83 protein-coding genes, 4 tRNA genes and 1 pseudogene are annotated in these 93,569 nt (G+C 71.9%); 24 read left to right on the top strand and 64 right to left on the bottom strand.

Translation table 11 applies throughout. The annotated features are described in order from the left end of the window. Positions 1-496: 496 nt before the first annotated feature. The gene (locus tag QT381_RS09625) at positions 497-2,416 is read right to left on the bottom strand and encodes a M3 family metallopeptidase (protein ID WP_289248705.1); all 1,920 of its coding nucleotides are present in this window, start codon (positions 2,414-2,416) and stop codon (positions 497-499) included. A gap of 387 nt (positions 2,417-2,803) precedes the next feature. Further along, on the bottom strand, positions 2,804-3,031 hold the full coding sequence (locus tag QT381_RS09620) for a hypothetical protein (protein ID WP_289248704.1): 228 nt from the start codon (positions 3,029-3,031) through the stop codon (positions 2,804-2,806). 69 nt (positions 3,032-3,100) lie between these two features. Here QT381_RS09620 and QT381_RS09615 point away from each other — a divergent pair, with 69 nt between their 5' ends. Further along, positions 3,101-3,379, top strand: coding sequence for a helix-turn-helix domain-containing protein (locus QT381_RS09615; RefSeq protein ID WP_289248703.1), 279 nt, complete (start codon positions 3,101-3,103; stop codon positions 3,377-3,379). Between the two features lie 157 nt (positions 3,380-3,536). After that, a complete protein-coding gene (locus QT381_RS09610) occupies positions 3,537-4,844 on the top strand; it encodes a glycosyltransferase (protein WP_289248702.1) in 1,308 nt (435 codons plus the stop codon). 70 nt (positions 4,845-4,914) lie between these two features. Here the strand turns inward: QT381_RS09610 and QT381_RS09605 are convergent, their stop codons facing one another. The 15 genes from QT381_RS09605 to QT381_RS09535 all read right to left on the bottom strand — a co-directional run bounded on the left by QT381_RS09605 (position 4,915) and on the right by QT381_RS09535 (position 18,756). After that, complete coding sequence (locus QT381_RS09605) at positions 4,915-5,286, bottom strand: PIN domain-containing protein (RefSeq protein WP_289248701.1); 372 nt, start codon at positions 5,284-5,286, stop codon at positions 4,915-4,917. Beyond that, positions 5,283-5,528, bottom strand: a complete 246-nt coding sequence (locus QT381_RS09600; protein WP_289248700.1) for an AbrB/MazE/SpoVT family DNA-binding domain-containing protein — start codon at positions 5,526-5,528, stop codon at positions 5,283-5,285. Before QT381_RS09600 ends, QT381_RS09605 begins: the two co-directional genes overlap by 4 nt. Before the next feature lie 760 nt (positions 5,529-6,288). Next, a complete protein-coding gene (nusB, locus tag QT381_RS09595; RefSeq protein WP_289248699.1) occupies positions 6,289-6,705 on the bottom strand; it encodes a transcription antitermination factor NusB in 417 nt (138 codons plus the stop codon). 28 nt (positions 6,706-6,733) lie between these two features. Then, on the bottom strand, positions 6,734-7,297 hold the full coding sequence (gene efp / locus QT381_RS09590) for an elongation factor P (RefSeq protein ID WP_289248698.1): 564 nt from the start codon (positions 7,295-7,297) through the stop codon (positions 6,734-6,736). A gap of 101 nt (positions 7,298-7,398) precedes the next feature. Beyond that, a complete protein-coding gene (locus QT381_RS09585; RefSeq protein WP_289248697.1) occupies positions 7,399-7,839 on the bottom strand; it encodes a type II 3-dehydroquinate dehydratase in 441 nt (146 codons plus the stop codon). Between the two features lie 144 nt (positions 7,840-7,983). Further along, on the bottom strand, positions 7,984-9,057 hold the full coding sequence (gene aroB, locus QT381_RS09580; protein ID WP_289248696.1) for a 3-dehydroquinate synthase: 1,074 nt from the start codon (positions 9,055-9,057) through the stop codon (positions 7,984-7,986). Next, the gene (locus tag QT381_RS09575; RefSeq protein ID WP_502877498.1) at positions 9,054-9,566 is read right to left on the bottom strand and encodes a shikimate kinase; all 513 of its coding nucleotides are present in this window, start codon (positions 9,564-9,566) and stop codon (positions 9,054-9,056) included. Before QT381_RS09575 ends, aroB begins: the two co-directional genes overlap by 4 nt. Beyond that, entirely contained in the window at positions 9,563-10,807 is a 1,245-nt protein-coding gene (aroC, locus tag QT381_RS09570) for a chorismate synthase (protein ID WP_289248695.1), read from the bottom strand. The genes QT381_RS09575 and aroC overlap by 4 nt, the downstream gene beginning before the upstream one ends. 22 nt (positions 10,808-10,829) lie before the next feature. Continuing rightward, a complete protein-coding gene (locus QT381_RS09565) occupies positions 10,830-11,651 on the bottom strand; it encodes a shikimate dehydrogenase (RefSeq protein ID WP_289248694.1) in 822 nt (273 codons plus the stop codon). Continuing rightward, the gene (mltG, locus tag QT381_RS09560) at positions 11,648-12,997 is read right to left on the bottom strand and encodes an endolytic transglycosylase MltG (RefSeq protein ID WP_289248692.1); all 1,350 of its coding nucleotides are present in this window, start codon (positions 12,995-12,997) and stop codon (positions 11,648-11,650) included. Before mltG ends, QT381_RS09565 begins: the two co-directional genes overlap by 4 nt. Continuing rightward, positions 12,994-13,518: a Holliday junction resolvase RuvX gene (gene ruvX, locus QT381_RS09555; protein ID WP_289248711.1), complete on the bottom strand. Its 525-nt coding sequence runs from the start codon at positions 13,516-13,518 to the stop codon at positions 12,994-12,996. The genes mltG and ruvX overlap by 4 nt, the downstream gene beginning before the upstream one ends. Beyond that, positions 13,515-16,181, bottom strand: a complete 2,667-nt coding sequence (gene alaS, locus QT381_RS09550; protein WP_289248691.1) for an alanine--tRNA ligase — start codon at positions 16,179-16,181, stop codon at positions 13,515-13,517. The genes ruvX and alaS overlap by 4 nt, the downstream gene beginning before the upstream one ends. A gap of 66 nt (positions 16,182-16,247) precedes the next feature. Next, a complete protein-coding gene (locus tag QT381_RS09545; RefSeq protein ID WP_289248690.1) occupies positions 16,248-16,475 on the bottom strand; it encodes a hypothetical protein in 228 nt (75 codons plus the stop codon). Positions 16,476-16,593: 118 nt separating this feature from the next. After that, positions 16,594-17,223 (bottom strand): 30S ribosomal protein S4, encoded by a 630-nt coding sequence (gene rpsD / locus QT381_RS09540; protein WP_289248689.1) that lies wholly within the window; start codon positions 17,221-17,223, stop codon positions 16,594-16,596. Positions 17,224-17,406: 183 nt separating this feature from the next. Further along, positions 17,407-18,756 carry a replication-associated recombination protein A gene (locus QT381_RS09535; RefSeq protein ID WP_289248688.1) on the bottom strand — a complete coding sequence of 450 codons (1,350 nt, stop codon included), beginning with the start codon at positions 18,754-18,756 and terminating at the stop codon, positions 17,407-17,409. A 155-nt stretch (positions 18,757-18,911) separates the two neighbouring features. Between QT381_RS09535 and QT381_RS09530 the strand changes: the two genes are divergently transcribed. The 3 genes from QT381_RS09530 to QT381_RS09520 all read left to right on the top strand — a co-directional run bounded on the left by QT381_RS09530 (position 18,912) and on the right by QT381_RS09520 (position 21,790). Then, complete coding sequence (locus tag QT381_RS09530; protein WP_289248687.1) at positions 18,912-19,718, top strand: peptidylprolyl isomerase; 807 nt, start codon at positions 18,912-18,914, stop codon at positions 19,716-19,718. A 134-nt stretch (positions 19,719-19,852) separates the two neighbouring features. Beyond that, positions 19,853-21,085 carry a DUF349 domain-containing protein gene (locus QT381_RS09525; protein WP_289248686.1) on the top strand — a complete coding sequence of 411 codons (1,233 nt, stop codon included), beginning with the start codon at positions 19,853-19,855 and terminating at the stop codon, positions 21,083-21,085. Between the two features lie 171 nt (positions 21,086-21,256). After that, entirely contained in the window at positions 21,257-21,790 is a 534-nt protein-coding gene (locus QT381_RS09520; RefSeq protein WP_289248685.1) for a type IV toxin-antitoxin system AbiEi family antitoxin, read from the top strand. Between the two features lie 28 nt (positions 21,791-21,818). Here the strand turns inward: QT381_RS09520 and QT381_RS09515 are convergent, their stop codons facing one another. From QT381_RS09515 to QT381_RS09475, 9 genes are all read right to left on the bottom strand, one after another. Beyond that, the gene (locus QT381_RS09515; protein WP_289248684.1) at positions 21,819-24,074 is read right to left on the bottom strand and encodes a RelA/SpoT family protein; all 2,256 of its coding nucleotides are present in this window, start codon (positions 24,072-24,074) and stop codon (positions 21,819-21,821) included. A gap of 66 nt (positions 24,075-24,140) precedes the next feature. After that, a complete protein-coding gene (locus QT381_RS09510) occupies positions 24,141-24,464 on the bottom strand; it encodes a rhodanese-like domain-containing protein (RefSeq protein ID WP_289248683.1) in 324 nt (107 codons plus the stop codon). Further along, positions 24,461-25,468 (bottom strand): protein translocase subunit SecF, encoded by a 1,008-nt coding sequence (gene secF, locus QT381_RS09505; RefSeq protein ID WP_289248682.1) that lies wholly within the window; start codon positions 25,466-25,468, stop codon positions 24,461-24,463. Before secF ends, QT381_RS09510 begins: the two co-directional genes overlap by 4 nt. Next, positions 25,468-27,183, bottom strand: coding sequence for a protein translocase subunit SecD (gene secD, locus QT381_RS09500; RefSeq protein ID WP_289248681.1), 1,716 nt, complete (start codon positions 27,181-27,183; stop codon positions 25,468-25,470). The genes secF and secD overlap by 1 nt, the downstream gene beginning before the upstream one ends. An 82-nt stretch (positions 27,184-27,265) precedes the next feature. Then, on the bottom strand, positions 27,266-27,751 hold the full coding sequence (gene yajC / locus QT381_RS09495; RefSeq protein ID WP_289248680.1) for a preprotein translocase subunit YajC: 486 nt from the start codon (positions 27,749-27,751) through the stop codon (positions 27,266-27,268). A 72-nt stretch (positions 27,752-27,823) separates the two neighbouring features. Further along, positions 27,824-28,846 (bottom strand): Holliday junction branch migration DNA helicase RuvB, encoded by a 1,023-nt coding sequence (gene ruvB, locus QT381_RS09490; protein WP_289248679.1) that lies wholly within the window; start codon positions 28,844-28,846, stop codon positions 27,824-27,826. Beyond that, complete coding sequence (gene ruvA, locus QT381_RS09485) at positions 28,843-29,451, bottom strand: Holliday junction branch migration protein RuvA (protein WP_289248678.1); 609 nt, start codon at positions 29,449-29,451, stop codon at positions 28,843-28,845. The genes ruvB and ruvA overlap by 4 nt, the downstream gene beginning before the upstream one ends. Then, positions 29,448-30,020, bottom strand: coding sequence for a crossover junction endodeoxyribonuclease RuvC (ruvC, locus tag QT381_RS09480; RefSeq protein ID WP_289248677.1), 573 nt, complete (start codon positions 30,018-30,020; stop codon positions 29,448-29,450). The genes ruvA and ruvC overlap by 4 nt, the downstream gene beginning before the upstream one ends. 67 nt (positions 30,021-30,087) lie before the next feature. Beyond that, a complete protein-coding gene (locus tag QT381_RS09475; RefSeq protein ID WP_289248676.1) occupies positions 30,088-30,849 on the bottom strand; it encodes a YebC/PmpR family DNA-binding transcriptional regulator in 762 nt (253 codons plus the stop codon). A 39-nt stretch (positions 30,850-30,888) separates the two neighbouring features. Here QT381_RS09475 and QT381_RS09470 point away from each other — a divergent pair, with 39 nt between their 5' ends. Beyond that, entirely contained in the window at positions 30,889-31,332 is a 444-nt protein-coding gene (locus tag QT381_RS09470) for a hypothetical protein (RefSeq protein WP_289248674.1), read from the top strand. Between the two features lie 8 nt (positions 31,333-31,340). Here QT381_RS09470 and pdxT read toward each other — a convergent pair whose 3' ends face one another. Together pdxT and pdxS are read right to left on the bottom strand one after the other, a co-directional pair. After that, positions 31,341-31,946: a pyridoxal 5'-phosphate synthase glutaminase subunit PdxT gene (pdxT, locus tag QT381_RS09465; RefSeq protein WP_502877500.1), complete on the bottom strand. Its 606-nt coding sequence runs from the start codon at positions 31,944-31,946 to the stop codon at positions 31,341-31,343. 7 nt (positions 31,947-31,953) lie between these two features. Then, positions 31,954-32,847 (bottom strand): pyridoxal 5'-phosphate synthase lyase subunit PdxS, encoded by an 894-nt coding sequence (pdxS, locus tag QT381_RS09460; RefSeq protein WP_289248672.1) that lies wholly within the window; start codon positions 32,845-32,847, stop codon positions 31,954-31,956. 72 nt (positions 32,848-32,919) lie between these two features. Between pdxS and pdxY the strand changes: the two genes are divergently transcribed. After that, entirely contained in the window at positions 32,920-33,771 is an 852-nt protein-coding gene (pdxY, locus tag QT381_RS09455) for a pyridoxal kinase PdxY (protein ID WP_289248671.1), read from the top strand. A gap of 65 nt (positions 33,772-33,836) precedes the next feature. Here pdxY and QT381_RS09450 read toward each other — a convergent pair whose 3' ends face one another. From QT381_RS09450 to QT381_RS09410, 9 genes are all read right to left on the bottom strand, one after another. Continuing rightward, on the bottom strand, positions 33,837-35,498 hold the full coding sequence (locus QT381_RS09450; protein WP_289248669.1) for an HNH endonuclease signature motif containing protein: 1,662 nt from the start codon (positions 35,496-35,498) through the stop codon (positions 33,837-33,839). A gap of 167 nt (positions 35,499-35,665) precedes the next feature. Next, positions 35,666-36,241, bottom strand: coding sequence for an HIT family protein (locus tag QT381_RS09445; RefSeq protein WP_289248667.1), 576 nt, complete (start codon positions 36,239-36,241; stop codon positions 35,666-35,668). A 22-nt stretch (positions 36,242-36,263) separates the two neighbouring features. Then, positions 36,264-38,216, bottom strand: a complete 1,953-nt coding sequence (gene thrS / locus QT381_RS09440) for a threonine--tRNA ligase (protein WP_289248666.1) — start codon at positions 38,214-38,216, stop codon at positions 36,264-36,266. Between the two features lie 483 nt (positions 38,217-38,699). Then, positions 38,700-39,275 (bottom strand): type II toxin-antitoxin system RelE/ParE family toxin, encoded by a 576-nt coding sequence (locus tag QT381_RS09435; RefSeq protein ID WP_289248664.1) that lies wholly within the window; start codon positions 39,273-39,275, stop codon positions 38,700-38,702. Then, on the bottom strand, positions 39,272-39,541 hold the full coding sequence (locus tag QT381_RS09430; protein WP_289248662.1) for a hypothetical protein: 270 nt from the start codon (positions 39,539-39,541) through the stop codon (positions 39,272-39,274). Before QT381_RS09430 ends, QT381_RS09435 begins: the two co-directional genes overlap by 4 nt. Before the next feature lie 72 nt (positions 39,542-39,613). Beyond that, positions 39,614-40,420 carry a hypothetical protein gene (locus QT381_RS09425; RefSeq protein ID WP_289248661.1) on the bottom strand — a complete coding sequence of 269 codons (807 nt, stop codon included), beginning with the start codon at positions 40,418-40,420 and terminating at the stop codon, positions 39,614-39,616. A 307-nt stretch (positions 40,421-40,727) separates the two neighbouring features. Further along, positions 40,728-40,802 (bottom strand) — tRNA-Val (locus QT381_RS09420). Positions 40,803-40,832: 30 nt separating this feature from the next. Continuing rightward, positions 40,833-40,906 (bottom strand) — tRNA-Cys (locus QT381_RS09415). A gap of 34 nt (positions 40,907-40,940) precedes the next feature. Then, a tRNA-Gly gene (locus tag QT381_RS09410) sits at positions 40,941-41,013 on the bottom strand. 143 nt (positions 41,014-41,156) lie between these two features. On the opposite strand from QT381_RS09410, the gene QT381_RS09405 reads away from it, so the two are divergent. Then, a tRNA-Val gene (locus QT381_RS09405) sits at positions 41,157-41,229 on the top strand. Between the two features lie 160 nt (positions 41,230-41,389). On the opposite strand, the gene QT381_RS09400 is transcribed toward QT381_RS09405, so the two are convergent. Continuing rightward, positions 41,390-41,686, bottom strand: a complete 297-nt coding sequence (locus QT381_RS09400; RefSeq protein ID WP_289248660.1) for a hypothetical protein — start codon at positions 41,684-41,686, stop codon at positions 41,390-41,392. A gap of 407 nt (positions 41,687-42,093) precedes the next feature. Here QT381_RS09400 and QT381_RS09395 point away from each other — a divergent pair, with 407 nt between their 5' ends. Then, positions 42,094-42,453 (top strand): helix-turn-helix domain-containing protein, encoded by a 360-nt coding sequence (locus QT381_RS09395; protein WP_289248659.1) that lies wholly within the window; start codon positions 42,094-42,096, stop codon positions 42,451-42,453. A gap of 7 nt (positions 42,454-42,460) precedes the next feature. Here QT381_RS09395 and QT381_RS09390 read toward each other — a convergent pair whose 3' ends face one another. The 4 genes from QT381_RS09390 to QT381_RS09375 all read right to left on the bottom strand — a co-directional run bounded on the left by QT381_RS09390 (position 42,461) and on the right by QT381_RS09375 (position 45,379). Then, positions 42,461-43,048 (bottom strand): ClpP family protease, encoded by a 588-nt coding sequence (locus tag QT381_RS09390; RefSeq protein ID WP_289248658.1) that lies wholly within the window; start codon positions 43,046-43,048, stop codon positions 42,461-42,463. Next, positions 43,045-43,674: a ClpP family protease gene (locus QT381_RS09385; protein ID WP_289248657.1), complete on the bottom strand. Its 630-nt coding sequence runs from the start codon at positions 43,672-43,674 to the stop codon at positions 43,045-43,047. Before QT381_RS09385 ends, QT381_RS09390 begins: the two co-directional genes overlap by 4 nt. A gap of 209 nt (positions 43,675-43,883) precedes the next feature. Beyond that, on the bottom strand, positions 43,884-44,897 hold the full coding sequence (locus tag QT381_RS09380; RefSeq protein WP_289248656.1) for an aldo/keto reductase: 1,014 nt from the start codon (positions 44,895-44,897) through the stop codon (positions 43,884-43,886). Continuing rightward, positions 44,894-45,379, bottom strand: coding sequence for a MerR family transcriptional regulator (locus QT381_RS09375; protein ID WP_289248655.1), 486 nt, complete (start codon positions 45,377-45,379; stop codon positions 44,894-44,896). The genes QT381_RS09380 and QT381_RS09375 overlap by 4 nt, the downstream gene beginning before the upstream one ends. A 98-nt stretch (positions 45,380-45,477) precedes the next feature. Between QT381_RS09375 and QT381_RS09370 the strand changes: the two genes are divergently transcribed. Next, positions 45,478-45,822: a PASTA domain-containing protein gene (locus QT381_RS09370; RefSeq protein ID WP_289248654.1), complete on the top strand. Its 345-nt coding sequence runs from the start codon at positions 45,478-45,480 to the stop codon at positions 45,820-45,822. A 40-nt stretch (positions 45,823-45,862) separates the two neighbouring features. On the opposite strand, the gene QT381_RS09365 is transcribed toward QT381_RS09370, so the two are convergent. The 4 genes from QT381_RS09365 to zapE all read right to left on the bottom strand — a co-directional run bounded on the left by QT381_RS09365 (position 45,863) and on the right by zapE (position 52,354). After that, positions 45,863-46,525, bottom strand: a complete 663-nt coding sequence (locus tag QT381_RS09365; RefSeq protein WP_289248653.1) for an ABC transporter ATP-binding protein — start codon at positions 46,523-46,525, stop codon at positions 45,863-45,865. Next, positions 46,525-49,071, bottom strand: a complete 2,547-nt coding sequence (locus tag QT381_RS09360; RefSeq protein ID WP_289248652.1) for a hypothetical protein — start codon at positions 49,069-49,071, stop codon at positions 46,525-46,527. Before QT381_RS09360 ends, QT381_RS09365 begins: the two co-directional genes overlap by 1 nt. An 839-nt stretch (positions 49,072-49,910) precedes the next feature. After that, a complete protein-coding gene (locus QT381_RS09355) occupies positions 49,911-51,119 on the bottom strand; it encodes an ammonium transporter (protein ID WP_289248650.1) in 1,209 nt (402 codons plus the stop codon). 209 nt (positions 51,120-51,328) lie between these two features. Continuing rightward, entirely contained in the window at positions 51,329-52,354 is a 1,026-nt protein-coding gene (gene zapE / locus QT381_RS09350; protein WP_289248649.1) for a cell division protein ZapE, read from the bottom strand. Between the two features lie 62 nt (positions 52,355-52,416). On the opposite strand from zapE, the gene QT381_RS09345 reads away from it, so the two are divergent. Continuing rightward, positions 52,417-53,169 carry a dihydrofolate reductase family protein gene (locus tag QT381_RS09345; protein ID WP_289248648.1) on the top strand — a complete coding sequence of 251 codons (753 nt, stop codon included), beginning with the start codon at positions 52,417-52,419 and terminating at the stop codon, positions 53,167-53,169. Here the strand turns inward: QT381_RS09345 and QT381_RS09340 are convergent. After that, positions 53,129-54,358 carry an alpha/beta hydrolase family protein gene (locus QT381_RS09340; protein WP_289248647.1) on the bottom strand — a complete coding sequence of 410 codons (1,230 nt, stop codon included), beginning with the start codon at positions 54,356-54,358 and terminating at the stop codon, positions 53,129-53,131. The two genes, QT381_RS09345 and QT381_RS09340, sit on opposite strands and share 41 nt — an antisense overlap. A gap of 91 nt (positions 54,359-54,449) precedes the next feature. On the opposite strand from QT381_RS09340, the gene QT381_RS09335 reads away from it, so the two are divergent. The 6 genes from QT381_RS09335 (at position 54,450) to gap (ending at position 61,818) form a co-directional block, all read left to right on the top strand. Continuing rightward, entirely contained in the window at positions 54,450-55,043 is a 594-nt protein-coding gene (locus QT381_RS09335) for a DUF3000 domain-containing protein (protein WP_289248645.1), read from the top strand. A gap of 61 nt (positions 55,044-55,104) precedes the next feature. Further along, entirely contained in the window at positions 55,105-56,313 is a 1,209-nt protein-coding gene (locus tag QT381_RS09330) for a ribonuclease D (RefSeq protein WP_502877499.1), read from the top strand. A 107-nt stretch (positions 56,314-56,420) separates the two neighbouring features. Beyond that, positions 56,421-57,599, top strand: coding sequence for a thiolase family protein (locus QT381_RS09325; RefSeq protein WP_289248707.1), 1,179 nt, complete (start codon positions 56,421-56,423; stop codon positions 57,597-57,599). Further along, on the top strand, positions 57,600-59,738 hold the full coding sequence (locus QT381_RS09320; RefSeq protein ID WP_289248644.1) for a 3-hydroxyacyl-CoA dehydrogenase NAD-binding domain-containing protein: 2,139 nt from the start codon (positions 57,600-57,602) through the stop codon (positions 59,736-59,738). It abuts the gene before it with no gap. A gap of 30 nt (positions 59,739-59,768) precedes the next feature. After that, positions 59,769-60,725: a GlxA family transcriptional regulator gene (locus QT381_RS09315; protein ID WP_289248643.1), complete on the top strand. Its 957-nt coding sequence runs from the start codon at positions 59,769-59,771 to the stop codon at positions 60,723-60,725. 94 nt (positions 60,726-60,819) lie between these two features. Beyond that, on the top strand, positions 60,820-61,818 hold the full coding sequence (gap, locus tag QT381_RS09310; protein WP_289248642.1) for a type I glyceraldehyde-3-phosphate dehydrogenase: 999 nt from the start codon (positions 60,820-60,822) through the stop codon (positions 61,816-61,818). A gap of 21 nt (positions 61,819-61,839) precedes the next feature. On the opposite strand, the gene dxs is transcribed toward gap, so the two are convergent. The 5 genes from dxs to dut all read right to left on the bottom strand — a co-directional run bounded on the left by dxs (position 61,840) and on the right by dut (position 68,689). Beyond that, positions 61,840-63,780, bottom strand: a complete 1,941-nt coding sequence (gene dxs, locus QT381_RS09305) for a 1-deoxy-D-xylulose-5-phosphate synthase (protein ID WP_289248641.1) — start codon at positions 63,778-63,780, stop codon at positions 61,840-61,842. Between the two features lie 41 nt (positions 63,781-63,821). Further along, positions 63,822-66,638 (bottom strand): aconitate hydratase AcnA, encoded by a 2,817-nt coding sequence (gene acnA, locus QT381_RS09300; protein WP_289248640.1) that lies wholly within the window; start codon positions 66,636-66,638, stop codon positions 63,822-63,824. 163 nt (positions 66,639-66,801) lie between these two features. Next, a complete protein-coding gene (locus QT381_RS09295; RefSeq protein WP_289248639.1) occupies positions 66,802-67,611 on the bottom strand; it encodes a DUF3159 domain-containing protein in 810 nt (269 codons plus the stop codon). Further along, positions 67,608-68,213 carry a DUF3710 domain-containing protein gene (locus QT381_RS09290; protein ID WP_289248638.1) on the bottom strand — a complete coding sequence of 202 codons (606 nt, stop codon included), beginning with the start codon at positions 68,211-68,213 and terminating at the stop codon, positions 67,608-67,610. Before QT381_RS09290 ends, QT381_RS09295 begins: the two co-directional genes overlap by 4 nt. Beyond that, positions 68,210-68,689, bottom strand: coding sequence for a dUTP diphosphatase (gene dut, locus QT381_RS09285; protein WP_289248637.1), 480 nt, complete (start codon positions 68,687-68,689; stop codon positions 68,210-68,212). The genes QT381_RS09290 and dut overlap by 4 nt, the downstream gene beginning before the upstream one ends. 32 nt (positions 68,690-68,721) lie before the next feature. Here dut and QT381_RS09280 point away from each other — a divergent pair, with 32 nt between their 5' ends. Beyond that, a complete protein-coding gene (locus tag QT381_RS09280) occupies positions 68,722-69,186 on the top strand; it encodes a DUF3093 domain-containing protein (RefSeq protein ID WP_289248636.1) in 465 nt (154 codons plus the stop codon). Positions 69,187-69,247: 61 nt separating this feature from the next. Here the strand turns inward: QT381_RS09280 and QT381_RS09275 are convergent, their stop codons facing one another. After that, on the bottom strand, positions 69,248-69,541 hold the full coding sequence (locus QT381_RS09275; protein ID WP_289248635.1) for a DUF4193 domain-containing protein: 294 nt from the start codon (positions 69,539-69,541) through the stop codon (positions 69,248-69,250). Positions 69,542-69,746: 205 nt separating this feature from the next. Here QT381_RS09275 and sepH point away from each other — a divergent pair, with 205 nt between their 5' ends. After that, on the top strand, positions 69,747-70,757 hold the full coding sequence (gene sepH / locus QT381_RS09270) for a septation protein SepH (RefSeq protein ID WP_289248634.1): 1,011 nt from the start codon (positions 69,747-69,749) through the stop codon (positions 70,755-70,757). Between the two features lie 37 nt (positions 70,758-70,794). Here sepH and QT381_RS09265 read toward each other — a convergent pair whose 3' ends face one another. Continuing rightward, positions 70,795-71,913, bottom strand: coding sequence for an alkaline phosphatase family protein (locus QT381_RS09265; protein ID WP_289248633.1), 1,119 nt, complete (start codon positions 71,911-71,913; stop codon positions 70,795-70,797). An 11-nt stretch (positions 71,914-71,924) separates the two neighbouring features. Here QT381_RS09265 and QT381_RS09260 point away from each other — a divergent pair, with 11 nt between their 5' ends. Then, on the top strand, positions 71,925-74,387 hold the full coding sequence (locus QT381_RS09260) for a DNA gyrase/topoisomerase IV subunit A (RefSeq protein WP_289248632.1): 2,463 nt from the start codon (positions 71,925-71,927) through the stop codon (positions 74,385-74,387). Positions 74,388-75,833: 1,446 nt separating this feature from the next. Here QT381_RS09260 and QT381_RS09255 read toward each other — a convergent pair. The 4 genes from QT381_RS09255 to QT381_RS09240 form a co-directional block, all read right to left on the bottom strand. Further along, the gene (locus tag QT381_RS09255) at positions 75,834-77,363 is read right to left on the bottom strand and encodes a carboxylesterase/lipase family protein (protein ID WP_289248631.1); all 1,530 of its coding nucleotides are present in this window, start codon (positions 77,361-77,363) and stop codon (positions 75,834-75,836) included. A 128-nt stretch (positions 77,364-77,491) separates the two neighbouring features. Then, a complete protein-coding gene (locus QT381_RS09250) occupies positions 77,492-78,715 on the bottom strand; it encodes a hypothetical protein (protein WP_289248630.1) in 1,224 nt (407 codons plus the stop codon). Between the two features lie 170 nt (positions 78,716-78,885). After that, positions 78,886-79,206 carry a PIN domain-containing protein gene (locus tag QT381_RS09245; protein ID WP_289248629.1) on the bottom strand — a complete coding sequence of 107 codons (321 nt, stop codon included), beginning with the start codon at positions 79,204-79,206 and terminating at the stop codon, positions 78,886-78,888. A 45-nt stretch (positions 79,207-79,251) separates the two neighbouring features. Next, on the bottom strand, positions 79,252-81,393 hold the full coding sequence (locus tag QT381_RS09240) for a DNA gyrase/topoisomerase IV subunit B (RefSeq protein WP_289248628.1): 2,142 nt from the start codon (positions 81,391-81,393) through the stop codon (positions 79,252-79,254). Between the two features lie 248 nt (positions 81,394-81,641). Here QT381_RS09240 and QT381_RS09235 point away from each other — a divergent pair, with 248 nt between their 5' ends. Next, a complete protein-coding gene (locus tag QT381_RS09235; protein ID WP_289248627.1) occupies positions 81,642-81,869 on the top strand; it encodes a DUF7455 domain-containing protein in 228 nt (75 codons plus the stop codon). 162 nt (positions 81,870-82,031) lie between these two features. Here the strand turns inward: QT381_RS09235 and QT381_RS09230 are convergent, their stop codons facing one another. The 5 genes from QT381_RS09230 to QT381_RS09210 all read right to left on the bottom strand — a co-directional run bounded on the left by QT381_RS09230 (position 82,032) and on the right by QT381_RS09210 (position 88,137). Beyond that, on the bottom strand, positions 82,032-82,844 hold the full coding sequence (locus QT381_RS09230) for a hypothetical protein (protein WP_289248626.1): 813 nt from the start codon (positions 82,842-82,844) through the stop codon (positions 82,032-82,034). After that, on the bottom strand, positions 82,841-84,250 hold the full coding sequence (locus tag QT381_RS09225) for a Mur ligase family protein (protein WP_289248625.1): 1,410 nt from the start codon (positions 84,248-84,250) through the stop codon (positions 82,841-82,843). Before QT381_RS09225 ends, QT381_RS09230 begins: the two co-directional genes overlap by 4 nt. A gap of 10 nt (positions 84,251-84,260) precedes the next feature. Then, on the bottom strand, positions 84,261-85,625 hold the full coding sequence (locus QT381_RS09220; RefSeq protein ID WP_289248624.1) for an RNA polymerase sigma factor: 1,365 nt from the start codon (positions 85,623-85,625) through the stop codon (positions 84,261-84,263). Positions 85,626-85,856: 231 nt separating this feature from the next. Then, on the bottom strand, positions 85,857-87,179 hold the full coding sequence (locus QT381_RS09215; RefSeq protein ID WP_289248623.1) for an MFS transporter: 1,323 nt from the start codon (positions 87,177-87,179) through the stop codon (positions 85,857-85,859). Positions 87,180-87,225: 46 nt separating this feature from the next. Continuing rightward, entirely contained in the window at positions 87,226-88,137 is a 912-nt protein-coding gene (locus tag QT381_RS09210; protein ID WP_289248622.1) for a proteasome assembly chaperone family protein, read from the bottom strand. Positions 88,138-88,262: 125 nt separating this feature from the next. On the opposite strand from QT381_RS09210, the gene QT381_RS09205 reads away from it, so the two are divergent. The 3 genes from QT381_RS09205 to QT381_RS09195 all read left to right on the top strand — a co-directional run bounded on the left by QT381_RS09205 (position 88,263) and on the right by QT381_RS09195 (position 92,824). After that, positions 88,263-89,792: a leucyl aminopeptidase gene (locus QT381_RS09205; RefSeq protein ID WP_289248621.1), complete on the top strand. Its 1,530-nt coding sequence runs from the start codon at positions 88,263-88,265 to the stop codon at positions 89,790-89,792. A 110-nt stretch (positions 89,793-89,902) separates the two neighbouring features. Continuing rightward, positions 89,903-91,276, top strand: coding sequence for a dihydrolipoyl dehydrogenase (gene lpdA, locus QT381_RS09200; RefSeq protein WP_289248620.1), 1,374 nt, complete (start codon positions 89,903-89,905; stop codon positions 91,274-91,276). Positions 91,277-91,330: 54 nt separating this feature from the next. Further along, positions 91,331-92,824 carry a 2-oxo acid dehydrogenase subunit E2 gene (locus QT381_RS09195; protein WP_289248619.1) on the top strand — a complete coding sequence of 498 codons (1,494 nt, stop codon included), beginning with the start codon at positions 91,331-91,333 and terminating at the stop codon, positions 92,822-92,824. Between the two features lie 14 nt (positions 92,825-92,838). On the opposite strand, the pseudogene QT381_RS09190 reads toward QT381_RS09195, so the two are convergent. Then, a pseudogene (locus tag QT381_RS09190) lies at positions 92,839-93,569 on the bottom strand (hypothetical protein); the annotation flags it as partial.

Here is a 93,569-nt window from a genome sequence, read left to right as displayed (position 1 = left end):
ACACCGACACCGACACCGACACCGACGCCAAGGAGGTCTCCACCGACAGCGCCCTCGAACTCACCGCCTGAACCATCAACAGTTCGAAGGAACCCGAGCTACACCACTACCTGGGGCTTGACCGCGAGCGCAGCGAGCCGGCGTCTCGAGACCACCACAGCCCCATCGGCGAACGAATGGTTTCGAGACGCGACGCTCGCTCCGCTCACGGCGCTCCTCAACCAGCGGAGGGCACCTGCGCACGGGCGCTCCTCAACCAACGGAGGGAAGACGGCGTCCCACCCCGCTGGTCGAGGAGCCCGCCCCACCCCGCCGGTCGAGGAACCCGCCACCCCCGCCGGTCGAGGAGCCCGCGAGCGCAGCGAGCCGGCGTCTCGAGACCACCACAGCTCCATCGGCGAACGAATGGTTTCGAGACGCGTCCTCGCTGCGCTCGGGCGCTCCTCAACCAGCGGAGGGCACCTCCGCTCGGGCGCTCCTCACCCAGCGGAGGGGGTCAACCAGCGGCGGAGTCCAGCCACGCCGCGAACGCGTCGAACGCGTACGGGCGGCCGAGGAAGTCCTCGACGAGCTCGGCGGCATCCTTCGACCCGCCGGGCGCGAGCACGAGGTCGCGGTAGCGCTGCGCCGGACCCGCGGCGAACAGGTCGTCGCCGTCGAACGCCGTGAACAGGTCCTTCGCGATGACGAGACTCCAGAGGTAGGTGTAGTACGCCGACGAGTAGCCCGTGAGGTGCCCGAACGAGGCCTGCAGGTGAGTGTCCGGCAGCTGGCGCAGCACGTCGTAGCGCGGCCGGAGCGCGTCGATGTACGCCGTGCGGTCCGCCGGTCGATCGCGGTGCAGGAAGTACGAGACGGCGGAGTAGAACAGCTGCCGCGCCGCCCACTGCGCGCGCCCGAAGCCGTTCGCCCGCCGCATCCGCTCGACGAGCTCGGTCGGGATGGGCTCCCCCGCGTCATCCGTCGCGAAGGTCCGCAGCACGCGTGCGTCCCAGGCCCACTCCTCGAGCATCTGGCTCGGCGCCTCGACGAAGTCCCACTCGGTCTCGATGCCCGAGAGCGCGACGTAGGGCTGCCGCGACCCGACGAGACCGTGCACGAGGTGCCCGAACTCGTGGAACAGCGTCTCCACCTCATCGTGCTCGAGCGGCCCGCGATTGAAGTTGCACACGAGCGCGCCCTCGAACAGCGGTCCGCCCGAGACACCCGGCCGCAGGTCGAACATCGCCGCGTGCTTGTACTTGCCCTCGCGCGGGTGCAGGTCGAGGTGGATGCGGCCGAGCGGCTCGCCCGTGAGGCTCACGTCGTAGACGCGTACCTCCTCGTGCCAGGTCGGGGCGTCGACGGCGGTGTACTCGAGACCGAACAGCCGGCTCGTGACATCGAGGAGTCCCTGGCGCACCTTGTCGATGTGCAGGTAGGGCCGGGCCTCCTGGCTGTCGACGGCGTAGCGCTCGCGGCGCAGCAGCTCGCTCGCGAACGCGGCGTTCGACGCGTCGACGACCTCGACGGCCGGGTCGCTCGCGCGCAGCGCGTCGAGCAGCTCGTCGTAGTCGGACGCCGCCGGCGCCGACACGGCATCGCGCAGGCGCTCGATGAACGCCTCGATGCCCGCGGCCGAGCCGACCATCTTGCGCTGCGTGTCGCGGTCGGCCCAGCTCGTGAACCCGACGAGCGCCGCGAGCGCCGCCCGAAGGTCGAGGATCTCGCCGAGCACCCGGTCGTTCTCCGGCCAGCCGCGGTTCTCATAGGCGACCGTGAGGGCGCGGCGCGCGTCGGCATCCGTCGAGAACGTGCGCAGCGGCACCGAGTCGGGGTAGTCGGTCGTGATGGTCACGAGACCCTCGGCGTCGGGCGCGTGCGCCTCCCGGTAGTCGTCGGGCAGCCCGTCGAGGGCCGACGCGGGCACCCGGATGCTGCGCACGTCGTCGCGGACGACGCGCGAGAAGTCCTGGTCGAGCTGCGTCAGCCGCTCCTCGATCTCGGCGACGCGCGCGCGCTCGGCGTCGGGCAGGTGCACGCCCGCGAGACGGAACTCGCGCAGCGCGCGCTCGAGCACCCGGGCCGCGAGCGACTCGAGCGCGCCCGCGTCGACGGCGTCGAGCACGGCGAACAGCTCGCGGTCCTGCGCCTGTGCGGTGCTCAGGGCCACCGTCTCGCGACCGCGCTCCTCGAGCAGGTCGCGCACGCGCTCGTCGGGGTGCACCTCGGAGACGAGGAAGCAGGGCGCGGATGCGGTGCGCAGCTCGAGGTCCGCCGCATCGAGCAGCGCGATGGTCTCGGCGGCCGACCGCTCGGACCCGTCCTTGAGCTGGTCGATGGCCGCCCGGTAGGCGTCGATGTGCTCGCGCGTGTAGGCGTCGGCCCACGCGAGCCAGTCGGATGCGGGCAGGGGCACGTTCGGCGTTGTCGTCACCCGATCAAGGCTAGAGCGTGGCGGCGACGCGGACGCCGAGGCGACGAGCGCCCGCACGAGCCGGTCGTCGGCCGAGGAACCCGCCTCGCTGGTCGAGGAGCCCGCATCGCTGGTCGAGGAGCCCGCATCGCTGGTCGAGGAGCCCGCATCGCTGGTCGAGGAGCCCGCGAGCGCAGCGAGCCGGCGTCTCGAGACCATCGGCCACGCTCGCCGATCGTGGTGGTCTCGAGACGCGAGCGACTACGTCGCGCGCTCCTCGACCAACGGATCCGGACGACTACGTCGCGCGCTCCTCGACCAACGGGTCCGGGCGACCGCGTCGCGCACGGCGGCTGACCACACCGCCGCCGGTCGAGGAACCCCCTCGCCGGTCGGGTGGGCAGCGGGTCAGCGGGCTCGACGCATGCCGCGAGCGACGAGAGCGCTCGCGAGCACGTTGAGCGCGATGCCGATCGCAGCCGAGACCGATGCCGCGGCGGGCAGCAGACCGGGCGCGTGGAAGTACGGCGGCAGGGCGGGCAGGATGGCGACGCCCTGCAACGCGATGATCCCGAGCGACGGACCGCGGCGCCCGTTCCGCGCGAACGGCAGGAGCAGGAGCGTCGCGAGTGCCACCGCCGGCGATCCCGGCATCGCGGCGTCGAGGCCATTCGACGCATCGGCGAGGGGGATCCGCGCGCGCGAGTGCTCGTGCTGTCGATGCTCGACGACCGGGCGACCGTGCTCACCGCGATCGAGGCGGGCGCCGCGGGCTATGTCACGAAGGCGTCCGCGCTCGTCGACATCGTGCGGGAGATCCACGCCGTGCACGCCGGGCAGCTCGTGCTCGGTGACGAGGTCGGCAAGCACATCGTCGCCGCGACCCGGGGGCAGGAGGACGCCCGCTTCACCGTGCGGGAGCGGCAGCTGCTCCCGCTGCTCGCGGACGCGGCGCCGACCGCACGCATGGCCGTGCGGATCTGAGTGAGCGAGAAGACCGTGCGCAACTACCTCTCGGGCCTGTACCTCAAGCTCGGGGCCTCGGACCGCGCGGCGGCGACGCTCGCGGCACGCCGGGCGCTCGGTCGCTGACCGTGCCAGCACGGATGCGCGCGGGCGCGGCATCCGGAAGGATGCTCGCATGGCACGATTCCTGGTGACCGCGATGCCCTTCACGGGCCATGTCGCGCCGATGATCGCGGTCGCCGCGGCGCTCGTCTCGCGGGGACACGGGGTGCGGGTCTACACGGGTGCCGCGTTCCGGGGGCGCGTCGAGGCGACGGGCGCGCGGCTCGTCCCGTGGTCGAGCGCGCCCGACTTCGACGAGCAGGATCTGCCCGCGACGTTCCCGCGGCTGGTCGGCAAGAAGGGTCTCGGCCAGCTGCTCGTCAACATGGAGGACCTGTTCGTCGGCACGGCGCCGGGGCAGGTCGCCGACCTCGCGGCGGAGTGGGAGCGCGAGCCCTGGGACGCCCTCGTGTCGGAGGAGACCTCGCTCGGTCCACGACTCGTCGCCGAGCGGATCGGATGCCGCTGGGCGACCGTCGCGATCGCCTCACTCAACCTGCCCAGCAGCCAGGGGCCGCCCCCGGGCCTCGGCCTCGCCCCCGGCCGCGGCACGCTCGGTCGGGCACGGGACGCTGCTCTCCGTGGCCTGGTCCCGATCCTCGCCGGGCGGCTCACGGGGCCCGTGGCCCGCGCTCGCTCCGACGCGGGTCTGCTGCGCGGGCCGGTGCGCTTCGACCACCTGGTGCACTCGCCGCAGCTGATCCTCGCGACGGGCGTGCCCGCGCTCGACCACCGTCGCACCGACCGTCCGGGGACGCTGCGCTGGGTCGGTCGCCTCGCACTGCCGCCGGCCCCGGCATCCGCAGCGCCGTTGCCCGCGTGGTGGCCGGACCTCGCGGGCCGCAGCGTCGTCCACGTGACGCAGGGCACGCAGAACGTGGACCCCGCGGACCTGCTGCTCCCCGCGCTCGAGGCGCTTGCCGGGCTCGACGTGCTCGTCGTCGCGACGACCGGCGTGCGGGGCCAGCACGCGCTGCCCTTCCCGGTGCCCGCGAACGCCCGCGTCGCCGACTTCGTGCCGCACGACCTGCTGTTGCCCGAGGTCGACCTCGTGGTCACGAACGGCGGGTGGGGCGGCGTGCTCGCCGCACTCGAACACGGTGTGCCGCTCGTCGTCGCCGGCGGCGACCTGGACAAGCCCGAGGTCGCGGCGCGCGTCGCCTCCGCGGGCGTCGGCCTCAACCTGCGCACGGGGCGGCCGGGCGTCGGTGCGCTGCGGGCCGCGGTCCACGCGGCGCTCGGCGACGACGCGCTGCGCGCCCGGGCGCGCGCGCTCGCGACCGAGCTCGCGAGCGCGGGGGGCGCCGGGGGCGCAGCGCTCGCCCTCGAGGAATTCGTCGCCGGGCCCGTCGACCTGCCGCCTCGCGAGATCACGACGTAGCTCGGCGCGCGGGTCTGCTCGGTGCCGGGGCATCACCGAGCCCGCGCGCGGCCCGGCCGGCCGCGTCGGCTCAGCGGATCTGGCGGATGCGCTCGCCCTCTCCCCACGCGCGGTCGGCGGTCAGCACGTCGCGATCGAGTCGCTCCGCGACCGACAGGCACAGCCGATCGGCGAGCGAGAGCCCCGAGCCGCGCCGCCACAGCGCCGCCGCGCGCTCCGCATCCGCCCTGGTCACCTGCTCGACGCCGATGCCGTAGCTGTCGAGCAGAGCCGCCGCCCACGGCCAGTCCCCGCCGGCGGAGCGCACCTTCTGCGCGATCTCGCACCAGTTCGCCGCGCTGACCACCGCGGAGCCCGCCTCGAGCGCGTCCTCCACGACCGATGCGCCGTCCTCGCCCCGGAGGAAGGCGAGCACCGCGGATGCGTCGAGCACGTCGCTCACGCCACGTCCTCGCGCCGCGCGGCCTCGCGCCGCTCCGCGAGCAGCTCGTCCACGAGGTCGGCACCTGCGAGTTGCGAACGGATGAGCGCCTTGGCCTGCGCGCGTGTGGCCACGAGCACCGCGCGGTCGGTCTCGATGAACAGGAGCGGCGTTCCCTGGGTCCAGCCCTGACTCTCCCGCAGAGCCGCGGGCACGACGAGCCGCCCGCGATCGCCCAATGACGTCGTGTATGTGGCATCCATACCGGGACGGTACCACTCGGAAGCGTCAGATGGGACGGGTGGTGTGCTCCCGGGATGTCCCCGCATCGATCATGAGGGCCGGAGCCCCTCATCGCCCTCGAAGGGTCCCCCCATGACCACCGTCTTCGCGCCGACCCTCCCGACCGCCTCCCCGACGTCCAGCGCGATCTACGCGCCACCGGGTGAGCCGGGATCGTGCTCGCGCTCTCCTTCGGGCTCGGGTTCGCCGGACTCCTCGAGACCATCGGCCACGCTCGCGACCCGCGGTGGTCTCGAGACGCGAGCGACTGCGTCGCGCACCTCGGCTGAGCAGCCCCCCGCTGGTCGAGGAGCCCGCGAGCGCAGCGAGCCGGCGTCTCGAGACCATCGGCCACGACCGCGACCCGCGGTGGTCTCGAGACGCGAGCGACTGCGTCGCGCGCTCCTCGACCAACAGTCCGAGCGACTACGTCGCGCGCTCCTCGACCAACGGGTCCGAACGACCGCGTCGCGCACGGCAGCTGACCGCACCGCCGCCGGTCGAAGACCCCGCCTCGCTGGTCGAGGAGCCCGCGAGCGCAGCGAGCCGGCGTCTCGAGACCATCGGCCACGACCGCGACCCGCGGTGGTCTCGAGACGCGAGCGACTGCGTCGCGCGCTCCTCGACCAACGGGTCCGAACGACCGCGTCGCGCGCTCCTCGACCAACTGGCCCGAACGACCGCGTCGCGCGCTCCTCGACCAACGGGCCCGAACGACGGCGCCGAGCGCTCATCGACCTTCTACTGCGCCTTGGTCTCCGCGATGCGCGCGAGCAGCCCGTTCACGAAGCCGCTCGACTCCTCGGTGCTCAGCTCTGTGGCGAGCCCCACGGCCTCGGCGATCGCGACCGGGTCGGGCACCTCGGGGTTGAAGACGATCTCCCAGATGCCCATCCGCAGCAGCGCGCGGTCGACCGCGGGCATCCGCTGGATCGTCCAGCCCTGGGCGTAGGTCGAGATGAGGGTGTCGATCTCGTCGATGTGGTCGGCGACGCCCTGCGCGATGTCGCGGGCGTAGCCCCACGAGGAGGCGCGCTGCGGGTTCGCCAGGGCGCGAGCGGCCTCGGTGGCGATCGCGTCGTCGAGGGCGAGGCCGCGCAGGTCGGCGCCGTACAGCAGGTCGAGGGCACGCTTGCGCGCCTTGGATCGGGCGCTCATCTCGCTTCTCCAGCCGTTCCGGCGGCGATCAGTCGTTCACGCGGCCGAGGTACGAGCCGTCGCGCGTGTCGACCTTGACCTTCGTGCCCTGCTCGAGGAACAGCGGCACCTGGATCTCGTATCCCGTCTCGACCGTCGCGGGCTTCGTGCCGGCACTCGAGCGGTCGCCCTGCAGGCCGGGCTCGGTGTAGGTGACCTCGAGCACGACGGATGCCGGCAGCTCGACGTAGAGCGGGTCGCCGTTGTGCAGCGCGATCGTCACGTTCTGGTTCTCGAGCATGAAGTTCGCGGCATCGCCGACCTGGGCGGCCGAGACCTGGATCTGGTCGTAGGTGCCGAGGTCCATGAACACGAAGCTCTCGCCGTCGTTGTACAGGTACTGGTAGTCGGCCCGGTCGATGGTCTCGGTCTCGATCTTCGCGCCCGCGTTGAACGTCTTGTCGACGACCTTGCCGGTCATGACGTTCTTGAGCTTGGTGCGCACGAACGCGCCGCCCTTGCCCGGCTTGACGTGCTGGAACTCGATGACCGACCAGAGCTGGCCGTCGAGGTTGAGGACGACGCCGTTGCGGATGTCGGCGGTGGATGCCATGCGTGTATTCCCTTGTTCGCTGGTTGAGTAGCGCGCGAGCGCAGCGAGCCCGCGTATCGAAACCCGCCCCGCGATCGGGGCGGTCAAGCCGACGGACGAGTCTAGCGGCTGCGGCGCTCGATCGCGGCGAGGGCGAGCACGTACGAGTCGAAGCCGAACCCGGCGATCACGCCGGTCGCGACGCCCGAGATGACGCTCGTGTGCCGGAACTGCTCGCGCGCGTGCGGGTTCGAGATGTGCACCTCGACGAGGGGCACGCCCGCCGTGGCGAGCATCGCGGCCGCATCGCGGAGCGCGTAGCTGTAGTGCGTGAACGCGGCCGGGTTGAGGATCACGGGCGTCGCACTGTCGACGGCGGCATGGATCCAGCGGATGAGCTCGGCCTCGTCGTCGGTCTGGCGCACCTCGATCTCGGTGGCGGCATCCTTCTCGGCGTTCAGCAAGCGCTCGAGGGCGGGGAGGTCCTGGTCGCCGTAGACGTCCGGTTCGCGGCTGCCGAGGCGGCCGAGATTCGGGCCGTTGAGGACGAGGATGCGGGGCACGGCGTCGAGCCTAGCGAGTGGTCGGCGGCGAGGATCGCCCGAGCGCTCACCCGAGCGTGTTACTCGAAATCGGCCGGAATCCCGAGCGCTTTCGAGTAACACGCTCGGGTGATGCCCCGAGAGCGGGCGTCGGCGCCGCGCGGCTCAGACGCCGACGTCCTGGTACGCCGCGAAGAGCAGCGCATCCTCGGGGCCCGTGAGCACCGTGGGCTTGCCGATCGCGTCGAGCACGATGAAGCGCAGCACGCTGCCCCGCGCCTTCTTGTCGCGGCGCATCACCGACAGCAGCGTGTCCCAGCGGCCGACCGGGTAGTCGGTCGGCAGGGAGAGCGAGTCGAGGATGCGCCGGTGCCGGTCGACCGCGTCGTCCGAGAGCCGGCCGGCGAGGCGCGACAGCTCCGCGGCGAACACCATGCCCACGCTGATCGCCGCGCCGTGCCGCCAGCGGTACCGCTCCGCGTACTCGATCGCGTGCCCGAGCGTGTGTCCGTAGTTCAGGATCTCGCGCACGCCGAGGTCGGTGAAGTCCTCCCCCACGACGCGCGCCTTGAGGCCGATCGCGAGCTCGACGACCCGGCGGAACTCGTCGCTGGCCGGGTCGGTGACCCGGTCGACGTCCGCCTCGACGAGGTCGAGGATCTCCGTCTCGCCGATGAAGCCGCACTTGACGATCTCCGCGAAGCCGGCGAGCAGCTCGTTGCGCGGCAGCGTGTCGAGCAGGTCGAGGTCGACGAGCACCGCGGCCGGGGCGTAGAACGAGCCGACCAGGTTCTTGCCCTCGGCCGTGTTGATGCCGGTCTTGCCGCCGATCGCCGCGTCGACCATGCCCGCGACGGATGTCGGCACCTGCACGAGACGCACGCCCCGCAGCCAGGTGGCGGCCACGAACCCGGCGAGGTCGGTCGTCGACCCGCCGCCGAATCCGACGACGGCATCCGAGCGGGTGAAGTCGGTCTGCCCGAGGATCTGCCAGCAGAACGCGGCGACCTCGACGCGCTTGGCGTCCTCGGCATCCGGCACCTCGGCGAGGTAGACCTCGAACCGGTCCGCGAGCGCCTCGCGCAGCGCGGCCGCGCGCGCGCCGAGCGTGGGCGGATGCACGACGAGCACCTTGCGCACGCGCGGGCCGAGCCGGTCGGCGAGCTCGGCGAGCACGCCCCGCCCGACGACGACGTCGTAGGGGTCCGCTCCGCTGACCGGGATGACCGTGGTCGTCATGCGTTCTGCTCCTTCGCCCAGTCGGCGATCTCTCGGGCGATGTGCTCGATGGGCCGGCGCGACGTGTCCACCGTATGGCGGGCGAGCCGCTCGTACAGCGGGCGCCGCTCGGCGTAGATGCGCCGCCAGGAGGCGACGCCCTCGGTCAGCAGCGGACGGCTGTCCGAGCCCAGGCGCACCGCGACCGCCTCCTCCGAGATGGTGAGCAGCACGACCGGCAGCTCGGCAAGCTCGCGCTGCGTCCGCTCGTCGAGCACAGCGCCGCCCCCGAGCGACACGACGGCGCGCCGCGCGAACGCGTCGGCGACGGCGGCGCGCTCCAGGGCGCGGAAACCCGCCTCGCCCACGGCCGCGAACAGCTCCGGGATCGGCCCGTGCTCGAGAACGACCGCGCGATCGGTGTCGACGAAGTCGACGCCGAGCAGACGCGCGATGCGCTTGCCGACGCGCGTCTTGCCGGCGCCCATCGGCCCGATGAGCACGACGAGTGGCGCGACCGCGTCCGTCACAGCGATCCCGTGCCCGCCGACCCCGTGCCCGCCGACCCCGTGCCCGTCGACCCCGTGCCCGTCGACTCCGTGCGCAGCGGCTCGGGGATCGCCGCGAGGTATGCGCGCAGGTTGCGGGCCGTCTCGGCGACCGAGTCGCCCCCGAACTTCTCGAGCACGACCTCGGCGAGCACGAGCGCGACCATCGCCTCCGCGACGACGCCCGCGGCCGGCACGGCGCACACGTCGGAGCGCTGGTGGTGCGCGCGGGCGGCCTGGCCGGTGGCGACGTCGACCGTGCGCAGGGCGTGCGGCACGGTCGCGATGGGCTTCATGCCCGCGCGCACGCGCAGCACCGTTCCCGTCGACATGCCGCCCTCCGTGCCGCCGGCCCGGTCGGAAAGCCGGAGGATGCCCGGCACCATCTCGTCGTGCGCCCCGGAGCCCGGTCGGCGGGTCGTCTCGAAGCCGTCGCCGACCTCGACGCCCTTGATCGCCTGGATCGACATGATCGCCTGGGCGAGCCGGGCATCCAGCCGTCGGTCCCACTGCACGTGGCTGCCGAGTCCCGGCGGCAGACCGTACGCGAGCACCTCGACGACGCCGCCGAGCGTGTCGCCGTCGTCGTGCGCGCGGTCGATGCGGGCCACCATGGCCTCGCTCGTCGCCGGGTCGAAGCAGCGCAGCGGATCGGCGTCGAGCACCGCCACGTCGTCGGGCGTCGGCAGCGCCGCGCCCTCGGGCACGCGCACGGTCTCGATCGACAGGGTGTGCGAGACGAGACGGATGCCGAGCTCGCCGAGGAACCGGCGGGCGACGGCACCGAGGGCGACGCGTGCCGCGGTCTCGCGCGCGCTCGCCCGCTCCAGGATGTTGCGCGCCTCGTCGAAGCCGTACTTCTGCATGCCGACGAGGTCGGCGTGGCCGGGGCGCGGCCGGGTGAGCGGCGCACCGCGCCCCGCGGGCAGCGTCGAGCGGTCCACCGGCGTCGCGCTCATCACGTCGACCCAGCGCGGCCACTCGGTGTTGCCGATGCGCAGCGCGACGGGGGCGCCGGTGGTCTCACCGAACCGGATGCCGCCCGAGATCGAGAGCTCGTCCTGCTCGAACCGCATCCGCGCCCCGCGGCCGTAGCCGAGCGAGCGACGCGTGAGGTCGGCCCGGATGTCGTCGGGCAGCACGGGAACCCCCGCGGGAAGGCCCTCGAGGATCGCGACGAGTTCAGGGCCGTGGGATTCCCCAGCGGTCAACCAGCGGAGCATGGGTTCGATTCTGACAGACGGCTCAGCGCGCGACGGACGCGCGCATCGCGGCCAGCACGCGCGACTCGTCGGGCAGCGGGCTCTCCGGCGTCCAGTCGACGAACGCCCGCACCTGCAGCAGCGCCTGCTCGACGAGCATGTCCAGCCCGTCGACGACCGTGCCGCCGACCTCGAGCCAGGACGCCGCGAGCGCGCTCGGCCACGGGTCGTAGGCGACCTCGAGGAGAACGGATGCCGCGCGCACCTCCGGCGCGAACGCGAGCTCGTGCGGGGCACCGCCCGGGAGCGTGCTGACCACCGCGGACGGCGCGTGCTCGTCGGCGACGAGTGGTGCGAGCGCGACCGGCACGCCGAGTCGTCCGCCGAGCGCCACGAGGTCGCCCGCCCGCGTGGCGTCGCGCACGCGCACGATGGCGCGGGTCGCGCCGAGCCGCTGCGCGGCGACGAGCACGGATGCCGCGGTCGCTCCCCCGCCGAGCACCGTGACCGAGTCGAGGGCGCTCACCCCTGACCGGGCGAACGCGCGGACGATTCCGTCGACGTCCGTGTTGAAGCCCCAGCGCCTCCGGCCGTCGATGACGACGGTGTTCACGGCGCCGGTGAGCTCGGCGACCCCGTCGATGGCGTCGAGCAGCGGCCGCGCCTCGCGCTTGAGCGGCATGGTGAGCGAGAGCCCGCGCCAGGAGCCGTCGAGGCCCGCCACGAACTCCGCGAGGCCGCCGGCGCGCACCTCGATCGCGTCGTAGCGCCAGTCGAGCCCGAGCGCGTCGTACGCGGCGCGGTGCAGCAGCGGGGATCTGGAGTGCCCGATCGGCGAGCCGAGCACCGCGAGTCGCGCGGTCATCCGTTGTCGAAGTCCGGGTGGTCCCGGATCCAGGCCTGCCACTGCTTCACGGCCGTCTCGTGCTCCGCGGCCGTCTTCGAGAACACCGTCTCGCCGGTCTCGCCGTCGACGAGCACGAAGTACAGCCAGTCCCCCGCCGCCGGGTGCAGCGCCGCGTCGATCGCATCCGCTCCGGGCGCCGAGATCGGCCCGACCGGCAGGCCGTCCCGGGCGTACGTGTTGTAGGGGTTCGCCGTGTCGGCGCGCTGCGCGGCGGTCGTCGCGATCCTGGAACTGCCCGCACCGTAGGCGACGGTGGCATCCGACTGCAGCCGCATCCCGATGTCGAGGCGGTTCTGGAACACCCGGGCCACCTTGTAGAAGTCGGCGGTCGAGCCGCCCTCCTTCTGGATGATGGACGCGAGCGTGAGCACGTCGTGCCGGTCGGCCTCGGCGACGCCGGCCTTGTCGAGAGTGCGCCGCATGACCTGCGCCATCTGGCCGAGCATGTCGGCGGCGGAGGTTCCCGGATCGAACTCGTAGGTCGCCGGGAACAGCCAGCCCTCCGCGCTCGGCTCGCCGGCCGGGATGCCGAGGGCAGCGAGGTCCTGGGAGGCCGCCTGCAGATCGGCGAGGGGCGTTCCGGTCTTGTCGGCGAGGGTCTGCAGCAGCTGCGGGAGGGTCTGCCCCTCGGTGATGAGCACCTTCGTGACGACGCGGGAGGCCGGGTCCTGCAGCGCCGCGAGAGCGGCCGCGGCGCTCATCCGGGCGTGCAGCCGGTAGGTGCCGGGCTGGAACGTGGGCGCCGGCTCGGTCGCGACGAGCAGGTCGTAGAACGCCTTCGGGGTCATCGTGACGCCGGCCTTCGCGAGCGTGTGCGAGATGGCGACGCCGGTGTCGCCGCTCGCGATCACCACGTCGACCGTCTTCGCGGTGCCGCTGCCCTCGTAGTCCTCCGGCAGCTGCCAGCCCAGCAGTGCCCGGATCTGCGGCTCGAACAGCGACCAGGCGGCGTAGGCGCCCCCGCCGAACACGAGCAGCACGATGAGCAGCCCGATCCAGCCCGTGCGCCGCCGCCGCTTGGGCGGTGGCGCCCCGCCACCGGTGACGGATGCGAACGTCGACGGACGCTGCGCCGCGGCGGCGTCGCGCGCGGCCTGCTCCTCCTGCTCGGCGCGCGCGCGCGCCTCGCGACGCGTGAGCGGCTGCCCGGGCTGCCCGGGCGCCACGGGCGACGGCGCCACGGGAGCCACGGGCGACGCCGCCCCGGGCTCCGCCGGCGAGCCGGCCGCGGGCGATGCCGTCGCGCCGGCCGGGGGTGTCGGTCGTTTCGCGAAGATCTCGTCCCACGACGGTTCGTTCGTCATCGCGCTGGTCCTTCGTCGGGGTCGAGGGGGCCGGTGGCCGAGGCCCCGGCCGCGTCGCCGCGATCGCGCGCCGCCGCCGCGACGATCGTGCCGGGCGCGCGGCCGCTCGATCGCTCGGCGTCGAGGGCGTGCTGCAAGATTACAACCGCGGCCGCCTGGTCGATCACGGAGCGCGACGAGCGTGTCGAGCGCCCGGCCGCCCGCATCGCGCCCTGCGCGGTGACCGTCGAGAGGCGCTCGTCCACGAGGCGCACGGCCGGCCCGTCGGCGGTCGCGAGCCGCGCGGCGAACGCGCGCGCGTCATCCGTCGAGGGCGTCTCCGCGCCGCTGAGCGACAGCGGCAGGCCGACGATGAGCTCGACCGCTCCGTGCTCGGTCGCGAGGGAACGGATGCGGTCGACGTCGCCCCGGCCGCGGGGCACGGTCTCGACCGGGGTCGCGAGCAGTCCGTCGGGGTCGCACCGCGCGACCCCGATCCGCGCCCGCCCGACGTCGACGCCGAGCCGAACGCCGCGTCTCAGCGCGCCGCTCCCGCGATCTCGGCCTCGATGGCCTCGAGCGCGCGTCCGATGGCCGCGGCATCCGTGCCCCCGCCCTGGGCGAGGTCGTCGCGTCCGCCGCCGCCGCCGCCGAGCACGCCCGCCGCGAGCTTCGCGAGCGCGCCGGCCTTCGCGCCCGTCGCACGCGCGGCCTCGTTGGTCGCGACGATGACGGTGGGCTTGCCGGCCGCCTCCGCGGCGAGGGCGACGACCACGGCATCCGTTCCGAGGCGCTCGCGCACGCTCGTGACGAGCAAGCGCACGTCGTCCGCGCTCGCGAGCGTGCCGACGTTCTCGGCGACGAGGCTCACCGCTCCCGCGGGCCTCGCGTTCGCGGCGATCGCCGGCACGCGCTCGGCGAGGGCCGCGGACTCGAACGCGGCGATCCTCTTCTGCGCGTCCTTGAGGTCGGCGAGCAGGCCCGCGACGCGGTCCACGACCTCGCCGCGCGGCGCCTTGAGATTGCTCGTGAGCTCGGAGACGATGGCGCGCTCGACCGCGAGGTCGGCGAACGCCTCGCGCCCGACGAGCGCCTCGACGCGGCGGTTGGACGAGCCGACGCTCGACTCGCCGACGAGGTTGATGAGGCCGATCTCGCTCGACGAGCCGACGTGCGTGCCCGCGCACAGCTCGAGCGACCACGGCCCGCCGATCTCGACGACGCGAACGGTGTCGCCGTACTTCTCGCCGAACAGCGCCATGGCGCCGAGCGCCTTCGCCTCGTCGAGGCTCATCAGGCGCGTCGTGACCTCGAGGTCGTCGCGCACCTTGCTGTTCGCGAGGTCCTCGATCTCCGACTTCGTGGCCGGGCTGAGCGCCTGACTCCAGTTGAAGTCGAGGCGCATGTAGCCGGCCTTGTTGTACGAGCCGGCCTGGTGCGCCTCCGGTCCGAGGATCTGGCGCAGCGCCGCGTGGACGAGGTGCGTCGCGGAGTGCGCCTGGGTCGCGCCGCGGCGGTAGTCCGGGTCGACGAGCGTCGTCGCGGGCGAGCCCACGCTCACCTCGCCGTTCGTCACCTGCACGGTGTGGCTGACGAGGCCCTTGACCGGCTTCTGCACGTCGAGCACCTCGAGCTCGAAGCCACTGCCGACGATCGTGCCGGCGTCGGCGTCCTGGCCACCGGACTCGGCGTACAGCGAGGTCTCGGCGAGGATGACCTCCACGATGTCGCCCGCGCCCGCGTGGGCGACGCTCACGCCGTCCTTGAGCAGCCCGAGCACGGTCGTCTCGGTGGTCAGGTAGTCGTAGCCGGTGAACACCGTCTCGCCGAGCGCGCGGAAGTCGCCGTACACGCTCAGGTCGGCGATCCGGCCCTTCTTGGCCTTGGCATCCGCCTTCGCCCGCGCGCGCTGCTCGTGCATGAGCGCGTCGAACGCGCCGCGGTCGACCGAGAGCCCGGCCTCCTCGGCCATCTCGAGGGTCAGGTCGATCGGGAAGCCGAAGGTGTCGTGCAGCAGGAACGCGGTGTCGCTCGGGATCTCGGGCGCGCCGGCGTCCTTCGCCCTCGTGACGGCGAGGTCGAGGATCGTGGTGCCCTTGTCGAGCGTCGCGAGGAAGGTCTCCTCCTCCGCGAGCGAGAGCCGCGCGATGCGGTCGTACTCGGTCGCGACCTCGGGGTAGGCCGCCTTCATCGCGTCGCGCGACGCGGGGAACAGCTCCCCGAAGCTCGGCGCGTCGACGCCGAGCAGGCGCATCGCGCGGATCGAGCGGCGCAGCAGGCGGCGCAGGATGTAGCCGCGGCCCTCGTTGGACGGCGCGACGCCGTCCGACATGAGCATGAGGCTCGAGCGGATGTGGTCGGCGATGACGCGCATCCGCACGTCGTCGTCGTGGTCGGCGCCGTAGCGCTTGCCGGAGAGCTCGGCGGCGCGGTCGAGCACGGGCCGCACCTGGTCGATCTCGTACATGTTCTCGACGCCCTGCTTGAGGAAGGCGACGCGCTCCATGCCCATGCCGGTGTCGATGTTCTTCTTCGGCAGCTCCCCGAGGATGGGGAACTCCTTCTTGCCGGTGCCCTCGCCGCGCAGGTACTGCATGAAGACGAGGTTCCAGATCTCGACGTAGCGGTCGTCATCCGTCGCCGGGCCCCCGTCGACGCCGTAGGCGGGGCCGCGGTCGAAGAAGATCTCCGAGCACGGGCCGGCCGGTCCCGGCACGCCCGTCGACCAGTAGTTCGTGTCCATGCCGAGCCGCTGGATGCGCTCGTCGGGCAGGCCCGCGGTCTTCTTCCAGAACCGGATGGCGTCCTCGTCGTCCCGGTAGACGGTCACCCACAGGTCGCGCTCGTCGAAGCCGAGGCCGCCATCGGACTCGCTCGTGGTCAGCAGCTCCCAGGCGAACTCGATCGCCTGCTCCTTGAAGTAGTCGCCGAAGCTGAAGTTGCCGTTCATCTGGAAGAACGTGCCGTGCCGCGGCGTCTTGCCGACCTCCTCGATGTCGAGGGTGCGGATGCACTTCTGCACGCTCGTCGCGCGCGGGTACGGAGCGGGCACGACGCCCGTCAGGTACGGGATGAACGGCACCATGCCGGCGACCGTGAACAGCAGCGTCGGGTCATCGCTGACGAGCGACGCGGAGGGCACCACGGTGTGACCGCGGTCCCCGAAGTAGGTGAGCCAGCGGCGCTGGATGTCTGCGGTCTGCATGCGTTCCTGAAATCGTGACGAAGAGCGGATGCCGGCGAGGCATCCGTTGGTACGGCCGGTCGCGGATCAGTCGCCGCGGTTCGCCGCGTCGGCGATGACGTCCTGGGCCTCGGCGATGGTGGACTTGAGCTCGGCCTCGCGCACCTTGTAGCCGTCGACGACCGCGTCGACGAACTCCGAGACGCGGGCGTCGACCTCGTCGAGGAACTGCTTGCCCTGTGGTGTGCGCGAGACGAAGTGGGCGGCCACGAAACCGGCGGTGGCGCCGAGGACGAACACGAGCACGTTCTTCATGGCTTGCTCCAGATCTTGCTGTCGAGGACGGGCCTCCCACTCTACCCAGCGCCCATCGCCCGGGTACGACGGAGGGGGCCGGTCCGCTGGACCGACCCCCTCCGCCGAACGCGCTGGATCAGCGAGCGGCGTAGTACTCGACGACGAGCTGGACCTCGCACGTGATCGGCACCTCGGCGCGCTTCGGGCGGCGCACGAGGCGCGCCTGCAGCGTGGAGAGCTCGACCTCGAGGTAGCCCGGCACGGGCGGGAGCACGTCGGCGTGGCCGCCGGCGGCCGCGACCTGGAAGGGCTCGGTGCCCTCGCTCGCGGCCTTGACGTGGATGAGCTGGCCCGGCTTCACGCGGAACGACGGGCGGTCGACGATCTTGCCGTCGACGAGGATGTGGCGGTGCACGACGAACTGGCGGGCCTGCGCGGTCGTGCGGGCGAAGCCGGCACGGAGCACGAGGGCGTCGAGGCGCTGCTCGAGCTGCTCGACGAGGTTCTCACCGGTCAGGCCGGCGGTGCGACGCGCCTCCTCGAACTGGATGCGCAGCTGCTTCTCGCGGATGCCGTACTGCTCGCGCAGACGCTGCTTCTCGCGCAGGCGGACGGCGTAGTCGCTGTCCTGGCGGCGCTTCGTGCGGCCGTGCTCGCCCGGAGCGTACGGGCGCTTCTCGAGGTACTTGGCCGCCTTCGGGGTGAGGGCGATGCCGAGGGCGCGGCTGAGACGGACCTTGCGGCGGTCCTGGGACTTCGTGGGCATGGAGATGTCCTTCCGACATGGCCGCGTCTCTCGCGGCTCACGGACGTACCCCTCGCCGCCTCACGGAATCGGCGCGCACGTCGGGGCGCGCCGGGGAGGCTTTCGCGTGGGAGAGGTGTCCGGCTCAAACCGAACCGGACAACCCTACCAGAACGGATGCGGCGGTCCCACCCGCCGGCCGGGTCACGAGCCGCGGATGATGCGCTTGAGCCTCTCCCAGCGCGCCTTCACGTCGCGCTCGTTGCCGTGCTCGGTGGGCTCGTAGTAGCTGGCGTCCTTGAGCGCGTTCGGCAGGTACTGCTGAGGCGCCACCCCGAGCTCCGTGTCGTGCGGGTAGACGTAGCCCTTGCCGTGGCCGAGCCGCTTCGCGCCCGCGTAGTGGGCGTCGCGCAGATGCTTCGGCACGGGTCCCGCCTTGCCGGCCCGCACATCCGCGATCGCCCGGTCGATGCCGAGGTAGGCGGCGTTCGACTTGGGCGCGGTCGCGAGGTAGACGACGGCCTCGGCGAGCGGGATGCGCCCCTCGGGCATGCCGATGTACTGCACGGTGTCGGCGGCGGCGACCGCGACGACGAGCGCCTGCGGGTCGGCCATGCCGATGTCCTCGGCGGCGCTCACCATGATCCGCCGGGCGATGAAGCGGGGGTCCTCCCCCGCCTCGATCATGCGCGCGAGCCAGTGCAGTGCGGCGTCGGCGTCGGAGCCGCGGATCGACTTGATGAACGCGCTGATCACGTCGTAGTGCTCGTCGCCCTGCCGGTCGTAGCGCAGCAGCGCGCGGTCGACGGCCGTCGCGACGAGCTCCGCGGTGACGACGGGCGGCGTGTCCGCGTGCTCGGGCGCGGATGCCAGAGCGGCCGTCGCGGTCGCCTCGAGCGCCGTGAGCGCGCGCCGCGCATCCCCCGAGGCGAGCTGCACGATCGCGTCGCGCGCGTCGTCCGCGAGCGTCACGGCGCCGTTCAGCCCGCGCTCGTCGGCGACGGCGCGGTCGACGAGCGAGCGCAGGTCGTCGTCGTCCAGGATCTGCAGCGTGAGCAACAGGGAGCGGGACAGCAGCGGGGAGATGACCGAGAACGACGGGTTCTCGGTGGTCGCGGCCACGAGGATGACCCAGCCGTTCTCGACGCCGGGCAGCAGGGCGTCCTGCTGGGCCTTCGTGAAGCGGTGGATCTCGTCGAGGAACAGCACGGTCGAGAGCCCGTAGAGGTCGCGCTGGGCGAGCGCCTTCTCCATCACCTCCCGCACGTCCTTGACGCCGGCGGTCACGGCGGACAGCTCGACGAAGGCGCGACCCGACGTCGAGGCGATGAGCTTCGCGAGCGTCGTCTTGCCGGTGCCGGGCGGACCCCACAGGATGACGGAGGTCGCGCCGCGCTCCCCCGTGCGATCGCCCGCGAGCGCCATCAGGGGCGATCCCGGTCCGAGCAGGTGCGTCTGACCGGCGACCTCGTCGAGGGTGCGCGGGCGCATCCGCACGGCGAGCGGCGTGACACCGCTGCGCAGTCCGGGCGCGCTCGGCGTGGAGGGGCTCATCGTGCTCCGATGCTAGCGACGCCGCCCGACACGGCACCGGCCCCGCGGCATCCGTCGGCACCGGATTCCCATATCCGGCTCGCTAGAGTCCTCTCTGGTCGCTCTCGCGGCCGCCCGGCCGCGCCCGCGGTCGATCCCCACTCGCGGAGGATGCCGTGGCCCAGAGCCGGAACCAGCAGCGCGCCGAGCGCGAGGCGCGCCAGCGCCTCGAGGTCTACAACGCCCGCCAGGAGGTGCACGCCCGCCAGCGCTCGCGCAAGGTGCGGGACAACGTCATCGCCGCGGTCGGCGTGCTCGTGGTGGCCGCCGTGGTCACGCTGACGCAGGTGGTGTACTTCACGAGCGGCCCGGGGGCGCCGGCGCCCGAGGCGAGCTCCACGCCGAGCGCGACGGCGACGGATGCCGCGGGCCAGAACGTCGGCGACGTGCCCGACCCGTCGCTCGCGGAGGGCCGCACCTGGACGGGCGACCTCGAGCTCAACGACGTGAAGCTCGGCGTCTCGCTCGACGGCGCGCTCGCACCGCAGGCGGTGTCGTCGATCATCCAGGACGTGCAGAGCGGCTACTACGACGGCAAGACCTGCCACCGCCTGGTCGACGATGCGAGCGGCGCTCCCGAGCTCATCCAGTGCGGGTCGCTGAACGGCGACGGCGCGGGGGATCCGGACTACCAGTTCGGCCCGGTCGAGAACGCGCCCGCGGACGGCGTGTACCCGGCGGGCACGATCGCGATGGCGCGCGGCGCCGGCGAGTACTCGATGGACCACCAGTTCTTCATCATGCTCGCCGACGCGCCGCTCGGCTCCGACGCCACCGGCTACACGGTCGTCGGGAAGGTCACGAGCGGGCTCGCGGACCTCGCGACGTCCGACATCGTGACGGCCGGTATCACGCCCGGATCGAGCGCGACCGACGGCGCGCCCGTCACGCCCACGACCATCACGGCCTTCAGCCTGCAGTGATCGTGCGCGACGGCAACAGCACGCTCCAGTAACGGTCGGTCGCATCCGTCCGGCCGCCTTATAGGCTGGTGCGCGGTCGGCGACGAGGCAGCCGCCCGCGTATCGACGAGCACGAGTATCGACGAGGAACAACTGTGGCACCCACTGAGAACGCGCCGTGGGGGCGCGTCGATGACACCGGCACGGTCTTCGTGCGGGAGGCCGACGGCGAGCGCGCCGTCGGGCAGTACCCGGACGGCTCGGCCGAGGAGGCGCTCGCCTACTTCGAGCGCAAGTACGCCGACCTCGCCGGACAGGTCGCGCTGCTCGAGCAGCGCGCGAAGGGCGGCGCTCCGGCCGCCGACCTCGCCAAGACCGTGACCTCGCTCACCGCGGCGCTCGTCGAGCCCAACGCGGTCGGCGACCTCGCCACGCTGCGCGTACGCGTCGAGGCGATCGGCGGCACCGTCTCGGAGCTCACCGAGAAGCAGTCCGCCGAGGCGCGCGAGGCCGTGGACGCCGCGATCGCCCAGCGCACGGCGATCGTCGTCGAGGCCGAGGCCCTCGCCGCCCAGGATCCGGCCCGCGCGCAGTGGAAGCAGGTCGGCGCCGCGCTCGACGCGCTGTTCACCCGCTGGCAGACCCACCAGGCGCAGGGCCCGCGACTGCCCAAGGGTGAGAGCGAGCGGCTCTGGAAGCGGTTCCGCGACGCGCGCGCCACCATCGAGACGCACCGCAAGGCCTTCTTCGCCGACCTGGATGCGGCGAACAAGCAGGTGCGCGCCCGCAAGCAGGCGCTCATCGAGAAGGCCGAGGCGCTCGCCCCGAAGGGCGCCGAGGGCATCCCCGCCTACCGCGCGCTGCTCGACGACTGGAAGGCCGCCGGTCGTGCCGGCAAGAAGCTCGAGGACACCCTCTGGGCCCGGTTCAAGGCCGCGGGCGACGTGCTCTACGCGGCGAAGTCGGAGCGCGACACGATCGAGAACGTCGAGTACGAGGCGAACCTCGAGCAGAAGCTCGCCCTGCTCGACGAGGCCGAGCCGCTGCTCGGCGCGACCGATCGGGCGAGCGCCCGCGCGACCCTCACCGGCATCCAGCGCCGCTGGGACGCGATCGGCAAGGTGCCGCGCGACCACGTGCGCACCGTCGAGGAGCGCCTACGCCGCATCGAGGCCGCCGTCAAGAAGCTCGACGACGACCACTGGCAGCGCACCGATCCCGAGAAGGCGGCACGCAACGAGGGCTTCGCGTCGCAGCTGCACGACGCGATCGCGAAGCTCGAGGCGGAGCTCGAGGCCGCGAAGGCGTCGGGCGACAGGCGCCGCATCGAGAAGGCCGAGGAGGAGCTCTCCGCCCGCAAGGCCTGGCTCGGCGCGATCGCGCACTGATCGCACTGATCCCGCACTGATCCCGCGCCGATCGCACTGACCAGCACCGGCCCGCGCCGATCGCACGGGCCGGGGCGCGCCGGCCGGGCTCTGCTCGTCCACAGGCCGCACCCGTCCACGGAATCCCCGCACGGGCCGGAGCGGACCCAGCGGATGCCGCAGGGTGCGCCCATGACCGCCTGGCCCGTGCTCACCACCGCCGACCTGCCGCTCGCCGAGCTCGGGGCGTCCGTGCTCGACGGCGAGCTGTTCCGCTTCGACGCGGTGTTCGCACCGATCGACGAGTTCGACCGCCCGGCCGTGCGCGCGGCCTCCATCGTGCGGGTCGCGTCGCCGCGCCACATCGCCGAGCGGCACAGCGCCGCGTGGGTGCTCGGCGCGCTCGACGATCCCCCGCGGCGCCACGAGCTGTGCGCATCCGTCGCCGCGCGCACCTCGTCCGCGATGCCGGGGGTGCGGGTGCGCGAGGTCGTGATCGACGAGGACGACCTCGTGCGGGTCGCGGGCCTCGGCGTCACGACGCCCGTGCGCACGGTCGTCGACCTGGCCCGCACCGCAGCCGGGTTCGAGGCGGCCGACCGGGCCACCTGCCGCCGCCTCCTCGCGCTCGGCGACGCGGACGCCGAGGCGTGCCGGGAGCTCATCGAGCGCCGGCGCAACCTGCCGAACAAGCGACAGACCTGGGACCGCATCCGCTCGCTGTGACCGCGAGGGGCGCGGGAACGACCCGGTCTCAGTTCGACTGCACGCGGTACACGTCGTACACCGCGTCGATGCGGCGCACCGCGTTGAGCACCCGGTCGAGGTGCGTCGTGTCGCCCATCTCGAACACGTAGCGGCTGAGCGCGATGCGGTCGTTCGTGGTCGAGACCGACGCCGAGAGGATGTTGACGTGGTGCTCGGTGAGCACGCGCGTGATGTCCGAGAGCAGCCCGGCGCGGTCGAGCGCCTCCACCTGGATCTGCACGAGGAACACGCTCTTCGAGCTCGGCGCCCACTCCACGTCGATGAGCCGCTCGGGCTCCTTCATGAGCGAGGGCACGTTGTGACAGTCGGCGCGGTGCACGCTCACGCCCGCCCCGCGCGTCACGAACCCCATGATCTGGTCGCCCGGCACCGGGGTGCAGCACTTGGCGAGCTTCACGAGGATGTCGGGCGCGCCGCGCACGAGCACGCCCGAGTCGCTGTCGCGCAGCTGACGCGACTTGCCCTTGGGGGCGAAGACGACATCCGAGTCCTCGGCGTCCGCCTCCTGCGTGATGCTCGCGAGCACCTTCTCGATCACCGACTGGGTCGAGACGTGCCCCTCGCCGACCGCGGCGTAGAGCGCCTCGACGCTGTCGTAGCGCAGCTGCGTCGCGACATCCGCGAAGCTGTCCTGGCTCATGAGCTTCTGCAGCGGCAGGTTCTGCTTGCGCATCGCCCGCGCGATCGCGTCGCGCCCCTGCTCGATCGCCTCGTCGCGGCGCTCCCGGGTGAACCAGCCCTTGATCTTGTTGCGGGCGCGCGGGCTCTTGACGAAGTTCAGCCAGTCCTTGCTGGGGCCCGCATCCGGGTTCTTCGAGGTGAAGATCTCGACGCTGTCGCCGGACTGCAGCTCGCTCTCGAGCGGCACGAGCCGGCCGTTGACCTTCGCGCCCATGGTGCGGTGCCCGACCTCGGTGTGCACCGCGTAGGCGAAGTCGACCGGGGTCGCGCCCGCGGGCAGGCCGATGACCTTGCCCTGCGGAGTGAAGACGTAGACCTCCTTGGCGCCGATCTCGAACCGCAGCGAGTCGAGGAACTCGCTCGGGTCGTCGGTCTCGGCCTGCCAGTCGGAGATGTGGGCGAGCCAGGCCATCTCGTCGCTGCGCGCGGGGGCGGTGTCGCCGTCGCGGCTCGACCCGGCGCGCTCCTTGTACTTCCAGTGCGCGGCGACGCCGAACTCGGCGCGCTGGTGCATCTCGTGGGTGCGGATCTGGATCTCGACGGCGCGACCCGACGGCCCGACGACGGTCGTGTGCAGCGACTGGTAGAGGTTGAACTTCGGCGTCGCGATGTAGTCCTTGAACCGGCCGGGGATCGGGTTCCAGCGCGCGTGGATCGCACCGAGCACGGCGTAGCAGTCGCGCACCGAGCCCACGAGCACGCGGATGCCGATGAGGTCGTAGATCTCGTCGAACTCGCGTCCGCGCACGATCATCTTCTGGTAGATCGAGTAGTACTGCTTCGGCCGGCCGACGACGTCGCCCTTGATCCTCGCGGCCTTGAGGTCGTCGCGCACGGCGTCGATGACCTGCTGCACGAAGCCCTCGCGCTGCGGCGTGCGCTGCCGCACGAGGTTCTCGATCTCGACGTAGAGCTTCGGATGCAGCACCGCGAAGCTCAGGTCCTCGAGCTCCCACTTGATCGCCTGGATGCCGAGGCGGTGCGCGAGGGGCGCGTAGATCTCGAGCGTCTCCTGCGCCTTGCGCGCAGCGTTCTCGGCCGGCACGAACCCCCAGGTGCGGGCGTTGTGCAGGCGGTCGGCGAGCTTGATGACGAGCACGCGGATGTCCTTCGACATCGCGACGACCATCTTGCGCACCGTCTCGGCCTGCGCCGAGTCGCCGTACTTGACCTTGTCGAGCTTCGTGACGCCGTCGACGAGCATCGCGATCTCGTCGCCGAAGTCGTGCCGGAGCATGTCGAGCGAGTAGTCGGTGTCCTCGACGGTGTCGTGCAGCAGCGCCGCAGCGAGCGTCTTCGACCCGATGCCGAGGTCGGCGAGGATCTGGGCGACCGCGAGCGGATGCGTGATGTACGGCTCGCCGCTCTTGCGCTTCTGTCCGCGGTGGGCAAGCTCTGCCGAGCGGTAGGCGCGCTCGATGAGGGCGACATCCGCCTTGGGATGGTGCTGCCTGGCGGTGCGCAGCAGCGCGTCGAGTGCGCTCGAGGTGGCGGCGGGCGCTCGGGAGAACAGGCGCGGGAGGACCCGGCGCAACGACGTGGAGGTCGTCGTCTCCGTCATGCCGCTCCCCTGTTCGACGCCACCGGGAGCCCGTCGGTCTCGGTCAGACGATTCTACGGGCGCGGATCAGGCCGCGCCGACGACGGTCGGGCCGCCGGCCGCGCGCCAGGCCGACATCCCGCCCGCCACGTTGACCACGTCGAGGCCCCGCTCGGCGAGGGCCGCCGCGACGCGCGCCGACCGGCCGCCGGAGTGGCAGACGATGTAGAGGGTCTCGTCGTCGGGCAGCTCGTCGAGGTGGGCGGCGAGCTCCGACATCGGCACGAGCGTCGCCTCGGGGGCGTGGAACGTCGTCCACTCGTCGCGCTCGCGCACGTCGATGAGCCGAGCGCCGGATGCGACGAGGCCGATCGCCTCCGCCGCGGTCACCTCGCGCAGCTCGTCGCTCACTTCGCCACCGCCTCGACGGGCGCCTTCGCGGCGGCGGCGCGCTGGGTGAGCAGCCGTTCGGTGCGCTTCTTGATCGCCGGCTCGTTCTGCCGCAGGTGGGCGTACACCGGGGCGCCGATGAAGATCGTCGAGTAGGTGCCGATCACGATGCCGACGAAGAGCGAGAGCGCGATGTCGCGCAGCGTGCCCGCGCCGAGGATCGCGGCGCCGATGAACAGGATCGCGGCGACCGGCAGGGCGGCGACGACTCCCGTGTTGATCGAGCGCACGAGGGTCTGGTTGACCGCGAGGTTGACCGACTCGCCGAACGTGCGCGAGGCGCCCGGGCCGTCCTCCGACGTGTTCTCGCGGATCTTGTCGAACACGACGACCGTGTCGTAGAGCGAGTAGCCGAGGATGGTCAGGAAGCCGATCACCGCCGACGGCGTGATCTCGAAGCCGAGCGCGCCGTACACGCCGGCCGTGATGATCATGTCGTGCACGAGCGAGATGATCGCGGCGAGCGACATCTTCCAGGTGCGGAAGTACAGGCCCATGAGCACGGCCGCGATCACGAGGAACACGACGAGCGCGCGGACGGCGGCATCCGTGATGTCCGCGCCCCAGACCGGCCCGATGTACGAGGCGTCGACGTCCTTGGTGTGGAACGCCGTGCCGAGCGCCGCGGCGACCTGGTCGGAGACGTCCTTCGACTTCAGGATCTCGGTCTGCACGCGCATGCCGTCGGTGCCGACCTGGGTGACCTTCACGGTCGTATCGGGAACGATCTCGTGCACCGTGTCGGTCGCGAGGCTCTCGCTCTGGCTCGTGACGTGGTTGACCTGGAACTGCGAGCCGCCGACGAACTCGATGCCGAACACGAACCCGCCGCGCAGGATCGGCAGCAGGATGCTCAGCCCGATGAGCACGCCCGCGATGATGTACCACCACGTCCGGCGACCGACGAAGTCGTACGACCGGGCGCCCGTGTAGAGGTCGTTGCCGAATTTGGCGAAGCTGGCCATCAGGACTCCTTGCCGTCGTTGGCCGACGTGGGATCGATCCCGGCCTTGCGCTCGGCGATCGTCTGGCGGCGCTCCGCCTCGCGCGCGGCGCCCGCGCGGCCCGAGGCGCGCGGGTCGCGGAACTGCGCCCGGCCGCGGTAGACCGCGCCGAGCGCGTTCGGGTCGAGACCGGTGATCGGATGCCCGCTCGAGAAGAACCGGGTCGACGCGAGCAGCTGCAGCACCGGATGCGTGAACAGCACGACGACGAGCACGTCGATGATCGTGGTGACGCCGAGCGTGAGCGCGAAGCCCTTCACGTTGCCGACCGCGAGCACGAACAGGATGACCGCGGAGAGCAGGTTGACGCTCTTGGCCGCGAAGATCGTGCGCAGGGCGCGCTTCCAGCCCGCCTCGACCGCGCCCACGAGCGCCCTGCCGTCCCGCAGCTCGTCACGTATTCGCTCGAAGTACACGATGAACGAGTCGGCGGTCAGGCCGATGCTGACGATGAGGCCCGCGACGCCGGCGAGCGAGAGCCGATAGCCCTGGCGCCAGCCCAGGATCAGGATGACGAAGTACGTGATCGCGGCCACGACGACGAGCGACGCGATGGTCACGGTGCCGAGCAGCCGGTACTGGAACAGCGAGTAGATGATCACGAGCAGCAGGCCGATCGCACCCGCGATGAGACCGCTCTGCAGCTGGGTCGAGCCGAGGGTCGATGTGATCTTGTCTTGGCTCTGCACCTGGAAGCTGATCGGCAGCGCGCCGTACTTGAGCTGGTCGGCGAGCGCCTTCGACGACTCCTCCGTGAACGAGCCGGTGATCTGCGGCTTGCCGTCCGTGATGACGGCGTTGGTCGACGGGGCCGAGATGACGCGACCGTCGAGCACGATGGCGAAGCGGTTGCGCGTCGGATCGGTGTTGAGGTAGCCGTAGAGCCGGGTCGTGACCTTCGAGAACTCCTTGGCGCCCTCCGAGTCGAAGACGATGTTGACCGCCCAGGTGCCCGTCGACGCGCCGGTCTGGGTCGTCACGACGCCGTTCGAGGCGTCGGCGATGCGCTCGCCGGACACCTCCACCGGGCCGAGCACGTACTTCTCGGAGCCCGAGGGGTCGCACGTCACGATCGGCTGCTTCGGATCGGCCGTGTTGAGCGCGACCGGGTCGATCGTCGAGCAGTCGAAGGAGTCGTACTGCGCCTGCAGCGCGGGCGTCACGTAGGACGGGTCGCTCGCATCCGTGGGGGTCGCGGTCGGGGTGGTCGAGAGCGACTCGCTCGGCGACGGGCTCGGCGACGCGGTCGAGCCGTCGCCGCCCACCGAGCTCGTGGCCGGATCGCCCGCGACGAGCACCGGCCGGAACTCGAGCTTCGCGCTCGCCTCGATCTGGCTGAGCTGCGTCTCGCTGGGGTTGCCCGGCAGCGAGACGACGATGTTGTTGCCCGAGGTGTTGATCTCCGACTCGGAGACGCCCGTGGCGTCGACGCGCTGACGGATGATGGCCACGGCCTGGTCGAGCTGCTCCTGCGTCGCGGCGGCGCCGCCCTCGACCTGCGGGGCCAGGATGAGCTCGGTGCCGCCCTGAAGGTCGAGCGCGAGCTTCGGCGCCCACGTCGACTCCTGGGGAACGAGCACGCCGTAGGCGTTCACGCCCGCGAGAACCGCGATGATGGCGGCCAGCCAGATGAGGCTCCGCCAGGCCTTTCTGACCGGAGTGGATCGTGCTGCCACCGGAACTCAGCTTTCTCGTCGCGTGCGTCGGCGGCCGTGCGCGACGGCCGCCGAGGGAGGGGGAAAAGGAGCGGGGTCGCGCCTAGGAGGCGTCGCCGTCGGTCGCGGGCTTCTTCGTCGTGCGCCGCGCGGGCTTCTTCGCCGCGGCAGCGGCATCCGTCGCCGGCTCCGACTCGGTGCGCTCGCCGAACGCGGGCTCGGCGTCGAGCGACGCGGCCGCGGCGGCCTCGCGCTCCTCGGCCTCGCGGTTCGCGATGGCCATCGCCTCCTCGACGCTGCGCGGCGCGCCCTCGGGCGCGTCGTCGCTGCTCACGACCTTCGACAGCGTCTGCTTGTGCACCTTGACGGCGGTGCCGGGCGCGATCTCGAGCGTCGCCGTGTTCGCGACGTCGTCGAGCTCGATGATCGTGCCGTAGAGCCCGAAGCTCGTCATGATCTCGGCGCCGGGCACCATCTGGGTCTGGATCTTCTCGGCGTCCGCCTTGCGCTTGCGGCTGTTGCGGAACACGAAGAAGACGAGCACCGCCAGCACGACGAGCATGATGATGGTGGTGGGGTCGAAGGGCACGACAAGAACCTCTGGTCTCGAGAATGAAGGGCCGCGCAGCTCGACGTGAGAGCGCCTGACGGCCACCTGGGACTATAGCCCATCGTCGAACAGGGTCCCTGACGATCGCGCGATGCCGAAGTGCGCCCAGGCCGAGCGCGTGGCGACGCGTCCGCGGGGCGTGCGGGTGAGCATCCCGATGCGCACGAGGAACGGCTCGACGACGGATTCGATCGTGTCCGCCTCCTCGCCGACCGAGACCGCGAGCGTCGAGAGCCCCACCGGACCGCCGTCGAACCGCTCGAGCACGATCGACATCACGGCGCGGTCGAGCCGGTCGAGGCCGAGGTCGTCGACGTCGTAGAGCTCGAGCGCGGCCCGCACGGCGTCGACGCCGGAGATGCGGTGCACGACCGAGTAGTCGCGCACGCGCCGCAGCAGGCGGTTCGCGATGCGCGGGGTGCCGCGGCTGCGCCGGGCGATCTCGGTGAGCGCCGTCGCGTCGACCTCGAGGCCGAGCAGGCCGGCGGCGCGCGCGAGCACGCGCTCGAGCTCCTCGACCTCGTAGAACTCGAGGTGCGCCGTGAAGCCGAAGCGGTCGCGCAGCGGGTTGGGCAGCAGGCCCGCGCGCGTCGTGGCGCCGACCATCGTGAACGGCGCGAGGTCGAGCGGCACGGAGGTCGCCCCGGCGCCCTTGCCGACCATGATGTCGATGCGGAAGTCCTCCATCGCGAGGTAGAGCATCTCCTCCGCGCTGCGCGCCATGCGGTGGATCTCGTCGATGAACAGCACCTCGCCCGGCGTGAGGCTCGAGAGCAGCGCCGCGAGGTCGCCCGCGTGCTGGATCGCGGGGCCGCTCGACATGCGCAGCGGCTTGCCGGTCTCGTGGGCCACGATCATCGCGAGGGTCGTCTTGCCGAGTCCCGGCGGGCCCGCGAGCAGGATGTGGTCGGGCGTGCGCTGCTGCAGCTCGGCCGCGTCGAGCAGCAGCTGCAGCTGGCCGCGCACCCGGGACTGCCCGACGAACTCGGCGAGACGCGTGGGGCGCAGCGCGCCCTCGAACGCGAGCTCCGCCTCGGACTCGGGCGCCGGGCTCACGAGGTCGTGGTCGCTCACGGGGCCACGCCCGCGGGGCCGAGCAGGGCGAGCGCGCGCCGCAGCAGTGCCGGAACGGATGCGGCATCCGCCGGTCCGGCGTCGGCGAGGGCGTCCGCGACGGCCTCGACCGCCACCCGCTCGGGCCAGCCGAGACCCGTGAGCGCGACGACCACGTCGTCGCCGACCGATGCGCGCGCGGCGGGTGCGGCGGGCGCCGGGGCGATCGCGACGAGCTTGCCCTGCAGCGACACGGCGATGAGTCGCGCGGTCTTCGGGCCGATGCCGCTGACCTTGCGGAACGCGCCGTCGTCCTCGCTCGCGACCGCACGCGCCACCTCGTCGGGCGTCATGGCCGCGAGCACGCCGAGGGCGCTCTTCGGGCCGACGCCCGAGACGCCGCGCAGCAGGTCGAACACGGCGAGCTCGTCGGGTGTCGCGAACCCGAACAGGCTGAGGTCGTCCTCGCGCACGATGAGCGCGGTGTGCACGCGCGCCTCCGAGCCGATCCGCAGGGTGAGGGCGTGCGCGGGCGTGACCTGCACGGCGAGGCCCACTCCCCCGACCTCGATGACGACGCTCGAACCGACCGCGGCGAGCACCGTGCCGCGCACCGACGAGATCATGCGCCCACCCTACGAGCGGGGCCCGACCGCTCGGCCGCGCGCCACGCGCGCTGGGCGGGGGTGAGGGCGCCGTCCGCGATCGCGGGCGCTGTCGGCGACCCCGAGCGCCACGCGCTGCACAGCGCGAGCGCGAGCGCGTCGGCCGCGTCCGCCGGCGTCGGCACGGCGTCGAGCCCGAGGATGCGGGCGACCATGGCGCCGACCTGGCGCTTGTCGGCCGAGCCGTAGCCCGTGACGGCGGCCTTCACCTCGCTCGGCGTGTGCAGCGACACGGGCAGCCCGCGCGCGGCGGCCGCGTGCATCGCGATGCCGCTGGCCTGCGCAGTGCCCATCACGGTGCGCACGTTGTGCTGCGCGAACATCCGCTCGACCGCGACGGCGTGCGGCGCGTGCTCGTCGAGCGCGAGCGCGATGCCCTCGGCGATCGCGAGCAGGCGGCGCTCGAGCGGCAGCTGCGCGGGAGTGCGGATGACGCCCACGTGCACGAGGCGCGCGCGGCGGTCCGGGTCGACGTCGACGACGCCGACGCCGCACCGGGTGAGACCGGGGTCGATACCGAGCACGCGCATGCCCGCGAGCCTACCCGCGGTTTCGTACATCCGTTCGAATCCGGCGCGGCGCGTCGGCCGTCCGGCGTCAGTCGTCCTCGTCGAGCTCCGCGCGCACGTCGGCGGGAAGGTCGAAGTTGGCGTAGACGTTCTGCACGTCGTCGCTGTCCTCGAGCGCGTCGATGAGCCGGAAGATCTTGCGCGCGGTGTCCGCGTCGACCTCGACCTGCAGGTTCGGCACGAACTCGGCCTCGGCCGAGTCGTAGTCGATGCCCGCGGTCTGCAGCGCCGAGCGGGCCGCGACGAGCTCCGAGGGGTCGGTGATGATCTCGAATCCGCCGCCCTGGTCGACGACGTCCTCGACGCCCGCGTCCATGACCGCCTCGAGGATGGCATCCTCCGTGACCCCGTCGCCCTTCGTCACCGAGATGACGCCCTTGCGGCTGAAGTTGTACGCGACGCTGCCCGGGTCGGCGAGGGTGCCGCCGTTGCGCGACATCGCGGTGCGCACCTCGGCCGCGGCCCGGTTGCGGTTGTCGGTGAGGCACTCGATGTAGAGCGCGACGCCGTTCGGGCCGTAGCCCTCGTACATGATCGTGGCGTAGTCGATGGTCTCGCCCGTGAGACCCGCGCCGCGCTTGATGGCACGGTCGATGTTGTCGTTCGGCACCGAGGTCTTCTTGGCCTTCTGCACCGCGTCGACGAGGGTCGGGTTGCCCGACAGGTCGGCGCCGCCGATCTTCGCGGCGACCTCGATGTTCTTGATGAGCTTGGCGAACGACTTCGCACGACGCTGGTCGATGACCGCCTTCTTGTGCTTCGTCGTCGCCCATTTGGAGTGGCCTGACATGCGCACCATCGTACCGGCGCGCGTCGCTAGGCTCGGCGCGTGCCCGCCGTCGCCCCGTCCCCGCACTGGTTCCGCGTCGGCTATCTGGCGAACGCCCTGCGCCGTTGCGCGGACGAGATCCGCTGCGACCTGGCCACGATCTCCGTGCGCCGCGCGGTCACGCTGTTCGAGCTGTTCGACCTGCGCTACCGGCCCCAGCACGTCGCCCGTGCGGATGACCGCACCGAGTGGGCGGTGACCACGGATGCCCCGCAGGGCGCGTTCGTCGTCACCGGCATCCGCGAGGTCGTGCGCCAGGACACGGGCCGGTCGGACGCGGTGGAGCTGCAGCTCATGCTGCGCGCCTCGCCGGCGCGCACGGCCCTCGGCAGCTACCGCCTCTCGGGGGCGCAGAGCGTGCGGGGCGACCGCGCCTTCGAGCTCGCGGCCGACGCGCCGGTGCTCGCGGTCTTCCTCGACGGGAAGCGCATCGGGGCGCGCTGAGCGGGCGATCAGGCGGCGGCGCGCGCCTTCTCGAGGAAATAGTCGTGGAAGCGCAGGTCGTCGGCGATCTCCGGGTGGAACGACGTGCCGATGAGCCCGCCCTGCTCCACCGCCACCATGCGGCCGTCGGGCAGCGAGACGAGAGGCGTGACCGACTCCGCCGCCGACTCGACGACGGGTGCACGGATGAAGACGGCGTGCGTGGGCGGGTCGCCGAACGCGGGCACGGGAAGGTCGGCCTCGAACGAGTCGAGCTGGCCGCCGAACGCGTTGCGGCGCACGGCGACGTCGAGCCCGCCGAAGGTCTGCTGGCCGGCGATCCCGTCGAGCAGCCGGTCGGCGAGCATGATGAGCCCGGCGCACGTGCCGTAGACCGGCATGCCCGCGGCGATGCGGGCCGTCACGGGCTCCGCGACCCCGAAGGCGCGCGACAGCTTGTCCATCACGCTCGACTCCCCGCCCGGGATGACGAGGCCGGCCACCGTGTCGAGCTCGCTGGCGCGGCGCACCGGCACGGCATCCGCTCCGAGACCCCGCAGCACCGCGAGGTGCTCGCGGAAGTCGCCCTGGAGCGCGAGCACCCCGACGCGCACCGCGCCCTTCGATCGGCTCAGGGGTCCGTCACCAGCCCCGCTCGGCGAGGCGGTGCGGAGCGGCGAGGTCGGCGACGTTGATGCCGACCATGGCCTCGCCGAGTCCGCGGGACGCCTCGGCGATGACCCGCGGGTCGTCGTAGAACGTGGTCGCCTTGACGATCGCCGCAGCGCGCTTGGCGGGGTCGCCCGACTTGAAGATGCCCGAGCCGACGAAGACGCCGTCGGCGCCGAGCTGCATCATGAGCGCGGCATCCGCCGGGGTCGCCACGCCGCCCGCGGTGAACAGCACGACGGGGAGCCTGCCGGTCTCGGCGACCTCGACGACGAGGTCGTAGGGCGCCTGCAGCTCCTTGGCGGCCACGTAGAGCTCGTCCCTGCTCTTCGACGCGAGCGCGCGCAGCTCTCCGTTGATGGTGCGGATGTGCTTGGTCGCCTCCGACACGTCGCCCGTGCCGGCCTCACCCTTGGAGCGGATCATCGCCGCGCCCTCGGTGATCCGGCGCAGCGCCTCCCCCAGGTTCGTCGCGCCGCAGACGAACGGCACGGTGAAGCCCCACTTGTCGATGTGGTTGACGTAGTCGGCGGGCGAGAGCACCTCGGACTCGTCGATGTAGTCGACGCCGAGCGCCTCGAGCACCTGCGCTTCGACGAAGTGGCCGATGCGCGCCTTCGCCATCACCGGGATCGAGACGGCGCTCACGATCGCGTCGATGAGGTCGGGGTCGCTCATGCGCGCGACCCCGCCCTGGGCACGGATGTCGGCGGGCACCCGCTCGAGCGCCATCACGGCGGTGGCGCCCGCATCCTCGGCGATCCTGGCCTGGTCGGCGGTGACGACGTCCATGATGACGCCGCCCTTGAGCATGTCGGCCAGGCCGCGCTTGACTCGGGTGGTGCCGGTGGCCGTGCTGTCGCTCATGGTCGGAATCCTAGGCGGTTGCCATCGGCGTGACGTGCCGCGGGGTGCCGTCGGCGATGCCAGGATCGACGGATGAGCATCCTCTCGATCCAGTCCGCCGTCGCCTACGGACACGTCGGAAACTCGGCCGCGGTGTTCCCCCTGCAGCGCATCGGCGTCGAGGTGATGCCCGTCTACACGGTGAACTTCTCGAACCACACCGGGTACGGCGCGTGGGGCGGTCCGCTCATCGCGCCCGACGACGTGCGCGCGGTGATCGACGGGGTCGAGGCGCGCGGGGCGTTCCCGGGCGTGGACGCCGTGCTGTCCGGATACCAGGGCGGTGAGGGCATCGCCGACGTCATCATCGAGACGGTCGCGCGGGTGAAGGCGGCCAACCCGTCCGCGATCTACGCGTGCGACCCGGTGATGGGCAACGCCATCTCGGGATGCTTCGTCGCGCCCGCCATCCCGGTGCTGATGCGCGAACGCGTCGTGCCGGTCGCCGACCTGATCACCCCGAACCAGTTCGAGCTCGGCTTCCTCACCGGCACCGAGCCGGCCGATCTCGCGTCGACGCTCGACGCGGTGGACGCGGTCCGCGCCCTCGGGCCGCGGATCGTGCTCGTCACGAGCGTCGTGCGCCCGGAGGCCGAGGACGACACGATCGAGATGCTCGCGGTCGACGACCGCGGAGCGTGGATCGTGCAGACGCCGCGGCTCCCCGTGAAGGCGAACGGGTCGGGTGACGTCACGGCCGCGCTGTTCACGGCGCACTACCTGCGCACCGAGGATGCGGCCGACGCGCTCGCCCGCACCGTCTCGAGCGTCTTCGACCTGCTCTCGATGACGTATGCGGCCCGGGCGCGCGAGCTCATGCTCGTCGAGGCGCAGGAGTTCTACGCCCGTCCCCGCATGCAGTTCGCGGTGAAGCGGGTGCGCTGACTGGCGGAGTCACGTGCGCAGAGTCACGCGCGCTGGGTCACGCGCGCTGGGTCACGTGAGCTGGGTCACGTGCGCTGCGGCGTGTCGGTCGGTGCGCGCGGGGTGGTGGTTCGGTGCCGGGATGTGCTCGGCGGGGTGTGGCGGGGTCGTCCGAGGGGGTGTCCCATGGGTTGGGGTCGTCGGTCGGGGTCGATCCACGGCGCGGGGATGAGGTGGGGGCGTCCGTCGATGAGGCGGATGGCGAAGTGTCCGCGGTGGACGTCGCGGTGGTGTTTGGGGCAGAGCAGGATGCCGTTGGTGATATCGGTGGCGCCGTGGTGTGCTTTCCACCAGAGGATGTGGTGCACTTCGGTCCAGGATGCGGGTGCGGTGCAGCCGGGGACGGCGCATCCGCCGTCGCGGATCGCGATGACGCGGCGTTGGCGGGTGGTGAAGAGGCGGTAACGGCGACCTTCGTCGAGGGGGTTGCCCTGACCGTCGAGGGTGAGGATGCGCAGGCCGGCGTCGCAGACGGCTTGGGCGATCATGCTCGCGGGTGCGGTCTCGTCGACCTCGGCCATCCGTCCCGTGCCGACCAGTCCCGTGCCGACCAGCCCGCCCCTGCCCGCGAACGTGCCGCCCGCGAGGGTGTCGGCTCCGAGAGCGCCGCCCCCGAACGCGCCGCCCGCGATTGTGTCGTTGGTGGTGTGGTGGAGGAGTTCAGTGGCGGTGATGGTGGCGAGCACGGTGGTGAGGGGACGCATCTGGCCGGGTTCGGTGCCGGTCGCACGGGTGCCGGCGGTGAGCAGGCCCATCAGCACGTCGTGTTGTTTCTGTTCGCGGGTGCGCGGATCCAGCCGCCGTGCTACCTCGTGCCCGCGCCCCGACCCCCGTTCCCGCTCGGACGCCCGGGCTCGCTCGTTCTGGTCGGGGGACGTGATGGTGATGCCTGCGGCGGTGGGTGTGGTGAGGCAGTCGTCCTCGGACAGGAACCGGGGTGTCGCGTCGGGAGAGAGCGCTTCGGCGAAGTTCGCCCGGAGCAGGGCGGCGAGTTCCGGGGCGAGGCGGCCGGTGATCGGGGTGAGGCCGTGGTGTTCCCGGCCGAGGGTGAGGCTGCGGCGTCTGTGGATGTCGTCGGCGCGGGGCTCGATCCCGTCCGGGTCGAGCACGTCGCGCCAGACCCGGGATTCGAGCGCGAGATAGTCGGCGGGGTTGCTGGTCGCGGAGGCGGTCAGTTCGGCCTCGCAGCCCTCCAGGGCGGTCAGCGACGCGGGACCACGGCGCGCCTGGGTCAGGCACCGGTCGATGGTCAGAGCCGAATCGATCCCGACCCGGCCCGCGGTGACCGCTCCGGCGAGGTGTTCCCGCGCCGGCGGCAGCACCTGGTCCGGGGCGGCATCCCCGGGGAAGGGGGTGCGGGGCCGGATCGCTGCCCCGACCCGGACCCGATCGCCCGCGGTCGCGCCCGAGACCCGGGCGAGTTGCGCGATCAGGGACGCGGCACGGGTCTGCCCGAACCGGCGCGCCAGCGAGTCCGGGTCGTCGGAACGCGCATCGGCTTCCCCCGCGAGCAGGCACCGGAACGCGTCGACCAGGCGGCCGAGCTCCTCGAAATCGCCGATCATCGCGACCAGCTCCCGGTCGGTGTACCCGGCGACGGGCTCCTCGACCAGGGCACGCACCGCATCCCGGGCAGCCTCCACACCGGCTACCCGCGACGCGTGCCGCGCACCCAGGTTCGAATACATGTTCTAATTCTCGGCCCCACCACCGACACCCGCACCAGATATCCACAACCCACCCGCCCTCGCGGACACGCCCTCACAGACACGCCTTCACAGACAGCGGCCACCGCACCGGGGTACGACGACATGACCAGCAGCGTCGGTGGCGGACCGGGAGTGCGGGCGGCCGCTCAGTCGGCCGGCCAGGCGTCGGCGAACTGCTGGCGAACGTCGCCGAGCAGCCGCGGGATCGCCTTGGTGCCGCCGATGATCGGCAGGAAGTTCGCGTCCGCGGGCCAGCGCGGCACGATGTGCTGGTGCAGGTGCGCGGCGATGCCGGCGCCCGCGACGGCGCCCTGGTTCATGCCGATGTTGAAGCCGTGCGCGGACGACGCCGCGGTCGCGACGCGCATCGCGACCTGGGTGAGACGTGCGATCTCGGCGACCTCCGCATCCGTGGCGAGATCGTAGGTGGCGACGTGCCGGTACGGGCAGACCAGCATGTGGCCGCTGTTGTAGGGGAACAGGTTGAGCAGCACGTAGGCGAGCTCGCCGCGGTGCACGATGAGCGCCTGCTCGTCGGAGAGCGTCGGCGCGACGCAGAACGCGCACGCCTCCGGATGCTGCGACGGCGCGGATCCCGCGTGGTTCGACTCGATGTAGGCGATCCGGTACGGCGTCCACAGTCGCTGGAACGCGTCGGGCACGGCGGCGAAGGAGTCCGGCGACTCGACGTCGCCGTACTCCTCCCCGTCGTAGTCCCTCACGAGCGCCGGCCCCGCATCCGGGTCAGACCTGCGCCTTCGTCGCGATGGCGTCGAGGATGCGCTGCGTCGCCTCGGCGATCGGCACGCCGTTGTCCTGGTGGCCGTCGCGGTAGCGGAAGCTGACCGCGCCGTTCGCCCGGTCCTCCTCGCCGGCGATGAGCACGAAGGGCACTTTCGACGTGGCCGCGTTGCGGATCTTCTTCGGCATCCGGTCGCTCGAGGCGTCGAGCTCGACGCGCACGCCCTGCCGCTTGAGGTCCGCGAGGATGCCGTCGAGGTAGTCGGCGTACTGCTCGGCGACGGGGATGCCGACGACCTGCACGGGACTCAGCCAGACCGGGAACGCGCCCGCGTAGTGCTCGAGCAGGATCGCGAAGAACCGCTCGATCGAGCCGAGCAGCGCGCGGTGGATCATCACCGGACGCTTGCGCGTGCCGTCGGCCGCCGTGTACTCGAGCTCGAACAGCTCGGGCTGGTTGAAGTCGAGCTGCACGGTCGACAGCTGCCAGGTGCGTCCGATCGCGTCGCGCGCCTGCACGGAGATCTTCGGGCCGTAGAAGGCCGCGCCGCCCGGGTCGGGCACGAGCTCGAGGCCCGAGTCGACGGCGACCTCGCGCAGCGTCTCGGTCGCGATCTCCCACTGCTCGTCGCTGCCGACGGACTTGTCGGGATCGCGCGTCGACAGCTCGAGGTAGAAGTCGCTCAGCCCGTATCCGCGGAGCGTCTCGAAGACGAACTCGAGCTGGCGCTTGATCTCGTCCTTGGTCTGCTCCTCGGTGACGTAGATGTGCGCGTCGTCCTGCGTGAGGCCGCGCACGCGCGTGAGCCCCGACAGCACCCCCGACTTCTCGTAGCGGTACACCGTGCCGAACTCCGCGAGCCGCAGCGGCAGCTCGCGGTAGCTCCGCCCGCGTGCCCGGAAGATCAGGTTGTGCATCGGGCAGTTCATGGGCTTGAGGTAGTAGTCCTGGCCCTGCCTCGTGACGTTGCCCTCGGCATCCGTCTCCTCGTCGAGGTGCATGGGCGGGAACATGCCGTCCGCGTACCAGTTGAGGTGCTGGCTGATCTCGTAGAGGCGCGCCTTCGTGATGTGCGGCGTGTTGACGACCTCGTAGTCGTGCGCGATGAGCCGCTCGCGCATGTAGTCCTCGATCTCCTTGCGGATGATGCCGCCCTTGGGGTGGAACACCGCGAGCCCCGAGCCGATCTCATCGGGGAAGGAGAACAGGTCGAGCTCGGTGCCGAGCTTGCGGTGGTCGCGCTTGGCGGCCTCCTCGAGGCGCGTCGTGTAGGTGCGAAGCTCGTCCTTCGTCGGCCAGGCCGTGCCGTAGATGCGCTGCAGCTGCTTGTTCTTCTCGCTCCCCCGCCAGTACGCGGCGGCGGAGCGCATGAGCTTGTAGCCGCCGTTCAGCGCCCCCGTGTTGGGCACGTGCGGGCCGCGGCAGAGGTCCTTCCAGGCGACCTCGCCGTCACGCGCGATGTTGTCGTAGATCGTGAGCTCGGCGCCGCCGACCTCGACGTTCTCGTCGCCGTCGTCATCCGTCGATCCGCCCTTGAGCCCGATCAGCTCGAGCTTGTAGGGCTCGCCCGCGAGCTCGGCGCGCGCCTCGTCCTCCGTGACGACGCGGCGCGAGAAGCGCTGCCCGGAACGGATGATGCGGTCCATCTCCTTCTCGACGGCCCTGAGGTCGTCGGGGGTGAACGGCGTCTCGACGTCGAAGTCGTAGTAGAAGCCGTCGGTGATGGGCGGACCGATCCCGAGCTTCGCCTCCGGATTGATGCGCTGCACCGCCTGCGCCATGACGTGCGCTGTCGAGTGGCGCAGGATGTTCAGCCCGTCCGGGCTCGACGCCTCGACCGGCTCGACGGCGTCCGTGGTCGTGACCGTCGTCGCCTTGTCCTTCAGTTCGCCGTTCACGCGGATCGCGATCACGGACCGATCGGGAAAGAGCTCGAAGCCGGTCTGGTCAGTCACCCGTACGACTTTAGTGGCGGGCGGATGCCGCTTCCGCCGGCCGGGCGACCGGGGGCACGACGTCCTGCTTGCCCTGCTCGCGAACTCGGGCGCACGGCAGGACGCGTTGCCGACAAGCGAAACCCGCTCACCGCAGTCGAACCGATGAGCGCCGCAACGCCCGTCCCGCCCGCCGTGCGCGCGGGTGACCGCCCCACATCCGGTGGGCCCCACTCACCGTCACGCGAACCGGTGGCCGACCGTGGAGTGAAGAGCGGACGCGTCAGCGTTCGCGCGAGATCGCGGGTCACTGGCAGCTTCGTGGTGGGCGATACTGGGATCGAACCAGTGACCTCTTCCGTGTCAGGGCATTCAGGGGGCGAGTTCCCCTGACTCTTAGGGGCCTCGGGGCGTCTCTCAGACCCCTGAATTCGTCCTCGGGGTGATCTTGGGGTGAGCGGTCAGAGGTCTTTGAGGCGGCTTCGCCAGTACCCTCGACACGGCTCACCTGAATGCTCCCCCGATCATGTCGTCGAGGTCCTTCGAGATGCTGAGCGCGTGCTCACGCAGAGACTCACGGTTCGGCTCGAATCCCGCAGCGCTGATCTTCGCAACGAGTTCGGCGAGCACGTCGTCCACGGGCTGGCCCGTCATGCGCTCGTTGACCTCGCGGAAAATAGCGCGGGCCCTCTCGTTGGCGTCCTCCTGGATGCGCGCCCATCCTGGGCTGCTCATGACGTGGGCCCGCAGGTTCATCGCCTCGTGGAGCAAGCGGATGACCTGAACCAGGTTGCCGACCTGGCGGTAGATCACGAAGTGTCGAGGGTTGGCGATTCTCCGCACGCCCTGGCTGACCTCATCCCGGCTGGATATCAAGTGCAGGCTGCGGACTCCGTGCCCGAGGTCGGTGCGGTCGTGCGATCCGGCGCGATTCGGGTCGTCCACGATGCTGAGGATCGCAGCGTCGATGAGTGCTTCATAGCCGTCGCGGATCGCTGCGCCGAACTGTGTGGTCGACCATTCGAGGATGTCATCGATGTCCGCCTCAGCTTCCGGGGCGAGGTCGAGCTCGAACGTCACGCGGTCTTGGCGTCGGCGCGCTCGGTCGCCAACCGTCCGCGCTCTCGCAGGTAGTCCCGCAGACCACCTGCCGGGATGCGGATGCCCTGGCCAGCGTCGAGGCTGGCGATCCCGGCGTCGACGGCGGCTCGGAGCGCAGCGAGCCGGGTTTCGTCCGAGACGTCCGCGGTGCCGAGCGTGGCGAGGAGTTCCTGCGCGACCTCGGCCCGCTCGGCGCGCGGGAGCGCCTTGGCGGCGTCGAGCACTTCGGCGGCTGTCGGGGTCATGCGTGGATTCTACGGCGGCGAACCGCATCGGCCGGCGTCCGACGCGCCTCATGCACGGCTCAGCGTGTCGGACTACAGGCCGGGAGCGTCGCGCTCCGGCCCCGTCCTGCCGTGGTCGCTCGACGGCCGGAACCGACCGAGCTGCGCGGCGCGTGCCTCGCGCGCGGCCCGGGCGCGCTCGGCGATTTCCCGTTCGGCCCGGGCTCGGGCGGCGAGTTCGCGGACATACTGGACGGCCTCGGTGACCGGCAGGGCCTCGATCTGCGCGAGGTCGCGCCGGGCCTGCTCCGCGCGGGCACGCAACCCGGCCGCACGGGTGCGGGCGGTGCTCGGGGTCGCGGAGCCGAGCACCTTCCGGCGCAGGACGGTGGACTCGCGCAGGTGCCGCTCGGCCAGGCTGCCTCGTTCACGGTGGGCCTGCTCCGCCTCCTGCCGCGTCTCGGTCACGCGCGGGTCGGCGTCGGCTTGCTTCCCGGCGACCGTCTCGGCCCACGGCTTCAGGCCGCCCGCGCCGGTCGGCAGGCTGCCCCAGCGTCGCCGCACTGCGTCCTCCGTCGCGCGGTGCTCGTCTACGGCCTCGGTCGCCGCGCGGCCGGCGGCACGCCTCCTGAGTCGCCCGGCGCTGCCACGGGCAGTCTGCGCCTCCCACATTCGCTCCCGGCCGGTGAGGTAGGCGATGCCATCAGCGGTGGCCCACCCGATCAGCGGGGCCGCGACCTCGGCGCGCACCCGCGTGGCGCGGGCGTCCGCGGCGGCGACCGCGTCCTGCTGCTCGTCGGACTCGGCGCGGTGCGTGTCACGCTGCCGGTCGAGCGCGGTGATCGCCTGCTCCCACTTCTCGGCTTCCCGGTCGGCGCGGTCCCGCTCGAGCGCGGTCACGAACTGCTCCCGTGCGTCGTCCACGTCGGCCGCGACGACGTGCAGCCGATTCGTCTCCTGGCCTCGGGTCATGCCGACGTAGACGCCGGAGGCGTCGAGCGCGTCGGACAGGACCGTGTGCGAGGCGGGCACCGTCGAGCCCTGAACACCACGCCGGCGCGCACACGCTCGTCACGGATGCGCTCGTTCAGTTCGCGCGCCTCTGTCGTTGGTCGCGGTCGTGATCGCGTCTCCGTCGCGCGCGTCGCGGGCGATCGCTCCCTGCACCGCCTCGGAGTCCTCGTGGAGCACCACGAGTCCGAGGAAGTGGTGGGCGATACTGGGATCGAACCAGTGACCTCTTCCGTGTCAGGGAAGCGCGCTACCGCTGCGCCAATCGCCCAGATGGATGCTCGGTTCGGTGGTCCGAGCCTGGAGGTGAAGACGGGATTCGAACCCGTGTAGACGGCTTTGCAGGCCGCTGCCTAGCCACTCGGCCACTCCACCATCAGTGAGTTCCCGTGGAACGGGAACCCCTTCGAGCGGATGACGAGACTCGAACTCGCGACCCCAACCTTGGCAAGGTTGTGCGCTACCAACTGCGCTACATCCGCACTCCGCATCTCTGCGGCTCTAAGAACATAGCCGATCGTCGAGCACCGCGCCAATCGATGACGCAGGCGCGTGTCGCCTCGCCGCCCGGTCCGTCGTGGTCCCGGCGGGCCTCCCCCATCCGCTACGATCGTTCCTGCAACACGGGCGATTGGCGCAGTTGGTAGCGCGCTTCCTTCACACGGAAGAGGTCATCAGTTCGAGTCTGGTATCGCCCACAGCAGGGAACCCCCGGTGATGCCGGAGATTCAGCGTGCGGTGGCCTACCGGCTGAGGCTGCGCCCGTTACTCGGAGCGCCGCCACGCGCGGAGCGAGCACTGACGCCACTGAGGTCATTGACGCCACCGAGGTCATTGACGCCACTGAGGTCGGAGAGGTCAGGCCATGGGCGCGGGGCGCCCGTGTCTCGGGTCGATCACGGCGGCGATCCGGTCGGCGGCGACCTCCGCACCCGGGAACTGAGCGCGTCGTCTGCGGCCGGTCGCGGCCGCCCGGGCGTTGAGTTCGTCATCGGCGAGGATCTCCTGGACGGCATCCCGGATTGTCGCTGGACTGGCCGACTTCGGCAGCCAGCGGCCCAACCCGGCGGCCTGGATCACGTCACCGATGAGGCGCTGATCGGCGGTCGGGTTGATCGACAGCGCGGCGACGATGCGCCGGTACACCGGCAGCATGCCCGGCCAGCCGGATGAGCTGAGCGCGACGAGAACACGTGGGCGCGCACCGCGGTCCAGTGGTTCGGAGCCGATCTCGGTCGACCACGGTCGGCGATGAGCGCGCTCGCGCTCTCCGGGGTCTTCCGGCTCGTCATCAGCCGCATGAGCGCACCGAGCTGACGTGGCCCCAGTTCGCCCGCCTCCGGGCGGATGCCTCGCCGATGCCAGTGTCGCAGGATGCGGTGGCGCGAGCGAGAGTCAGTGTCGTGGGTCAGGTCGTGGGTCAAGTCCCGCGCTAGAGACCTGCGCCGCCCACCTCGGACACACGCCGACGTGGCAGCCCGACCCAACTGGAGTCCGCTGAGACCGTTCTGCCCTGAGCAGAAAACCCCGGATGCGCCCGGGGTGCCGATCTAGCATCAGGCATGGCCGAATCGAGTGCGCGTCTTCGCCTGGTGTCCAACGAGACCCCGAAGGAGCGGGATCGTCCGGAGCGGGAGCCGCTGTGGCGGCACATGCTCGGCGCTCACCTCCGCATCCTGCGCCATGATCGCGATGAGACTCTGACCGAGACGGCTCGACGTGCCGGCGTCTCGACGCAGTACCTCTCGGAGATCGAGCGGGGGATCAAGGAGCCGTCGAGCGAGGTGATCGCCGCCGTCGCGGATGCGCTCGGTGTGACGCTGCTGGACCTGACCGTCGCCGTCGCGGACGACCTTCGTGCGGCGCAGGCCGGGCCCGCGCAGAACGCGAGTTGCGCGACGGCGTTCGCTCTCGCGGCCTGACCGCGGGCTACCGCTGCTCGATGACCTGGTCGATCAGGCCGTACTCCATCGCGCCGCGCGCGGTGAAGATGCGGTCGTGATCGGTGTCCGCGCGGAGCGTCTCGACGGTTTGCCGGGTGTGCCGGGACAGGATCGCCTCAAGGTCCGAGCGGATGCGGACGACCTCGTCGGCTTGGAGGATCAGGTCGGGGATGGTCCCGCGGCCCTGAGCCGCCGGCTGATGCAGGACGATGCGGGTGTGCGGAAGCGCCGCACGCTTTCCGTCGGCGCCGGAGGCCAGCAGGACCGCGCCCACCGCGACGGCCTGGCCGACGCAGGTCGTCGCCACCGGGGAACGGATGAAGCGGATGGTGTCGTAGATCGCGAGCATGGCGCTCGGGTCGCCGCCTTCGCAGTTGATGTAGAGCTGGATGTCGCGCTCGGCGTTGTCGGCCTCCAAGTAGAGGAACTGTGCGATCAGCGCGTTCGCCACTCCCGCGTCGATGGCGGTGCCGAGGTAGACGATCCGCTCGGTCAGCAGGTGCGAGTAGACGTCCATGATGCGCTCCCCGCGCGCATCCCGCGCGATGACGTTGGGAATCGTGTACGTGCTCATCGCGCCGCCTCCTCGGTCTCGGTCCGGAACCCTGCTCGATCGCGGGCGCGAGGCACAACCTCCTCGAACCGCTGCACGATCGCATCGATGAACCCGTACTCCTTCGCCTGCTCGGCGGTGTACCAGTGGTCGTGCAGGGAGTCCTCGAATACCCGCTCGATCGGCTGCCCGGTGTCTTCGGCGATGAGCCCGAGCACGGTGTCCCGGGTGTGCCGGAGGTCGTCGGCCTGCAACTCGATATCGACGGCCGCTCCGCCGATCCCCGCCGAGCCCTGATGCATGAGCACGCGGGCATGCGGCAGCGCGCGCCGCTTGCCCGGAGTGCCGGACGACAGCAGGAACTGCCCGGCGCTGTACGCGATGCCCATCACGAGCGTCGAGACATCGCACGGGACGAGGCGCATGACGTCCCTGATCGCCAGCATCGCCGGCACCGACCCGCCCGGCGAGTGGATCCACAGGGCGATGTCCGTCACCGCATCCTCGGCGGCGAGACCGAGAATCGAGGTTGCCAAGAGCGTCCCGTTGTCGTCGTCCAACGGTCCGTCGAGCACGAGGACCCGCTGCTCGTAGAGTTCCCGACGGGCGCGATCGTTGAACTGCGGCATTCCTGGTGCGTCACTCATGGTCCCACCATCGCCCACGTCCGCCACCGGGCGGCCACAATCTGCCAGCGGCAGAACTGCCCTCAGCAGAACGCCGTCGCACCCGCGGCAACACCGCCAAGCGCGCCGACCGGTGCAATGACGGCGACCTGGCCCGTGAGCAGGCCGAGGATCATGCCTCTCGTTGCTCCGAGCGCCCGTCGACGCTCCAGACGACGCCGGCAGCAGGCCTACCGGTCGGTGCTCTCGCGCGAGTCGCTCGTCCAGTTCGGGTCGTCGAAGTCCGATCGCTGGCCGACGACCGACGCGGACAGTGCGTTGAGCACGCGCAGGTCGTCGGCGGTCAGCGCAATCGACGCGGCGGAGGCGTTCTCCGTGATGCGCTCGGGGCGACGGGTGCCGGGGATCGGGACGACCGGCAGGCCGAGGCGGTCGCCCGCCGCGTACAGCCAGGCGAGCGCGATCTGGGCAGCCGTCGCGCCGTGGTCGGCGGCGATCCCGGTCAGCGCCGTGACGACGGCCTGGTTGGTCGCGAAGGCGTCACCGGTGAACCGGGTGAGGCCCGCCCGCCAGTCGCCCGCGAACGTCGCGGGGTCGCTCAGCGCGCCGGTGAGGAATCCGCGCCCCAGCGGCGAGTAGGGCACGAAACCGATGCCGAGGCGGGCGGCCGTCGGCGCGACGGAGCGCTCCACGTCGCGACTCCACACCGACCATTCGCTCTGCACCGCGGCGATCGGATGCACGCGGTGCGCGGCCTCCAACTCATCCGCGGTCACCTCGGACAGGCCGAGGTGCCGGACCTTGCCCGCGGCCACGAGCTCGCTCATCGCGCCGACGGTGTCTTCGATGGGCACCGTGACGTCGCGGCGGTGCAGGTAGTAGAGGTCGATCGTGTCGACGCCGAGCCGCCCGAGACTGGCCTCGGCGGCCGCGCGCACGTAGGCGGGGTCGTTGCGAGCGCGCATGGTCTTCGCCGCGATCGAGCCGGTGATCCCGAACTTGGTGGCGATCGTCATGTAGTCCCGGCGGCGCCCAGCCACCTCGCCGACCGTGCGCTCGCTGTCGCCGTCGCCGTAGATGTCCGCGGTATCGATGAGCGTCACGCCGGCGTCGAGGGCGTGGTTCAGCGCCCTCAGGTTCTCCGCGAGCGTGCTGGAGCCGTACACGCCGGTCAGGGCCATCGCGCCGAAGCCGAGCCGGCTGACGGTCAGTCCGTCGCCGAGGTGGGTGGTCGGCAGGCTCATCGCAGGCTCCCGTTCGTCGTGACCGAGCGCTGCACGGATGCGACCCCACCCGACACGGGTCGGCCGTCGCAGTCCAGACCGGCGTCGATCAGGTAGCGGTAGTGGGTCACCTTCTCCTCGAGCGACGCCAGGTGCTGATCGAGCTCCGCCTGGCGGCGACGGATGCGATCACGGTGCGCTTCCAAGATCGCCAGGCGGCGCGCGTGCGTCGCCGCGCCGCCGGCGACCAGGCGGGAGAACTCGCGCATCTCATCCGTCGGCATCCCGCTCTCGCGCAGCTTCGCGAGCGTCTCGACCAGGGCCGCGTCCCTGCGCGTGTAGCGCCGGCGACGGTCCGACCCCCGACGCACCGCGGGCAGGAGGCCTTCCCGTTCGTACCACCTCAGGGTGTCCTGGCTGAGTCCGCTCAGGCGCGCGACCTCGGCGATGCCCAGGCTGGCGTCCGTGTCGTCCAGCACCTCGAATTCGACCTGCATGCTCATGCCGCAACGCTAGGTCCTGGAGTCCACTCCAACGCAAGTCGCCCGTCGCGCGCCCCCGTCGCGCGCCCTCGTCGCGCTCGCGACCTAGAATCGACGACATGGTCGATTCCGGTGCACGACGAGTCGTGACGGTGCCCGACGTCGTCGGGCTGCCCTTCCATGTCGGGCGGGATGTGGCGGCCGATGCCGGCGTCGCGCTCGCGAGCACCGACCCGGACGGGCCGCCCATCGGCTCGCTGGCGTGGCCCGGCCTGTTCTCGATCGTGAGCCAGCACCCGGCGCCGGGCGCCCAGGTCCGCGAGTGGGACTCGGTCGCGATCGAGGTCGTCGCGCACGGGGACGCGGGAGACCGCGAACAGCGGGAACCGCATCCGTCACCGCCCGCGGACGCCGCCCGGGCGACCCCCGAACGACCGCAGCACCTCGATCTGACCGACGACTGACCGCGTGCTCGTTACGCCGACCTCCCTACCCCGGCGCGCATCAGGCGAGCGTGTCGAGGTCGACGACGGTGTGTGCGGCATCGAGCACTTCCTGATCGTGCGTCGCGACGAGCACGCCACGATCACGGCTCGCAGTCGCGGCGAGCAGTGCGACGACGCTCGCGGCATTGTGCCGGTCGAGGCTCGCCGTCGGCTCATCGACCAGGAGCAGCTCCGGCTCGGCGAACAGCGCGCGTGCGAACGCCACCCGCTGCGCCTCGCCGCCGGAAAGCCCATCGACGAGGCGGTCCAGGTGCCGGTCGAGACCCACGAGACGAAGCGTGTCCCGGGCGCGATCCGCTTCAGCTCGGGTCGGCCTCCGCCGCAACACGGGCAGCACGACGTTCGCAGTGGCGGAGATCCCCCTGATCATTCCGCCGTCTTGAAGCACCACGCCGTAGTTCGACGCGCGCAGGCGGGTGCGGTCGTCATCCGTCATCGTGTAGAGATCGGTCCCCTTCCACGACACGGATCCGGACGACGGAGCCCTCATCCCCATGGCGATGCGCAACGCTGTCGACTTGCCCGAGCCTGACCGGCCCTTCAGCGCGACGATCTCCCCGGCGTGGACGGTGAACGTGAGCGGCGGGAACAGATCGTTGCCGTCGTATCGCGCGATGATGCCCTGGAACGCGAGCAGCGCGGTCGGAGCATTCTGACTCATCACGACTCTCTGACTCTGCGCGCGGCGGCGGACGCCGCGAGCCACAGCACGGTGGCCGACCCGAGAATCGCCACGGCGAACAGTGCGACCTGCCAACTCGCGAAGGTGAATGTCAGTGTCACTGCCCAGCCGACCAACAGGGCGATGACCAGCGCGGGAACGGTCAGCCACAGCGACACCCGAACCTCCAGTGCGGCAACGTCTCGCCACAACCATCCGGCGGCGCGCAGATACCCCGCATCCCGGGTCCGCCCCCTCACGCCGTGGCGCCACAACAGTGTGGTGAACACAATGGCCTCCGCCAGCACAACCATGAGCAGTGCGAACTGCGCCCCGGACAGAGCACCCCCCAGGGCTCCGGCCAACAGGGTCGGACCGGCCGCGACCGAACGCGCCCCGAACAGTGCCACCCCGATTCCGAACGACCCGATGCCAAGAGCGAGGAGACACACGGTCGCCAGGGCCGCCCCGCGGCTACGGCATGCGATCGCCCCCGCCGCCAGCATCCGGCCGTGGGCGAGGAACGGTGAGCGCGACGTCGCTGCGATCCGCGGCTCGCGCAGACCGAGCCAGGCGCCGACCATCGCCGTCGCGCCCGTCGCGAGTGCCAGCAGCGTAGCGATGCTACCGGTGAGCACGGAGCGACCGACGAGTCCCGCGGTCAGAAGCGACGCCACGGCCGCACCAGCGGAGAACAGAACGGGGAGCCGGGCCAGGCGCCACCAGACCCGTCGGCGTGTCCACCCGAACGCGCGAAGCACCCCTGCCTCCGTCCGCGTCAGATCGCCCTCGAGCTGAAACGCGGCGAACGCGCCGAGCGCGACGATTGCCGCGCCCATGCCGACCAGGGCGAGCGTGAGAGAGCTGAACGTGTTCGCGACCCGGGTCGATGCGCCCATCGTCGTCCAGCGCTGGGTCACCGTTCCCAGCTTGACGACGTCTCCGGCCGAGTCGACGTACGCGGGCACGTCGAGGGTGACCGGCTGCGGGCTGGAGCCGATCACGACGTCGGCGGAGAAACCCAGCCGCTCGATCTGCGTGGCGACCTCCTCGACCGAGCGGATGGCGTTGCCATCGATCGTGGTGATGCCGCGCACCCTGATCCTGATCGCGTCGATCGGCGCCTCGCCACGCAGCAGCTCGGCGTCTCTGATGTCCGCGATCGCGGACGGCGGGCGGGAGACCAGCCCCGCGGGATTGAACGTCGGGCGCAGCACGGCGCCGCGTGGCGCGATCGGACTGTTGTCGACGATCAGGTCGGGCACATCGTAGATGCCGAGGCTCACCCGCCCCTCGTCCGGAGAGTCGGGCACGAGCTGCGCCGAATCGAAGTCGGCGATCGGCTCGAACGCCGCCGGATGCGCCGACGCCACCGCCGCCACTGCGCGGTACTGCTCCTCCTGACTCGCGACCGGCACGGAGTCCAACGGTGCCCCGAGGTGGATGGCCGGACCGGTTGCGGGTGTCTCGCCGAGCGGACTGATGGTGAACTCGGCTGCGTCCGCCGACGTTCCGCTGGACGGCACGTAGCGAGGTCTGCTGGCGAGCAGGTACTGCGAACTCGAGAACACCGTGCCTCCGCCGTCGACGTCTTCCTGCGGACCACCGCCGAGTTCGGCGATGAATCCGGGCGAGCCGATCGGGTTCCGGTCGAACGGCAGATCGACGTCGGTGCTCGCTTCGACCTTGCCGGTGTCAGGAATCGTCCGCAGCGAAGCCGTTCCGTCCACGTACGGAACAGCCGCGGCGCCCCGGTAGATCACATCGGCGGAGACGTGGAACGTCGACCGCGCAGCATCCGTCGCGGTGGCCACCACGGGCACCACCGCATCGGTGAAGCCCTTGAGCGGCACGGCGGGAGGATGGATCCCGGCCGGGTCGAGGCGACCGGCTTTCACCTGGGCCGCGATCGCGTCGTTCAGCGTCGCGATCGAGAACGCGGACATGGTCTGGTCCCTCACGCGCCCGAGTGAGCCGAGCGCGCGCACCGAATGCCCGACGAGCGCCTGTTCGGCAACGGGATCCACCGCCACGATGGTGCCGCTCGTCGGCGGGAACGGCTTGCCGTACACGCGCCAGCCGTCGTCTGCGTCTCCGTCGGAGAAGCTGATGACACCCGACGAGCCGATCCGCTGGCCGCCGCCCGGGCCGGGGATCGCGAGCGCGAAACTCTCGGACGCGATCGGCGTGGACTGCACGCCATCGTCCACCGACTGGGTCAGTGTGACGCGCACAACCTCGGGAGCGCTGTTGGCGGGCAGGTCCACGGCAGGAGTCACCGACGACGGCGTCACCTGGCCGATCACGGAAATCGGTGCGGCAACGTCAACGCCGGAGAGAGCACGGATGCGAGCAAGGTCACCAAGCGAGATGCCCCCGCGTCCGCTGAATTGGAGGTAATTCGGCTCGATCAGGCCACTCGTCGGAGAATCCGGTGTCGCGCCGGAATCGTGCGGAAGCACGAGAATGTCGTACGCACCGCGAGCCCTGTTCGTGATGTCGGACGTGAGCTGCACCTGTGCCGTCGTGCCGAGCAGCGCAATCACGATCGAGGCGACACCGCCAAGAACCGCAGCCAGGGTGCTCGGTCGCGGCACTCTAATCCGCACGCCTGCGACTCAGCACGGGTTGGAGTGGACGATCTTCGTCGAAGACGTCGCGGCCGCGACGAGAACGCCGCTACTTACCACATCAAGCTCCTGAGTGAACGTGTGGGTCGAAGGACATGAATCGAATCCATAGTCAAAGGATGACGTCGTGGGGTGAACCCGTGCTCGTGCTCGCGTTAGGGAAGAATGTTGGGGTTCCTCCCGACCAAGACACGGTGTAGTGAGCCAGACCGGCGTAGGTGGTGCTCTGAGTGTTCGGACTGATCGTTGCACCAGCCGCGATCGCCGGAGCCGCAACTCCGACGGCAGGAATGAGTGCTGAGCCGCCGGCGAATAACATACTTGATGCTGATTTACGCATTTTTACCCTCGATCTGACGAAAAAAGAGCATGTTATCTCGAGTAACTGCGACCGCACAGCAAACACGCCACGATCGCAGTTAAGGTTCCAATGAGGTAAGTATACCCGCGGGAGTCTGGCCCGCAACGGCGAGGCGGGGGCCCCTCGCGAGAATCCTGACACGGAGACCACGGACCGGGGATCACTCCCATTCGCCGCGCCCAGCTGCCGCGTCCGCCACTGGCGGGGAAACCGCACCAGCGGGCGGCGAAAGCGGAGTGTGGCGGGAGCGACCTCTCGAGCCGCACTTCGGCTACGCCATCCGCTGCCACACACGCCCCCCTCCGAACGGCCGGAGCGTGTCCATCGGACCGAGGAACGACGAGGGGGCGCCATCCCGCAGGATGACGCCCCCTCGTGACGGGTGAATCCGTGCTCACTCGGTGGCGAGCACGTAGCCCTCCTCGCCGTGGACGGCCTGGTCGACACCAGCGACCTCGTCCTCGTTCTTCACACGGAAGCCGATCGTCTTCTCGATCACGAAGCCGATGATGAAGGCGATCACGAACGAGTAGATGAGCACGCCGATCGCGGCGATCGCCTGCATGAGCAGCTGCATGCCGCCACCGCCGTAGACGAGGCCGGTGTCGATCGCGAAGAAGCCCAGGTAGAGCGTGCCGACGATGCCGCCGACCATGTGGATGCCCACCACGTCGAGCGAGTCGTCGAAGCCGAGCTTGTACTTGAGCTCGATCGCCAGGGCGCAGATCGCACCGGCGAGGATGCCGAGCACGAGCGCCCAGCCCGGGGTCAGGTTGGCACAGGACGGCGTGATCGCGACGAGACCCGCGACGGCACCCGATCCGGCACCGACCGAGGTGGCCTTGCCGTCCTTGAGCTTCTCGACGATGAGCCAGCCGAGAATGGCCGCCGCCGTGGCGCCGAGGGTGTTGACCGCGATGAGGCCCGCGTTCGCGAGGTCGTTGCTGAACTCCGCACCGACGTTGAAGCCGAACCAGCCGAACCACAGCACCGAGGCGCCGAGGAGCACGAGCGGAACGTTGTGCGGGCGGCTCATGCCCTTCGCGAAGCCGACGCGCTTGCCGAGGACGAGAGCGAGCGCGAGAGCGGCGGCACCGGCGTTGATGTGCACCGCGGTTCCACCGGCGTAGTCGATGACCGTGTAGTCGAGTCCGAACGTGTCACCGAGGCTGAGGATCCAGCCGCCGCCCCACACCCAGGCCGCGACGGGGAAGTAGACGAAGGTCGCCCACAGTCCCGCGAAGATGAGCCACGAGCCGAACTTCGCGCGGTCCGCGATCGCACCCGAGATCAGCGCCACGGTGATGATCGCGAAGGTCGCGCCGAAGAGCGCGCCGACGAGCGTCTCGTTGTCCGCCGAGCCGAGGCCGAAGTCGGAGAACGGGTTGCCCGAGAACGCCCACGGGCTGTCGACCGACGACATGTTGTAGCCGTAGAGAATCCACAGCACCGAGATGAGACCGAGTGCGCCGAAGCTCATCATCATCATGCTGACGACGCTCTTGGCCTTGACCAGACCGCCGTAGAAGAACGCGACACCCGGCGTCATGAAGACGACAAGCGCCGACGCCGTGATCGCCCAGGCGAGTTCGCCAGTATCCACAGTGTTACCTCTCGTAGTTTCCGCAAAGGACGCACTCCGGCTCCGCGCGCCATCACGCGCTCCCCCCGGGTACGGGCTCAGTCTGGCGAGGGGCTGTTTCGTGGGCGCGCGGTAGATGTTTCGCGGAGGTTACGCCGCTCGCGCGCAGGTAAACATCGTGTTTCCTGTCGCTCCCGATCCGCTCGGAGATGGCGAGCGGATGCGGCGGCTCAGAGACCGGCGCCGGTCGTCAGCGCGATGAGGCGCGACATCGCGCGCAGGTACTTCTTGCGGTAGCCCCCGGCCAGCATGTCGGCGGCGAACACCTCGTCGAGCGGGATGCCGCTCGAGACCACCGGGATCTGCGCGTCGTAGAGGCGATCGACGAACGCCACGAGACGAAGCGCGTCGGTCTGATTCGCGAGCTCGTGCACGCCGGTGAGCACGACGGTGTCGATGCCGGCGACGAGCTTCACGTACTTCGAGGGGTGCACGCGCGCGAGGTGCGCGAGCAGCGCGTCGAAGTCGTCGACGGTCACGGTGCCTGTGAGGCGCGCGGCGATCGCGTCGATCGCCGCGGCATCCGTCGTCTGCGCGTGGCCCTCGATGTCGCGACGCCGGTAGTCCAGCCCGTCGATGCGCATGATCGAGAACTGGCCGGCGAGCTGGTCGATCTCGCGCAGGAAGTCCTGTGCCGCGAACCGTCCCTCGCCCAGCGCATTCGGCGGGGTGTTCGACGTGGCCGCGATGCGAGTGCCCGAGGCGACGAGCTCCCGCAGCAGGCGCGACATGAGTCGCGTGTCGCCCGGGTCGTCGAGCTCGAACTCGTCGATGCAGATGAGCGCTGCGCCGGTGAGCGCCGCGAGGGCGCCGGCGTAGCCGAGCGCGCCGACGAGCGCCGTGTACTCGATGAAGGTGCCGAAGTACTTCCGGCGCCCGCCGGTCGCGTGCCACAGCGCCGCGAGCAGGTGGGTCTTGCCGACGCCGAAGCCGCCGTCGAGGTAGATGCCCGGCTTCGCATCCGGCTGTCGGCGGCGCGAGAAGAAGCCGCCCGGCCGGCTGCCGGCCGCGAACGCGCGCATCGCCTCGAGTGCCTCGCCCTGGGAGGGGTGGTCGGGGTCGGGCCGGTAGCTGTCGAGCGTCGCGTCGGCGAACTGGCGCGGCGGCACGAGCTGCTCGACCATCTCCGCGCCGCTGAGCTGCGGGTCGATGTCGACGAGGTGCGAGCGGGCGGATGCGGCGGTCGACTCGGTCACGATCCTCCACCGTAGTGTCCGCCGCGCTTCGCTCCCGACCGCTCGGCACGGGAGGATGGTGCGTGCTCATCACCCGCGTGTTCCCCGGTGCGCCGGAGGTCATCGACGTCGACGCCGATCGTGCCGCCGCCCGGGCGCGGCTGCTCGACCTGTACCGGCCAGCCGCGCTGTCGATCGTGCGCACGAACCTCATCACGAGCGTCACGGGCGAGGCCGCGGGCGGCGACGGCACGTCGCACACGCTGAGCAACCCCGTCGACCGGATGATCCTCGGCGTCATCCGCGAGCTCGCCGACCTCGTGCTCGTCGGCGCGGCGACGGTGCGCGCCGAGGGCTACCTCATGCCCCGGCGAGCTCCGCTCGCGGTCGTCACGGCATCCGGCGATCTCACCGGCCACGCGTTCGCGGCCGACACCGCGCCCGGACGGCTCGTCGTGGTCTGTCCCCCGGATGCCGAGGCGCGCGTCCGCGCGCAGCTCGCGCCGATCGAACCGCGGATCGTGGTGCTCGACGCGACCGCCGGGCGGATCGACCCGGTAGCGCTCGTCACCGCGCTGCGCGTTCGCGGGTTCGAGTCGATCGTGTGCGAGGGCGGTCCCGCACTCGCCCGCCGGCTGCTCGCCGCGGGCGTCGTCGACGAGCTGTGCCTGACGACGAGCCCGCGCCTCGGCGGTCGGCCCCCGTCCCTCGCCGCCGACGACGGCCTCGACCTCGCAGCGACCCTCGAGCAGCTGCTCGTCGACGACGGCGGCGCGGTCTACTCGCGCTGGACGCTCACCGGGCCCGGTGCCGAAGCGCCCGGAGCCAGCGTGTGATGTCCCGCGTCCAGCGCTCGGGATCGTAGTTCCACAGCTTCACGTGCCGGGCGCGCTCGTAGCGCTCGAACGTCACGATGTCGGGGCGGGCGCGGGCGAGCGCGATCGACGGCCCGGCCGGCACGTAGCCGTCGTCGACGCTGTGCATCAGCAGCACCGGCACGTCGAGCGCCGCGGACCGGCGCACGAAGTCGAGCCGGGCGAAGTCGATCGGCTCGGCGAGGCCCGTCAGCCGCCCCGCCCACGGCTCCCCCATCAGGCGGATCGCGCCGCGCCGGATCGGTGCCGGCACGCGCTCGAGCCGGCCCTGGAAGTCGAGCACGTCGACCCAGTCGACGACGGGCGAGTCGAGGATGAGGCCGCGCACCCGCTCGGCGAGCGGCGAGCGCGTCGCGGCCTGCAGCACCGTGGCGCCGCCCATCGAGAACCCGAACAGCACGAGGTCGGTGGCGCCGTGATCGACCGCGTAGCGCATCGCGGCGTGCACGTCCTGCCACTCGGCGTCGCCGAGCGCGTAGCGGCCGTCGGGGCTCACCGGCGCATCCCCGTCGTTGCGATACGACACGACGAGCGCGTGCGCCCCCGTCTCGTGCACGGCGGGCACGGCGCGCAGCGTCTCCTCGCGCGACACGGCGCGCCCGTGCACCGCGATCACCCACCAGCCGGACTCGGCCTCCGCCGGGAACCACCACGCCGGGGCCGGCCCGAGCGGCGTGTCGATGTCCACGCGGCCGACCGGCAGGCCCAGGTCGTCCGGCGCCGTGTAGTACCAGCCCGAGATCCGGGCGCGCGTGCCGGGCACGAGCGCTCCGCGGTCCACGCGCAGCACCGCGCGCTCGACGACGGCGCCGCCCAGCTCGTCGGCCGGCCCGTCGCCCCGCTCGATGACATCGCCGATGCGGGCGTGCCCGCGCCCGCGGTCGAAGAACAGGCTGTACCGCCCCGGGAGCACCGACTCCGGCGTGGCCGAGATGGTGACGCTGTGCTCGCCCACCGCGAGCACCGTGACGTCCTCGTCCCGGTCGACGGGCGGCGTCACGATGCGCCTGGCCATGATCGTCGCGACGGCGGCGGATGCGGCGGCGGCGACCACCGCGAGCGCGCCGCCGGCGATGATCGCGACGGTCAGCGCGGCGGGGAGCGCGCGGGGGGCGGGGGCCGATCCGCGCGCCCCGCCCGTGCTCCGCATCCGTCTCTCCCGCTGTTCGCCGACGATCCGCCGATCCACAGTTCCGGCGTGCCTCGTATCGCACCCTAGCGCCAGAGATTAACGTTCGAGTGTGCCCGAGACGAGTTCAGGATCACTGCCGATCCCCTTCGCGGCCGCCGTCGCGGCCGTGCGTGCCGCGCCCGCGCGCGCCGAGCTCGTGATCACCGAGATCCCCGCACCGCAGGGGCTCGCGCCCTACTCGTTCGCCCTCGCGGCCGACGTGCACCCCACGCGGCACGCGAGCGACTCCGAGCTCGGCGTCGGCCGGTTCGTGCTGCTGCACGACCCGGCCTCGCCGCCGGCGTGGGGCGGCGACTTCCGCATCGTGTGCTTCGCCCAGGCGCCGCTCGAGCCGGAGATCGCCGTCGACCCGTTCCTCGCCGACGTCGCGTGGTCGTGGCTCATCGACGCGCTCGACTCGCGCGGCGCGCAGTACGTCGCCGCATCCGGCACCGCGACGAAGACCATCTCGACCGGATTCGGCGAGCTCGCGGAGCAGGGTGACGGCGCGCAGATCGAGATCAGGGCATCCTGGACTCCCGTGTCCACCGATTTCGTCGCCCACATCGACGGCTGGGGCGAGCTGCTCTGCATGCTCGCCGGCCTGCCGCCCACCTCCGACGGCGTCAGCCTGCTCTCGGCACACCGGGCAGCGCGTGACTGATCCCGCCTCGACCCCCGTCCCGGACGCCACGACGGATGCCGTCCCGGACGCCGCCCCGCGGGTGCAGGAGCCGCACGCCCACGTCGACGTCATCGCCGATCGCGAGGGGTTCCTCCGCGCGGTGGAGGTCATCGCCGCCGGAAACGGCCCGGTCGCGATCGACGCCGAGCGCGCCTCGGGCTACCGCTACTCGCAGCGGGCGTACCTCATCCAGGTGTTCCGCCGCGACGCCGGCGTCTTCCTGTTCGACCCGCCCGCGATCGGCGACCTGAGCGCGCTCGACACCGCGATCGGCGACGAGGAGTGGATCCTGCACGCCGCGAGCCAGGACCTCACCTGCCTGCGCGAGGTCGGCATCGACCCGCAGCGCCTGTTCGACACGGAGCTCGCGGCGCGCCTCGCGGGGCTCCCCCGGGTCGGCCTCGGCACGGTCGTCGAGGAGCTGCTCGGCATCCACCTCGCGAAGGAGCACTCGGCGGCCGACTGGTCGACCCGGCCGCTGCCGCAGTCCTGGCTCGTCTACGCCGCGCTCGACGTCGAGCTGCTCGTCGACCTGCGCGACGCCCTCGCGCAGCGGCTCGAGGAGACCGGCAAGGCGGAGCTCGCGGCGCAGGAGTTCAACGCCGTGCTGCTGCGCGACCTCGTCGTGCACCGCGCCGAGCCCTGGCGCCGGATGAACGGCCTGCACACGGTGCGCGGCGCCCGCAACCTCGCGATCGCGCGCGAGCTCTGGCTCGCGCGCGACGAGTACGCGCGCGAGGTCGACACCGCGCCCGGCCGGCTCGTGCCCGACGCGTCCCTCGTCGCGGTCGCCCGCCTCGCGCCCGCGACGAAGCGGGAGCTCGCCGCGCTCAAGGAGTTCACCGGGCGGGCCAGTCGCTCGCAGATCGAGCGCTGGTTCGCGGCGCTGGAGCGCGGACGCGCCACGACCGACCTGCCGGCGCTGCGGGCGCCGGGCGAGGCGGTGCCCGCTCCCCGGCTCTGGGCGGACAAGAACCCGGAGGCCGACCGTCGCCTCAAGGCCGTCCGGCCGGCGATCGCCGAGGCCGCCGAGCGCCTCGGCCTGCCCGCCGAGAACCTGCTCACCCCCGACCTGCTGCGCCGCCTCGCGTGGGCTCCGCCCGCGCCGCTCGACGCGGCATCCGTCGACGCCGCGCTCGGCGCGCTCGGCGCCCGTCCCTGGCAGCGCGCGGAGGCGGTTCCGATCATCGTCCGGACGTTTGTCGAGGCCGACCAAGCCCCGACCGAGGCCGGCGAAAGTGCTTCGTAGGAACACGCAGGCGATGCCGGGCGCCCAGGCTCGGCTGCCTAGGCTCACGGTGTCATAACGAAAGTGGAGGCATCGTGGCCCATTCACCATCGGCCCGTCCCGAGGTCGTGTTCGTCGACGGCATGCGTACGCCGTTCGGCCGAGCCGGCGAGAAGGGCATGTACTGGCAGACCCGCGCCGACGACCTCGTCGTCAAGGCGATGATCGGCGTGCTCGAGCGCAACCCGTCGATCCCGCGCGACCGGTTCGACGACGTCGCGATCGCGGCGACGACGCAGCAGGGCGACCAGGGGCTCACCATCGGACGCACGGCGGCGATCCTCGCGGGGCTGCCGAAGTCGGTGCCCGGCTACGCGCTCGACCGGATGTGCGCGGGCGCCATGACGACGGTCACGACGATCGCCGGCGCGATCGCGTTCGGCGCCTACGACATCGGGATCGCGGGCGGCGTCGAGCACATGGGCCGCCATCCGATGGGCTTCGGGGCGGACCCGAACCCGCGCTTCCTCGCGGAGCGGCTCGTGAGCGCCGAGGCGCTCAACATGGGCAACACGGCCGAGCGCATCCACGACCGGTTCCCGGCGCTCACCAAAGCGCGCGCCGACCGCTACGCGATGGCCAGTCAGCACAAGGCCGCCGCGGCCTACGAGGCGGGCAAGATCCAGCCCGACCTCGTGCCCGTCGCGATCAAGAGCGAGAACGGATGGGGGCTCGCGACGCGCGACGAGGCGTTGCGTCCCGAGACCACGCTCGAGGGCCTCGCCGGTCTCAAGACGCCGTTCCGCCCGCACGGCCGGGTGACCGCCGGCAACTCCTCGGGCCTCAACGACGGCGCGACCGCGAGCATCATCGCGAGCGCGGACGCGGCCCGCGAGTTCGGCCTCGCACCGAAGATGCGGCTCGTGAGCTTCGCCTTCGCCGGCGTCGAGCCGGAGATCATGGGCATCGGACCGGTGCCGTCGACCGAGAAGGCGCTGCGCAAGGCCGGTCTCACGATCGACGACATCGGCCTGTTCGAGCTCAACGAGGCGTTCGCCGTGCAGGTGCTGTCGCTGCTCGACCACTTCGGCATCGCCGACGACGACCCGCGCGTCAACCCGTGGGGCGGCGCGATCGCCTTCGGGCATCCGCTGGCGTCCTCGGGCGTGCGCCTCATGATCCAGCTCGCGCGGCAGTTCGAGGAGCACCCCGAGGTGCGCTACGGCCTCACGGCGATGTGCGTGGGCCTCGGGCAGGGCGGCAGCGTCATCTGGGAGAACCCCCTCTTCGACGGAGAGAAGAAGTAAGTGGCCTACGAATTCCAGTACTCCGATTTCGACGAGCTGCTCGCCTTCTCGGCCGACGAGGTCGTCACGCACTCCTTCGTGCGCGACGTGCCGATCTCGAACGGTCGCACGCTCGCCCTCATCACGCTCGACAACGGACGCGACCACACGCGCCCGAACACGCTCGGCCCGGTGACGCTCGTCGAGTTCGCCCGCGCCCTCGACGCGCAGCGCGAGCGCGCCGGCCGCGGCGAGATCGCGGGCGTCGCGGTGACGGGCAAGCCGTTCATCCTCGCCGCCGGGGCCGACCTCTCGAAGGTCGGAGAGGTGCCCAGCAAGGACGTCGCCCGCAAGCTCGCGCAGCTCGGCCACTGGACCTACGACAAGCTCTCCACGCTCGGCGTGCCGTCGTTCGTGTTCACGAACGGCCTCGCGCTCGGCGGCGGCGTCGAGATCGGCCTGAACGCCGACTACCGCACGATCGACAGCTCGGCGGCGGCGATCGCCCTGCCCGAGGTGTTCCTCGGCATCATCCCGGGCTGGGGCGGCGCGTGGCTGTTGCCGAACCTCATCGGCATCGAGAACGCGCTCAGGGTCGTGCTCGAGAACCCGCTCAAGAACAATCGCACGCTGACGGCGCAGGAGGCGTACGACCTCGGCATGGCCGACGCGATCTTCGGCCCGGCGAACTTCCTCGAGGACTCGATCGCCTGGGCCGACGGCGTGCTCAGCGGCAGCATCCGGGTCGAGCGCAGGAACGCGCCCGGCCGGATCGAGCGCACCGCCAAGTGGCCGATCGCGATCAAGATCGCGTCCGACACCGTCGAGAGCCGGCTCGGGCACGTCGCGAAGTCGCCGTGGAAGGCGCTCGAGCTGCTCAAGTCGGCAGCGAAGACCGACAAGCACGACGGCTTCCGCGCGGAGGACGAGGCGCTCGCCGAGCTCATCGCCGGCGACCAGTTCGCCGCGAGCATCTACGCGTTCGACCTCGTGCAGAAGCGCGCCCGCCGGCCCGCGGGAGCACCGGATGCCGCGCTCGCCAAGAAGATCACGAAGGTCGGCGTCGTCGGCGCCGGGCTCATGGCGAGCCAGTTCGCGCTGCTGTTCGTCCGGCGGCTGCAGGTGCCCGTGCTCATCAGCGACCTCGACCAGGAGCGCGTCGACAAGGGCATCGCCTACATCCGGGGCGAGCTCGAGACCCTGCGCAGCAAGGGGCGGATCAGCCCGGACGAGCTCAACCGGCTCTCGGCGCTCGTGACCGGCACCGTCGACCGCGCCGACTACGCCGACTGCGACTGGGTCATCGAGGCCGTCTTCGAGGAGCTCGGCGTCAAGCAGGACGTCTTCGCCGACATCGAGCGCTACGTCGCCGAGGACGCCGTGCTCGCGACGAACACGTCGAGCCTGTCGGTCGACGCGATCGGCGCGAAGCTCGCGCATCCGGAGCGCCTCGTCGGCTTCCACTTCTTCAACCCGGTCGCGGTCATGCCGCTCGTCGAGGTCGTCAGGGCTACGAAGACCGACGACGTGACGCTCGCAACGGCGCTGGCGGTCGCGAAGAACCTGAAGAAGAACGCCGTCATCACGAGGGACACGCCCGGTTTCGTCGTCAACCGCGTGCTCGCGAAGGTGCTCGGCGAGGCGATGCACGCCGTCGACACGGGCACCGACTTCGCCGTGGTCGACGAGTCGATCGCGCCGTTCGGGCTGCCGATGACCGCGTTCGAGCTGCTCGAGCTCGTCGGCCTGAAGGTCGGCGCCCACGTGCTCGACACGCACCACGCGGCCTTCCCCGACCGGTTCTTCGAGAGCCCGAACCTGCACCGGCTCGCCGAGCTCGGCCACATCTTCGAGCGGGACGGCAAGGGCAGGATCACGGGCGTCGACAAGCGGGCGCGCGCGATCGTGGCGGGCGGCACGACGCCGATGACCGCCGAGCAGCTGCGCGTGCGGTTCGAGGACGGGCTCGCCGACGAGGTGAAGCGGATGCTCGACGACGGCGTCGTTCAGGCTGCCGAGGACATCGACCTGTGCCTCATCCTCGGCGCGGGCTACCCGTTCCAGATGGGCGGCCTGACGCCCTACCTCGACCGGGTCGGCGCCTCGCAGCGGGCGTTCGGCGACACGTTCCACCACCCGCCGATCGCGGGCGTTGCGTAGCGTCGCGGGCCGCTGGATAGCATCGGGCGCGTGACGGAGGAGCGGCTGCGCCGGGTCGCGGTGCTCGTGCTCGACGGCGCGAAGCCGCTCGACGTCGGCATCCCCGCGCAGGTGTTCTCGACGCGCGCGAGCATGCCGTACGAGGTGCGCGTCTGCGGACCGGCGCCCGGGCTCGTCACGGGCGGCGACGGGCTCTCGTACCACGTCGCCGGCGGGCTCGACGCGCTCGCGTGGGCCGACATCGTGTTCATCCCGGGCTACCGCCACCCCGACCGCGACGACCCGCCGGCCGCGGTGATCGCGGCGCTGCGGGCGGCATCCGCCCGGGGCGCGCGGCTCGCCGCGATCTCGACGGGCGCGTTCGCGCTCGCGGCCACCGGCCTGCTGGACGGCCGCCGGGCGACCACGCACTGGCACTACACGCGCGCGCTCGCGGCGCGGCATCCGCTCGTCGAGGTCGACGAGAACGTGCTCTTCGTCGACGAGGGGCCGGTGCTCACCTCGGCGGGCGCCGCCTCCGGCATCGACCTGTGCCTGCACGTGCTGCGCGGCGACCTCGGGGTCGCCGCCGCCACGCACGCCGCGCGGCGTCTGGTCGCCGCGCCGTACCGCAGCGGCGGCCAGGCGCAGTATGTGCCGCGCAGCGTGCCCGAGCCGCTCGGCGAGCGGTTCGCCGTGACGCGCGCGTGGGCGCTCGAGCACCTCGACGACCCGCTGAGCCTCGAGGAGCTCGCCCGGCACGCGGCCGTCTCGCCGCGCACGTTCTCGCGCCGGTTCCACGACGAGACCGGCTACACGCCCATGCAGTGGGTGCTGCGCGCGCGGGTCGACGTCGCCCGTGAGCTGCTCGAGCTCTCCGAGCGCTCGGTCGAGCAGATCGCCGCGGAGGTCGGCCTCGGCACCGGGGCGAACCTGCGGCAGCACTTCCGGCGGGTGCTCGGCACGACGCCGAGCGAGTACCGGCGCACGTTCACTCGCGGCGAGTGACGGCTGGCGAGATCCTTGCGGATGCTGTCCCGGCGGCCCCTGGGCGGCAACCGGCGCGAGCGCGACGCTGGTGGTCGATCGAAAGGAGATCACCATGACCCGCATCGCCATCAACGGATTCGGCCGCATCGGACGCAACACCCTCCGCGCGCTGCTCGCCCGGGACAGCGACCTCGAGGTCGTCGCCGTCAACGACCTCACCGAGCCGGCGGCCCTCGCCCGCCTGCTCGCGTTCGACAGCACGGCCGGGCGCCTCGGGCGGCCGGTGAGCGTCGAGGGCGACGTGCTCGTGGTCGACGGGCGGCGCATCCGCGTGCTCGCCGAGCGCGAGCCGGCCGATCTGCCCTGGGCCGGGCTCGGCGTCGACCTCGTGCTCGAGTCCACCGGACGATTCACGTCCGCCTCCGCGGCCCGGGCGCACCTGGAGGCCGGCGCCTCCCGCGTGCTCGTGAGCGCGCCGTCGGACGGCGCCGACGTCACCCTCGCGTACGGCGTCAACACCGACGCCTACGACCCGGCGCGGCACCGCATCGTCTCGAACGCGTCGTGCACCACGAACGCGCTCGCGCCGCTCGCCGCCGTGCTCGACGAGTTCGCGGGGATCGAGCACGGCTTCATGACGACCGTGCACGCCTACACGCAGGAGCAGAACCTGCAGGACGGCCCGCACCGGGATGCCCGGCGTGCGCGCGCGGCGGCGGTCAACATCGTGCCGACCACGACGGGCGCCGCGAAGGCGATCGGCCTCGTGCTCCCCCGCCTCGACGGGCGGCTCTCCGGTGACTCGATCCGCGTGCCCGTGCCCGTCGGATCCCTCGTCGAGCTCAACACCGTGGTCGCGCGCGACGTCACGCGCGACGGGGTGATCGCCGCGTACGCGACGGCCGCCGCCGGACGGTACGCGGGCATCCTGGAGTTCTCGGACGACGCGCTCGTGTCATCCGACATCACCGGCGATCCCGCGTCGTCGATCTTCGACGCCCAGCTCACGCGCGTCGACGGCCGCAACGTCAAGGTCGTCGCCTGGTACGACAACGAGTGGGGCTTCTCGAACCGCGTCGTCGACACGCTCGAGCTGCTCGCCCGCTCCTGAGCCCGGCGCGCGCGGGCGGGGCTACTCCGACCGCGCGCGCTCGGACGCCGGCACGTCATCCGGCAGCGGACGCGCGACCGGGATCTTGCTGCCGAGCACCTGGGACACGACGTCCTGGGCGATGCGCTGCGCGGTGAGCCCGACGCTCTCGAGGATCTGACCGCGCGTGGCGTGCGGCAGGAACTCGTCGGGCAGGCCGAGCTCCGTGACGGCCGTGTCGACGCCCGCGTCGCGCAGGTCCTGGCGGATGCGCGTGCCGATGCCGCCGACGCGCACGCCGTCCTCGATGGTCACGACGAGGCGGTGGTCGGCCGCGAGCCGCACGACGCCGGCCGGAACGGGCACGACCCAGCGCGGGTCGACGACCGTCGCGCCGATGCCCTGCGCGGCGAGCCGCTGCGCGACGTCGAGGGCCAGGTCGCACATCGGTCCCACGGCGACGAGCAGCACGTCCCGGTGGGCCGCCTCGCGCAGCACGTCGACGCCGTCATCCGTCCGCCGCTCGGCCTCGTGCTCCGAGCCGACCGAGCCCTTCGAGAACCGCAGCGCCGTCGGGCCGTCCTCGACCGTGACCGCCTCGGCGAGCTCCTCGCGCAGCCGGGTCGCGTCGCGCGGGGCGGCGATGCGGATGTTCGGCACGATCTGCAGCAGCGCGAGGTCCCACATCCCGTGGTGGCTCGGACCGTCGGGGCCCGTGACGCCCGCCCGGTCGAGCACGAGGGTGACGCCCGCGCGGTGCAGCGCGACATCCATGAGCACCTGGTCGAACGCGCGGTTCACGAACGTCGCGTACAGCGCGACCACGGGATGGAGCCCGCCGAACGCGAGGCCGGCGGCGGATGCCACGGCGTGCTGCTCCGCGATGCCGACGTCGAGCACGCGGTCGGGGTACCGCTCGGCGAGCCGGTGCAGCCCGGTCGGGCGCAGCATCGCGGCCGTGATGCCCACGAGACGCGGGTTGCGCTCGGCGAGGGCGAGGATCTCGTCGGCGAACACGCTCGTCCACGACGGACGGCTCGCCGTCTCGAGCGGCTCCCCGGTCTCCGGGTCGATCTGCCCGACCGCGTGGAACTGGTCGGCGACGTCGGCGAGAGCGGGCTCGTAGCCGTGGCCCTTCTCGGTGATCGCGTGCACGATCACCGGCGCGCCGTAGTCGCGCGCCTGGCGCAGGGCGTGCTCGAGGGCCTCGAGATCGTGGCCGTGCACGGGGCCGATGTACTTGATGTCGAGGTTCGAGTAGAGCGCCTCGTTGTTCGTGAACCGGGAGAGGAAGCCGTGCGTGCCGCCGCGCACGCCACGGTAGAACGCGCGCCCCGGAGCGCCGAACAGGCCGAAGAACCGCTCGCTCTTCACCCGCAGGTCGCGATAGCTGCGCCGGGTGCGGATGTCGCTGAGGAAGTGCGCCATGCCGCCGATCGTCGGCGCGTAGGAGCGTCCGTTGTCGTTCACGATGATGACGAGGTTGCGCGAGTTGTCATCCGTGATGTTGTTGAGCGCCTCCCACGTCATCCCGCCGGTGAGCGCGCCGTCGCCGACGACCGCGACGACGTGCCGGTCGGCCTGGCCGGTCATCGTGAAGGCCCGCGAGATGCCGTCCGCCCACGACAGCGAGCTCGAGGCGTGCGAGGACTCGACGATGTCGTGCTCGCTCTCGTCGCGCTGCGGGTAGCCCGCGAGCCCCCCGCGCTGCCGCAGCGCGGAGAAGTCCTGCCGGCCGGTGAGCAGCTTGTGCACGTAGGACTGATGGCCGGTGTCGAACACGATCGCGTCGCGTGGCGAGTCGAACACGCGGTGCATCGCGATCGTGAGCTCGACGACGCCGAGGTTCGGTCCGAGGTGCCCGCCGGTCTTGGATACCTCCGTGACGAGGAACCGGCGGATCTCGGCGGCGAGCTCGTCGAGCTCCCGCGTGGAGAGCCCGTCGAGGTCGCGCGGGCCGGTGATCCCCTCGAGCAGGCTCATTCTTCGAGCCTACGTGCTCGCCCCGTCGCTCTCGACGTTATTCAGACCAGGGAGCGGAGCACGTACTGCAGGATGCCGCCGTTGCGGTAGTAGTCGGCCTCACCGGGGGTGTCGATGCGCACCACCGCGTCGAACTCGACCGTCTGCTTGCCCGCGGGCGAGTGCGCCGTCGGCTCTGCCGTGACGTGCACCGTCTTCGGCGTCGTGCCGCCGTTCAGCGCCTCGATGCCCGAGATGCTGAACTCCTCGGTGCCGTCGAGCCCGAGGCTGTCGGCCGACTCGCCGGCCGGGAACTGCAGCGGGATGACGCCCATGCCGATCAGGTTGGAACGGTGGATGCGCTCGAAGCTCTCCGTGATCACGGCCTTCACGCCGAGGAGGCTCGTGCCCTTCGCGGCCCAGTCCCGGCTCGAGCCGGAGCCGTACTCCTTGCCGCCGAGCACGACGAGCGGCACGCCGTTCGCCTGGTAGTGCGTCGAGGCGTCGTAGATGAACGTCTGCTCGCCGGCCTCGGTGGTGAAGTCGCGGGTGTACGAGCCCTCCACCCCGTCGAGCAGCTGGTTGCGCAGCCGGATGTTGCCGAACGTGCCGCGGATCATCACCTCGTGGTTGCCGCGCCGCGAGCCGTAGGAGTTGAAGTCCTTGCGCTCGATGCCGTGCTCGGTGAGGTAGCGGCCCGCCGGGGTGTCGGCCTTGATCGAGCCCGCGGGGCTGATGTGGTCGGTCGTTACCGAGTCGCCGAGCTTCGCGAGCACGCGGGCGCCGACGATGTCGGTGACGGGGCTCGTGTCGAGCGTCATGCCGTCGAAGTACGGCGGCTTGCGCACGTACGTCGACTCGCTCGCCCACTCGAAGGTCGAGCCCTCGGGCGTGGGCAGGGTGCGCCAGCGCTCGTCGCCGTCGAAGACCGACGAGTACTGCTTGTCGAACATGCCGGTGTCGATCGACGCGTCGATGGTGCGCTGCACCTCGGCGGAGTCGGGCCAGATGTCCTTGAGGTACACGTCCTTGCCGTCGAGATCGGTGCCGAGCGCGTCCGCCTCGAAGTCGAAGTTCATCGAGCCGGCGAGCGCGTACGCGATGACGAGCGGGGGCGACGCGAGGTAGTTCATCTTCACGTCGGGGTTGATGCGTCCCTCGAAGTTGCGGTTGCCGGAGAGCACCGCGGTCACCGCGAGGTCGTTCTGGTTGACGGCCGTGGAGATCTCGTCGAGCAGCGGACCGGAGTTGCCGATGCACGTCGTGCACCCGTAGCCGACGGTGTAGAAGCCGAGCGCCTCGAGGTCGGCGGTGAGGCCGGCCTTCTCGTAGTAGTCGGTGACGACCTTCGAGCCGGGCGCGAGCGTGGTCTTGACCCACGGCTTCGCGGTGAGGCCCTTCTTCGCGGCGTTGCGCGCGAGCAGGCCGGCCGCGAGCATGACGCTCGGGTTCGACGTGTTCGTGCACGACGTGATCGCGGCGATCGCGACCGCACCGTGGTCGAGGGTGAACTCCGTGCCGTCGCCGAGCGCCACCCGGGTCGGCTTGGTGGCGGTCGCCGGGGCGTGGCTGGTGTGCGTGTGCGAGGTCTCGTGCGCGCGGTCCTCGTCCTGGGCGGTGAAGCCCACCGGGTCGGATGCCGGGAACGTGCCCTCGACCGCGTCGTCGACGAAGGAGTGGCTGACATCCGCGTAGTTGGCGAGGTCCGCCTCGAACTGCGACTTCGCCGCGCTCAGCTCGATGCGGTCCTGCGGGCGCTTCGGACCGGCGATCGACGGCACGACCGTCGCGAGGTCGAGCTCCAGGTACTCGCTGTAGGTCGGCTCGGCGGATGCGTCGTGCCAGAGCGACTGCGCCTTCGCGTACGCCTCGACGAGCGCCACCTGCTCCTCGCTGCGGCCGGTGAGCCGCAGGTAGTCGATCGTGACCTCGTCGATCGGGAAGATCGCCGCGGTCGAGCCGAACTCGGGGCTCATGTTGCCGATCGTGGCCCGGTTCGCGAGCGGAACCTCCGTCACGCCCTCGCCGTAGAACTCGACGAACTTGCCGACGACCCCGTGCCGGCGCAGCATCTGGGTGATGGTGAGCACGACATCCGTCGCCGTCACGCCCGTGGGGATCGCGCCGCTGAGCCGGAAGCCGACGACCTTGGGGATGAGCATCGACACGGGCTGGCCGAGCATGGCCGCCTCGGCCTCGATGCCGCCGACGCCCCAGCCGAGCACGCCGAGGCCGTTGACCATGGTCGTGTGCGAGTCGGTGCCGACGCACGTGTCGGGGTAGGCGCGCAGCACCCCGTCCACGGTGCGCGGATAGATCACCTTCGCGAGGTGCTCGATGTTCACCTGGTGCACGATGCCGGTGCCCGGGGGCACGACCTTGAAGTCGTCGAACGCGGTCTGGCCCCAGCGCAGGAACTGGTAGCGCTCGCCGTTGCGCTCGTACTCGAGCTCGACGTTGCGCTCGAGGGCGTTCTCCGTGCCGAACAGGTCGGCGATCACCGAGTGGTCGATGACCATCTCGGCCGGCGAGAGCGGGTTGATCTTCTCGGGGTCGCCGCCCAGGTCGGCCATCGCCTCGCGCATCGTCGCGAGGTCGACGATGCACGGCACGCCGGTGAAGTCCTGCATGACGACGCGCGCGGGGGTGAACTGGATCTCGGTGTCGGGCTCGGCCTCGGGCACCCAGGCGCCGAGCGCCTCGATCTGCGCCTTCGTGACGTTCGCGCCGTCCTCGGTGCGCAGCAGGTTCTCGAGCAGCACCTTGAGGCTGAACGGCAGCTTCTCGTAGCCGGGCACCGTGTCGATGCGGAAGATCTCGTAGTCGGTTGACCCGACCGTGAGCGTGTCCTTCGCGCCGAAGCTGTTCACTGCAGACATGATCGGTCTCCTTCGCTGAACGGGCTCGCTCGACTCGCTCGCGCCACCTGGCACTCATCCTCGCGCGGGCCGGAACCGGGCGGCTAGCAAGGCAAGCCTAAGCCCGGAGCCGCCCGGGAGCGGCGGGCTCAGCAGCCATCATATATCTTGACGTCAAGATATCTCAGGATGCCTGCGGCGGCTCGGCCGTGTCGCCCGCCGCGCGGTCGGCCGGCGCGAACGCGGGGCTCACGAACAGCCAGGTCAGCCACAGCACGAGCGCGTAGAACGGCACCCCGAGCACGAGCTTCGCGGCGGCGAGCCACGGCGTGAACGCCGCCGAGTCACCGAGCGACGCGAGGTACAGCGGCAGCTCGACGACGAGGCGCAGCGCGAACAGTCCGACCCAGAACCAGGTGCCGATCGTCAGCACGCGGCACTTCGCCGGCACGGCCCGCCAGCCGGTGAGGTCGCCGCTCAGCGCGCCCACGACGAGGCCGACGAGCGGCCAGCGCGCAACGAGCGTGACGAGGAGCACGACGAGCGAGACGACGTTGATGACGATGCCCGGCACGAAGCTGTCCTGGGCGCGGCCCGTGATGAGCGCGAGCACCGCGGTCACCGCGGCGACCAGGACCCCGGTGAGCGCCGGGCGCACGGCCTCGCGCGCGATCCCGCGGATCACAAGGAAGACGATGCAGAGCACGAGCGGAACGCCGACCGAGACGGCCACGACGACCGGCTGGTCGAGCCCGAGCACGATGTTCGTGATCGCGAACGCGATCAGGAACGCGAGGCCCGGGAGCACCGACTCCACGACGCCCCGCACGCCGCCGACGACGCGCAGCAGCTCGGCTCCGCTCGGCAGCTCGCCCGGGGCGAGACGCGAGAGCGCCGATCCGCGCAGCGCCGTCGTGAACAGCTCGGCGAAGCCCGGCTGCGCGGCGCCGTCCTCGGGCGCGCCGGGCGCCGGGCGGTCCTCGCGCTCGCTCATACCCGGCCGGGCTCGGCGGCCGCCGGCATGTGCAGCGGGATGAGGTCGCGCGGCGGCATCGGCGAGGAGCCGCGCACGACCACGATGCTGCGGAACAGGTCCTCGACGGGCGCGGCGGCCTCCGGCTTGATGGCCGCCTCGCCCGAGATCACGCCGCGCAGGAACCAGCGCGGGCCGTCGACGCCGATGAAGCGCGCGAGCCGCGCCGAACCAGGCGCGTCACCCGCCGCGCTCGGGATGCGCGCGAGCACCTCGGGGCCGAACGGGCCGTCGACGACGCGGGTCTCGCCGCCCTGCTTGCCGATCTGGTCGACGATCTGCTCGCGGATCTCGTGCCACAGGCCGCTCGAGCGCGGCGCCGCGAACGGCTGCACCTGCAGGCTCGACCCGGCATAGTCGAGCCCGACCGCGACGACACGCTTCGTGCCCTCCTCGACCTCGAGGCGCAACTGCAGGTCGGGACGCGGCAGGATCTTCACCCCGCCGAGGTCGACGTAGGGGCGGACCGGGTTCGCCTCGCTCTCGTCGAGCGGGCCGTTCTCGGCGCGGTCCTCGGGCGCCGACTTCGCATCGTCGGGCAGCTGAACGCTGTCGTCGCTCACGCGTCTCCTCCACTGGTCGTCGCGGCCGTCTCGGCCGCGGTCGTCGTGTACCCCGTCGAGCCGAAACCGCCCGACCCCCGGTGGCTGCCGGGCAGCGTGTCGACCGGGATGAACCGCGCGCGGGCGACGGGCATGATCACGAGCTGTGCGATCCGGTCGCCGATCGCGACAGGATACGCGTCGCGGGCATCCGTGTTCAGCAGCGTGACGCGCACCTCGCCGCGATAGCCGGCATCCACCGTGCCCGGGCTGTTGACGACCGTGATGCCGTGTCTCGCCGCGAGGCCGCTGCGCGGCACGACGAACGCGACGTAGCCGTCCGGCAGCGCGATCGACACGCCCGTGCCCACCGTCGCGCGCTCCCCCGGATCCAGCACGACGGCCTCCGCCGCGGTGAGGTCCGCGCCCGCGTCGCCGGGGTGCGCGTAGGCCGGCACGGAGGTCGCACGGATGAGCACCTCGACGTCATTCGGCACGCATCGAGGCTAGTGCACGGCACCATGGAGTCATGCCGACCCCGCACGAACCCCCGCTGTACTCCGAACGGCTGTGGCCCGCCCCGTGGCTCTACCTCGCCACGGCGCTCGTCATCCCCGCGAGCCTGCTCGTGTTCCTGCCGATCTCGCCCGTGGTCGGCGCGGTCGTCGCGGTCGTGCTCTACGCCGGATGCGTTCTCGCCCTGATCGCGGCGGCGACCGCCGTCGACGTGGACGCCGCCGGCCTCACGGTGGGACGCGCGCGACTGCCGCTCGACGCCGTCGGCGCCGCGAGCGCGCACCGCGGCTCGGCGAGCGCCGAGCGCGGCCCCTCGCTCGACGCGCGCGCCTGGCTGCACCTGCGCGGCTGGGTCGCTCCCGTCGTCAAGGTCGAGAACACGGATGCGACCGACCCGGCGCCGTACTGGCTGTTCTCGTCCCGGCACCCCGAGGCCGTCGTCGCGGCCCTCGAGACGGCGAAGGCGGGGCGTCCCTAGGGACGCCCTGCCTTCGAAGCCGTCGACACAGCGCGCGCTGTGCGTGCCGTCGGCCGCGCGGTCACGCCGCGCATTCGAGGCAGATCGGCCCCAGCTTCTCCAGGTGGTCGATCTGCGAGCGGTGCTTCACGAGGAAGCAGCTCACGCAGGTGAACTCGTCGGCCTGCGGCGGAAGCACCACGACATCGAGGTCGAGGTCGGAGAGGTCGCCCCCCGCGAGCTCGAAACTGCCCGGGTTGTCGGCGTCATCCACATCGATCGACGAGGACGCCTTGTCGGGAACGCGCTCCTTCAGCGCCTCGATCGACTCGCTGTCGTCGTCGGTCTTCCGAGGGGCGTCGTAGTCGGTCGCCATACCCATCCATCTCTTAGTTCGCACACGTCAACCGAAATCGGCGCGCACAGTCTGCATCATCCGTCTGGCATCCGCAAACCGATTCCGACGGTGTTCGCGGAGCGCCCGATTCAACCCGCGGCGCGCCCGCGGTATTCCCCGGATCGGGGCCCGAAGCGTGCGATCCTGTCGCGTATTCATAGGCCCGCGGGAGGAACGGTTCGCCATGCAGGATCTGCAGTTCAGCGGCATCGAGGACGGTGCGCTCGTGCTCATCGCCGACGACGGATCGCGCTACCGCGTGGTGGTCGACGAGGAGCTCAAGGCGACCGTGCGGCTCGCCATGCCGGACCGCTCCGCCGAGCGCCGGCTCAGCCCGCGCGAGATCCAGGTGCTCGTGCGCTCCGGCCACTCCGCGGCGCAGATCGCCGAGGAGCGCGGCGTCGCGCTCGACTACGTGCAGCGCTTCGAGGGCCCCGTCCTCGCCGAGCGCGAGTACGTGACGGATGCGGCGCGCGCCGTGCCCGTGCGCACCGCGCTCGACGCCGACCCCGAGGCCTCGACCTTCGGCGACATCATCGGCTCGCGCCTCGAGACGGTCGGCGCGGTCGACGAGTCGTGGACGAGCTGGAAGGAGGAGAGCGGCTGGGTGGTCGTGCTCACCTTCGTCGTGGGCGAGGTCGAGCACGACGCGCGCTGGCAGTTCGATCCCAAGCGCGGCGCCCTCTCCCCCGCGAACGCCGAGGCCATCCGGCTCTCCCAGCAGGAGCAGTCGCCGGAGGGCATCATCCCCCGGCTGCGGGTCGTGGGGCAGGCGCGTCCGACCGACACGAGCCGGTTCGACAGCGGCGCGTTCCTCGTCGACGATCCCGCGTTCGCGGCCGAGCAGGAGACGGATGCCGGCTCCCCCGAGCCGGCGGACGCCGAGGCCGACGACGACCGCGCCCACACCGCCGACCTGCTCGAGGCGCTGCGCCGCCGCCGCGGCGAGCGGGAGCCCGCCGTCTACGCCGAGGCGGACGAGCCGGCGAGCACGCCCGCACCCGCCGGCATCCGTCTCGTCGACGTGCCGATGGACGACTACTTCGCCGACGACCCGATCCCGTCGCGCGAGCCCGCGGAACCCGCGCCGCCCGCACCGACGGCGACCGTGCGACCGGCGCGCAAGGGCCGGGCGTCGATGCCGAGCTGGGACGACATCGTGTTCGGCACCCGGCCGGACGACGACCTGGTCTGACCCGTACTGGTCGGTGCCCCGACCCGGCCCGGCGTCGTCAGCGCGCGAACGCGCCGAACGGCACGAGCGGCACGCGCAGCTCCTCGGGCGACCACGAGCCGTGCTGTCCGACGATCGTCATGGTTCCCGTGCCGTCGGGCCCGCGCCGGTAGTAGGCGATCGCCTTGCGCGCCGCGACGAGCACGTCGCCGATGCGGTCGCGCATCCGCTCGTCGACGGCGCCGAACCAGCCCGCGGCGATCGCCTCGTCACGCGAGGCGACCCACGACCGCCCGCCCTCGGCGGCACTCCAGCGCTCGAGCACGGCGCCGGCGGCGCCCGGCGCGGCGTGCACGTGCAGGCAGCGCGGGTCGCCCGCGACCGCGACGACGTCGCGGGTGAGCTCGGGGTCGTCGTCCCACGCGATGCGCCCCGACACCGGAATGTCGACCAGGCCGTGGTCCGCGGTGAGCAGCGCCCCGACGTCGCGCGGGAGCTCGGCGAGGCCGCCGAGCGCCGCCTCGAGGGTCTCGAGCTGCCGCGTCCACTCCGGCGACGACCAGCCGTGCGCGTGCGCCGCCATGTCGAGCTCGGGCACGTACAGGTAACCGACGCCGGTGCCGGGCTCGCGCGCCCAGCGCACCGCCGCCGCGACCCGGTCCGCCATCGTGCGCGCCGGGAGGTAGCGCGCACCGCGCAGCACGGCGCCCGTGAAGCCGGAGTCGCGGTAGCGCTCCGGGCCGATCGCGACGGCGTCGCCGCCGGCATCCGTCACGGCCTCGAACACCGTCGGCACGGGCTGCCACGCGGCGAGGTCGCGCCCGGCGAGGCCCGAGAGCGGGGCGACGAGGTCGCCCGTCGCGGGGTCGCGCACGGTGTAGCCGACGAGGCCGTGCGTGCCCGCCGATGCTCCCGTGGTCAGGGAGGCGAGCGCGGCGGCCGTCGTCGTCGGGAATCCCGAGCGGATGATCGTCGCCGGCGTCAGGCTCGCCGCGAGCGTGCGGGCGTGCCCCGCGCGCGCCTGCAGCACCGACACGCCGAGGCCGTCGACGAGCACGACGAGGGCCCTGCGCACGGCGCGCAGGCCGAGCCGGTTCGGCTCGCCGCGCGTCGCCGCGGCCGCGCTCACGAGCACGTCGGCGAGGCGTCGGGCGGTGTCGTCCTGCGTCGGTAGCATCGGCCAAGGCTATGACTACCAACAGCAGCGGGACGACCGCGTCCGGCGGCGAGCGGATCGATGAGATCGACGTCTCCGCCGAGATGCAGGGCTCGTTCCTCGAGTACGCCTACTCCGTCATCTACGCGCGCGCGCTGCCCGACGCCCGCGACGGGCTCAAGCCCGTGCAGCGCCGCATCCTGTTCCAGATGTCCGAGATGGGGCTGCGGCCCGACCGCGGCCACGTCAAGAGCGCGCGCATCACGGGCGAGGTGATGGGCAAGCTGCACCCGCACGGGGACGGCGCGATCTACGACGCGCTCGTGCGCATGGCGCAGGACTTCACGCTGCGCGTGCCGCTCGTCGACGGGCACGGCAACTTCGGCTCGCTCGACGACGGCCCGGCGGCCGCGCGCTACACCGAGGCACGGATGGCGTGGCCCGCCACCGCGATGACCGACGGCCTCGACGAGGACGTCGTCGACTTCGTGCCGAACTACGACAACCAGCTCACGCAGCCCGACGTGCTGCCCGCCGCGATCCCGAACCTGCTCGTCAACGGCGGCAGCGGCATCGCCGTCGGCATGGCGACCAACATGGCGCCGCACAACCTCATCGAGGTCGTCGGCGCCGCGAAGCACCTGCTCGAGAATCCCGGGGCGAGTCTCGAGGAGCTCATGGAGTACGTGCCCGGCCCCGACCTGCCGTCCGGCGGCACGATCATCGGGCTCGCCGGCATCCGCGACGCCTACGCCTCGGGCCGCGGCGCGTTCAAGACGCGCGCCCGCGTGACCACCGAGCAGCTCACCGCGCGCAAGACCGGTCTCGTCGTCACCGAGCTGCCGTACCTCGTCGGCCCCGAGAAGGTCATCGAGAAGATCAAGGACGGCGTGCAGGCCAAGAAGATCAGCGGCATCGCGGATGTCGCCGACCTCACCGACCGCAAGAACGGCCTCCGCCTCGTGATCGGCATCAAGACCGGGTTCTCCCCCGACGCCGTGCTCGAGCAGCTCTACAAGCTCACCCCGCTCGAGGACTCGTTCAGCATCAACAACGTCGCCCTCGTCGACGGCCGTCCGCAGACGCTCGGGCTGCGCGAGCTGCTGCGCGTGTTCCTCGACCACCGGCTCTCCGTCATCACCCGGCGCAGCCAGTACCGGCTCGACCGCAAGCGCGAGAGGCTGCACCTCGTCGACGGCCTGCTCATCGCGATCCTCGACATCGACGAGGTCATCCAGGTGATCCGCACGAGCGACGACGGCGAGACGGCGCGCACCCGCCTGCAGGACGTCTTCGACCTCTCCGAGCGGCAGGCCGAGTACATCCTCGAGCTGCGCCTGCGCCGCCTCACCCGGTTCAGCCGCCTCGAGCTCGAGCGCGAACAGAGCCAGCTGCGGGCCGAGATCGCCGAGCTCGAGACGCTGCTCGGCGACCCCGCGCTCGTGCGCCGGGTCGTCGCGGACGAGCTCGAGGAGGTCGCCGAGCGCTTCGGCACCCCGCGCCGCACCCTGCTCACCGAGGCGCGGCCGAGCATCGCGACCGCCTCGTCGTCGCGGTCGTCGCGCGCGAGCGCCCCCGTGCTCGAGATCGCGGATGCCGCGTGCCGCGTGCTGCTCTCGACGACGGGCCGCGCCATCCGGGTCGACCTCGGCGACGACGCCGAGATCGTGCCGCCGCGGCGCCGATCCCGCCACGACGCGATCCTCGCCGCGCTCGACACGACGAGCCGCAGCGAGATCGGCGCCGTCACGAACCTCGGCCGCCTCATCCGCTTCTCCCCCGTCGACCTGCCGAGCGTGCCGACCAACTCGGTGCAGCTCGGCGCGGGCGTCAAGATCGGCGACTACCTCGCGCTCGCGAACAAGAAGGAGCGCGTGCTCGGGCTCGTCTCGCTCGAGGCGGATGCGCCGATCGCGCTCGGCACCCGGCAGGGCGTCGTGAAGCGCGTGACGCCCGGCGGATACCCGAACCGGCCCGACTTCGAGGTCATCGCGCTCAAGCCCGGCGACGAGGTGGTCGGGGTCGCGCAGACGGATGACGCGGCCGAGCTCGTGTTCGTCACGACCGACGCGCAGCTGCTGCACTTCGCCGCGGCGGCGGTGCGGCCGCAGGGCGTCGCCGCGGGCGGCATGGCGGGCATCAACGTCTCGGCGAAGGCGCGGGTGCTGTTCTTCGGCGCGGTGGACCCCGCCGACGACCTGGTCGTGGCGACCGTGTCGTCCGCGTCCGAGACGCTGCTCGGTGCAGACCCCGGACGCGGCAAGGTGAGCGCGTTCTCCGAGTTCCCGGGCAAGGGCCGCGCGACGGGCGGCGTGCGCGCCCACGCGTTCCTGCGCGGCGAGGACTCGCTCGCCCTCGCCTGGGTCGGCGCGGCCCCGCCCGTCGCCGTCGGGCCGGACGGATCGATCCGCGCGCTGCCCGAGTCCGGCGCGCGCCGCGACGCCTCGGGCACGCCGCTCGACGGCGTCGTGGGCTCCATCGGCCGCTCCCTGTAGCGCCCCGCCCGGCCCGTTCGCCCCGCCGGTCGAGGAGCGCCCGACGCGCTGACCGGCCCCGCTGGTCGAGGAGCGCCCGGCGCGCTGACCGGCCCCGCTGGGGTCGAGGAGCGCCCGGCGCGCTGACCGGCCCCGCTGGGGTCGAGGAGCGCCCGACGCGCTGACCGGCCCCGCTGGTCGAGGAGCGCCCGAGCGGAGCGACGGTCGCGTCTCGAGACCACCCCCCGCCCGCGAGCGAACACAGTGGTCTCGAGACGCCGGCTCGCTCCGCTCGCCGCGCCGTCGCTCCTCCGGGCGCGCCACCCTGCCCGGCCCGACCGCGGAAACCCTCCCTCGATCACGGAAATGCAGGAGCATCCGAGCGTCACCGAAGAGACGTTCGCGTGATTCGGGGGCCGGGCGCGCGTGCGCCGCGCTGCGCTCCTGCATTTCCGTGATGTCGGCGCTCGAGACCACCACGGATCGTTCGGGCGGGCGGGTGGTTTCGAGACGCGTCCTCGCTGCGCTCGGGCGCTCCTCAACCAGCGGGGTGTGACGCCGGCACCGCTCCTCCGGGCGCGCCGCGCAACCCGGCCCGACCGTGGAATCCCTCCCCTCGATCACGGAAATGCAGGAGCGTCCGAGCGTCACCGCAGAGACGTTCGCGTGATACGGGGGCTGGGCGCGCGTGCGCCGCGCCGCGCTCCTGCATTTCCGTGATGTCGGCGCTCGGGACCACCACGGATCGTTCGGGCGGGCGGGTGGTCTCGAGACGTGTCCTCGCGGCGCTCGGGCGCTCCTCAACCAGCGGGGTATGACGCCGCCGCTGCTCTTCCGGGCGCGCCGCCCAGCACTACTGCTCGGGCGCTCCTCAACCAGCGGAGCGGCAGCTGTGTCGCACCCCGCTGGTCGAGGAGCCGCGCGCGAAGCGAGCCGGCGCCGCCACTGCTCCTCCGGGCGGGTCCGGGCGCTCCACCCAGCGCGGCCCCACCGCGGAAACCCTCCCCGCGATCACGGAAATGCAGGAGCACCCGAGCGTCACCGCAGAGACGCTCGCGTGATACCGGGGCGGGCTTCACGCGCGCCGCGCCACGCTCCTGCATTTCCGTGATGTCGGCGCTCGACCGTGTCCGCGCTCGACCGTGTCGGCGCTCGACCGTGTCCGCGCTCGACCGTGGCGCACCGTGCGGTTTCGGGCCGTTCCGCGGCGCGCCGGCCTCACGCCGTCTCCCCCCACGGGCGCGAACACCGTGGTCTCGAGACGCCGACTCGCTGCGCTCGCGGGCTCCTCGACCAACGACAGCTGCGCACGCGAACACCGTGGTCTCGAGACGCCGACTCGCTACGCTCGCGGGCTCCTCGACCAACGACAGCTGCGCACGCGAACACCGTGGTCTCGAGACGCCGACAGCTGCGCTCGCGGGCTCCTCGGCCAGCGCCCGGCCCGGCGGGGCACGGTCGGGCGCGCTACACGTACGGCACGAACGCCTGCCACGCCGTGCGGCGCTCGGCGAGCGGGTCGGCCTCGACCCGGTCCGGCTCGTCGATGACGAGCGTGCGCCGCGCGTCGACGTCGTAGGTGGGCCAACCCGTGCCGACCGTGCCCGAGCGCGCGAACTCGAGCCAGCGGTTCCGCACCCGCGATCCGGCGCGGCGGAATGCGCCGCGTCCGCCGAGGATGCCCGCGAGCCGCGCGATCGGGGTGTCGATGAGGTCGAACACGGCGAACAGCTCGATGCCGTGCGTCGCCCCGAAGCCCGTGAGGTGCAGCACGCGCGGCGCGATGTCGAACCGGTAGAACCACACCGGCGCGTGCTGCGCGTGGCCCTCCGCGTACTTGATCGACGGATACCAGAACGAGTAGTCGCCGGCGAACTGCGCCGCCGAGGTGCGCGCCGGCAGCGCGCGGTACACGGAGAACAGGTTGCGCCGCGCGTCGCGCTCCGTCTTCGCGAAGATCGCCCGGATGCGGGGCTTCGTGCTCGCGAGCAGGTCGAGCCGGCCGCGGAACAGCGTGCCCTCGCGCTCGTTCGTGCCGATGATGAGCGGCACGCGCGCCGATCGTCCGGCGGCCACGGCATCCGACGGGCGCTCCGGCAGCACGTCGCCGTCGATCACGGGCGAGAACGGCGCCGTCCCCGGCACGTCCTCGGTGAACCGGCGCTGCATGAGCACCGCCGCGCGCGTCATCACGCCCGCGCCCGCCGTCGAGAGCAGCGTCGCGACGTCGACCTCTCGCTCCCCGGTGAGCTCGCGCAGGATGTCGACGTACACCCCGGCCCAGTCCTGCGCGACGTCCTCCGTGTAGATCGCCTCGACGGGCGAGCTCTCCGCGATCGCGCGGGCGAACAGCCCGCGCGCGGACGGCGTGGCGAGCAGGGTGGTGACCGCGTTCGCGCCCGCGGACTCCCCGAACACGGTCACGGCATCCGGGTCACCGCCGAACGCACGGATGTTGTCGCGCACCCAGGCGAGCGCCGCGACCTGGTCGCGCAGGCCGAGGTTCGCGTCGAACGGCCGCGCCTCGCTGCCGTACCGGCGGAAGTCGAGGTAGCCGAGTGCGCCGAGCCGGTAGTTGAGGTTCACGAACACGACGCCGCCCTCGCGCACGAGCGCCTCGCCGAGGTGCGGGATCTCGCGCGACGAGCCGTTGAGGTAGGCGCCGCCGTGGATGAACACCATCACCGGGCGCCCGGCGACCTCGTCGTCGGGGGCGATGACGTTGAGGGTCAGGCAGTCCTCCGAGCGCGGCAGCCGGCCCGTGCCGACGCCGACCTGCGTGTCGCGGTCCTGGTACGCGACGGCGCCGAACTCCGCGGCCGAGCGCACCCCGGACCACGGCACGACGGGCTCGGGCGCACGGAGCCGGCGACGACCGACGGGCGGCGCCGCATACGGGATGCCGCGCCACATCCGCAGTCCGCCCCGCACGCTCCCGGCGATGCGGCCGCCGGTCACCTCCACCTCGAGAGCAGTGTCGGAAGCAGCGATCGTCACGTTCGGCACGGTACTCCGCGCGCGGACCCCCTGCCTGCGCGGCTCCTCAGCGTGGCTCCCCAGAGCGGATGCGGCACCCGTGATGCGACGCAGCCTGGCGCCTGCAAGTCGTCTCACGTGCGGGGCGCTCAGCCCACGCAGGCGCCCGCCGCCGTGGCCGCGGCATCGCGCGCGCTGATCGCCGCCGTCAGCTGCGTCGACTGCGCACCGGCCAGTGCCGACCGTGCGGCGGTCGACGCCGTGGTTCGCTTCGTGACGGTCTTCTTCTGCGCCGTCAGCTTCTTGCCGAGGGCCTTCACCTTCGCGGCCCTCTTCTTGCCCGACAGCTTCTTCGACGCCGTGGCCTTGGCCTTCGTGGTCGCCGCGACCGCCTTCTTCGCCTTCGTGAGAGCGGCGGTCGCGCGACTCGCCGCCGCCGCGGCGCTCGTCGTGGCCGTCGTCGCCGCGGCGACCGCGTCGTCAGCGGCGCGCGAGGCGGAGGTCGCGCTGGCGCACGACTGCGCGCCCACGGTGAAGGCGTGGCTGGTCACCGGTCCCAGCAGTCCGTCGTAGGAGGGGCGCACCGAGAACGTGTAGGCGCCGTCGGCGAGCGGCACGGTAGCGCGATGCCACCCGGGCCCGCCGCACGCGGAGAAGCTCGGCGCGGACCCCGCGACGACGATGGAGCACTCGATCGCAGCGCTGCGACCGAGGTAGAACCCGAACGTCGGCTGCGCCTGGGATGTCACCGACGGCGCGACCGTGATGGTCACGCCCGTCGAGTCGACGATCTCCAGCGACGCGGCCGAGATCGACCCGACGTCTGCCGCGTGCGAGTCGATGAGGCTCAGGGTCCAGGTGCCGTTCAGCGCCGAGCCGCCGAACGCGCTCGTGATCGCCGCCGGTGCACCGTCCGGAGCCCCAGCGCGGTAGGCCCCCGCCGGAATGGTCGAACCGTTGGCTGCCAGCGCCGCCGCCGAGATGCTCGTCGGCGCGTCATCCGTGAAATCGTACGAACCGGCGAGCTTCGAGCTGCTGCCGTTCGAGCAATCCGACGTCGACGCTCGACCGATGTGGTCGAAGATCGGTGCCGCCGTGCCGTCGGGAGCGACGAGCGCGACGCTCAGGTCACTGATCCAGGTGTGCGCGATCGACACGCCGTCAAGCCGCACGTCGCGCGCGGCCCCGGAGAGGCCCGACACGGCGAACGTCACCGCGCGGGCCGGGCCCTGCCCGGTGCACGCGCCATCCGGGATGGCGCCGAGGGAATCGGGGTTCGCGGCGAACTGGATGTTGCGCGAGTCCGCCACCGCCGCGGTGGACACCGAGAGCAGACCACCGGCCCCGAGAAGCGCCGCGACGGCGATGGCCACGATTCGACGGACAGGATGCGGCATGACGACTCCCAGGACGAGCGACGATCGATGTCGTGCCCGAGAGGAGCGGGGCGCGTGTGCCCCATAGTAGGGGTCGAGCCGTGCCGAAGCGAGAAAACGTTCGCCCTGAGTCCATCGCGCGCGATGGCGAACCCGTCGGCGCCGGGCTACGTGACGACGATGAAGGTCACGTCGCGAATCGGCGCGCGCGCGAGCCGGGCGTCACTCGTGATGAGCGGCACGTCGATGCTGCGGGCGAGAGCGACGTAGAGGCCGTCGGCGGGACGCACCGCGGCGCGCATCCGCCAGGCCTCAGCCACCAACGACGCGGCGGAGACGCGATCGAGGTCCGCCTCGAGCCACGCCCGCATCGCCGACTCGGCCTCCTCGGCCGCGAGCTCCGACATCGTGGTGCCCTCGGCGCGGGCACGAACGGCGAGCGCCGCGTGCACCTCGTCGGGCAGCCGCTTGATCTGCAGAATGGCCACGGCGTGGCGCTGGCATGAGAGCGGCATGTCGCGGGCATGCCGCCCTCAGACGTCGATACGACCGCGGTCGAGACCCTCGCCGGCGATGATGAACTCCTTGCGCGGCGCGACCTCGTTGCCCATGAGCAGCTCGAACGTGCGGGCCGCGGCATCCGCGTCCTCGACGCGCACCCGGCGCAGCGTGCGGCCGTTGCGGCTCATCGTCGTCTCGGCGAGCTGGTCGGCATCCATCTCCCCCAGGCCCTTGTAGCGCTGGATCGGATCCTGGTAGCGGCGGTTCGAGCGCTTGAGCGCCGCGAGCACGCCGTGCAGCTCCTTCTCGGAGTAGGTGTAGATCACCTCGGGCTTGCGCGCGCCCGCGCCGTTCACGACGACGCGGTGCAGCGGCGGCACGGCCGCGTAGATGCGGCCCTCCTCGATCATCGGCCGCATGTAGCGGTAGAACAGCGTGAGCAGGAGCGTGCGGATGTGGGCGCCGTCGACATCCGCGTCGGACATGATGATGACCTTGCCGTATCGGGCCTGCTCGAGGTCGAAGGTGCGGCCGGAGCCGGCGCCGATCACCTGGATGATCGACGCGCACTCGGCGTTGGAGAGCATGTCGGAGACCGACGCCTTCTGCACGTTGAGGATCTTGCCGCGGATGGGCAGGAGCGCCTGGAACTCGCTGTCGCGCGCGAGCTTCGCGGTGCCGAGCGCGCTGTCGCCCTCGACGATGAACAGCTCGCTCTGGGCCACGTCGTTCGAGCGGCAGTCCACGAGCTTCGCCGGCAGCGACGACGACTCGAGGGCGTTCTTGCGGCGCTGGGTCTCCTTGTGCGCACGCGCCGAGATGCGCGACTTCATCTCGGAGACGACCTTCTCGAGCACGAGCGCGCTCTGCGCCTTGTCGTCGCGCTTCGGCGATCCGAACCGCGCGGCGAGCTCCTTGCCGACGACGCTCGCGACGATCGCGCGCACCGCCGGAGTGCCGAGCACCTCCTTCGTCTGGCCCTCGAACTGCGGCTCGGCGAGGCGAACCGTGAGCACGGCCGTCAGCCCCGCGAGCAGGTCCTCCTTCTCGAGCTTCTCGTTCGCGCCCACCTTGAGGCGGCGGGCGTTCTGCTCGACCTGGGTGCGCAGGAACCGCATCAGCCCCTGCTCGAAGCCCGCCTGGTGCGTGCCGCCTTTGGGCGTCGCGATGATGTTGACGAACGAGCGGAACACCGTCTCGTAGCCCGTGCCCCAGCGCAGCGCGAGGTCGACGGCGCACTCGCGCTCGACCTCCGTCGCGACCATGTGGCCGTTCTCCTGCAGCACCGGCACGGTCTCGGTGAACGTGCCCGTGCCCTGCATGCGCCAGGTGTCTGTGAGCGGCGCATCCGGGGCGAGGAAGTCGACGAACTCGCTGATGCCGCCGTCGTAGCGGAACGTCTCGGTGGTGGCACCGCCGGCATCCGCCGCGCCGTCGGCCCGCGAGCGCTCATCGCGGATGCTGATGCCGAGCCCCGGCACGAGGAACGCCGTCTGGCGCGCACGCTGCACGAGGTCGTCGGCCTGGAAGCCGGCGCCGCGCGTGAAGATCTGCGGGTCGGCCCAGTAGCGGATGCGGGTGCCGGTGACGCCCTTGGCGACCTTTCCGGCGACGCGCAGCTCGCTGCCCGCGACGAACGGCGTGAACGGCGAGTCCGGGCTCGGGGACGCGGGGTCGGCGTCCGCGAACACGCCGGGCTCGCCGCGGTGGAACGACATGGCCCAGGTCTTGCCGTCGCGGTCGACCTCGACGTCGAGGCGGGCCGAGAGGGCGTTGACGACGGAGGCGCCCACGCCGTGCAGGCCGCCCGACGCGGCGTAGGAGCCGGAGCCGAACTTGCCGCCGGCGTGCAGCTTCGTGAACACGACCTCGACGCCCGAGAGCCCGGTCTTGGGCTCGATGTCGACCGGGATGCCGCGCGCCCGGTCGCGCACCTCGACGCTCGCGTCGGCGTGCAGCACGACGTCGATCGCGTCGCCGTGGCCCGCGAGCGCCTCGTCGACGGAGTTGTCGATGACCTCCCACAGGCAGTGCATGAGACCGCGCGAGTCGGTCGAGCCGATGTACATGCCGGGACGCTTGCGCACCGCCTCGAGACCCTCGAGCACGGAGAGGTGCCGCGCCGAGTAGCTCGATGACGCCGACGTGGACGCCGCCGAGTTCGATGCCGCCATGCGCTCCCCCTGTTCCGTGCCCGGCCCGTGCGTCGAGGAGCACAGACCGTCGCCCAGCGTAAGCCCGGCGACCGACGCGGCCGCGCGCGACACCCGGCGCGTGACGGGCCCGACACACAGCCGACACGCACCACCTTCGCGCTGAGCGAAATGCCATGTGCACGACCCACACGTGAAACACGATCGTGCTTGTATGAATGCACCCGATCCCCAGCACGGGGACGGATCGACGAGCGAAGGAGGACGACATGTCCCAGATGACCACGGGAGTCACCGACCTGGACGAGGGCTACGTCCTGACCGCTCTCGACCGCTGCGACAGCTGCGGGGCCCAGGCCTACATCCGGGTGACGATGGCGAGCGGCGAGCTGCTGTTCTGCGCCCACCACGGCGCGCAGTTCAAGGACAAGCTGTCGGCGACGGCACTGCACTGGCACGACGAGTCGTCGCGCCTGCTCGCGGAGGCCGCGCGCTGAGCGCTCCCCCGCCCCAGACGAACGGATGCCCCGGACCGAGAGGTCCGGGGCATCCGGCGTTCTCGGGTTGCGTCCAGTGCTGCCGCGTCCGCCGGAGGCATCGAGGTGGTCCGCCAGAGATGGCGGCCCGGTGACCGATATGGCCAGTCACCAGTCCTGCGCTCACGTTTTGGTCGATGCCGAGACCGGTGACGCTCTCGTCGCTTCATCGTTCGGCTGGGCGGTCACCCGCTCGAACGGATGCCACCGGCGATCGTCGCGGAAGCCCGCGAGCCGCGCGTCATACGCAGCGAGCGCGAGTGACTCGTGCGCGAGGGTCGGTTGGGTGTCGGGGTCGAGCCGGGCGAGCAGCCCGCGAGTGAAGTGCGGGTTGAGCACGAGCAGCGGTCCGATGAGCGAGGTGCCGATGAAGTTCTGCCGGCGCACGCCCTCGACCGCAGTCGACGTCGACCGGCCGACGCCGCGCTCGGCGGTGAGGAAGCCGGGCAGAGACTCGGGGGCCGTGACCATCGAGAACTGCGACTTGTAGCCCACGACGGGGTGGTCGGCGCCGGCCTCGGGCGCCGACCCGAGCACCTTGCCGCTGTAGCGGCCGAACATCCGCAACTCGGCCTCGAGTGGAAAGACGCCGACGCCGGCGATGTCGTAGCCCATGTCGTCGTTGCGGATCCGCTCGCCGAGCACCTCGGCCGCGTTGTGCGTGAACAGGAACGAGACCCCCGCCTCGATCGACGCCTCGAGGGCGGCGCGGTGCGGGCGCAGGCGCTCGATCGCGGTGAGCTGCCCGCGCTCGGTGAGCGGTCCGAGGTAGACCAGGTCGGCCCGGTCGCTCGCGAACGCCGGGGTGTCGGTGAGTGCCGTGCGCACGATCCGGGCGTCCGGCCGGCACTGCGCGAGGTAGTCGATGTTGGCGAGGTCGCCGTGCAGGTTCGCGATCTCCGGGTAGAGCACCTCGATGGTGAGCGCCCGGGTCATCGCGGGCCTCCGGACGCTCGCAGCCGCTCGCGCAGGCGCGCCTGCACGAGGTTGCCGGTGCTCTCGGCGTTGTGCACGCTGTGCAGGTTGAACACGGCATCCGCGCCGTCGAGGTCGAGCACCTCGGCGGCATCCGTCTCGGCCGCGACCGTGACGATCCGCGCCGGGTCGACGCCCGCGATCGCGAGCCGCAGCGCCTGGTCGTGGCGGCGCACGCCGCCGACCGCGATCCGCTCGACGCCGGCGTGGGCGAGGTACTCGTAGTCGGCGTCGTAGGTCCACGCGACGTTCTCGACATCGGTCTCGCGCTCGCTCACCTCGTCGATCGTGAGCACGACCGCCTTGCGGCCCGGGAACGATGCGAGATAGGCGAACGCCCGCGAGCACGCGACGCCGACGAGCCCCTTGGTGAGCTGGCGCACGAGCCGCACGCCGGCCACGGTCTCCTCGGCGAACCGCGTCGTCGGCGGCTCGATCCTCGCGAGGGCCCCGATGATCCCGTCTTTCGCGATGCCGAGGCGATCGAGGGTCGCAGCGACGGCGACCTCGTTGTAGACGTTGACGATGTTGTCGTTGATGAGCCGGGCCGACAGCACCTCTCCGGCGAGGTCGAGCCCGAGGGTGCCGGCCGCTGCGTCGACGCTCGTCACCCGGTAGGCGGCATCCGGCGACCGGAACCCGCACGCCGGGCAGTGCGCCTTGCCGATGTGGTTGTAGCGCCAGTAGTCCCACTCGAGCAGGTGATCGCTCACCGGGCAGATCTGCACGTCGACCGCCGCGCCCGAGGGGCGGGTGCCGTCGGTCGGCAGCCGGTCGACGGCGAAGTGGGTGCGCGGGTTGATCGCGCTGCCGTCCGCGGCCGTGCCGAGCGATGACGTGATGAGGTCGTCGGCGTTGAGCACGAGCTCCGTCGACGCCGGGAGCGCCGACGAGACGAGCCAGGCGATGTAGGCGGGATGCGCGTTGCGCTTGATCGAGTCCCGCGTGAGGTTCGTGCAGACCAGCAGGTCGGGCGCGAGGCCGGGCAGCACGAGCTTCGCGGAGCGCTCGTCCATCTCGAGCACGGCGATGTCGGCACGCGAGCGCCCGCGCCAGTCGACGGCGCCGATGAGCGTCGCGGCGATGCCCGCCGCGAGGTTCGACCCGTTGCGGTTGCTCGCCACGCGCAGGCCCTGCGCGAGCAGCGCCTCGGTGAGCAGGTTCGACGCCGTGGTCTTGCCGTTCGTGCCCGTCACGACGACGACGCGCGGCGGATGCTGCACCCCGGCGAGGATCCCCGGGTGCAGCCGCCGGGCGATCAGGCCGGGCACGTGCGTGCCGGCCCGGCCGAGCGCGCGCAGGGCGAGCGCCGCGAGCTTGCCCGCCCAGACGGCGAGGAGAACCCTGCCTGCCGGCAGGACGCGCACCACGCGGTGCTTACTCGAGGTAGTCGCGGAGCGACTGCGAGCGGCTCGGGTGGCGCAGCTTCGCCATCGTCTTCGACTCGATCTGACGGATGCGCTCGCGCGTCACGCCGAACGTGTCGCCGATCTGGTCGAGCGTCTTCGGCATCCCGTCGCCGAGGCCGAAGCGCATGCGGATGACGCCCGCCTCGCGCTCGCTCAGCGAGTCGAGCAGCGACTCGAGCTGCTTCTGCAGCATCGTGAAGCCGACCGCATCCGCCGGCACGACCGCCTCGGTGTCCTCGATGAGGTCGCCGAACTCGCTGTCGCCGTCCTCGCCGAGCGGGGTGTGCAGCGAGATCGGCTCGCGCCCGTACTTCTGCACCTCGATGACCTTCTCGGGGGTCATGTCGAGCTCGCGGCTCAGCTCCTCGGGGGTGGGCTCGCGGCCCAGGTCCTGCAGCATCTGGCGCTGCACGCGCGCGAGCTTGTTGATGACCTCGACCATGTGCACGGGGATGCGGATGGTGCGCGCCTGGTCGGCCATCGCGCGGGTGATCGCCTGGCGGATCCACCACGTCGCGTAGGTCGAGAACTTGAAGCCCTTGGTGTAGTCGAACTTCTCGACGGCACGGATGAGGCCGAGGTTGCCCTCCTGGATGAGGTCGAGGAACTGCATGCCGCGACCCGTGTAGCGCTTCGCGAGCGAGACGACGAGGCGGAGGTTCGCGCCGAGCAGGTGCGACTTCGCACGGGCACCGTCCTTCGCGACCCAGGTGAGCTCGCGGCCCAGCTGGCTGCGCTTCTCGGCATCCGTCATCTTGGACAGCTTCTCCTCGGCGAAGAGGCCGGCCTCGATCCGCATCGCGAGCTCGACCTCCTGCTCCGCGTTGAGGAGGGCGACCTTGCCGATCTGCTTGAGGTAGTCCTTCACCGGGTCGGCGGTCGCGCCCGTGATCGCCGTCGAGTAGACCGGGATCTCGTCCTCGTCGTCGCCGGCGGTCAGCACGAGAGCGCCCGCGGGCACCTCCTCGCGCACCTCGATCGGCGAGTCGTCCTCGTCGGAGTCGGCGTCGTCGTCCTTGGTCTCGACGACGTCCTTCGTCTCGGGCTCGTCGGTCGCGTCGGCGTCCTCGACGACGTCCACGACCTCCTCCTCGTCGACCACCTCGTCGGCATCCGCGTCGTCGTCCTTCGCACGGGCCTTCGCGGGCGCCTTCGCCTTCGCGGCGGGCTTCTTGGCCGCCGGCTTCGCAGCCGCGGCCTTCGCCGTCGTGGTCTTCGCGGCCGTCTTCCTCGCCGCGGGCTTCGCGGCGGCATCCGTCGCCGCGTCAGTCGCCGACGCGCTGGTCGTCTCGTCGGCCTCCGTCAGGACCGCGGACTTCGTTCGAGTCGCCATTCGAGCACCTCTCCGGGGGTTCTAGATCGCTCTTTCGGGCAGTACATCGCTCTTTCGGGCAGTACGAAGACCCATGTCAAGTCCTGCGAGCGACTCACCCGCTCGCGGGGGGGTCACCCCCCGTTCCAGGGATTGCGCAACGCGGTCGAGACCGGGTCTTCCTTCTATTGTCGCACACGCGGCGGCCTGCTATCGTCCGCCCGACGACGCCCCGCGCCGTCACCTGCGCCGTCACTCTCGACGCCGCCACTGTCGACTGAGTGCAACCCAGAGCGGGGCCACCGTTATTCCCTCGTCCGCCCGAATCCGGCGCCTCGTCGCCCGGCGCTCGGCGATGAGGAACGCGACCCCCGCGCCGACCACGAGGTACTGCACGCCGAACGCGAGCCGGAAGCCGTCGAGCGCATAGAGCGACGCGGGCGTGCCGTCGCCGCCCACGGCCGCGTCCCGCACGTCGAGCACGACGCCGATGAGGAACATCATCGTGAAGCTCGCGAGGAATCCCCCGACGTTCACGATCCCGTTCGCGCTGCCGAGACTGCGCTGCGGGTTGAACGTGCGCGCGTAGTCGAAGCCGATGAGGCTGCCCGGCCCGCCGACACCGATCGCCACGAGCATCAGGCACACGATCGGCAGCGGCGGGATGCCCGGCCAGGCGAGCACGAGGGCCCACGCCACGCCCATCGCCACGACGATGCCGAGCACGACGTTGCTGCGCCGGTGCGGGTAGCGCGCGGTGAGCAGGCCGAGCAGCGGACCGCTCAGCACCCCCGTCGCGATCGGCACGATGAGCAGGGCGGATGCCGTGGCCGGGCCGAGTCCGACCGCGATCGAGAGGAACGGCACGCCCCACAGCAGCGAGAAGACGGTGCCGCTCGACTGCGTCACGAAGTGCGCCCAGAAGCCGAGCCGGGTGCCGGGATGCCGCAGGGCGTCGCGCAGTCGCGAGAGCGCGGCGCGCAGCGGCTCGGGTGCTCGCTCGACGCGTCCCGCGGGCTCGTCGCGCACGGCGACGCCGACCGCGACCGCGGCGAGCACGGAGCAGGCCGCGGCGGACAGGAACGCCGGCGTCCAGCCCGTGCCGTGCAGCACGAGCGCGAACGGCACGGCGGAGAGCACCTGCCCGGCGGAGCCGAGGGTGCCGAGCAGCTGCGAGACGAGCGGGACCCGCCGCCCGGAGAACCAGGCCACGACGAGCCGCTGGGCGGAGATGAAGGTCATCGCGTCCCCGGCGCCCACGAGGATGCGGCCCGCGATCGCCACGCCGAGACCCGGGGCGAGCGCGACGAGCAGCTGCCCGAGCACCATGACCACCGCGCCGGCCAGGATGAGCGCGCGCGGCCCGACCCGGTCGAGCGTGACGCCGACGGGGATCTGCAGTCCCGCGTAGACGACGATCTGCACGACCGCGAGCGTCGAGAGCGCGAGCGCCTGGGTGTGGAAGCGCTCGGTCGCGTCGACCCCCGCGACGCCGAGCGACGACCGCTGCAGCACGGCGATGACGTAGGCGAGGACGGCGACGCCGAACACGACCCAGGCGCGCCGCGAGTTCACGCTCGCGATCGTACGGCGTCGCGCACGGGCCGCTCAGCCGGCGGGGTCAGGCGTCGTCGTCGTGACGGCTCGCGAGGAAGTCCTCGAGCTCGGCCGCGATGTCGTCGGCGGTCGGCAGCTCGCCGTCCGCATCCGCCAGCGGCGAAGGCAGCGGGTTGTCGAGCACGTAGCTGTCGTGCCGCTGCTCGAGCGTCGACACGAGCCGGGCGAGCTCGGCGTTCGTCTCGACCTGCTGGTCGATCTTGTTCTGGAAGTCCCGGCCCTCGGCCCGCAGCCGCTCGGTCGGGAACAGCAGTCCGGTCGCCGCCGTGATGCTCTCGAGCGCCGCGATCGCGGCGGCCGGGTACTCGGTGTCCGCGAGGTAGTGCGGCACGAGCAGCACGAAGCCCGCGGTCGGGTGGGTGAGCTTCTGCAGCCGGTACTCGAGCATGTGCAGCGCGTTGGCCGGGGCCTCGGTGCGCGGCTTCCAGATCGACATCGCCCCGATGAGCTCGTCGCGGTTGCCGCTCACGGTCACGCTGATCGGACGGGTGTGCGGCACCGGCATCGGGATGGCGTGCACCCACGTCGTCGACGCCACCCGGTAGCGCTCGATGAGCTGCAGCACGGCCGCCGTGAACCGCTCCCACTGGAAGTCCGGCTCGTACCCGACGAGCAGCAGGAACTGCTGGCCGAGCTCGTCCTTCGCCAGGCGCAGGTCGAGGGACAGCGGACGGAACTCGCTCAGGTGGTCCTCGTCGAAGAAGATCGTCGGGCGCCGCGCGCGGTAGTCGAGCAGCGAGTCGGCGTCGAAGTGCGCCACGACGCGCGTGTCGAGCACGTCGACGAGGTAGTCGCTGAACTGCGATACGGCGCTGCCGGCATCCGCGAACCCGGTGAGACCGGCGACGAGCGGCAGACCGTGCGGCACCTCGGAACCATCGATCGCGATGTCGTAGAGGTTCTCCGGCTCGAGCATGACCCCACGATAACCGCGCCCCGGCGCCGGGCGCCGGAGGCGGGCGGGCCCCGGGTCAAGCCCTGAGCGAACGCGGCTCACCCGCCGGGACCGGAGCGCCCGATGGCCGTCGATACGATGACGGGATGGCCGTCCCCGCGCTCTCCGTGACCCCGTCCGCCCCCACCGAGATCGCCGCCGACGTCCTCGTCGTCGGCGTGCTGAAGACGGATGACGGCCCGCGGCTGAGCACGGACGACCCGGCGCTCGTCGCGGCCGCCGGCGACCTCGGGGCGATCGGCGTCACGGGCGGCGCGGACGAGGTGCGGCGGCTGCCGCTCACGGGCGCCGCCGCCCGCAGCCTCGCCCTCGTCGGGCTGGGCTCGCCCGCACCGGATGCGAACGCCCTCCGGGCCGCCGCGGGCGCCGCGACGCGGCAGCTGCTCGGCGTCGAGAGCGTCGCGCTCGTGCTCCCGCTGAGCGACCTGGCCGACCTGGCCGCCGCGCTCGAGGGCGCCGCGATCGGCGCCTACGCGTACACGGCGCTGCGCAGCACGTCGCTCGGGGCGACGAAGCTGCCCGCCGCATCCGTCATCGTCGCGAGCGAGCTCGACGGCGAGCCGGCCCTCGCGCGCGCCGCGGCGATCGGCGAGGCCACCCACCTCGTCCGCGACCTCGTGAACACCCCGCCGTCGGAGCTCTACCCCGAGACGCTCGCCGCGCGCGCCGTCGAGCTCGGCGAGGCCGCGGCGGACGTCCGGGTCGAGGTGCTCGACGAGCACGCGCTCGCCGCGGGCGGGTACGGCGGCATCCTCGGCGTCGGCTCGGGCTCGGTGCGGCCGCCCCGCCTCGCGAAGGTCGTCTACTCCTCCACGGGCGCCGAGCGCCACCTCGCGATCGTCGGCAAGGGCATCACGTTCGACACCGGCGGCCTCTCGCTCAAGCCGCCGACGGGCATGATCGGCATGAAGTACGACATGACCGGGGCCGCGACGGCGCTCGCGGTCGTGCTCGCGGCATCCGCTCTCCGGCTGCCCGTGCGGGTGACGGCGTGGATGTGCATCGCCGAGAACATGCCGTCGGGCAGCGCCATGCGGCCCAACGACGTGCTGCGGATCGTCGACGGCACGACGGTCGAGAACCTCAACTCCGATGCGGAGGGCCGGCTCGTCATGGCCGACGGGCTCGCGGCTGCGAGCGCCGAGCGCCCCGACGTGCTCGTCGACATCGCCACGCTCACGGGCGCCGCGCGCGTCGCACTCGGCAACCGCTACGTCGGCGTGATGGGCGAGACGGGACTCGTACGCCGGGTCATCGAGATCGCGGATGCCGCAGGCGAGCCGTTCTGGCACATGCCGCTGCCGGGCGACCTGCGGGCGCTGCTGAACTCCGACGTCGCCGACATCGCGAACGTCAAGCCGGGCAACACGGCGGGAGGGATGCTCGTCGCCGGCGTGTTCCTGCGCGAGTTCGTCGGACGGGTGAGCGACGAGCCCGACGCGCCGCGCATCCCGTGGGCGCACCTCGACATCGCCGGCCCCGCGAACAACGACGGCGGCGGCTTCGGCTACACCGGCAAGGGGCCGACGGCGATCGCGCTGCGCACGCTCGTCGACCTCGCCGCCGACCTCGCCGAGCGCCCCGTGGCCGCGCCGGAATCGCCGAGCGCCGCGTAGTACAGTCGACGGGGCGGGCATCCCTCGCCATCCCCCCGGCCCGCGCACCCACCACTCGCGCGCGCCTCCACCTCCGCTGTCAAGCGATCCGCAATCAAGGGAGTCATCGGGTGTCGGAGCAGTCATTCGATCTGGTCGTGCTCGGAGGGGGAAGCGGCGGATACGCCGCCGCCCTGCGAGCGAGCGAGCTCGGCAAGAGCGTCGCGCTCATCGAGAAGAACAAGGTCGGCGGCACGTGCCTGCACGTCGGGTGCATCCCGACGAAGGCGCTCCTGCACGCCGCCGAGATCGCGGACAATGCCCGCGACAGCGCCCGGTTCGGGGTGCAGGCCGAGTTCCAGGGCATCGACATCAGCGCGGTGCACGCGTACCGCGAGGGCATCATCTCCTCGAAGTACAAGGGACTGCAGGGCCTGCTCAAGGCCCGCAAGATCGTGACCGTCGAGGGCGAGGGCCGGCTCGTCGGGCCGCACACCGTGCAGGTCGGCGACGACACCTACACGGGCACGAACGTCGTGCTCGCGACCGGCTCGTACTCGCGCTCGCTCCCCGGTCTCGAGATCGGCGGCCGGATCATCACCTCCGAGCAGGCGCTCGAGCTGCAGTTCGTGCCGAAGAAGGTGCTCGTGCTCGGCGGCGGCGTCATCGGCGTCGAGTTCTCGAGCGTCTGGAAGTCGTGGGGCGCCGAGGTGCAGATCATCGAGGCGCTGCCGCACCTCGTGCCCAATGAGGACGAGAGCGTCTCGAAGCAGTTCGAGCGCGCGTTCCGCAAGCGCGGCATCGAGTTCAACCTCGGCACGCGGTTCGCCTCGGCCGTGCAGGACGAGAACGGCGTCACCGTCACGCTCGAGGACGGCAAGCAGTTCACCGGCGAGCTGCTGCTCGTCGCCGTCGGCCGCGGCCCCGTCACCGCGGGACTCGGCTACGAGGAGCAGGGCGTCACGGTCGATCGCGGCTTCGTCATCACGAACGAGCGCCTCGAGACCTCCGTGCCCGGCCTCTACGCGGTCGGCGACATCGTGCCCGGCCTGCAGCTCGCGCACCGCGGCTTCCAGCAGGGCATCTTCGTCGCCGAGGAGATCGCGGGCCTGAACCCGATCGTCGTCGAGGACGCCTTCATCCCGAAGGTCACCTACAGCGACCCCGAGGTCGCCTCGATCGGCCTCTCGCAGGCGAAGGCGATCGAGAAGTACGGAGCGGATGCCGTCACCGCCTACGACTACAACCTCGCCGGCAACGGCAAGAGCCACATCCTCGAGACCTCGGGCTCGGTCAAGGTCGTGCGCGTGAACGACGGGCCCGTCGTCGGCGTGCACATGATCGGCGCGCGCGTGGGCGAGCTCATCGGCGAAGCGCAGCTCGCCGTCAACTGGGAGGCGTACCCGGAGGACATCGCGCCCTTCATCCACGCCCACCCGACGCAGAACGAGGCACTCGGCGAGGCGTTCCTCGCGCTCGCGGGCAAGCCGCTGCACGCCCTCTGAGCGCCGCGCCCCCGTCACTAAGCTGAACCTGATCGTCAAAGAGGAGCACCCCTGATGAGCGAATCCGTCAACCTCCCGGCTCTCGGTGAGAGCGTCACCGAGGGCACGGTCACGCGCTGGCTCAAGAACGTCGGCGACCGCGTGGAGGTGGACGAGCCGCTGCTCGAAGTGTCCACCGACAAGGTCGACACCGAGATCCCGTCGCCCGTCGCGGGCGTGATCGAGGAGATCCTCGTCGCCGAGGACGAGACCGTCGAGGTCGGCACCGCGCTCGTGCGCATCGGCGACGGCTCGTCGTCGGCCGCGCCGGCCGAGGCGGCGCCCGAGCCCGTCGCGGCGCCCGAGCCCGTCGCGGTGCCCGAGCCCGTCGCCGCCGCCCCCTCCGAGGAGCGTGAGGCGCCCGTCGCGGCACCACCCGCACCCGAGCCCGTTCCCGCACCCGAGCCCGTGGCTGCCCCCGCACCCGAGCCCGTTCCCGCCCCCCCGGCACCCGAGCCCGTCGCCGCGGCCGCGCCTGCCGCCGCACCCGCGCCGGAGCCCGTCGCAGCGCCCGCACCCGCCCCGGCGGCCGCCCCGGTCACCGCACCCGCACCCGCGCCGGCGCCCGCGCCGGAGGCCGCCCCGGCTCCCGCGGCCGACGCCTCGCACGCCGGCTACGTCACGCCGATCGTGCGCAAGCTCGCGCACGAGAAGGGCGTCGACCTCGCGACCCTCACGGGCACGGGAGTGGGCGGCCGCATCCGCAAGCAGGACGTGCTCGACGCGACCGCATCCGTCGCTCCCGAGGCCGCCCCCGCGGCGCCCGCCGCGCCCGCGCTCGAGGTCTCGCCGCTGCGCGGCACGACCGTGCCGTTCTCGCGCCTGCGCAAGGTGCTCGCCGAGCGCGCGGTCGCGTCAATGAACTCGACCGCGCAGCTCACGACCGTGGTCAAGGTCGACGTGACGAAGCTCGCGTCGTACCGCGACCGGGTGAAGGGCGACTTCCTCGCGAAGTCGGGCTCGAAGCTGTCGTTCCTGCCGTTCTTCACGCTCGCCGCGGCGGAGGCGCTGCAGGCGTTCCCCGTGATCAACTCCACCGTCGACGCCGAGAACAACATCGTCTACCCGGCGACGGAGAACATCGCGATCGCGGTCGACACGGAGCGCGGGCTGCTCACGCCCGTCGTCCGCGACGCCGCGACCCTGACCATCGCGGCGCTCGCCGGCCAGATCGCCGACCTCGCGGCCCGCACGCGCGACAACAAGCTCAAGCCCGACGAGCTCTCCGGCGGCACCTTCACGGTCACGAACACGGGTTCGCGCGGCGCGCTGTTCGACACCCCCGTGGTGTTCCTGCCGCAGAGCGCGATCCTCGGCACGGGCATCGTCGTCAAGGAGCCGGGCGTCGTGACGGTCGACGGCGTCGACGCCATCGGCATCCGCTCCTACGTCTACCTCGCGCTGTCGTACGACCACCGCGTCATCGACGGAGCGGACGCGGCGCGCTTCCTCTCGGCGGTCAAGTCCCGCCTCGAGGGCGCCGCGTTCGAGGCGAACCTGGGCATCTGAGTCACTCGACCCGGTCACTCGCCCGGGTCACCGTCCAGGTAGTCGCGCAGACGCCAGCCGGCCTCCGTTCTCATCACGAGCACGGAGGCCGGTCCCGTTCCGGCGCCGTCGTGCAGCCGCACGAGAGCTGCGCCGCCGAGCGGCTCGACGAGCACCGGATCGCTCGCATCGAGCGCCGAGTGCTCGACGGATGCCGGCGTCGGGTCCGCGATCAGGGCGCGGTCGTCGCGTTCCGCGGCCGAGCCCGCCTCGTCGACGCCCGCGAGGCATCCGCTCGACGCCGCGGCCAGGCACGCGGCGCGGAGCCCGGCGAGGGCGACGACCGCCGCGACGGGGTCGTCGCCGGTGATCGACGGATCCTGTGCGGGGCGGGCGCCCGGCCGCGCGCTCGCGCCGTCGGTGGCTCGATCGTCCGCCGCCGCCGGCGTCGACGCTCCGCGCGCGCCGCCGGTCGGCGCGGCATCGCCCCCGCTCGGCGACGCGAGCAGCGCGGCGACCGCGATCACTGCCACCGCGCCCGCGACGAGGAGCACGCGGTAGCGCGGCCGCACCGAGTCGAGCACCGTGCGTGCGCGCGCCCGCACGAGGCGCAGGAGCGTCGTCGCGCCCGCGACCATCGCCCGCGGGCCCTCGGCTGCGCCGCCGGCCCGGGCGGGCGGCGCGGGCGCCGGGTCGTCGAAGCGCAGCGCGCTCGCGGAGCCGAGCGCGAACAGCGCGTCGCCGAGCGCCGCGCCGGGCCGGTCGG

Origin of the sequence: Galbitalea sp. SE-J8 (genome assembly GCF_030345695.1) — a bacterium.
GTDB lineage: Bacteria > Actinomycetota > Actinomycetes > Actinomycetales > Microbacteriaceae > JAUASV01.
Note: the sequence above shows the minus strand (reverse complement) of the source record. Positions and strands in the feature narration are given on the sequence as shown.

Bases quoted from the DNA above. Each gene is read 5' to 3' on its own strand.
- alaS (WP_289248691.1), bottom strand. From the start codon at position 16,181: ATGCAGACCGCAGACATCCAGCGCCGCTGGCTCACCTACTTCGGGGAC.
- QT381_RS09235 (WP_289248627.1), top strand. From the start codon at position 81,642: ATGTCCCAGATGACCACGGGAGTCACCGACCTGGACGAGGGCTACGTC.
- QT381_RS09365 (WP_289248653.1), bottom strand. From the start codon at position 46,525: ATGAGTCAGAATGCTCCGACCGCGCTGCTCGCGTTCCAGGGCATCATC.
- QT381_RS09280 (WP_289248636.1), top strand. From the start codon at position 68,722: ATGCCGACCCCGCACGAACCCCCGCTGTACTCCGAACGGCTGTGGCCC.
- QT381_RS09220 (WP_289248624.1), bottom strand. From the start codon at position 85,625: ATGGCGACTCGAACGAAGTCCGCGGTCCTGACGGAGGCCGACGAGACG.
- QT381_RS09210 (WP_289248622.1), bottom strand. From the start codon at position 88,137: ATGCTCGAGCCGGAGAACCTCTACGACATCGCGATCGATGGTTCCGAG.
- QT381_RS09295 (WP_289248639.1), bottom strand. From the start codon at position 67,611: ATGAGCGAGCGCGAGGACCGCCCGGCGCCCGGCGCGCCCGAGGACGGC.
- gap (WP_289248642.1), top strand. From the start codon at position 60,820: ATGACCCGCATCGCCATCAACGGATTCGGCCGCATCGGACGCAACACC.
- QT381_RS09370 (WP_289248654.1), top strand. From the start codon at position 45,478: ATGGTCGATTCCGGTGCACGACGAGTCGTGACGGTGCCCGACGTCGTC.
- QT381_RS09230 (WP_289248626.1), bottom strand. From the start codon at position 82,844: ATGACCCGGGCGCTCACCATCGAGGTGCTCTACCCGGAGATCGCGAAC.
- QT381_RS09390 (WP_289248658.1), bottom strand. From the start codon at position 43,048: ATGAGCACGTACACGATTCCCAACGTCATCGCGCGGGATGCGCGCGGG.
- ruvA (WP_289248678.1), bottom strand. From the start codon at position 29,451: ATGATCTCGTCGGTGCGCGGCACGGTGCTCGCCGCGGTCGGTTCGAGC.
- efp (WP_289248698.1), bottom strand. From the start codon at position 7,297: ATGGCATCCACCGCCGACATCCGCAACGGCGTCGTCCTCAACCTCGAC.
- QT381_RS09565 (WP_289248694.1), bottom strand. From the start codon at position 11,651: ATGACCGCGCGACTCGCGGTGCTCGGCTCGCCGATCGGGCACTCCAGA.
- QT381_RS09205 (WP_289248621.1), top strand. From the start codon at position 88,263: ATGGCCGTCCCCGCGCTCTCCGTGACCCCGTCCGCCCCCACCGAGATC.
- secF (WP_289248682.1), bottom strand. From the start codon at position 25,468: ATGGCCAGCTTCGCCAAATTCGGCAACGACCTCTACACGGGCGCCCGG.
- dxs (WP_289248641.1), bottom strand. From the start codon at position 63,780: ATGAGCCTGCTCGAGGGGATCACCGGCCCGCGCGACCTCGACGGGCTC.
- QT381_RS09430 (WP_289248662.1), bottom strand. From the start codon at position 39,541: ATGACCCCGACAGCCGCCGAAGTGCTCGACGCCGCCAAGGCGCTCCCG.
- QT381_RS09610 (WP_289248702.1), top strand. From the start codon at position 3,537: ATGGCACGATTCCTGGTGACCGCGATGCCCTTCACGGGCCATGTCGCG.
- QT381_RS09400 (WP_289248660.1), bottom strand. From the start codon at position 41,686: ATGCTGCCGGTGTACCGGCGCATCGTCGCCGCGCTGTCGATCAACCCG.
- QT381_RS09375 (WP_289248655.1), bottom strand. From the start codon at position 45,379: ATGAGCATGCAGGTCGAATTCGAGGTGCTGGACGACACGGACGCCAGC.
- QT381_RS09600 (WP_289248700.1), bottom strand. From the start codon at position 5,528: ATGGATGCCACATACACGACGTCATTGGGCGATCGCGGGCGGCTCGTC.
- QT381_RS09265 (WP_289248633.1), bottom strand. From the start codon at position 71,913: ATGCTACCGACGCAGGACGACACCGCCCGACGCCTCGCCGACGTGCTC.
- QT381_RS09395 (WP_289248659.1), top strand. From the start codon at position 42,094: ATGGCCGAATCGAGTGCGCGTCTTCGCCTGGTGTCCAACGAGACCCCG.
- QT381_RS09475 (WP_289248676.1), bottom strand. From the start codon at position 30,849: ATGTCAGGCCACTCCAAATGGGCGACGACGAAGCACAAGAAGGCGGTC.
- mltG (WP_289248692.1), bottom strand. From the start codon at position 12,997: ATGACGAACGAACCGTCGTGGGACGAGATCTTCGCGAAACGACCGACA.
- aroB (WP_289248696.1), bottom strand. From the start codon at position 9,057: ATGACGACCACGGTCATCCCGGTCAGCGGAGCGGACCCCTACGACGTC.
- QT381_RS09520 (WP_289248685.1), top strand. From the start codon at position 21,257: ATGACCGCCTGGCCCGTGCTCACCACCGCCGACCTGCCGCTCGCCGAG.
- QT381_RS09240 (WP_289248628.1), bottom strand. From the start codon at position 81,393: ATGGCGGCATCGAACTCGGCGGCGTCCACGTCGGCGTCATCGAGCTAC.
- acnA (WP_289248640.1), bottom strand. From the start codon at position 66,638: ATGTCTGCAGTGAACAGCTTCGGCGCGAAGGACACGCTCACGGTCGGG.
- pdxS (WP_289248672.1), bottom strand. From the start codon at position 32,847: ATGAGCGACAGCACGGCCACCGGCACCACCCGAGTCAAGCGCGGCCTG.
- QT381_RS09260 (WP_289248632.1), top strand. From the start codon at position 71,925: ATGACTACCAACAGCAGCGGGACGACCGCGTCCGGCGGCGAGCGGATC.
- QT381_RS09195 (WP_289248619.1), top strand. From the start codon at position 91,331: ATGAGCGAATCCGTCAACCTCCCGGCTCTCGGTGAGAGCGTCACCGAG.
- QT381_RS09450 (WP_289248669.1), bottom strand. From the start codon at position 35,498: ATGTATTCGAACCTGGGTGCGCGGCACGCGTCGCGGGTAGCCGGTGTG.
- QT381_RS09380 (WP_289248656.1), bottom strand. From the start codon at position 44,897: ATGAGCCTGCCGACCACCCACCTCGGCGACGGACTGACCGTCAGCCGG.
- QT381_RS09385 (WP_289248657.1), bottom strand. From the start codon at position 43,674: ATGAGTGACGCACCAGGAATGCCGCAGTTCAACGATCGCGCCCGTCGG.
- QT381_RS09275 (WP_289248635.1), bottom strand. From the start codon at position 69,541: ATGGCGACCGACTACGACGCCCCTCGGAAGACCGACGACGACAGCGAG.
- nusB (WP_289248699.1), bottom strand. From the start codon at position 6,705: ATGAGCGCCCGATCCAAGGCGCGCAAGCGTGCCCTCGACCTGCTGTAC.
- QT381_RS09340 (WP_289248647.1), bottom strand. From the start codon at position 54,358: ATGCGGAGCACGGGCGGGGCGCGCGGATCGGCCCCCGCCCCCCGCGCG.
- pdxY (WP_289248671.1), top strand. From the start codon at position 32,920: ATGAGCATCCTCTCGATCCAGTCCGCCGTCGCCTACGGACACGTCGGA.
- QT381_RS09515 (WP_289248684.1), bottom strand. From the start codon at position 24,074: ATGACGGAGACGACGACCTCCACGTCGTTGCGCCGGGTCCTCCCGCGC.
- sepH (WP_289248634.1), top strand. From the start codon at position 69,747: ATGCAGGATCTGCAGTTCAGCGGCATCGAGGACGGTGCGCTCGTGCTC.
- QT381_RS09535 (WP_289248688.1), bottom strand. From the start codon at position 18,756: ATGAGCCCCTCCACGCCGAGCGCGCCCGGACTGCGCAGCGGTGTCACG.
- aroC (WP_289248695.1), bottom strand. From the start codon at position 10,807: ATGCTCCGCTGGTTGACCGCTGGGGAATCCCACGGCCCTGAACTCGTC.
- rpsD (WP_289248689.1), bottom strand. From the start codon at position 17,223: ATGCCCACGAAGTCCCAGGACCGCCGCAAGGTCCGTCTCAGCCGCGCC.
- QT381_RS09545 (WP_289248690.1), bottom strand. From the start codon at position 16,475: ATGAAGAACGTGCTCGTGTTCGTCCTCGGCGCCACCGCCGGTTTCGTG.
- ruvC (WP_289248677.1), bottom strand. From the start codon at position 30,020: ATGCGCGTGCTCGGTATCGACCCCGGTCTCACCCGGTGCGGCGTCGGC.